Annotated in this window: 112 protein-coding genes, 4 tRNA genes and 1 pseudogene (1 of these 117 cut by a window edge); 43 read left to right on the top strand and 74 right to left on the bottom strand. The window is 61.9% G+C overall.

Translation table 11 applies throughout. The annotated features are described in order from the left end of the window. From hisF to hisB, 4 genes are all read right to left on the bottom strand, one after another. Window positions 1-712 carry the 5' portion of an imidazole glycerol phosphate synthase subunit HisF gene (gene hisF, locus ACZ5ZH_RS05940; protein ID WP_196225870.1) on the bottom strand. Its footprint begins 53 nt before the window's first position, so the window shows 712 of its 765 coding nt (coding positions 1-712); the start codon lies at window positions 710-712; the stop codon falls past the left edge of the window. 103 nt (window positions 713-815) lie between these two features. Then, window positions 816-1,553 (bottom strand): 1-(5-phosphoribosyl)-5-[(5-phosphoribosylamino)methylideneamino]imidazole-4-carboxamide isomerase, encoded by a 738-nt coding sequence (gene hisA / locus ACZ5ZH_RS05935; RefSeq protein ID WP_464772477.1) that lies wholly within the window; start codon window positions 1,551-1,553, stop codon window positions 816-818. A gap of 30 nt (window positions 1,554-1,583) precedes the next feature. Next, entirely contained in the window at window positions 1,584-2,201 is a 618-nt protein-coding gene (gene hisH / locus ACZ5ZH_RS05930; RefSeq protein WP_449473176.1) for an imidazole glycerol phosphate synthase subunit HisH, read from the bottom strand. Next, window positions 2,198-2,785, bottom strand: coding sequence for an imidazoleglycerol-phosphate dehydratase HisB (gene hisB, locus ACZ5ZH_RS05925; RefSeq protein ID WP_196225873.1), 588 nt, complete (start codon window positions 2,783-2,785; stop codon window positions 2,198-2,200). The genes hisH and hisB overlap by 4 nt, the downstream gene beginning before the upstream one ends. 98 nt (window positions 2,786-2,883) lie before the next feature. Here hisB and ACZ5ZH_RS05920 point away from each other — a divergent pair, with 98 nt between their 5' ends. From ACZ5ZH_RS05920 to ACZ5ZH_RS05910, 3 genes are all read left to right on the top strand, one after another. Continuing rightward, window positions 2,884-3,360 (top strand): SspB family protein, encoded by a 477-nt coding sequence (locus ACZ5ZH_RS05920; RefSeq protein ID WP_449473174.1) that lies wholly within the window; start codon window positions 2,884-2,886, stop codon window positions 3,358-3,360. Window positions 3,361-3,426: 66 nt separating this feature from the next. After that, window positions 3,427-4,809 carry a class II fumarate hydratase gene (gene fumC, locus ACZ5ZH_RS05915; protein WP_464772476.1) on the top strand — a complete coding sequence of 461 codons (1,383 nt, stop codon included), beginning with the start codon at window positions 3,427-3,429 and terminating at the stop codon, window positions 4,807-4,809. A gap of 40 nt (window positions 4,810-4,849) precedes the next feature. Then, entirely contained in the window at window positions 4,850-5,188 is a 339-nt protein-coding gene (locus tag ACZ5ZH_RS05910) for a hypothetical protein (RefSeq protein WP_196225876.1), read from the top strand. Here ACZ5ZH_RS05910 and ACZ5ZH_RS05905 read toward each other — a convergent pair. Further along, window positions 5,185-5,784, bottom strand: a complete 600-nt coding sequence (locus tag ACZ5ZH_RS05905) for a DUF2585 domain-containing protein (protein WP_464772475.1) — start codon at window positions 5,782-5,784, stop codon at window positions 5,185-5,187. The genes ACZ5ZH_RS05910 and ACZ5ZH_RS05905 overlap by 4 nt on opposite strands. A gap of 27 nt (window positions 5,785-5,811) precedes the next feature. Between ACZ5ZH_RS05905 and gmk the strand changes: the two genes are divergently transcribed. Continuing rightward, window positions 5,812-6,477 carry a guanylate kinase gene (gmk, locus tag ACZ5ZH_RS05900; RefSeq protein WP_196225878.1) on the top strand — a complete coding sequence of 222 codons (666 nt, stop codon included), beginning with the start codon at window positions 5,812-5,814 and terminating at the stop codon, window positions 6,475-6,477. A 53-nt stretch (window positions 6,478-6,530) separates the two neighbouring features. Here gmk and ACZ5ZH_RS05895 read toward each other — a convergent pair whose 3' ends face one another. Continuing rightward, complete coding sequence (locus tag ACZ5ZH_RS05895; protein WP_464772474.1) at window positions 6,531-7,601, bottom strand: class I SAM-dependent methyltransferase; 1,071 nt, start codon at window positions 7,599-7,601, stop codon at window positions 6,531-6,533. After that, window positions 7,591-8,493 carry a prolipoprotein diacylglyceryl transferase gene (gene lgt / locus ACZ5ZH_RS05890; RefSeq protein ID WP_464772473.1) on the bottom strand — a complete coding sequence of 301 codons (903 nt, stop codon included), beginning with the start codon at window positions 8,491-8,493 and terminating at the stop codon, window positions 7,591-7,593. Before lgt ends, ACZ5ZH_RS05895 begins: the two co-directional genes overlap by 11 nt. 158 nt (window positions 8,494-8,651) lie before the next feature. Between lgt and ACZ5ZH_RS05885 the strand changes: the two genes are divergently transcribed. Further along, the gene (locus ACZ5ZH_RS05885) at window positions 8,652-9,362 is read left to right on the top strand and encodes a helix-turn-helix domain-containing protein (RefSeq protein WP_464772472.1); all 711 of its coding nucleotides are present in this window, start codon (window positions 8,652-8,654) and stop codon (window positions 9,360-9,362) included. A 240-nt stretch (window positions 9,363-9,602) separates the two neighbouring features. Here ACZ5ZH_RS05885 and rplI read toward each other — a convergent pair whose 3' ends face one another. The 9 genes from rplI to ACZ5ZH_RS05840 form a co-directional block, all read right to left on the bottom strand. Further along, on the bottom strand, window positions 9,603-10,199 hold the full coding sequence (gene rplI / locus ACZ5ZH_RS05880) for a 50S ribosomal protein L9 (RefSeq protein WP_449473163.1): 597 nt from the start codon (window positions 10,197-10,199) through the stop codon (window positions 9,603-9,605). Window positions 10,200-10,212: 13 nt separating this feature from the next. After that, window positions 10,213-10,437, bottom strand: a complete 225-nt coding sequence (gene rpsR, locus ACZ5ZH_RS05875; RefSeq protein ID WP_004212076.1) for a 30S ribosomal protein S18 — start codon at window positions 10,435-10,437, stop codon at window positions 10,213-10,215. A gap of 13 nt (window positions 10,438-10,450) precedes the next feature. Then, window positions 10,451-10,882, bottom strand: coding sequence for a 30S ribosomal protein S6 (gene rpsF / locus ACZ5ZH_RS05870; RefSeq protein ID WP_449473159.1), 432 nt, complete (start codon window positions 10,880-10,882; stop codon window positions 10,451-10,453). A 160-nt stretch (window positions 10,883-11,042) separates the two neighbouring features. Continuing rightward, window positions 11,043-11,444, bottom strand: coding sequence for a BLUF domain-containing protein (locus ACZ5ZH_RS05865; RefSeq protein WP_464772471.1), 402 nt, complete (start codon window positions 11,442-11,444; stop codon window positions 11,043-11,045). A 144-nt stretch (window positions 11,445-11,588) separates the two neighbouring features. Continuing rightward, window positions 11,589-11,966 (bottom strand): RcnB family protein, encoded by a 378-nt coding sequence (locus tag ACZ5ZH_RS05860; RefSeq protein WP_449473156.1) that lies wholly within the window; start codon window positions 11,964-11,966, stop codon window positions 11,589-11,591. 124 nt (window positions 11,967-12,090) lie between these two features. Continuing rightward, window positions 12,091-13,296, bottom strand: coding sequence for an ABC transporter permease (locus ACZ5ZH_RS05855; protein WP_464772470.1), 1,206 nt, complete (start codon window positions 13,294-13,296; stop codon window positions 12,091-12,093). A gap of 181 nt (window positions 13,297-13,477) precedes the next feature. Then, on the bottom strand, window positions 13,478-14,176 hold the full coding sequence (locus tag ACZ5ZH_RS05850) for an ABC transporter ATP-binding protein (RefSeq protein ID WP_464772608.1): 699 nt from the start codon (window positions 14,174-14,176) through the stop codon (window positions 13,478-13,480). Between the two features lie 4 nt (window positions 14,177-14,180). After that, a complete protein-coding gene (locus ACZ5ZH_RS05845; RefSeq protein ID WP_464772469.1) occupies window positions 14,181-15,608 on the bottom strand; it encodes an efflux RND transporter periplasmic adaptor subunit in 1,428 nt (475 codons plus the stop codon). After that, window positions 15,601-17,049, bottom strand: a complete 1,449-nt coding sequence (locus ACZ5ZH_RS05840; RefSeq protein ID WP_464772468.1) for an efflux transporter outer membrane subunit — start codon at window positions 17,047-17,049, stop codon at window positions 15,601-15,603. Before ACZ5ZH_RS05840 ends, ACZ5ZH_RS05845 begins: the two co-directional genes overlap by 8 nt. A gap of 171 nt (window positions 17,050-17,220) precedes the next feature. Between ACZ5ZH_RS05840 and fabD the strand changes: the two genes are divergently transcribed. From fabD to mltG, 5 genes are all read left to right on the top strand, one after another. After that, complete coding sequence (gene fabD / locus ACZ5ZH_RS05835; protein WP_464772607.1) at window positions 17,221-18,156, top strand: ACP S-malonyltransferase; 936 nt, start codon at window positions 17,221-17,223, stop codon at window positions 18,154-18,156. Window positions 18,157-18,173: 17 nt separating this feature from the next. Then, window positions 18,174-18,914 carry a 3-oxoacyl-[acyl-carrier-protein] reductase gene (fabG, locus tag ACZ5ZH_RS05830; RefSeq protein ID WP_464772467.1) on the top strand — a complete coding sequence of 247 codons (741 nt, stop codon included), beginning with the start codon at window positions 18,174-18,176 and terminating at the stop codon, window positions 18,912-18,914. Window positions 18,915-19,105: 191 nt separating this feature from the next. Further along, complete coding sequence (locus ACZ5ZH_RS05825) at window positions 19,106-19,339, top strand: acyl carrier protein (RefSeq protein WP_006950224.1); 234 nt, start codon at window positions 19,106-19,108, stop codon at window positions 19,337-19,339. Window positions 19,340-19,513: 174 nt separating this feature from the next. Continuing rightward, window positions 19,514-20,773, top strand: coding sequence for a beta-ketoacyl-ACP synthase II (fabF, locus tag ACZ5ZH_RS05820; RefSeq protein WP_449473145.1), 1,260 nt, complete (start codon window positions 19,514-19,516; stop codon window positions 20,771-20,773). 10 nt (window positions 20,774-20,783) lie between these two features. Further along, window positions 20,784-21,755, top strand: a complete 972-nt coding sequence (mltG, locus tag ACZ5ZH_RS05815) for an endolytic transglycosylase MltG (RefSeq protein WP_460986005.1) — start codon at window positions 20,784-20,786, stop codon at window positions 21,753-21,755. Window positions 21,756-21,925: 170 nt separating this feature from the next. Here the strand turns inward: mltG and ACZ5ZH_RS05810 are convergent, their stop codons facing one another. Beyond that, entirely contained in the window at window positions 21,926-22,345 is a 420-nt protein-coding gene (locus tag ACZ5ZH_RS05810) for a sugar transporter (protein WP_464772466.1), read from the bottom strand. A 95-nt stretch (window positions 22,346-22,440) separates the two neighbouring features. On the opposite strand from ACZ5ZH_RS05810, the gene ACZ5ZH_RS05805 reads away from it, so the two are divergent. From ACZ5ZH_RS05805 to ACZ5ZH_RS05790, 4 genes are read left to right on the top strand one after another with little or no spacing between them, the layout of a single operon-like run. After that, on the top strand, window positions 22,441-22,980 hold the full coding sequence (locus tag ACZ5ZH_RS05805) for a peroxiredoxin (protein WP_460986003.1): 540 nt from the start codon (window positions 22,441-22,443) through the stop codon (window positions 22,978-22,980). A 37-nt stretch (window positions 22,981-23,017) separates the two neighbouring features. Then, the gene (locus ACZ5ZH_RS05800) at window positions 23,018-23,509 is read left to right on the top strand and encodes a 2'-5' RNA ligase family protein (protein WP_464772465.1); all 492 of its coding nucleotides are present in this window, start codon (window positions 23,018-23,020) and stop codon (window positions 23,507-23,509) included. A gap of 58 nt (window positions 23,510-23,567) precedes the next feature. Next, window positions 23,568-24,563 carry a porphobilinogen synthase gene (hemB, locus tag ACZ5ZH_RS05795; protein WP_449473137.1) on the top strand — a complete coding sequence of 332 codons (996 nt, stop codon included), beginning with the start codon at window positions 23,568-23,570 and terminating at the stop codon, window positions 24,561-24,563. Between the two features lie 4 nt (window positions 24,564-24,567). After that, window positions 24,568-25,155, top strand: a complete 588-nt coding sequence (locus ACZ5ZH_RS05790) for a gamma carbonic anhydrase family protein (protein WP_464772464.1) — start codon at window positions 24,568-24,570, stop codon at window positions 25,153-25,155. 132 nt (window positions 25,156-25,287) lie between these two features. Here the strand turns inward: ACZ5ZH_RS05790 and ACZ5ZH_RS05785 are convergent, their stop codons facing one another. The 5 genes from ACZ5ZH_RS05785 to zwf form a co-directional block, all read right to left on the bottom strand. Next, the gene (locus tag ACZ5ZH_RS05785) at window positions 25,288-25,800 is read right to left on the bottom strand and encodes a hypothetical protein (RefSeq protein WP_464772463.1); all 513 of its coding nucleotides are present in this window, start codon (window positions 25,798-25,800) and stop codon (window positions 25,288-25,290) included. A gap of 53 nt (window positions 25,801-25,853) precedes the next feature. Further along, on the bottom strand, window positions 25,854-26,471 hold the full coding sequence (gene eda, locus ACZ5ZH_RS05780) for a bifunctional 4-hydroxy-2-oxoglutarate aldolase/2-dehydro-3-deoxy-phosphogluconate aldolase (RefSeq protein ID WP_449473134.1): 618 nt from the start codon (window positions 26,469-26,471) through the stop codon (window positions 25,854-25,856). Beyond that, window positions 26,471-27,436, bottom strand: a complete 966-nt coding sequence (gene glk, locus ACZ5ZH_RS05775; protein ID WP_449473133.1) for a glucokinase — start codon at window positions 27,434-27,436, stop codon at window positions 26,471-26,473. The genes eda and glk overlap by 1 nt, the downstream gene beginning before the upstream one ends. Window positions 27,437-27,546: 110 nt before the next feature. Then, window positions 27,547-29,373, bottom strand: coding sequence for a phosphogluconate dehydratase (gene edd / locus ACZ5ZH_RS05770; protein ID WP_464772462.1), 1,827 nt, complete (start codon window positions 29,371-29,373; stop codon window positions 27,547-27,549). After that, window positions 29,366-30,841, bottom strand: coding sequence for a glucose-6-phosphate dehydrogenase (zwf, locus tag ACZ5ZH_RS05765; RefSeq protein ID WP_464772461.1), 1,476 nt, complete (start codon window positions 30,839-30,841; stop codon window positions 29,366-29,368). The genes edd and zwf overlap by 8 nt, the downstream gene beginning before the upstream one ends. A 198-nt stretch (window positions 30,842-31,039) precedes the next feature. Here zwf and ACZ5ZH_RS05760 point away from each other — a divergent pair. Beyond that, window positions 31,040-31,124: transfer RNA gene (locus ACZ5ZH_RS05760), tRNA-Leu, on the top strand. Between the two features lie 348 nt (window positions 31,125-31,472). Here ACZ5ZH_RS05760 and ACZ5ZH_RS05755 read toward each other — a convergent pair. From ACZ5ZH_RS05755 to ACZ5ZH_RS05735, 5 genes are all read right to left on the bottom strand, one after another. Beyond that, complete coding sequence (locus ACZ5ZH_RS05755) at window positions 31,473-32,612, bottom strand: aminotransferase class I/II-fold pyridoxal phosphate-dependent enzyme (RefSeq protein ID WP_464772460.1); 1,140 nt, start codon at window positions 32,610-32,612, stop codon at window positions 31,473-31,475. A gap of 7 nt (window positions 32,613-32,619) precedes the next feature. Beyond that, window positions 32,620-33,309: a 6-phosphogluconolactonase gene (gene pgl, locus ACZ5ZH_RS05750; protein WP_464772459.1), complete on the bottom strand. Its 690-nt coding sequence runs from the start codon at window positions 33,307-33,309 to the stop codon at window positions 32,620-32,622. Beyond that, window positions 33,299-34,315, bottom strand: a complete 1,017-nt coding sequence (gene galE, locus ACZ5ZH_RS05745; protein ID WP_464772458.1) for a UDP-glucose 4-epimerase GalE — start codon at window positions 34,313-34,315, stop codon at window positions 33,299-33,301. The genes pgl and galE overlap by 11 nt, the downstream gene beginning before the upstream one ends. A gap of 242 nt (window positions 34,316-34,557) precedes the next feature. Next, on the bottom strand, window positions 34,558-36,732 hold the full coding sequence (locus tag ACZ5ZH_RS05740) for a 3-hydroxyacyl-CoA dehydrogenase NAD-binding domain-containing protein (protein WP_460985993.1): 2,175 nt from the start codon (window positions 36,730-36,732) through the stop codon (window positions 34,558-34,560). A 104-nt stretch (window positions 36,733-36,836) separates the two neighbouring features. Continuing rightward, window positions 36,837-38,045 (bottom strand): acetyl-CoA C-acetyltransferase, encoded by a 1,209-nt coding sequence (locus ACZ5ZH_RS05735; protein WP_460985992.1) that lies wholly within the window; start codon window positions 38,043-38,045, stop codon window positions 36,837-36,839. 149 nt (window positions 38,046-38,194) lie between these two features. On the opposite strand from ACZ5ZH_RS05735, the gene ACZ5ZH_RS05730 reads away from it, so the two are divergent. Further along, window positions 38,195-39,856, top strand: a complete 1,662-nt coding sequence (locus ACZ5ZH_RS05730; RefSeq protein ID WP_460985991.1) for an MFS transporter — start codon at window positions 38,195-38,197, stop codon at window positions 39,854-39,856. A 4-nt stretch (window positions 39,857-39,860) separates the two neighbouring features. Here the strand turns inward: ACZ5ZH_RS05730 and ACZ5ZH_RS05725 are convergent, their stop codons facing one another. Beyond that, window positions 39,861-40,442: a nucleotidyltransferase family protein gene (locus ACZ5ZH_RS05725; protein WP_460985990.1), complete on the bottom strand. Its 582-nt coding sequence runs from the start codon at window positions 40,440-40,442 to the stop codon at window positions 39,861-39,863. A 193-nt stretch (window positions 40,443-40,635) separates the two neighbouring features. Between ACZ5ZH_RS05725 and folE the strand changes: the two genes are divergently transcribed. From folE to ACZ5ZH_RS05705, 4 genes are all read left to right on the top strand, one after another. Further along, window positions 40,636-41,244, top strand: coding sequence for a GTP cyclohydrolase I FolE (folE, locus tag ACZ5ZH_RS05720; RefSeq protein WP_449473122.1), 609 nt, complete (start codon window positions 40,636-40,638; stop codon window positions 41,242-41,244). Further along, window positions 41,241-42,077 carry an SDR family oxidoreductase gene (locus ACZ5ZH_RS05715; RefSeq protein ID WP_449473120.1) on the top strand — a complete coding sequence of 279 codons (837 nt, stop codon included), beginning with the start codon at window positions 41,241-41,243 and terminating at the stop codon, window positions 42,075-42,077. The genes folE and ACZ5ZH_RS05715 overlap by 4 nt, the downstream gene beginning before the upstream one ends. Window positions 42,078-42,130: 53 nt before the next feature. After that, the gene (locus tag ACZ5ZH_RS05710) at window positions 42,131-42,907 is read left to right on the top strand and encodes an enoyl-CoA hydratase-related protein (RefSeq protein WP_464772457.1); all 777 of its coding nucleotides are present in this window, start codon (window positions 42,131-42,133) and stop codon (window positions 42,905-42,907) included. 568 nt (window positions 42,908-43,475) lie between these two features. After that, window positions 43,476-43,769 carry a hypothetical protein gene (locus ACZ5ZH_RS05705; protein ID WP_464772456.1) on the top strand — a complete coding sequence of 98 codons (294 nt, stop codon included), beginning with the start codon at window positions 43,476-43,478 and terminating at the stop codon, window positions 43,767-43,769. A 22-nt stretch (window positions 43,770-43,791) separates the two neighbouring features. Here the strand turns inward: ACZ5ZH_RS05705 and ACZ5ZH_RS05700 are convergent. The 4 genes from ACZ5ZH_RS05700 to ACZ5ZH_RS05685 all read right to left on the bottom strand — a co-directional run bounded on the left by ACZ5ZH_RS05700 (window position 43,792) and on the right by ACZ5ZH_RS05685 (window position 47,283). Next, a tRNA-Thr gene (locus ACZ5ZH_RS05700) sits at window positions 43,792-43,867 on the bottom strand. 30 nt (window positions 43,868-43,897) lie between these two features. Next, complete coding sequence (locus ACZ5ZH_RS05695; protein ID WP_464772455.1) at window positions 43,898-44,758, bottom strand: hypothetical protein; 861 nt, start codon at window positions 44,756-44,758, stop codon at window positions 43,898-43,900. Further along, window positions 44,755-46,077: a replication-associated recombination protein A gene (locus ACZ5ZH_RS05690; protein ID WP_464772454.1), complete on the bottom strand. Its 1,323-nt coding sequence runs from the start codon at window positions 46,075-46,077 to the stop codon at window positions 44,755-44,757. The genes ACZ5ZH_RS05695 and ACZ5ZH_RS05690 overlap by 4 nt, the downstream gene beginning before the upstream one ends. Window positions 46,078-46,104: 27 nt before the next feature. Continuing rightward, the gene (locus ACZ5ZH_RS05685; protein ID WP_464772453.1) at window positions 46,105-47,283 is read right to left on the bottom strand and encodes a glycosyltransferase family 4 protein; all 1,179 of its coding nucleotides are present in this window, start codon (window positions 47,281-47,283) and stop codon (window positions 46,105-46,107) included. A 120-nt stretch (window positions 47,284-47,403) separates the two neighbouring features. Between ACZ5ZH_RS05685 and ACZ5ZH_RS05680 the strand changes: the two genes are divergently transcribed. From ACZ5ZH_RS05680 to rnr, 3 genes are all read left to right on the top strand, one after another. Further along, window positions 47,404-47,622, top strand: coding sequence for a hypervirulence associated TUDOR domain-containing protein (locus tag ACZ5ZH_RS05680; protein ID WP_196225914.1), 219 nt, complete (start codon window positions 47,404-47,406; stop codon window positions 47,620-47,622). A 40-nt stretch (window positions 47,623-47,662) separates the two neighbouring features. Beyond that, window positions 47,663-48,313 (top strand): MOSC domain-containing protein, encoded by a 651-nt coding sequence (locus tag ACZ5ZH_RS05675; protein WP_464772452.1) that lies wholly within the window; start codon window positions 47,663-47,665, stop codon window positions 48,311-48,313. A gap of 67 nt (window positions 48,314-48,380) precedes the next feature. Continuing rightward, window positions 48,381-50,732: a ribonuclease R gene (gene rnr / locus ACZ5ZH_RS05670; protein ID WP_464772451.1), complete on the top strand. Its 2,352-nt coding sequence runs from the start codon at window positions 48,381-48,383 to the stop codon at window positions 50,730-50,732. Between the two features lie 171 nt (window positions 50,733-50,903). Here rnr and ACZ5ZH_RS05665 read toward each other — a convergent pair whose 3' ends face one another. Then, a complete protein-coding gene (locus tag ACZ5ZH_RS05665; protein ID WP_460985984.1) occupies window positions 50,904-51,359 on the bottom strand; it encodes a universal stress protein in 456 nt (151 codons plus the stop codon). A 208-nt stretch (window positions 51,360-51,567) separates the two neighbouring features. Between ACZ5ZH_RS05665 and ACZ5ZH_RS05660 the strand changes: the two genes are divergently transcribed. Genes ACZ5ZH_RS05660 through ACZ5ZH_RS05645 form a run of 4 tightly spaced genes read left to right on the top strand, consistent with a single transcriptional unit; the run spans window position 51,568 to window position 55,406 of the window. Continuing rightward, entirely contained in the window at window positions 51,568-52,836 is a 1,269-nt protein-coding gene (locus ACZ5ZH_RS05660) for a pyruvate dehydrogenase complex dihydrolipoamide acetyltransferase (protein WP_464772450.1), read from the top strand. Next, a complete protein-coding gene (locus ACZ5ZH_RS05655) occupies window positions 52,836-53,252 on the top strand; it encodes an acyl-CoA thioesterase (RefSeq protein ID WP_449473104.1) in 417 nt (138 codons plus the stop codon). Before ACZ5ZH_RS05660 ends, ACZ5ZH_RS05655 begins: the two co-directional genes overlap by 1 nt. 5 nt (window positions 53,253-53,257) lie before the next feature. After that, the gene (gene lpdA / locus ACZ5ZH_RS05650) at window positions 53,258-54,655 is read left to right on the top strand and encodes a dihydrolipoyl dehydrogenase (RefSeq protein ID WP_464772449.1); all 1,398 of its coding nucleotides are present in this window, start codon (window positions 53,258-53,260) and stop codon (window positions 54,653-54,655) included. After that, complete coding sequence (locus ACZ5ZH_RS05645) at window positions 54,633-55,406, top strand: phosphatase PAP2 family protein (RefSeq protein WP_464772448.1); 774 nt, start codon at window positions 54,633-54,635, stop codon at window positions 55,404-55,406. The genes lpdA and ACZ5ZH_RS05645 overlap by 23 nt, the downstream gene beginning before the upstream one ends. Here the strand turns inward: ACZ5ZH_RS05645 and ACZ5ZH_RS05640 are convergent. From ACZ5ZH_RS05640 to ACZ5ZH_RS05590, 11 genes are all read right to left on the bottom strand, one after another. After that, window positions 55,368-56,816 (bottom strand): DUF2142 domain-containing protein, encoded by a 1,449-nt coding sequence (locus ACZ5ZH_RS05640; protein ID WP_464772447.1) that lies wholly within the window; start codon window positions 56,814-56,816, stop codon window positions 55,368-55,370. The genes ACZ5ZH_RS05645 and ACZ5ZH_RS05640 overlap by 39 nt on opposite strands. 232 nt (window positions 56,817-57,048) lie before the next feature. Continuing rightward, a complete protein-coding gene (locus ACZ5ZH_RS05635) occupies window positions 57,049-57,993 on the bottom strand; it encodes a hemolysin family protein (RefSeq protein ID WP_464772446.1) in 945 nt (314 codons plus the stop codon). Window positions 57,994-58,001: 8 nt separating this feature from the next. After that, on the bottom strand, window positions 58,002-58,514 hold the full coding sequence (gene ybeY / locus ACZ5ZH_RS05630; RefSeq protein ID WP_464772445.1) for an rRNA maturation RNase YbeY: 513 nt from the start codon (window positions 58,512-58,514) through the stop codon (window positions 58,002-58,004). Between the two features lie 50 nt (window positions 58,515-58,564). Then, the gene (locus tag ACZ5ZH_RS05625; RefSeq protein ID WP_464772444.1) at window positions 58,565-59,569 is read right to left on the bottom strand and encodes a PhoH family protein; all 1,005 of its coding nucleotides are present in this window, start codon (window positions 59,567-59,569) and stop codon (window positions 58,565-58,567) included. 122 nt (window positions 59,570-59,691) lie between these two features. Further along, window positions 59,692-61,041 carry a tRNA (N6-isopentenyl adenosine(37)-C2)-methylthiotransferase MiaB gene (miaB, locus tag ACZ5ZH_RS05620; RefSeq protein WP_464772443.1) on the bottom strand — a complete coding sequence of 450 codons (1,350 nt, stop codon included), beginning with the start codon at window positions 61,039-61,041 and terminating at the stop codon, window positions 59,692-59,694. A gap of 9 nt (window positions 61,042-61,050) precedes the next feature. Further along, on the bottom strand, window positions 61,051-61,683 hold the full coding sequence (locus tag ACZ5ZH_RS05615; protein ID WP_464772442.1) for a lysophospholipid acyltransferase family protein: 633 nt from the start codon (window positions 61,681-61,683) through the stop codon (window positions 61,051-61,053). 131 nt (window positions 61,684-61,814) lie between these two features. Further along, a complete protein-coding gene (locus ACZ5ZH_RS05610) occupies window positions 61,815-62,237 on the bottom strand; it encodes a Fur family transcriptional regulator (protein WP_196225926.1) in 423 nt (140 codons plus the stop codon). Window positions 62,238-62,357: 120 nt separating this feature from the next. Then, on the bottom strand, window positions 62,358-62,780 hold the full coding sequence (locus ACZ5ZH_RS05605; RefSeq protein WP_464772441.1) for a Ros/MucR family transcriptional regulator: 423 nt from the start codon (window positions 62,778-62,780) through the stop codon (window positions 62,358-62,360). Window positions 62,781-62,892: 112 nt separating this feature from the next. After that, a complete protein-coding gene (rimI, locus tag ACZ5ZH_RS05600; RefSeq protein WP_464772440.1) occupies window positions 62,893-63,372 on the bottom strand; it encodes a ribosomal protein S18-alanine N-acetyltransferase in 480 nt (159 codons plus the stop codon). Next, window positions 63,369-64,019, bottom strand: a complete 651-nt coding sequence (gene tsaB, locus ACZ5ZH_RS05595) for a tRNA (adenosine(37)-N6)-threonylcarbamoyltransferase complex dimerization subunit type 1 TsaB (RefSeq protein WP_464772439.1) — start codon at window positions 64,017-64,019, stop codon at window positions 63,369-63,371. The genes rimI and tsaB overlap by 4 nt, the downstream gene beginning before the upstream one ends. Before the next feature lie 94 nt (window positions 64,020-64,113). Beyond that, a complete protein-coding gene (locus ACZ5ZH_RS05590) occupies window positions 64,114-64,689 on the bottom strand; it encodes a NifU family protein (RefSeq protein WP_464772438.1) in 576 nt (191 codons plus the stop codon). A gap of 113 nt (window positions 64,690-64,802) precedes the next feature. On the opposite strand from ACZ5ZH_RS05590, the gene ACZ5ZH_RS05585 reads away from it, so the two are divergent. The 4 genes and pseudogenes from ACZ5ZH_RS05585 to ACZ5ZH_RS05570 all read left to right on the top strand — a co-directional run. Further along, the gene (locus ACZ5ZH_RS05585; RefSeq protein ID WP_464772437.1) at window positions 64,803-65,273 is read left to right on the top strand and encodes a pyridoxamine 5'-phosphate oxidase family protein; all 471 of its coding nucleotides are present in this window, start codon (window positions 64,803-64,805) and stop codon (window positions 65,271-65,273) included. Between the two features lie 274 nt (window positions 65,274-65,547). Then, on the top strand, window positions 65,548-66,924 hold the full coding sequence (locus tag ACZ5ZH_RS05580; protein ID WP_464772436.1) for a DEAD/DEAH box helicase: 1,377 nt from the start codon (window positions 65,548-65,550) through the stop codon (window positions 66,922-66,924). A 106-nt stretch (window positions 66,925-67,030) separates the two neighbouring features. Continuing rightward, window positions 67,031-69,922 carry a M16 family metallopeptidase gene (locus ACZ5ZH_RS05575; RefSeq protein WP_464772435.1) on the top strand — a complete coding sequence of 964 codons (2,892 nt, stop codon included), beginning with the start codon at window positions 67,031-67,033 and terminating at the stop codon, window positions 69,920-69,922. A 90-nt stretch (window positions 69,923-70,012) separates the two neighbouring features. Beyond that, a pseudogene (locus ACZ5ZH_RS05570) lies at window positions 70,013-70,486 on the top strand (methylated-DNA--[protein]-cysteine S-methyltransferase); the annotation flags it as partial. A 24-nt stretch (window positions 70,487-70,510) separates the two neighbouring features. Here the strand turns inward: ACZ5ZH_RS05570 and ACZ5ZH_RS05565 are convergent. The 4 genes from ACZ5ZH_RS05565 to dapB form a co-directional block, all read right to left on the bottom strand. Next, window positions 70,511-70,587, bottom strand: a tRNA-Arg gene (locus tag ACZ5ZH_RS05565). A 73-nt stretch (window positions 70,588-70,660) separates the two neighbouring features. Further along, complete coding sequence (locus ACZ5ZH_RS05560) at window positions 70,661-71,047, bottom strand: hypothetical protein (protein WP_464772434.1); 387 nt, start codon at window positions 71,045-71,047, stop codon at window positions 70,661-70,663. A gap of 103 nt (window positions 71,048-71,150) precedes the next feature. After that, entirely contained in the window at window positions 71,151-71,810 is a 660-nt protein-coding gene (nth, locus tag ACZ5ZH_RS05555; protein ID WP_464772433.1) for an endonuclease III, read from the bottom strand. Between the two features lie 7 nt (window positions 71,811-71,817). Then, entirely contained in the window at window positions 71,818-72,582 is a 765-nt protein-coding gene (gene dapB, locus ACZ5ZH_RS05550) for a 4-hydroxy-tetrahydrodipicolinate reductase (protein WP_464772432.1), read from the bottom strand. A 104-nt stretch (window positions 72,583-72,686) separates the two neighbouring features. Here dapB and ACZ5ZH_RS05545 point away from each other — a divergent pair, with 104 nt between their 5' ends. Continuing rightward, window positions 72,687-73,385 (top strand): NAD-dependent deacylase, encoded by a 699-nt coding sequence (locus ACZ5ZH_RS05545; RefSeq protein WP_464772431.1) that lies wholly within the window; start codon window positions 72,687-72,689, stop codon window positions 73,383-73,385. A gap of 23 nt (window positions 73,386-73,408) precedes the next feature. Here the strand turns inward: ACZ5ZH_RS05545 and ACZ5ZH_RS05540 are convergent, their stop codons facing one another. The 3 genes from ACZ5ZH_RS05540 to ACZ5ZH_RS05530 form a co-directional block, all read right to left on the bottom strand. Next, on the bottom strand, window positions 73,409-73,741 hold the full coding sequence (locus ACZ5ZH_RS05540; RefSeq protein ID WP_464772430.1) for a DUF4880 domain-containing protein: 333 nt from the start codon (window positions 73,739-73,741) through the stop codon (window positions 73,409-73,411). Continuing rightward, window positions 73,728-74,327 (bottom strand): sigma-70 family RNA polymerase sigma factor, encoded by a 600-nt coding sequence (locus ACZ5ZH_RS05535; RefSeq protein WP_464772429.1) that lies wholly within the window; start codon window positions 74,325-74,327, stop codon window positions 73,728-73,730. The genes ACZ5ZH_RS05540 and ACZ5ZH_RS05535 overlap by 14 nt, the downstream gene beginning before the upstream one ends. A gap of 139 nt (window positions 74,328-74,466) precedes the next feature. Next, on the bottom strand, window positions 74,467-74,658 hold the full coding sequence (locus tag ACZ5ZH_RS05530; protein WP_196225946.1) for a hypothetical protein: 192 nt from the start codon (window positions 74,656-74,658) through the stop codon (window positions 74,467-74,469). Window positions 74,659-74,775: 117 nt separating this feature from the next. Here ACZ5ZH_RS05530 and ACZ5ZH_RS05525 point away from each other — a divergent pair. The 6 genes from ACZ5ZH_RS05525 to ACZ5ZH_RS05500 all read left to right on the top strand — a co-directional run bounded on the left by ACZ5ZH_RS05525 (window position 74,776) and on the right by ACZ5ZH_RS05500 (window position 80,770). Then, window positions 74,776-74,860 (top strand) — tRNA-Leu (locus tag ACZ5ZH_RS05525). Between the two features lie 67 nt (window positions 74,861-74,927). Further along, a complete protein-coding gene (gene tig, locus ACZ5ZH_RS05520) occupies window positions 74,928-76,529 on the top strand; it encodes a trigger factor (RefSeq protein WP_464772428.1) in 1,602 nt (533 codons plus the stop codon). 172 nt (window positions 76,530-76,701) lie between these two features. Then, window positions 76,702-77,679 (top strand): glycosyltransferase family 2 protein, encoded by a 978-nt coding sequence (locus ACZ5ZH_RS05515; RefSeq protein ID WP_464772427.1) that lies wholly within the window; start codon window positions 76,702-76,704, stop codon window positions 77,677-77,679. 89 nt (window positions 77,680-77,768) lie between these two features. Continuing rightward, window positions 77,769-78,404 (top strand): ATP-dependent Clp endopeptidase proteolytic subunit ClpP, encoded by a 636-nt coding sequence (gene clpP / locus ACZ5ZH_RS05510; RefSeq protein ID WP_449473060.1) that lies wholly within the window; start codon window positions 77,769-77,771, stop codon window positions 78,402-78,404. Between the two features lie 132 nt (window positions 78,405-78,536). Next, window positions 78,537-79,805 (top strand): ATP-dependent Clp protease ATP-binding subunit ClpX, encoded by a 1,269-nt coding sequence (gene clpX, locus ACZ5ZH_RS05505; RefSeq protein WP_066523548.1) that lies wholly within the window; start codon window positions 78,537-78,539, stop codon window positions 79,803-79,805. Window positions 79,806-80,065: 260 nt separating this feature from the next. Further along, window positions 80,066-80,770, top strand: coding sequence for a hypothetical protein (locus tag ACZ5ZH_RS05500; RefSeq protein WP_464772426.1), 705 nt, complete (start codon window positions 80,066-80,068; stop codon window positions 80,768-80,770). 68 nt (window positions 80,771-80,838) lie between these two features. Here the strand turns inward: ACZ5ZH_RS05500 and mtgA are convergent, their stop codons facing one another. The 3 genes from mtgA to ACZ5ZH_RS05485 form a co-directional block, all read right to left on the bottom strand. Beyond that, entirely contained in the window at window positions 80,839-81,537 is a 699-nt protein-coding gene (mtgA, locus tag ACZ5ZH_RS05495; RefSeq protein ID WP_464772425.1) for a monofunctional biosynthetic peptidoglycan transglycosylase, read from the bottom strand. A gap of 139 nt (window positions 81,538-81,676) precedes the next feature. Continuing rightward, complete coding sequence (gene rpoH / locus ACZ5ZH_RS05490) at window positions 81,677-82,588, bottom strand: RNA polymerase sigma factor RpoH (protein WP_196225951.1); 912 nt, start codon at window positions 82,586-82,588, stop codon at window positions 81,677-81,679. Window positions 82,589-82,665: 77 nt separating this feature from the next. Beyond that, complete coding sequence (locus ACZ5ZH_RS05485; protein WP_464772424.1) at window positions 82,666-83,616, bottom strand: RluA family pseudouridine synthase; 951 nt, start codon at window positions 83,614-83,616, stop codon at window positions 82,666-82,668. 17 nt (window positions 83,617-83,633) lie between these two features. On the opposite strand from ACZ5ZH_RS05485, the gene ACZ5ZH_RS05480 reads away from it, so the two are divergent. Both ACZ5ZH_RS05480 and ACZ5ZH_RS05475 read left to right on the top strand, forming a co-directional pair. Beyond that, complete coding sequence (locus ACZ5ZH_RS05480; protein WP_449473053.1) at window positions 83,634-84,035, top strand: M67 family metallopeptidase; 402 nt, start codon at window positions 83,634-83,636, stop codon at window positions 84,033-84,035. 91 nt (window positions 84,036-84,126) lie between these two features. Continuing rightward, on the top strand, window positions 84,127-84,771 hold the full coding sequence (locus ACZ5ZH_RS05475; RefSeq protein WP_196225954.1) for a histidine phosphotransferase family protein: 645 nt from the start codon (window positions 84,127-84,129) through the stop codon (window positions 84,769-84,771). A 26-nt stretch (window positions 84,772-84,797) separates the two neighbouring features. Here the strand turns inward: ACZ5ZH_RS05475 and ACZ5ZH_RS05470 are convergent, their stop codons facing one another. From ACZ5ZH_RS05470 to map, 4 genes are all read right to left on the bottom strand, one after another. Next, a complete protein-coding gene (locus tag ACZ5ZH_RS05470) occupies window positions 84,798-85,646 on the bottom strand; it encodes an FkbM family methyltransferase (RefSeq protein WP_464772606.1) in 849 nt (282 codons plus the stop codon). A 191-nt stretch (window positions 85,647-85,837) separates the two neighbouring features. Beyond that, window positions 85,838-87,250: a type I glutamate--ammonia ligase gene (gene glnA, locus ACZ5ZH_RS05465; RefSeq protein ID WP_460985957.1), complete on the bottom strand. Its 1,413-nt coding sequence runs from the start codon at window positions 87,248-87,250 to the stop codon at window positions 85,838-85,840. A gap of 103 nt (window positions 87,251-87,353) precedes the next feature. Then, on the bottom strand, window positions 87,354-87,692 hold the full coding sequence (locus tag ACZ5ZH_RS05460; protein ID WP_196225956.1) for a P-II family nitrogen regulator: 339 nt from the start codon (window positions 87,690-87,692) through the stop codon (window positions 87,354-87,356). Window positions 87,693-87,930: 238 nt separating this feature from the next. Next, the gene (gene map / locus ACZ5ZH_RS05455) at window positions 87,931-88,755 is read right to left on the bottom strand and encodes a type I methionyl aminopeptidase (protein WP_460985956.1); all 825 of its coding nucleotides are present in this window, start codon (window positions 88,753-88,755) and stop codon (window positions 87,931-87,933) included. Window positions 88,756-88,845: 90 nt separating this feature from the next. Here map and ACZ5ZH_RS05450 point away from each other — a divergent pair, with 90 nt between their 5' ends. From ACZ5ZH_RS05450 to ACZ5ZH_RS05440, 3 genes are all read left to right on the top strand, one after another. After that, a complete protein-coding gene (locus ACZ5ZH_RS05450; protein ID WP_460988080.1) occupies window positions 88,846-89,607 on the top strand; it encodes a competence/damage-inducible protein A in 762 nt (253 codons plus the stop codon). Window positions 89,608-89,877: 270 nt separating this feature from the next. Continuing rightward, window positions 89,878-91,221, top strand: coding sequence for a UDP-glucose dehydrogenase family protein (locus ACZ5ZH_RS05445; protein ID WP_449473046.1), 1,344 nt, complete (start codon window positions 89,878-89,880; stop codon window positions 91,219-91,221). A gap of 120 nt (window positions 91,222-91,341) precedes the next feature. Continuing rightward, window positions 91,342-92,733 (top strand): glycoside hydrolase family 16 protein, encoded by a 1,392-nt coding sequence (locus tag ACZ5ZH_RS05440; RefSeq protein WP_464775211.1) that lies wholly within the window; start codon window positions 91,342-91,344, stop codon window positions 92,731-92,733. On the opposite strand, the gene ACZ5ZH_RS05435 is transcribed toward ACZ5ZH_RS05440, so the two are convergent. From ACZ5ZH_RS05435 to ACZ5ZH_RS05360, 16 genes are all read right to left on the bottom strand, one after another. Continuing rightward, window positions 92,718-93,644 carry a glycosyltransferase family 2 protein gene (locus tag ACZ5ZH_RS05435; RefSeq protein ID WP_464772423.1) on the bottom strand — a complete coding sequence of 309 codons (927 nt, stop codon included), beginning with the start codon at window positions 93,642-93,644 and terminating at the stop codon, window positions 92,718-92,720. The genes ACZ5ZH_RS05440 and ACZ5ZH_RS05435 overlap by 16 nt on opposite strands. Continuing rightward, window positions 93,641-94,726, bottom strand: a complete 1,086-nt coding sequence (locus tag ACZ5ZH_RS05430) for an acyltransferase family protein (RefSeq protein WP_464772422.1) — start codon at window positions 94,724-94,726, stop codon at window positions 93,641-93,643. Before ACZ5ZH_RS05430 ends, ACZ5ZH_RS05435 begins: the two co-directional genes overlap by 4 nt. Beyond that, window positions 94,723-95,850: an endo-1,4-beta-xylanase gene (locus ACZ5ZH_RS05425; protein ID WP_464772421.1), complete on the bottom strand. Its 1,128-nt coding sequence runs from the start codon at window positions 95,848-95,850 to the stop codon at window positions 94,723-94,725. The genes ACZ5ZH_RS05430 and ACZ5ZH_RS05425 overlap by 4 nt, the downstream gene beginning before the upstream one ends. Continuing rightward, window positions 95,847-96,815 carry a glycosyltransferase family 2 protein gene (locus ACZ5ZH_RS05420; protein ID WP_464772420.1) on the bottom strand — a complete coding sequence of 323 codons (969 nt, stop codon included), beginning with the start codon at window positions 96,813-96,815 and terminating at the stop codon, window positions 95,847-95,849. Before ACZ5ZH_RS05420 ends, ACZ5ZH_RS05425 begins: the two co-directional genes overlap by 4 nt. Next, the gene (locus ACZ5ZH_RS05415) at window positions 96,815-97,759 is read right to left on the bottom strand and encodes a glycosyltransferase family 2 protein (protein WP_464772419.1); all 945 of its coding nucleotides are present in this window, start codon (window positions 97,757-97,759) and stop codon (window positions 96,815-96,817) included. Before ACZ5ZH_RS05415 ends, ACZ5ZH_RS05420 begins: the two co-directional genes overlap by 1 nt. Beyond that, a complete protein-coding gene (locus tag ACZ5ZH_RS05410; protein ID WP_464772418.1) occupies window positions 97,756-98,685 on the bottom strand; it encodes a glycosyltransferase family 2 protein in 930 nt (309 codons plus the stop codon). The genes ACZ5ZH_RS05415 and ACZ5ZH_RS05410 overlap by 4 nt, the downstream gene beginning before the upstream one ends. Continuing rightward, on the bottom strand, window positions 98,678-100,042 hold the full coding sequence (locus ACZ5ZH_RS05405; RefSeq protein ID WP_464772417.1) for an O-antigen ligase family protein: 1,365 nt from the start codon (window positions 100,040-100,042) through the stop codon (window positions 98,678-98,680). The genes ACZ5ZH_RS05410 and ACZ5ZH_RS05405 overlap by 8 nt, the downstream gene beginning before the upstream one ends. A gap of 5 nt (window positions 100,043-100,047) precedes the next feature. Further along, complete coding sequence (locus tag ACZ5ZH_RS05400) at window positions 100,048-101,295, bottom strand: polysaccharide biosynthesis protein (RefSeq protein ID WP_464772416.1); 1,248 nt, start codon at window positions 101,293-101,295, stop codon at window positions 100,048-100,050. Between the two features lie 124 nt (window positions 101,296-101,419). After that, on the bottom strand, window positions 101,420-102,220 hold the full coding sequence (locus ACZ5ZH_RS05395) for a WecB/TagA/CpsF family glycosyltransferase (protein ID WP_464772415.1): 801 nt from the start codon (window positions 102,218-102,220) through the stop codon (window positions 101,420-101,422). Then, a complete protein-coding gene (locus tag ACZ5ZH_RS05390) occupies window positions 102,217-103,125 on the bottom strand; it encodes a P-loop NTPase family protein (RefSeq protein ID WP_464772414.1) in 909 nt (302 codons plus the stop codon). The genes ACZ5ZH_RS05395 and ACZ5ZH_RS05390 overlap by 4 nt, the downstream gene beginning before the upstream one ends. Continuing rightward, on the bottom strand, window positions 103,122-104,480 hold the full coding sequence (locus tag ACZ5ZH_RS05385) for a GNVR domain-containing protein (RefSeq protein ID WP_464772413.1): 1,359 nt from the start codon (window positions 104,478-104,480) through the stop codon (window positions 103,122-103,124). The genes ACZ5ZH_RS05390 and ACZ5ZH_RS05385 overlap by 4 nt, the downstream gene beginning before the upstream one ends. After that, window positions 104,477-105,898 carry an ATP-binding protein gene (locus ACZ5ZH_RS05380; RefSeq protein WP_464772412.1) on the bottom strand — a complete coding sequence of 474 codons (1,422 nt, stop codon included), beginning with the start codon at window positions 105,896-105,898 and terminating at the stop codon, window positions 104,477-104,479. The genes ACZ5ZH_RS05385 and ACZ5ZH_RS05380 overlap by 4 nt, the downstream gene beginning before the upstream one ends. Then, window positions 105,895-106,695, bottom strand: a complete 801-nt coding sequence (locus ACZ5ZH_RS05375; protein WP_449474637.1) for a polysaccharide biosynthesis/export family protein — start codon at window positions 106,693-106,695, stop codon at window positions 105,895-105,897. The genes ACZ5ZH_RS05380 and ACZ5ZH_RS05375 overlap by 4 nt, the downstream gene beginning before the upstream one ends. A gap of 43 nt (window positions 106,696-106,738) precedes the next feature. After that, entirely contained in the window at window positions 106,739-107,605 is an 867-nt protein-coding gene (locus ACZ5ZH_RS05370; RefSeq protein WP_464772411.1) for a hypothetical protein, read from the bottom strand. Window positions 107,606-108,212: 607 nt separating this feature from the next. Further along, entirely contained in the window at window positions 108,213-108,404 is a 192-nt protein-coding gene (locus ACZ5ZH_RS05365; protein WP_464772410.1) for a hypothetical protein, read from the bottom strand. 148 nt (window positions 108,405-108,552) lie between these two features. Beyond that, window positions 108,553-109,944 carry a sugar transferase gene (locus ACZ5ZH_RS05360; protein WP_464772409.1) on the bottom strand — a complete coding sequence of 464 codons (1,392 nt, stop codon included), beginning with the start codon at window positions 109,942-109,944 and terminating at the stop codon, window positions 108,553-108,555. Window positions 109,945-110,799 lie beyond the last annotated feature (855 nt).

Raw genomic sequence — 110,799 nt, 5'->3', positions numbered from 1 at the left:
CTACCGTGTGCTGGCCAAAGTGGAAGATGGAGGCGGCGAGCACTGCGCTGGCATGACCTTCGATCACGCCTTCGACCAGATGCTGGAGCGTGCCGACACCGCCGCTGGCGATAACGGGAACGGAAACCGCGTCGGCGATGGTGCGGGTGAGGGCGAGGTCATAGCCTTGTTTCGTGCCGTCCCCGTCCATGGAAGTGACGAGCAGTTCGCCCGCACCGAGTTGCGCCAGCCTTACCGCATGTTCGACCGCGTCGATGCCGGTCGGCTTGCGACCGCCATGGGTGAAGATTTCCCAGCGGTTGTTGCCGACGCGCCGGGCGTCGACCGATCCGACGATGCACTGGCTGCCGAAGCGGTCGGCGATGTCGGCCACGACTTCGGGGCGCGCCACTGCGGCGCTGTTGACGGCCACCTTGTCGGCGCCCGCGAGCAGCAGGGCTCGCGCATCTTCCGGGCTGCGCACGCCGCCGCCGACGGTGACGGGCATGAAGCAGACTTCAGCGGTGCGGCGCACCACGTCCAATATGGTGCCGCGCGCCTCATGGGTGGCGGTGATGTCGAGGAAGCACAGCTCGTCCGCGCCAGCCGCGTCATAGACCCGCGCCTGCTCGACTGGATCGCCAGCGTCGCGCAGGTCGACAAAGTTCACGCCCTTGACCACGCGGCCATTGGCGACGTCCAGACAAGGGATGACGCGAGTGCAGACGGTCATGCTTCGATTTCCCAACATCCGTTCGGTTCGAGCGTAGTCGAGAACTGCTGAGTTAGGGCTTCTCGACTGCGCTCGAAGCGAACGGCGGGGAGGAGCCGGTTCATCACGCCGCCGCCTTCGCGATCGCCAGCGCCGCCTTCAGGTCCAGCCGCCCATCATAAAGCGCGCGCCCGGTGATGACGCCTTCGATGCCTTCGTCGGCATGCAGGCTGAGCACGCGAATGTCCGCGATCCCCGCCACGCCGCCGCTGGCGATGACCGGAATATCCGTGCCGCGCGCCAACTCGACGGTCGCGTCGATATTGCACCCCTTGAGCAAGCCGTCCCGGCCTACGTCCGTGAAGAGGAGGCTGGCGACGCCCGCATCCTCGAACCGGCGGGCGAGGTCCGCGACGGGCATGTCGGACTTTTCGGCCCAGCCATCGGTCGCAACGAACCCATCCCGTGCATCGACGGCTACGACAATCCCGCCGGGAAAGTCGCGCGCCGCCGCCTTGACGAAGGCCGGGTCCTTGAGCGCAGCGGTGCCGATCACGATGCGCGACACGCCAAGGTCGAACCAGCGCTCCACAGCCTCGCGATTGCGGATGCCGCCGCCTAGCTGGACATGGCCGGGGAAAGCTTCGACGATGCGCTCCACTGCTTCGGCATTGACCGCATGGCCCGCAAAGCTGCCATCGAGGTCCACGACATGCAGATGCTCGGCCCCTGCCTCCGCGAAGATCAGCGCCTGCGCGGCGGGATCGTCGCCATAGACGGTGGCGCGGTTCATGTCGCCCTCGGCCAGACGGACGACCTGTCCGCCTTTGAGGTCGATTGCGGGAAAGATGATCAGGCTCATATCAATATCCGAACGGGCGGCGAAGTGGGGTCACGGACGCCACTTCAGGAAACGGGAGAGGAAGGAAAGGCCATAGGTCTGGCTCTTTTCCGGATGGAATTGGCAACCGATGATCGTGTCACGCGCGACTGCGGCCACCAGCGGCCCGCCATGATCGGTGATGGCGGCGACATGGGCGGGATCGGCAGCTTCGAAATGATAGCTGTGGAGGAAATAGGCCTCGCCCGGCTCCAGCAGAGGCGGAGCGCCGTTCAGCACGACCTTGTTCCAGCCCATGTGCGGCACCTTGATCGCGGGGTCGGTCGGCTCGATCCGCCGAACCGTGCCGGGAATCCAGCCCAATCCTTCATGCCGTCCGAACTCTTCGCCTGCATCAGCGAGCAGTTGCATGCCGACGCACACGCCAAGGAAGGGCGTGCCGCGTTGGCCCACTGCCTCGTTCATCGCGCCGATCATGCCGGGAATGGCGGACAGCGCATCCATGCACGCGCGGAAGGCACCTACGCCCGGCAGGACGATGCGGTCAGCCTTCGCCACTACCTCAGGGTCGGCGGTGATGACGGCATCCTCCGCCCCCGCCTTGCGCAGGGCATTATGGACCGAATGGAGGTTGCCTGCGCCGTAGTCGATGAGGGCTAGCGCAGTCACAACATCCCCTTGGTGGACGGGATGGCGTCCGCCTTGCGCGGGTCAATCTCAACCGCCTGCCGCAGCGCGCGGGCGAGCCCCTTGAAGCAGCTTTCGACGATGTGGTGATTGTTGCTGCCATAGAGATTTTCGACGTGCAGCGTGATCCCGGCAGCCTGCGCGAAGCTGTGGAACCAGTGTTCGATCATCTCGGTGTCCCATTCGCCCAGGCGCTGCACGGTGAAGGGCGCGTTGAACACCAGCCAGGGACGGCCAGAAATGTCGAGCGACACGCGCGAAAGCGTCTCGTCCATCGGCGAATAGACGCTGCCGTAGCGGGTGATGCCGCGCTTGTCGCCCAGGGCCTTGGCAACAGCCTCGCCGATGGCGATTGCCGTATCCTCGGTCGTGTGATGCTGGTCGACATGCAGGTCGCCGACCGTGCTGACCGTCATGTCGATCAGCGAATGCCGCGACAGCTGCTCGATCATGTGATCGAGAAAGCCGATGCCGGTGGAGACGGTATAGATGCCCGTTCCGTCGAGATTGACGGTCACGTCGATCTGCGTTTCCGCAGTGTTGCGGTGAATTTCGGCCGTGCGCATGGCTGCGCCCTATACCGAAGTGGGGGTGGCATGCAATGTGGCGTTGCATGTGCGGGGCGCACTTGACCAGCCGCGCCGCGCCGTTAGGACAATGGGGGATGAGCGACGACTTGCCTGACAGCCTGATTCCCTACGACGAAATCGTGCAGGAGGCGCTGCGTGCCGTGGTCGGCCGCGTGCTTGGCGAAGTCGAGCATTCTGGCGGTCTGCCGGGTTCGCATCATTTCTACATCACCTTCAAGACGCAGGCTCCCGGAGTCGCGATCCCCAAGCAATTGGTGGAACGGTTCCCGGACGAGATGACGATCGTCCTTCAGAATAAATTCTGGGATCTGAAAGTCAGCAGCGACGGGTTCGAGGTCAGCCTGACATTCAATCAGGTTGCGTCGCATCTTGTAATACCCTTTGCCGCCATCACAGCCTTCGTGGACCCCGCAGTGAATTTCGCGCTCCAATTCCAGGTGCAGTCGGACGGACTGCCCGAGCCGCATGAGGAAGCGGAGAATGACGCGCCGCTGGTCACGACCGAAGACGGCTCCAACGTCGTGACTGTGGATTTCGGCAAGAAGAAATAAGGGCTGGCGGATAGCCGCCTTACCTCCCAGATTGGCTACCTGACTTTACGTTCCGGGAGCCTTTGCATGGAAAGCCGCACCGAAACCGACAGCATCGGCGCCATAGAAGTGCCCGCAAGCGCCTATTGGGGCGCGCAGACCCAACGTAGCATCGAAAATTTCCCCTTCGGAGCGATGGAGCGCATGCCCATCGGGATCGTCCACGCGCTCGCCATCGTCAAACAGGCTGCGGCGCGGGTCAATCGCGCGGAAGGATTGGCGCCGGAACTGGCCGAGGCGATAGAGGCGGCCTCCGCCCGAGTGATCGCGGGCGATCATGACGACCAATTCCCCCTCGTCATCTGGCAGACCGGCAGCGGTACCCAATCCAACATGAATGTGAATGAGGTGATCGCGGGCATCGCCAACGAAGCGCTGACTGGCAAGCGGGGTGGCAAATCCCCGGTTCACCCCAATGATCATGTGAATATGGGGCAGTCGTCCAACGACAGCTTTCCGACCGCGCTTCACATCGCCGCCGCCCGCGCCGCGACGGAGCAGCTCTTTCCCGCGCTCGACCGGCTCCATAAGGCTCTGGACGATAAAGCGGAGGCATGGGGTGGCATCGTGAAGATTGGCCGCACCCATCTTCAGGACGCAACGCCGCTGACGCTGGGGCAGGAATTTTCGGGTTACGCGCATCAGCTGTACCGCTGTCGCAATCGGATCGAGCCTGCCGTCATGCACGGGATGATGGCGCTCGCCCAGGGTGGAACCGCCGTGGGCACGGGGTTGAACGCGCCCAAGGGCTTTGACGTCGCCATGGCAAGGGAGATTGCGGCGATCACCGGCCTGCCGTTCCGCACGGCCGACAACAAGTTCGAGGCGCTGGCCTCCAACGATCCGCTGGTGCATCTCTCCTCAACCCTCGCCACGCTGGCCGTCGCACTTACCAAGATCGCCAACGACATCCGCCTGCTTGGCAGCGGGCCGCGCTCAGGACTTGGCGAACTGGACCTTCCCGCCAATGAACCGGGCAGTTCGATCATGCCAGGCAAGGTCAATCCGACCCAGTGTGAGATGCTGACCATGGTGGCCGCGCAGGTTATCGGCAACCATCAGGCCGTGACGGTCGGCGGCCTTCAGGGACATCTGGAATTGAATGTCTTCAAACCGATGATCGGCGCTGCCGTTCTGCGTTCCATCCATCTGCTGAGCGTCGGCATGGACAGCTTTGCCGAACGCTGCGTCGACGGGCTGGAGGCGAACGAGAAGCGCATTGCGGAACTGGTCGACAGGTCGCTGATGCTGGTCACCGCCCTCGCGCCCGAGATCGGCTATGACAACGCGGCAAAGATCGCGAAACATGCGGATGCAGAAGGGCTCACGCTCAAAGAGGCGGGCCTTGCGCTTGGCCTGATCGATGAGGAAAGTTTTGATCGGCTGGTCCGGCCTGAAAATATGGTGTGAACTGGCGGAACCGCCCGTCCTGCGATACATTGATCGCCATATGAAGAAGATCACGTCCAAACAGCCGCTTGTCACCGTCCGCCCGCCGCGCAAGGCGGGGCTGCTGCGAAAGACGGCACGCCTGGGCGCGGCCGTCGTCGCGGCCCGCGTTGCTGCGGCTACCGGAAAGAAGGGCGTGGTCGGACTTATCGCGGGCATGGGCGCAAAGCGGTTGATCATGCGCTATCCGATGGGCGCGCTGTTCGTCACCGGCGCTTATCTGGCGGGCAAAGCCTATGAGACAAAGCGCGAAGTCGATCGCAAACGTGCGGTGAAAGCGCTGCCTGATCTTAGCAACGAACCGGTGCCTATCACCGAAGCCCGCACGAAAAAGGCCTAAAGGGCTGACTGCCAGCTTTTTACGGCTTCAATCGGCCAGGCAAGCATCAGCACGTTAAGCGTCAGATTGTCGCGGATCGCCACTAGCGCGATGATTTCCAGTGCGATGCCAGCGCATATCGTCACCGCGACCGGCGCACGGGCCGCGAAGAGGAAGCCGAACGCCATCATGCCGATATCGCTCATCGAATTCAGGATGCTGTCGCCACTATAGCCCAAAGCGATCGTCGCCGCGCGGTAGCGGTCAATGATGATCGGCGAGTTCTCCAATATCTCCCAGACGGATTCGACCAGCACCGCCAGCGCAAAGCGTGGGCCAACCGGTTGCCGCCGCGTCAACGCCCACGCCCCTGCGTAAAAGAAGAAGCCGTGGATCACATGGCTGAGGCTGTACCAATCCGCGATATGCTGGCTGTTGCCGCTGTCCAGCGCCCCATGCCAAAGCTCGACATGGCCGCATGTGCAGATGGGCGGCCGTGCCATCAGGAATAGCAGCGCGCAGGTCAGCAGTACGATGATCCCGGCGGCAACGAAGCCCCGGCGGTTGCGTAGTGCCTTGCGTCTCAACGATCGTCCCCCTTCACGGCCTCTTGCCAAACGCGTTCCACGGCGTCACTAGCGGCCATGGCCGACAGCATCCCTATTGAGGCGCCCGATTTCAAGCGGCGTGGCGTGCTCTTCGTTCTTTCCTCGCCTTCCGGCGCGGGCAAATCCACCATCGCGCGCAAGCTCCTGGCTGCTGAGTCGGACCTTGCCATGTCCGTATCCGCCACCACGCGGCCGATGCGTCCGGGCGAAGTGGACGGCAAGGACTATCATTTCGTCGATCTGGAGGAATTTCGCCGGATGACGGCGGAGCATGAATTTCTCGAATGGGCGCACGTCTTTGGCCAGCGCTACGGCACGCCGCGCGCGCCTGTCGAGGCCATGTTGAAGAGCGGCCGCGACGTACTTTTCGACATCGACTGGCAGGGCGCTCAGCAGCTGCATCAGATCGCCGGGGGCGATGTCGTGCGCGTGTTCATCCTGCCTCCCTCGATGGAAGAGCTGGAACGCCGCCTGCGTGGCCGTGCGACTGACAGCGAGGAAGTGATTGAAGGCCGCATGTCCCGCGCCGCCAATGAAATCGCGCATTGGGACGGCTATGATTATGTTCTCTGCAATGTCGATGCGGAGGATTGCTTCAGGCGGGTTCAGACAATCCTTCATGCAGAGCGCATGAAGCGCAGCCGCCAGACCGGCCTTATCGGCTTCATTCGCCGGTTGAGCCGTTATCATCAGGAAGATTGAGGAAGCGTAGTTTTCCCGCCTCCGTTGGTTTCGAGCGACGGCGAGAGACTGGTCTACCTCTCAAATCCCGCCGGTTCCGCCCAATCCGGATGCACCCAGGCCATCGCCTTGAACAGCGTCCCCATGGCGTCCTCGGCAGTCAGTCGCAGTCGCGCAGCCTCCACCTCCGTCGCCCGCGCGGGAGATGTGCGGGCCAGCTGATCAGCCCGCGCATCAATGCCTAGCTTTCGCAGCAACTCGCCCTGGTTCACCGGCCCCAGCACTCGCAGACCCGCCTGCCGCGCCATATTGCCTATCATGGTGAAATCGACATGGGTCGTAAGATCGCTTTCGCCCGGTTCCCGGAAAGGGTCCGCAAACTGGTGTTCGCGCACGGCCTGCAAAGTGTCGCCGATCGCTGGACCTTCATAGCCATAGTCGATGATGATCGCGGCGCCGCCTTGCCGAGCGATCCGCTGCGCCAGTTCCAGCGCGATGGCGGTCCCAGCCAGCGGTATTTCGATGATCGCTCCGTCCGGAGCGTCTGCGGCGATGGTGGGAATGCCCGATTCGACCCGCCGATAGCCCGGCCCGGCCTCGAAACGGTTCGAGTCGGCCTCATCAGGGCAGATGACCACCCGCTCGCGCCATTCGTCACCCGAACGGATGATCTGGCGGACGGGCAGGGCGTCGAAAAACTCGTTCGCGACGACCAGCAGCGGCGCATTGTCCGGCAAGGCGGCGACGCTGTCATGATGAAAGACGTTCGGGACGAGCGCGCGTTGCCGCTCGCGCAGGGTCGGGCTGGTTTCCACGAAATGGGGTTGGGGCGTTAATCCCGCATTGCCCATGGCGCGCAGCGCATCGGACGCGAGGGTGCCGCGCCCCGGACCAAGCTCAACATAAAGCGCGTTCGGACGGCTACCCGATCGCATCCACAGGTCTGCCAGGCACAGGCCGACCAGTTCGCCGAACATCTGGCTGATCTCCGGCGCGGTGGTGAAATCGCCTGCCGCTCCCAGAGGATCGCGCGTGCCATAATAATGCTGGTTCGCCTCGGCCATATAGTGTGCGACCGAGATTGGCCCCCCGGCGTCAATCTGCCGAGCCAGACGCTGGGCGAGGGTCAGCGGTTCAGCTGACACTCGCGCTCCCCGCGATTGGCTCCACGCGAACGCGGCGGCCCTTTGCGGTTGCTATCAGGTATAGGCCGCCGAGGATCATCGGAACGCACAACCACTGGCCCATGTGAAGGCCGGTTCGCGCGGCAAATTCCATCAACTGCGCGTCAGCTTCGCGGAAATATTCCACGCCGAAACGGAATATGCCGTAGCCCAGCAGGAAAATCCCCACCAGCATTCCCGGCTTGTAGCGGGCGCGCGTCTTCCAGAAGGCGAAGGCGAGGATGAGGAACAGCACGATACCTTCGAAAAAGGCTTCGTAAAGCTGGCTCGGATGGCGAGGGAAGGGGCCGCCGGTCGGGAAGATGATGGCCCACGGCACGTCCGTTTCCTTGCCCCACAGTTCGCCATTCACGAAGTTAGCGAGGCGGCCGAAAAGCAGTCCGAAGGGCACGCAGCAAGCGACGAAATCATGGATACGTAGCCAGGACAGCTTTTCCTTCCGCGCCATGTAGAGGATGCCCAGCGACACGCCAGCCGCCCCGCCATGGAAGGACATGCCGCCGTTCCACAGTTTGAAGATGTCCAGCGGATTGCGCAGGATTTCGGGCTGGTAGAAGAAGACATAGGCGAGCCGCCCGCCGATGATGATGCCGAGCGTTGCATAGAAGATCATGTCATCGGCATGCCGCCGCGCCATGGGAGAACCCGGCTGGGCGATGAGTTTCAGCAGATACCAGTAGCCGATCAATATGCCCGCCAGATAGGCGAGGCTGTACCATTTGAGCGTGAAGAAGCCGAGGTCGAGCGCGACCGGGCTTAGCCCCAGCTGATCGAAACGAATGGCGCCCGAAGCCGCGGCGGCAAGGTCTAGGATCAAGTTGTCGGTCCCCTTCGGAAATATGGCCTTCGCCATAGAGCAGGATAGGGTAAGGAGGAAAGGGGGCTGTTATTTTCATCCGGGTACGGAATGACGGCTGAACAGAATTGGGGGCGGGGAAGAGTGGCTCGGATCGGTCCAACCCGCTTCAGGCATTAACTTACTGTAAACCCGTTAAATGCGAGTATCATAGCATGGCTATCGATCCGATCATGGAGCAATCCCCCGAGCCCGGCGACAAGCGCGCCGATATTCGTTGGCCCATTCGCCTTGAGGTGGCCGAAGCACTGGGCGAGGGATCGGCCGACGTCGTGGTTCACGATATCTCCACGGCGGGGATGCTGATTGAAACGAGCTCAAAACTGCAGCTTGGCCAAGACGTGCTTTTGTCCCTGCCCGAAGCGGGTTCCGTCTCCGCCCGCGTCGTGTGGCAGGATGAACCGTTATTTGGATGCCGTTTCGATGAGGCGCTCCCCCAAGCCGCTGTCAGCGCGACCCGGCTTCGCAGCACGGTGCGCAGCAATGGCAGGCCGATCGACCATGCCGCCGATGCGCAAAGCCCTGAAATGTTTCCTGCGCGTCTGCGCCGGTTGCGCCGCGAACGCGGCCTCAGCCGGGAAGCGCTTTCCAGGTTGACGGGTTTCAGCAAGCCCTCGCTCTGGGCGTGGGAAGTGGGCAAGACCATGCCCCGGCGCAGGAGCCTGATCGCCCTCGCCCAGGCATTCGGCCTGACCGAGCAGCAGTTGCTTGTGGGTGAGGCGGTCGCGCCGTCCCAGGGTCCCGCAGGGGCGAGCAATGCCCGTCTGGGTCAGCAGCTTCATGATGTCATCGACTCAGCGAAGCGGGAAGTCGCGAAACACGCAGGCGTCGATGTCTCGCAGGTGCAGATCCGCATCGATTATTGAAGCGCTATCGGGCGGGCGCCTGGGCCGAATTTTACTCCGACCCGTCCGTTCGCTTAGGCTTGGCGAAGGGCTCTGTCTTTTGGACAGGAAACCGCTTCGACAATCTGGCTTCCTAGCGGCTTTCCTATGTAAATAATGACCCAGTTCCAGCAGGATCGCAACATTCAGCAATCCGCTAACCAACCAACAAAAAAGCCGCCCGGTTAGGGGCGGCTTTCTTTTTTGGTCCGTTGTGGAAACTCAGGCTTCTTCAGCCGGAGCTTCTTCCGCTTCCACGGCGATTTCGCCGGGTTCCGCGTTCGGATCATAATCTTCGGTGAAGCCAGCCTCGTCCTTTTCGAACAGGTCGGCCATCACGTCGACGCCCTGCGCCTGCAGATCAGCTTCTTCCGGCGAGCGAGCGACGTTCACCTGAATGGTGACGGCGACTTCGGGGTGCAGCGCAACCTTGACGTCGAACACGCCGAGCGTCTTGATCGGGCGTTCCAGCACGACCATCGCCTTGGTGACGTTGGTGACACCGTCAGCCTGCAGCGCTTCCACGACGTCGCGAACTGCGACCGAGCCGTAGAGGTGGCCGGCGTTCGACGACTGGCGGATCAGGACGATCTGCTTGCCGTTGACGCCCTCGGCAGCCTTTTCAGCGTCGCCACGGCGGGCGGCGTTGTCGGCTTCGATCTTCGCGCGGTTGGCTTCGAAGACCTTCTTGTTGGCGTTGTTGGAGCGCAGCGCCTTCTTGTTGGGCAGCAGGAAGTTACGAGCGTAACCGTCCTTCACGGTGACGACGTCACCGATGGCGCCCAGCTTCTCGATCCGTTCGAGGAGAATGATTTCCATGAGTCTTACTCCCTCACTTCACGATGTAGGGCAGCAGGCCCAGGTGACGGGCGCGCTTGATGGCCTGGGCCAGCTCACGCTGCTTCTTGGCGGACACCGCAGTGATGCGGCTGGGGACGATCTTGCCGCGCTCGGACACGAAGCCCTGCAGCAGACGGACGTCCTTGTAATCGATCTTCGGCGCATCCTTGGCGGCGAAGGGGCAGCTCTTGCGGCGGCGGAAAAACGGGCGTGCCATTGTTCAGATCTCCTTATTCGCCAGCCGGGGCTTCTTCGCGGTCGCGGCGCGGGCCACGATCTTCGCGGGGGCCACGATCGCCACGATCGCCGCGCGGGCCGCGATCACCACGTTCGGAACGCTCCTGCTTGCGCATCATGACCGACGGGCCAGCTTCCAGCTCATCGACCTTGACGGTCATGTAGCGGATGATGTCTTCGTTGATCTGCGTCTGGCGCTCCAGTTCCGCGACGACACCAGCGGGGGCGTCGATGTTCAGCATCACATAGTGAGCCTTGCGGTTCTTGGCGATCTTGTAGGCGAGGCTGCGCAGGCCCCAGGTTTCCACCTTGGTCACCTTGCCAGCATTATCCTCGACGATCTTGGTGGCGGTTTCCGCCAGTGCGTCCACCTGCGCCTGTGCCAGATCCTGGCGCGCAAGGAACACATGCTCGTAAAGAGCCATGGGTATTGCCTCATCTGTTGGCCGATCGCTGACGCCCACCCCATGTGGAACGCCCCTCCGGCTGTCGTCTCAAGCATTTTTCGCACAGGATCCGAGTCACCCCGGCCCACGCGAAGCGGCGCCTATGGCGGAAATGCGCCGGGTTGGCAAGGAAGACTTCTCAGTTGCGGTGCATCTCGGCCGTGCCGATGAAATGCGCCCGCGTGGAGGCTCCCGCCCGGTCGAGCAACGCGGCGACCTTGTGCTTCAAAGGCTCGGAAGGACGGAAGGGGTCGTCATAGGCCATGCCCCATTCACCGAACTCACGGGCATCGATCTCCTGCTTGCGCAGCATCACGAGCCCCCGGTGGCGGTCATCGAGGCCGATCCGGTTATAGATCCGCTCGACATTGTCCTTTGGCCCTTCGAGCACCTGGAGAAAGCGCTTGCCATTGTAGAGCAGCAATCCGGTCACGTCTTCGCCACTGTTCCTGCGCGAAGCAGCCAGCGCGATCGTCGCGCACTGGCTGGGTGAGACGGCGCCTGTCGCGCTGCTGATATACATGATCTGATACAAGGACATGTTGCTTCCCGGAAAATATCGAGCCCCTTGCCAAGCGTTTTTAATCCTCAACGGTTTAAACATTATGTTTGATATAGATCATGAAGCGCCCCGGAGGGAGAGAGGTCCCCGGGGCGCTTACTGGCCGCTCGGTCGAGCGAAGCCTTAACGGATTGCGCTGCCTATAACCGCGCCGATGATCCCGCTGGTGATCGCGACCAGTACCGCATCATTGCCGGAACGGACCCAGTGATAACCGCGCGGCGGGGCGTTCAGGCGATAGTCGCGATAATCGTTGATAACGCGATAATCGCGGGCATAGCGGCGGTCGAAGCGCTGACCCTTGCCCCAGCGGCGATAGTCGTTCTTGCGCACGACCGTCTTGTGCTTGACCACCCTATGCTTGACTACGGTGCGGCCATGCGGGCCTTGATGGACGACGCGGGTCATTTCGCGATGCGGCGCGGCCTGCGCCTGCGCGGCGACCATGGGGCTTGCCACCATCGTCGTTGCGGCCAGCGTCATCAGCAGTTTCTTGATCATCTCACTTGCTCCTTTGCTCTTAATCTGTCGCGCCTTTGCTTCGGCGTTGAAGACAGATTTAGGCCGCACTTGTCGCAAGCTTGTGCCGATGAGACGGTTCAACTGTCTGAAATTGTAACAGAGCCTATTCGTGCCGCAGGGCATCGATGGGATTGAGTGCCGCTGCCCGTCGCGCCGGAAAATAGCCGAACACCACCCCGATTGCCGCCGAAAAGAGGAAGGCGATCATGTTCACCTTCACATCGAAAATGAAAGGCACCTGCATCAGCGGGGCGATGGCAATCGACGCGATTAGCGCGAGGATCAGGCCGATCAGCCCGCCCAGGCAGGATAGAACGATCGCTTCCACCAGGAACTGCATCAACACTTCCCGCGCGACAGCGCCGATGGCCAGGCGGATGCCGATCTCGCGGGTGCGCTCGGTCACCGAAACCAGCATGATGTTCATGATGCCGATCCCGCCCACTAGCAGGGAAATGGCTGCGACCGCCGCTACGATCTGGGTGAGGATGGTGGTGGTCCCGGTCAGCGTGTCGCTGATCTGCTTGGTGTCGAAGACGTTGAAATTATCCTCCGCCCCCGGCTTCACCTTGCGCCGTTCGCGCATCAGTCCTTCCAGGCTGGCCTGCACCGTGGAGGTGTCATAAGCGTCGTCCACCGCGATCATGATCTGGCTGATGTCGCGGTCGCCGGTGAAGCGGCGCTGCACGAACTTGATCGGCATGACGACGACATCGTCCTGATCGCCAAAGCCCCCTTGGCCGCGTGTCGCTAAAGCGCCGATGACCTGACAGGATACGCCCTTGATGCGCAGACGCTTGCCTGTGGGATCGCTTCCCTGAAACAGGTTGGTGCGTACCGTATTGCCGATGATGCAGACGGCTTTGCCAGCCTCTTCCTCCTCCGGCATGAAGAGGCGGCCCGCGTCAACCTTCCAGCTCTGCACCTCGAAATAGGAAGCGGTCGTGCCATAGACGGTGGTCGACCAGTTGCTGCCCTCATAGATGGCGGTGCCGCTCGACTGCACCAGCGGCGCGACGGCGCGAACGCCCGTCAGCTGATTCTCGATCGCGGTCAGATCGGCTGGCTTGAAGTCTGGCGGTCTAGGTCCACCGCCGCCCCGGCCAAAGCCTTGGCCGGGGCGCAGCTGCAACACATTGGCGCCGAGCGAACTGATCTGCTCCCGCACCGCCGCCGTCGCGCCATTGCCCAGCGTCACCATGGTGACCACCGCCGCCACGCCGATGATGATCCCCAGCGTCGTCAGGAAGCTGCGCAGCTTGTGCCGGTTGATCGCCCGGAACGCCAGGGTGACGGTCGTGCCTAGCATCCCATTCTCCTCTCCCCTTCAGGGGAGAGGATAGGGAGCCTTGCTGCTTCAGCAGCTAGGCGGACTTGGAGAGGGGGAGGGGACGCGCGATCCCCCCTCATCCAACTGCGCCTAGGCGCCTTCGTCGCCAAGGCTCCGTATCCTTCTCCCCGGAGGGGCGAAGGTTTGAAGGAGAACATGCTCACGCCGTCACCCCCGTATCGATCCGCTCCACCAGCCCGTCCTTGAAATGCACGATCGTGCGGGCATAGGCGGCCATGTCGGGTTCATGCGTGACCATTATCACGGTAATGCCGCTATTCCGGTTGAGGTCGGCCAGCAGTTCCATAATCTCTATCGATCGTTCTGAATCCAAATTGCCCGTAGGCTCGTCGGCCAGCAGCACGGCAGGCTGCGTCACGATTGCCCGCGCAATGGCGACGCGCTGCTGTTGGCCGCCAGACAGTTCAGCGGGCGTGTGGTCCCACCATTCTTTTAATCCCACCTTGTCGAGCGCCCCCATCCCCGCGTCATAGCGGCTCTTCTTGTCCTCGCCTCGATACAGGAGCGGCAGTTCGACATTCTCAAGCGCGCTCGTCCGGGACAAGAGGTTGAAGCCCTGAAACACGAAGCCCAGATAGCGGCGGCGAAGCAACGCCCGCTGGTCGCGGTCCAGCGTTTCGACATGGCGTCCCTTAAACAGGAACTCGCCGCTGCTGGGTACATCGAGGCAGCCGATAATGTTCATCGCTGTGGACTTGCCCGAACCCGAAGGCCCCATGACCGCCACGAAATCCCCTTCCTCAACGTCCAGGTCGATACCCTTTAGCGCCTGAAAGGCGGTGGCGCCCGAACCATATATCTTGGTCACGCCGCGCAGGGAAATGATCGGATCAGCCACCGTGTCAGGTTCCGCTCTGCCGTCCGGTGCCGCGCTGTTCGCCGCCGCCAGAACGATCACGCCGCTGGCCGCCACCGTTCGTGTCCTCCGAAGGCGGTTCCTGCCCTGCCGCCAACTGGCCCGTGATGACCCGCATCCCCAGCTTTAACGCGCCGCCGGTGATCGCCGTACGCGCGCCGTCGCTGGCGCCGACGGTCACTTGCACGGCCTTGGGATTCCCGTCCTCTCCCACGACATAAACGGTCTGGCTACTGCCGATGCCGAAGCTGACCTGCCGGTTGGCGCCGCCACGGCGGAAGCGGCGAGAGCTAGGCACGATTTGGCTGGTGATGCCGCCACCCTGACCGGCGCCCGTGCTCGGCTTGAACCGTAATGCGGCGTTGGGAACCAGCAGGACGTTGCTCAGCTGCTGCGTCACCACGTCGGCTGTCGCCGTCATGCCGGGGCGCAGCGTCTCATCCTTGTTATCGACGCCTAGCACCGCCGTGTATGCCACCACCGTTCCAGCCGTGCTGGCCGTTGTGCTGCTTCCCGATGAGGAGGATGACGAACTGCTCGAAGCGTTGGAGCCGACATTGACCCGCGTCACCCGAGCGGGAAAGCTCTTTCCGGGAAAGGCATCGACGGCGAAAGTCGCCGCCTGCCCTTCCTTCACCTGACCGACATCGGCTTCGTCGACCGCGACTTCGACCTCCATCTTGGTCAGGTCCTCGGCGATGGTGAACAGCACAGGGGCATTGAAGGACGCGGCCACCGTCTGACCGGGTTCAATGGCGCGGGACAGGACGACGCCGGTCACCGGCGACACGATCTGCGCGATGGAAAGATTGGTCTGCGCCGTCGCAAGCTGGGCCCGTGACACACTGACCTGGGCCTGCTGCGCGCGCAAATTGCCTAAGGCGGACTGATAATCAGCACGAGCCGCATCCAACTCCGTCTTGGCAGGCACACGCCCACCCGACAGGCGGAAGACGTTCAATTGCCGGTCGAGCGTCGCCTTGGCGAGCGCAACCTGCGCCTGCGCCTGACTTACGCTGGCTTGCGACGCCGCCACCTGCGCCCGGTTCTGGGTGACCGAATCCACTAGACGCCGCGTATCGAGTTCAGCCAGCCGCTGCCCCTTCGTCACGCGATCATTCACATCGACATAGACGCGCGTGATCTTGCCCGATTGTTCAGAGCCCACATCCACCTGATTGATTGGCTTCAAATTGCCGGTGGCCGACACCGTCACCGTCAAGTCGCCGCGCCGCACCTCCCGCGTGGCGAAGTTCGGCTTGTCCTCGCCTGAAAAACAGCGGGCAAGCAGCAGGATAAGGATCAGCAGCGCCAGCGCCACCACGCCCCGAACCACCCATTTGCGCCAGGGTTTTTCGGGACGCGCGCCGAGAAATTCGTCGAGATCCTTGTCCGTGCTCACATCTTTACTCATTGGGGCGGTTGTCCATATTCTGCCAGCCGCCACCCAGCGCATTATAAAGCTGGGCGATGGCAAGGACCTCATCGGCTTGCGCAGCCGCAAGGCTGTTGCGCGCGTTCAACAGCGTCGTTTCGGTGTTGGAAAGCGTCTGAAAATCGATCAGCCCAGATTGATACTGGCTGCGCGCTAGAAGGGCGGCATTGTTCGACGCATCGAAGGCGGTGGCGAGCTCGGCCTTGCGTTGGCGGGCGCTGTTCAGGGACGCCATGGCATTTTCGACATCCTCAAGCGCGGTCAGCACGCTCTGCTTATAGGCGGCGAAAGCAGCGTCCGTAGCGGCCCCTTGCGATCGGACCTGGGACGCTAGCCGTCCCCCATCAAAGATGACCTGCGCGACATTGGCAAAGACGCCGCCGGTGATGATGTCGAACAGGCTTTTGATGCTGGTTGCGTTGGAGCCGATATTGCCGCTGATCCCCAATGACGGGTAAAGCTGCGCCTGCGCCACGCCGATCCGCGCTGTCGCCGCCGCCAAATTCCTCTCAGCCGCGCGGACGTCGGGCCGCTGGCGCAGCGTATCGGCGGGAATGCCGGTAGCGATCATGGTAGAAGCAACCGGGATCGGGGCAGGGGCTTCCAGCACGCGCGTCGCTTCACCAGGCGCTTGCCCGGTCAGCACGGCAATGCGATTCAGGCTGCCGCGCAGGCTCGCCTCCAGCTGCGGGATCGCCGTGTTCGTCTGGGCAAGCTGGGCGCGGGCCTGCTGCTCATCGAGTGATGAAACCAGCCCAGCCTGAAGCCGCCAGTTGGCGATGTTGTAGTTATCCTGCTGAATGGCTTGGGTTTCGCGGGCGATGCGCAACTGCTCCTGCGCCTGCCGTGCCTGAATATAGTTGGTCACCAGTTCGGCTATGATGGTCAGTCGCACATTGGCAAGGTCATAGCCGGACGCGGCCAGATCCGCGCGCGCAGCCTCAGCCGACCGGGCCAACTCCCCGAACAGGTCGATCTGCCAGCTCGCATTCGCACCCAGCGAATAGCTGCTGCTCCATTTATCCGATCCGGTGGATACGACATTGCCGTCGATGACGCGCGTGCTGCCGCTACGATTGGAATAATTCCGTCCGCCAGAACCCGACGCGTTGACCTGCGGCAGGAAAGCCGCCCGCGCCTGCGCCAGCGACTCCCGTGCCTGCCGCAACCGCGCCTGCGCCTGCACGATGTCCAGGTTGCTGGCCACCGCCTGATTTATCAGCCCTGTCAGCACCGGATCGTTCAGCCGGGTCCACCAGCTTGCCAGATCCGCCTCGCTCAGAGCGCCGCTCACAGGATCGGTGTAGTAGCTGCCCGGCACACCCAATGCAGCCGGTTGCGGCGCCCGATAGTCAGGCCCTGCCGCGCAAGCCGAGAGCGTCAAAGCCGTCCCGCTGATCCAGCCAATGCGATATCGCACCTTTTCCTTGCACTCCGTCGTCGTTAAAGGGACGCCACCTTGGGGGTTGAGGCGGTCCAGTCAGGGAAACTGCCGAAAGGGACCTGATGTCTCAACGGCATTTGTGTCTCAAAGTGTAACGATGTTGAAAAACGGCGCTTTTGCAGGCGTCCTTGCGTCAGAAGGTGAATGATGAGGGCATTTCTGTTTCCGGGGCAGGGTAGCCAGTCGGTTGGTATGGGTAAGGCTTTGGCCGAAGCGAGCCCGGCCGCGAAGGAACTGTTTCAGGAGGTCGATGACGCCCTGTCGCAACATTTGTTCCGCATCATGGTGGAAGGCCCCGAAAGTGACCTCACCCTCACCGAAAATGCGCAGCCCGCGATCATGGCCAATGCGTTGGCGACGTTGCGGGTGATGCAGCGCGAGGGCGGCTTCTCGCTGGCGGAAAAGGGCGATTTCGTCGCCGGACACAGCCTTGGCGAATATAGCGCTCTGTGCGCCGTGGAAGCCTTCGACATCGGCACGACCTCGCGCCTTCTAAAGCTGCGCGGCCAAGCGATGCAGGCGGCCGTCCCGGTGGGGGAGGGCGCGATGGCGGCCCTGCTTGGCGCCGACATCGAAAAGGCGCAGGCACTGGCGGACGCGGCGGCGGAAGGCGAAGTCTGCACCGTCGCAAACGACAATGATCCGAGCCAGGTGGTGATTTCCGGCCATCGCGGCGCAATCGAGCGCGCCGTTGCTCTGGTGAAGGACCATGGCATCAAGCGCGGCGTGCTGCTCCCCGTTTCGGCGCCCTTCCATTGCCCGTTGATGCAGCCCGCTGCGGAAGCGATGGACGAGGCACTGGCTAAGGCCCCCATCAACACCCCGCTGCTCCCCGTCTATGCCAACGTCCTCGCCGCACCGATCGCAGACCCCGACGAGATCAAGCGCCGCCTGGTCGAACAGGTAACCGGCCGCGTCCGCTGGCGCGAATCCGTCGCCGCCATGTGGGACGCGGGCGTGACCGAGTTCGTCGAACTGGGCGGCAAGGTGCTCGGCCCCATGGTCAAGCGCATCGCCCCCGATGCCACTGTCCGCAGCGTCGTCACCATGGACGACATCGAAGCCACCCTCGCCGCTCTCTAAGATAAGGATAAAAAGCTATGTTCGATCTGACAGGCATGACCGCGCTGGTGACTGGCGCTTCGGGTGGCATCGGTTCAGCGATCGCCCGGTCGCTCGCGGCGCAGGGTGCGACGCTCGCGCTTTCGGGCAGCAATGAGGAAAAGCTCAAGGCTTTCGCTGCTGAGTTGGGCGGCGATCACAAGACGCTGGTCTGCAACCTGTCCGATCCCGCAGCAGTCGACGGCCTCGTGGCTCAGGCCGTGGAAGCGCTCGGCGGCAAGATCGACATTCTCGTCAACAATGCCGGCATTACCCGCGACAACCTCATCATGCGGATGAAGGATGATGAGTGGTCGGACGTCATCTCGGTCAATCTGGAAGCCGCCTTCCGCCTTGCCCGTGCCGCTGCCAAGCCGATGATGAAGGCGCGCTTCGGCCGCATCATCTCGATCACCTCGATCGTCGGCGTCACCGGCAATCCCGGTCAGGCCAATTATGCCGCGTCAAAGGCGGGCATCATCGGCATGTCCAAGTCGCTGGGCCAGGAACTGGCGAGCCGGGGCATCACCGTCAACTGCGTCGCGCCCGGCTTCATCCGCTCGGCAATGACCGACGCGCTCAATGATGCGCAGAAGGGCGCCATCCTTCAGAAGATTCCCGCAGGCGACCTCGGCACAGGCGAGGATATCGGTGCTGCGGTTGTCTATCTCGCCAGCCGTGAGGCAGGCTACGTCACTGGCCAGACCCTGCATGTTAATGGCGGCATGGCGATGATCTGAACCTTGAAAGAGGCAGAAAGCGGCCACTCATCCATCGCAATTGGACGGCCTTGTGCCATTCAGGCGCATGGAAGGGCGGGAATCATGCGTTTCGATCTTTTCTTGCCTCTTGCCTCCGTCGGGGCTTGCCTCTAGGGCATGCCTTAACAAATATTCACAACCTCAACGATACCCAGTAAAAAGGACCACTCATGAGTGAGACCGCGGATCGCGTTAAGAAAATCGTCGTCGAACATCTGGGCGTCGAAGCCGAAAAGGTGACCGAGGATGCAAGCTTCATCGATGATCTGGGCGCAGACAGCCTCGACATCGTTGAGCTGGTGATGGCGTTCGAAGAAGAATTCGGCGTGGAAATCCCCGACGACGCAGCTGAGAAGATCGGCACCGTCAAGGACGCGATCGATTATATCGACAGCAAGCAGTAAGAATGTTGTGCGGCTGACCGGGGGTCGGCTGCCTGCGTCTTTTGAAGGAAATGGCTCCTCCTGTCCGGCGAATCCGGTCTTGGGGAGCCTTTTCGTATCTGGTGCACCGTTCACAAGCGCTCTCGAAGCAGCTAAGGAGCGGCCCAAACCTATGAAGATTTTCGGAGCAGATATATGCGTCGCGTTGTCGTAACCGGCCTCGGCATGGTGAGCCCGCTTGGCGGGAATGTCGAAACTACCTGGAAGAACATCCTTGCTTCGAAGTCCGGCGCCGCGACGATCGCGCGCTTTGACGCCAGCGAATATAAGTGCCGCATCGCCTGCGAAGTGAAGCCCGCGGACCATGAATATGGCTATGATCCGAGCCTGGATGTCGATCACAAGATCCAGCGGCAGGTCGATCCTTTCATCGTCTATGGCATTTCCGCCGCCAGCCAGGCGCTGCGCGATGCGGGCCTCGACAATATGAGCGAGGAAGAGCGTCTGCGCGCCGGTTGCTCGATCGGGTCGGGGATCGGTGGCCTGCCGGGCATCGAAAGCGAATCGCTGGTGCTGGCCAACAAGGGGCCGAGCCGGGTTTCCCCCCACTTCGTCCACGGCCGCCTCATCAACCTGATTTCCGGTCAGGTCTCGATCAAATATGGCCTCATGGGTCCCAACCATGCGGTGGTCACTGCCTGCTCGACCGGCGCGCATTCGATTGGCGACGCCGCGCGCATGATCGCGATGGACGACGCCGACGTCATGCTGGCGGGCGGCGCGGAAAGCGCGATCTGCCCGATCGGCATTGCCGGTTTCGCCCAGGCGCGCGCTCTTTCGACCGCGTTCAACGATACGCCGGAAAAGGCGAGCCGCCCTTATGACGTCAACCGCGACGGCTTCGTCATGGGCGAAGGCGCGGGCGTGGTTGTGCTCGAAGAATATGAGCATGCCAAGAAGCGCGGCGCTCACATCTATGCCGAGGTCATCGGTTATGGCCTGTCCGGCGACGCCTATCACGTCACGGCGCCGCATCCAGAGGGTAGCGGTGGCTACCGTTCGATGGAAATGGCGCTCAGGAAGTCGGGCCTCAGCCTCGCGGACATCGACTATGTGAACGCGCACGGCACTTCGACCCCGCTGGGCGACGAGCTGGAGCTGGGCGCGGTCAAGCGGCTGTTCGGTGACAATATCTCGACCATGTCGATGAGCAGCACCAAGTCGGCGATCGGTCACCTTCTGGGTGGTGCGGGCGCGGTGGAAAGCATCTTCTGTATCCTCGCCATGCGCGACCAGATCGTACCGCCCACGCTCAACCTTGATGAGCCGAGCGAAAGCTGCGCGGGCGTCGATCTTGTCCCGCACGTGGCCAAGGAGCGGAAGGTGCGCGCCGTCCTCAACAACAGCTTCGGCTTCGGCGGCACCAATGCGTCGCTCATCATGAAGGCGATCTGAGGATAGAGCCATGCGGCGGTTCGGGCTGGTTATCCTTGCGATCGGCCTGGCCGTCGCCGCCTTCGTGGCATTCCGCTTCGTTTATGGCTGGACTGAAGCGGGGCCTGCGCCGCGCGACGTCACTGTCATCGTGCCTGATGGGGCGACCGTAGCGGACGCCGCAGTCCTTCTGAAACAGGCGGGCGCGGTGCGCTCCGCCGACGCATTCCTCACCCGGACCAAGGTGTTCGGGCGTGGAAAGTCGATCAAGGCGGGCGAATTCCTGATCCCCAAGGGCGCCAGCAACGCCGACATTTTCTCGATCCTTCAAGGCGGCAAGACGTTGACCCGCCTCGTCACCATTCCGGAGGGCATGCCTTCCATCATGGTGCATGAACGGCTGATGGCGAATGACGAGTTGACCGGGGATGTCTCGGTCCCCGCCGAGGGCAGCGTGCTTCCCGACAGCTATGCGTTCGACAAGGGCGAAAGCCGCGTCGCCGTGCTCAAACGCATGCAGGACGCGATGACGCGCACTCTCGCCAAGCTATGGGCCGAACGCGCGCCCAACAGCGTGGCGAAATCGCCCAAGGAGGCGCTCATCCTTGCCAGCATCGTTGAAAAGGAGACGGCTATTCCGTCGGAACGACCTACCGTCGCGGGCGTCTATGGCAACCGCCTGAAAGCCGGGATGATGCTTCAGGCCGACCCGACCATCATCTACCCGATCACCAAGGGCAAGCCGCTCGGCCGCCGGATCAAGAAGTCGGAGATCGCTGCGGTTAACGACTATAACACCTACGCGATGACAGGCCTGCCCAAGGGGCCGATCGCCAATCCCGGCAAGCTGTCGATCCTGGCCGTGCTGCATCCCGCCGAAACAAAGGCGCTCTATTTCGTCGCTGACGGAAAGGGCGGCCATATCTTTGCCGACACGCTCCAGCAGCATAATGAGAATGTCCGCAAATGGTTCGAAATCCGTCGGGCGCGCGGAGAGCTTTGAGCAACGCTAACGATTTCTTTCGTCATCCCAGCGAACGCTCTGATCTCCCCGGCTAGGGCGAGAGCAATCGAGAGAGATGCCAGCCTCCGCTGGCATGACGGAAGGATGAAGCGACTGAACGACCGCCGCGGAACGATGGTGGGGCCGAAATAGCGCCTACTCTGCCCAGTTCACCGCAGCACACCCGTCGCCCTCAACCGCATCGCATAAAGCCACTGCCCAACCGCAATGGCGAATATCGCCGCCGGAAACACCGCCGCCGGTGCGCCCTTCACCGCCCACAAATCGGTGCCCAAAAAGCTGTAGCCAAACTGCACCACGACAGCGACCATCGACAGCGCGAACAACGCCACTGCCGCCGCCTTCCGCAGCAACAATAGCATGGCTCCAGCCGTCCCTGCGCCCACCGCAACAGCATAGGCCGCCCAAGCCCAATCCGGCATCTCTGTAAAGATGCGAGCGGTGTAGGGATCGCTTTTCGCCAGCGCCACCAGATCAGCGCCATATTGCATGGCAAAGGCCGCCACGCCGATCAAATTCCAGATCAGCAGGCCGATTGCGATGAATTTGAAGGATCGTGACGTGCTCATATGAGTTTCCCCTCCCTGAAGCCTTTGCCCACGTAGCCGACCATCATATAGATGCGTTTCACTGCGTGAAAGCATGCTGACCGGGAGATGATGAAATGCTCGGACGTTCCATACCTGATGTAACGCTGAAGACCCGCGTGCGCGACGAAAGCGTTGGCGGCCCCAATCCTTTCCGCTGGCAGGATGTCCAGACGGGCGACCTGTTCAAGGGTAAGCGGGTGGTCGTATTTTCGCTGCCGGGTGCCTTCACCCCGACCTGTTCGACCGAACAATGCCCTGCTTTTGAACGCTTCTACGACGATTTCAGGGCGCTGGGAGTGGATGACGTCTACTGCATTTCGGTCAATGACTCCTTTGTCATGTACCAGTGGGGCAAGCATCTCGGCATCAAGAATGTGAAGCTGCTGCCCGACGGATCGGGCGACTTCACGCGCCGTATGGGCATGCTGGTGAAGAAGGATCATCTGGGCTTTGGTGACCGGAGCTGGCGCTACGCCATGGTGGTCGATGACGGCCAGGTGGTCGCATGGTTCGAGGAGCCTGGCATCAACGATATCGGAGAGGATGACGATCCCTATGGCCAGACGAGCCCGGAACCGGTGCTGCAATGGCTAAAGGAACATCCGGCTGACTGAAGGCACGGGCACCGCGCCGATCCTATTGACGGCGCTTATGGGAGCGGAGGATTTCGCCTGGGCGGATGGCCTCCGCCGCGCCCATTTCCCGCCGGAACGCAACAAGGTGCCCGCGCATATTTCGCTGTTCCATCATCTGCCGCCGACGCTGCTGCCTGAACTGAGCGACCGGATGAAGCGGTTGTGCGCCGCGCCGTCGCCGCTCGCGATGATAACCGGCGTCATGTTACTCGGCCGGGGCGTCGCGTTCGGCCTTAATAGTGACGGCCTGCTCGCCATTCGGGACGAACTGGCCGAAGCTTTTCGCGGCTTGCTCACCCCGCAGGATCAAGCGCGTCCCCGCCTGCACATCACCGTCCAAAACAAGGTGGAGCCATCGCTCGCTCGCGCACTTGCTGATCAGTTGAAGGCAGAGTTTCGTCCCCGCCCGCTCCGCATCGCGGGTCTAGCGGCCTGGTATTATCGCAGCGATGGATCGTGGGATCTCGCCAAGAAGGTGAGCTTTCGTTCCGCGCGCATCCTTACATAGCTCCGACATGGCACAGCGGAACCTTGATCGGGCGGTCCGGGCGGCCTAAACCCCGCCGATGACCCACGCTTCTTATCCGGCGCTCCGCCTGCGCCGCACCCGCGCCGCCGCCTGGACCCGCGCGCTGCACGCCGAAAATCGCCTGCACCCGAGCGACCTCATCTGGCCGCTCTTCGTCACGGAAGGGCAGGGGGTGGAGGAACCGATCGCGTCCCTTCCGGGCGTCTCGCGCTGGTCGGTCGATGGCATGGTGGCCCGCGCGCGGGAAGCCCGCGACGCTGGCATTCCCTGTCTCGCGCTGTTCCCCAACACGCAGGCCGATCGCCGCAGCGATGATGGGGAAGAAGCGCTTAACCCCGACAACCTGATGTGCCGCGCCATCCGCGCGATCAAGGACGCAGTGCCGGACATCGGAATCCTCACTGACGTCGCGCTCGATCCCTATACCGCCCATGGCCAGGACGGCCTGCTTGACGAGCAAGGCTATGTCATCAACGACGCCACGATTGACGTGCTGATCGGCCAATCCCTGAACCAGGCGGCGGCGGGCGCGGACATCATCGCGCCCAGCGACATGATGGACGGCCGCGTCGGTGCGATCCGCGAGGCGCTGGAGGAAGAAGGCCACGCCAATGTCCAGATCATGGCCTATGCCGCCAAATATGCGAGCGCCTTTTACGGCCCGTTCCGCGACGCGGTCGGCTCCAGCGGCCTTCTGAAGGGCGACAAGAAGAGCTACCAGATGGACCCGGCCAACAGCGAGGAAGCGCTGCGCGAAGTGGCACTCGACCTCGCGGAGGGCGCGGACAGCGTCATGGTGAAGCCGGGCCTGCCCTATCTCGACATCATCGCGCGGGTGAAGGACCGGTTCGAGGTGCCCGTATTCGCCTATCAGGTGTCGGGCGAATATGCGATGATCGAAGCCGCCGTCGCTGCGGGAGTGGGCAATCGCGACGCGCTGGTGCTGGAAACGCTGCTAGCGTTCAAGCGCGCCGGTTGCTCGGGCGTTCTGACCTATCACGCGCTCCACGCCGCGCGGCTGCTGGGAGCCTGACGCCATGCCCGATCATCCGCACGCCGCCCATGCCGATCATCCCGGCGCCACCATCCTGAGCTTTGGCGGCAAGACCCCGGTCATCCACCCCAGCGCTTTCATAGCGCCGGGCGCGCGCATCATCGGCGATGTGGAGATCGGGCCGGATAGCAGCATCTGGTATAATTGCGTGGTGCGCGGCGACGTCAACGCTATCCGCATCGGCGCGCGCACGAATATTCAGGACGGCAGCGTCATCCACTGCGACGGCCCCGATCCCGCCAAGCCGGATGGCTGGCCCACGATCATCGGCGATGATGTCCTGATCGGCCATATGGCGATGATCCACGGCTGCGAACTCAAGGACCGCGCCTTTGTTGGTCTTGGCGCAGTGGTGATGAACGGCTGTGTCATCGAAAGCGACGCGATGCTGGCCGCCGGAGCGCTGTTAGCGCCAGGCCGCAGAGTCCCGCACCGGCAGCTTTGGACCGGCCGCCCCGCCAAATATGTGCGCGATTTGAGCGACGAAGCGCTGATCAACATGCGCGAAGGCGTTGACCGCTATGTCCACAATGCAAAGGCGCACAAGGGCGCGTTGAAGGCGGAGGGATGAAGGAAAGGGTGCCTCCCGACCATCTCCGTTCGCCCTGAGCCTGTCGAAGGGCTTCACTTTCTTGAACAACAGAAAAGGGTTTCGACAAGCTCAGCCCGAACGGAAATCTAACGTTCGCGTAGCCCCAAAAATTCAAGGCTGAGCCAGCCGCCCCTTAACCGCATCGATCCGGTCATTCTGCGCATCCACGATCGCCAGCGCCACCTTGCGCGCTGCATCGATCTGCTCCACCCCACCCTTGGCTTTGTCCTCCGCCAGCGCATTGCTGCGCTCGACATAAAGCGTGTCGAGACTGGCGAGCGCCGAAACGCTATCGTTCCTCGCCGCCTCCAGCGCGCTGATCGCAAGCTGCGCCGCGACCCAGGATTCGCTGGACACCGCCGCGCCCGCAGCAGCCCGCGTTGCCCGATCCGCGCCGGGCCATGCCTTGTCGAACGCCGCACTGCCCGCCTGTGCCTGCGCCGCAAATCGGTCAACCTGCGCCCGCAAAGCCGGCTCGGCCTCAACCGGCACCGGAGCAGCCGGAGCTTCTCCCACCGGCGCATTCTCCACCGCCCGCTTGGCGAGTGAAGGATAGCCCGTCAGCGTCCCGGCACAGCCAGAAAGGAAAAGGGCGATGGAAGGGAGCAGCCTACGCAGGATCATGGCGCTGATCTAGGGCGGGAAATCCCTCTGCGCAATGGCGGCAGCGCGAAACGTCAGCGCGGCAGCGCCGCAGCCTCACGCGCCAAAGCCTCGATCTTCGCGGCATCGACCGGCCCCTTGGGCACGACCCAGCTACCGCCGACGCACTTCACAAAGGGTTCGGCCAGCCATTTCGGCGCGCTTTCCGCCGTAATCCCGCCCGTCGGGCAAAAGCGCGCGACATGAAGGGGCGCGGCCAGCGCCTTCAAAGCGGGCAGCCCGCCCGAAGTCTCCGCCGGGAAAAATTTGAAATGGGTAAGGCCCAGGTCCAGCCCGCGCATGATGTCGCCCGCCGTGGCCGTTCCGGGAAGGAACGGCACCCGCGCCGCGATCGCCGCCTTGCCCAGCGGTTCAGTGAGGCCAGGGCTGACGATGAACCGCGCGCCTGCCTCCATTGCCGCGTCCAGTTGCGACGGGTTCAGCACGGTGCCAGCGCCGACCACCGCGCCCTCGACCTTCGCCATCTCGCGGATCACGTCCAGCGCAGCGGGCGTGCGCAGCGTGACTTCCAGCGCAGGCAGGCCGCCCTTAACCAGAGCCTGCGCGATGGGCAGCGCGTCTTCCACCCGATCCACCACCAGCACCGGGATGACCGGCGCCAGCTCCATCACCTGTTCAACGCTGAGCGACATTATTTCTTCTCCCGAAAGGCGGCGGCCGCCCCGTAAAGTCCAATCTCTTCATGCACGGCAAGGCGGATGGGCACCGTCGCCATCAGGCTTTCAAACCGCCCCTTGGCGACGAAGCGCCGATGAAAGCCGCTCTGTGGCAGCAAGCCGCGCATCCGCTGCGTCAGTCCGCCCGCCAGCACGACCGCGTTCGGCCCCTGCGCCAGCGCCAGGTCGCCCACGACCGATCCATAGCAAAGGCACAAGCGATCGAACGCCGCCCGGGCGAACTCGTCCGTGCCGTCAATGGCTGCCTGCCACAATTCGGCATCCTCCATCAGGATGACGCGGTCATGACCGATGGTCGCCATTGCCTTGTAGATATTGTTGAGGCCCGGCCCCGACACGACCCGCTCGGTAGACACGCGCAGGAATTTGTCGCGCAGATAGGCGAGGATCTTTTCCTCCAGCGTATCAAGCGGCGCGAAGTCGATATGTCCGCCTTCGGTCGCGATCACATGCGGCTCGCCGTCGTCGAACGCGATCATCGCGACGCCAAGGCCCGTGCCCGGACCCACCACCGTAACGCCGCCGTCGCGGGGGAAAGGCCGGTCCTGCCCGAACAGCAGCGGCAGATTGTCGTCCGGCAGGCGCGCGACGGCATGCGCTACCGCTTCGAAATCATTGACCAGCCGCATCTGCTTCAGGCCCAGTTCCTCGTCCAGCGTGTCGGGCCTGATCATCCAGCTGCTGTTGGTCAGCTTGATAACATCGCGCCCGATCGCGGTGGCAAAGGCGATCGATGCCGCCTTGGGCAGATTGCCGCCCTCATCATGCGCGAAAGCGGCCCAGCAGGCTTGCAGGTTGGGAAAGTCCGCAACCTTGTATTTCCGCACCTTGCCCAATGTGGGCACGTTCCGCGCGCTCAGTTTGGCGCGAGCAAAGCGGGCATTTGTACCGCCAATGTCGGCAGCGATGATGTCGGTCATAGGACCACTCCAATCATGGCGTCATCCCAGCGCAAGCTGGGTTCTCGTAAGGCCGGGCCGTGCCCTCTCGCCTGAGATGCCAGCAATGCGCTGGCATGACGGGTGGGGGATTATAATTCAGCTTCCATCGCAGCCAGAATCGGCGACGCGCCGCTTTCCGCCAGATCACTATGATGGCGGAAAAGCGCAAATAGTTCGCGGCCCGTGTCATAGGGCGGCGGCGGCGGCACGGGCATCTCGCGCGCGTCCCACTCAACCGTATCGACCAGCGCCTCGATCAATCCCTTGTCAGCACAGACCCGCACTATGTCGCCATCCCGCAGCCTGCCGATCGGCCCGCCACCCAACGCTTCAGGCGACAGATGAATGGCAGCAGGCACCTTGCCCGAAGCCCCCGACATGCGCCCGTCCGTCACCAGCGCCACGCGGAACCCGCGATCCTGCAATACGCCCAGCGCCGGGGTCAGCTTGTGCAATTCCGGCATCCCGTTCGCGCGCGGCCCCTGAAAGCGCACGACGACAACAACGTCGCGCTCCAGTTCGCCCGCCTTAAAGGCGCGCAGGACATCGTCCTGATCGTGGAACACAGCCGCCGGAGCCTCGATGGTCCAGCGTTCCTTCTCGACCGCGCTCACCTTCATGACGCAGCGGCCCAGATTGCCCGCTAGCAGGCGCATGCCGCCATCAGGGCTGAAGGCGCTCGTCACCGGCCGCAGGATGGCGTCATCGCGCGATACCGGCACGTCGCGCCATTGCAGCGCTTCATCCTCCAGCACCGGCTCCTTGCCATAATCGGTCAGGTCGGCCCGAGCGACCGTCATGATGTCCCGGTGCAGCAGTCCGTTGTCCAGCAGCTCGCGGATGACGAAGGACATGCCGCCAGCAGCATTGAAATTATTCACATCGCCCGCGCCGTTGGGATAGACCCGCGCCAGCAGCGGCACGACATCGGAAATTTCCGCAAAGTCGGTCCAATCGACGCTGATCCCTGCCGCCCGCGCTATCGCTGGCACATGGATCGCATGGTTGGTCGATCCGCCGGTAGCCATCAGGCCGATGATGGCGTTGACGATCGCCTTCTCATCGATGCAATGGCCGAGCGGCCGGTAATCATCGCCGTCCCAACCGATGCTGGCCAGCCGATGCACCGCCGCCCGCGTCAGTTCGCTGCGCAACTTTGTACCCGGATTGACGAAGGACGCGCAGGGCATGTGCAGGCCCATCACTTCCATCATCATCTGGTTGCTGTTCGCCGTGCCGTAGAAAGTGCAGGTGCCCGCGCCATGATAGCTGGCGCTTTCGGACTCCAGCAGCTCATCCTTGCCGACCTTCCCCTCGGCATAAAGCTGGCGGATGCGGACCTTTTCCTTGTTGGCGAGGCCCGACGGCATCGGCCCGGCGGGGATCAGGATCGTCGGCAGATGCCCGAACCGCAGCGCGCCGATCAGCAGCCCCGGCACGATCTTGTCGCATATGCCCAGCAGCGCCGCACCCTCGAACATCGCATGGCTGAGCGACACCGCCGTCGCCAGCGCGATCGTGTCGCGAGAAAAGAGCGACAGGTCCATGCCCGCCTGACCCTGCGTTACGCCGTCGCACATCGCCGGGACACCACCCGCGACCTGCGCCGTGGCGCCCACCTCACGCGCGGCGATCTTGATCGCTTCGGGGTAGCGGCCATAGGGCTGATGCGCCGACAGCATATCATTATAGGCGGTGACGATGCCGATATTCATCGCGCCGCCCGTGCGGATCACCGGCTTGTCCTCGCCGCTCGCCGCAAAGCCATGGGCGAGGTTGCCGCAGGACAGTTGCGCGCGGTTGGTCCCGGCGTCGCGGCCCCGCTCGATCAGGTCCAGATATTGGCGGCGGCGCGGCGCGCTCCGCTTTACGATGCGTTCGGTGACCTTCGCGATCACCGGATGAAGATCAGTCATGCCAGCTGGCTCCGTCTCGTTCAATCAGGGCAATGGCCGAAGACGGCCCCCAGTTCCCCGAAGCATAGGGCGAAGGCTTCACCCCTGCTTCCTTCCAGCCGTCGATGATGGAATCGATCCATGTCCACTGCGCTTCGACCTCGTCCCGGCGCACGAACAGCGTCTGGTCGCCCGCCAGCAGATCCAGGATCAACCGTTCATAGGCGATCCGCCGCCGCTGCCCGGCAAAGGCAGCGGTCAGCGACACGTCCAGCGTCACCTCTTCCAGATGAACGTCTCGCTCCAGCCCCGGCCTTTTGCTCATGATCAGCAGGCGGATATATTCGTCGGGCTGAAGCCGGATGATCAGCGTGTTGGGTTCTAGCCCCGAACCGCCGCCCGAATGTTGCCCGTCGCGGCCGAATATCGAATGGCGCACAGGCTTGAATTGAATCTGGATTTCCGACTGGCGCGTCGGCATCCGCTTGCCCGTCCGCAGATAGAAAGGCACGCCCTGCCAGCGCCAATTGTCGATATGGGCTTTCAACGCGACGAAGGTTTCGGTGTCGGAAGCCTTGCCCAATTCGTCACTATAGCCGGTGACGATCTCACCGCCGACCGCGCCCGGCGTATATTGGCCGCGTACGCTGTTGGTCTTCACCGTCTCCGCCGTCATCGGGCGCAGTGACCGCAGCACCTTCACCTTCTCGTCACGGACGGCGGTCGGGTCCATACGGGCGGGGGGCTCCATCGCGATGATCGACAGAATTTGCAGCACATGGTTCTGCACCATGTCGCGCAGCGCGCCGACGCCGTCATAATAGGAAACCCGGCCTTCGAGGCCGACCGTTTCGCCCACCGTGATCTGCACATGGTCGATCGCCGTGGCGTTCCACAACGGCTCGAACATCACATTGCCAAAGCGCAGGGCGAGCAGGTTCTGCACCGTCTCCTTGCCCAGATAATGGTCGACCCGGAAAATCTGGCTTTCGTCGAACAACGCGCCGATGCCGTTATTGACCTCCTTCGAAGAAGCGAGGTCCTTGCCGATCGGCTTTTCCATCGCGATCCGCGTCGTCGGTGTGATGAGGCCCGCGTCCGCCAGCCCCTGCGCCGTGGGCGCGAAGAGGGAAGGGGGCGTCGAAAGATAGACCGACAGCCCGCGCTCCGCCCGTCCATCGAGCCGCTTCGCCAGCTTCTTGAATTGCTCCGGGTTCCCCGCTTCGACCGGCTCATACCCGATCATCGCCTTCAGCCGCGCCGCGACTTCCGCATCATAGCGATCAGCGCCGACGAACTTTTGCAGCGCCTTGTCGATGTCGGCGCGAAACGCCTCGTCATCCATCTCCGTACGCCCCGACGCCACGATCATGAAGTCATCGGGCAGCAGACCGTCGCTAAGCAGATTGTAGAGCGACGGAAAGATCATGCGGTGCGCCAGATCGCCGGTGGCACCGAAAAGCAGGAATGTGGCAGACGGATCGGTCAAAGGATGCCCTTTTCCGTTGGGAGGAATTTTTCAGGTCTGCACGAAACGGTCCTATAGCGGTACGGTTTCGTTACGCAAGCAGGCTATCGGCGCACAGCCGCCCCTGCAACCGCCCGACAGCCTTATCATGCACGCGATCTGATTTTTGTCTGGACGCTGGCAGCTGATTTTGCCATTTGGCGCGGGCAGGCCATGCACGCGGGCGTGGTGAAACTGGTAGACGCGCCGGACTCAAAATCCGGTTCCGAAAGGAGTGTCGGTTCGATTCCGACCGCCCGCACCATCCTCCCCACCGACAAAAGAATGACCCGGCAGCACGAAGCCGCCGGGCCAAGGGGACTTTTACCAGGTAAAAGCCTCGGGTCGCGGGGCTTCCCTAGCGCAAAAAGATGACAATTCCAGTTAATCGGCAGCGGTCCATCCATAATGGATCAAACAGCGAGTCAACATTCACCCAGCCGTATTCGTGAGCAGAGACCCCCACAGCTTCACGTCATAAACAACTTTACGTCATGCCAGCGAAAGCTGGCATCTCGGGCGATACGGCACGGCTTAGCCTCACGAGATCCCCACCTTCGTTGGGATGACATAGACCTTTCCGAACTTCCTCCGCGCCTCCGAGTGGAAAAAACTAAACCCGCTGCCGCTGCGCCCCAAACCATGGCACCAGCCGCCTGATCGCTTCCTCCACCCTGTCCGTCGACACGGCAAAGCTGATGCGGATATGCCGGTGCCCATCCACCGGATCAAAATCGATACCCGGCGCCGTCGCCACCCCGGTCTCCTCCAGCAACCGCTGGCAAAAGCCGAGGCTGTCATCCGTCAAATGCCCCACATCTGCATAGATGTAGAAGGCCCCATCCGGCGGCGCGATCTCCTTCAACCCCAGCGAAGGCAGCGCCGCCAGCAGCAACTCCCGGTTCCGCCGATAATTCGCGACATGCCCCTCCAGCTCATCGAGGCAGTCAAAAGCCTTCAACCCCGCATGCTGGGCGAGGGAAGGGGGCGTCAGGAACAAATTCCCCATCCGCGCCCGCGCCGCCTCGACCAGCGCCTGCGGAAACACCACCCAACCAAGCCGCCACCCGGCCATGGAAAAATATTTCGAAAAGCTGTTCACGACCACCGTGTCGGGCGCGAACTCCAGCATCGAATGCGCCGCCTCGCCATAGGAGAGGCCGTGATAAATCTCGTCCGACACGATTCTGATCCCGCGCCGCGCACAAACCTCTGCGATTCGCGCCATTTCGTCAGCAGGAATGATCGTGCCCGTCGGATTGGCCGGGCTCGCGATGATCACGCCATCGGGCGCAGGCTCCATCGCCTCCAGCGCCGCCGCGCTGATCTGGTATCGCTCGGCAGGCCCGCAATCCACTTCGACCGGTTCGAGATAGAGCGCCTTCAGCGTATTGCGATAAGCGACATAGCCCGGCCGCGCTGTCGCAACGCGCGCGCCCGGCGCGAACAGGCAACTGAGCGCCAGCACCAAGCCGGGCGAAGCGCCGCAGGTCAGCAATATCTGCTCCGCGGCCACCGCAACGCCATAGCGTTCCCGATACAGCAGCGCGATCCGCTCCTTCAGCGCCGGGCTCTCCCAATAGCCCATCGGATCGCTGTCCAGCACCCGATGCGCCTCGGCAATCGCAGCGGCAGGCGCGCCGGTCGAAGGCTGGCCGAACTCCATATGCAGGATCGACCGCCCCTCGGCCTCCAGCCGATGCGCCTCCACCCCAATGGCGATGGCATGAAAAGGATCAATCTGCGCAATCATGCGCGCCTTACTCCGAAAGCCAGACCTCGACCGACACGCCATGCTGGCACAGCGCCACCCGGATCGGCAGCTCCTCAACTGGCCCGCCAGCCAGCGCGCGGTCATAAACCGCCTTCTTCGCCGCGCCACCGATTTGCAGGAAGATATGCCGACTCTTCAGGATGGCCTTGGCGCTAAGCGACATGCGCTGATGCGGCGCGGCAGGCGGCGTCACGGCCAGCGTCAGCGCGCTCGTAGCCAGCCCCTCGGCCAGCTCCTTCGCCTCCGGGAACAGCGAAGCCGTATGCCCATCCTCGCCCATGCCGAGCAGCACGATGTCGAGCGGCCAAGGCAGCTCCGCCAGTGCCGCTTCACACGCAGCCTGCCCCGCATAGGCATCCGCAGCGTCATTCTTCATGGCCACAAACCGCGCCTTCGCCGCTGCGCCTTGCAACAGCGTCTCGCGAACCAGCCGCTCGTTGCTGTCCGCATGATCGGGCGCCACCCATCGCTCATCGACCAGGGTCACGATGACCTTGCCCCACTCCAGCGCCGCGCCCGAAAGCGCTTCCAGCACCGGCCGAGGCGATCGCCCGCCTGACAGCGCGATCGTCGCCACCCCCCGCGCTGCGATCGCATCGCCCAGTACGAACTCGATCCGCCGCGCCATGTCGGCCGCCGCCAGACCGCCATCAACAAAAAGATGCTCAGTGGGCATCGCGGTCGCCCCCTATGTCAGTCAGCTTGCGCTCCCACGCCAATGCATGAGTGACGATCTGGTCCAGATCGGCATGGCGCGGCTGCCACGGAAATTCCGCCATGATCGCCCGATTGTCGGAGATCAGCGAGTCCGGATCGCCCGCGCGCCGCCCTCCCATCCGCCGGTCGATCTTGATGTTCGTCACCCGATCGACCGCATCCAACACTTCCAGCACGGAAAAACCGCGCCCATAACCGCAATTTAGCAGATAATTCTGTTCGGGCCTGGCCATCAGGGCATCCAGCGCCAGCACATGCGCCGCCGCCAGATCGGTGACATGGATATAGTCGCGCACGCCCGTCCCGTCGGGCGTATCGAAATCGGTGCCGAACACCGACACAAACTCCCGCTTGCCCAGCGCCGCCTCGACCGCCACCTTGATCAAGTGCGTCGCGCCCGCCGTCGACTGACCCGTCCGCCCCTGCGGATCGGCGCCCGCGACGTTGAAATATCGCAGCGCGCAGAAGTTCATCGCATGCGCCGCGCTGACATCGCGCAGCATATATTCGGTCATCAGCTTGGACATGCCATAGGGATTGATCGGCCGCTGCGGTGTCGTCTCCTTGACGGGGCTTTCCTCCGGAATGCCATAGGTCGCGGCGGTCGAGGAAAAGATGAAATGCGGCACGCCCACTGTCACCGCGCTCTCGATCAGATCGCGGGTCTTGGCGCTATTGTTGTGATAATATTTGAGCGGGTTCTCGACCGATTCCGGCACCACGACGGACCCGGCAAAGTGCATGATCGCCTTCACGTCGTAATCGCGCAGAGCTTGTTGCACGAGTGGCTGGTCGGCAATATCGCCCTCAACGAAGGCCACATCGTCCGGCACCGCCCAACGAAAACCCGTCACCAGATTGTCGATCACAACGACGCCATAACCGGCATCGCGCAGCGCCAGCACCGCATGGCTTCCAATATAACCGGCACCGCCCGTGACCAGAACCGTGGGCTTTTCGCTCATAAAAAGGACGTCTCCCGAAAATGTCGGGCGAGACCTAACGCACTGTCCAAACGATTGACAGCCTTCCGTGTTGCGCTGCGAGATCAATCGGACGAACACCGCGACCGGGGTGGCATGGCATCACTCTCACCCAACCTCCGTTCGTCCTGAGCTTGTCGAAGGACTTTTCTTCTTAGAAAGAGAAGGCTTCGACAGGCTCAGCCCGAACGGGGGTGAGGGACCTAAATCGCGAGCTTCAGCCTTCAAGCCGCAGCCTTCACCCCATCGTCATAAAAAGCCACCCCGCTCGCCGCCATATCCTGCAACTGCAAGGTCGGCGCAAAGCGATCCCCATGCCGCGCCGCCAGCCGCTCCAGCACGGCCACCACATGGCCGATCCCGACCGTATCCATGTGGGAAAACGGCCCACCCGTCCAAGGCGCAAAGCCCCAACCAAAGATCGCGCCCAAATCGCCATCTTCCACCGTCTCCAGCACGCCCTCCTCATAACAGCGGGCGCATTCTACCAGCTGCCGATAAAGCAGCCGTTCCTTCACCTCTTCCACATCAGGCTGCACCGCCGCGCGCGGAAACATGTCTTCCAGTCCTGGCCATAGATGCTTCTTGTCGCCCTCGGGATAATCATACCATCCCTTCGCGCTCTTGCGCCCAAGCCGCCCCAGCTCGACCATGCGCGCCATCACCGCGTCGGATGGCTGCGCTACATAGGCATCACCCAATTCCTTCTGCGCGGCGACCACGATCTTGTGGCCCAGCTCGATGGACACTTCGTCACCAACAGCCAAAGGCCCGACCGGCATCCCCAATTGCCGCCCGGCATTTTCGATAAGCGCCGGGTTGATCCCCTCGGCCACCATCTCGACGCCTTCCTGCACATAGGTGCCGAAACAGCGCGAGGTATAGAAACCGCGCGAGTCATTGACGACGATCGGCGTTTTCTTGATCTGACTGACGAAATCCAGGGCCTTGGCGATCGCGGCGGGGCCGGTCTCCTTGCCCAGGATGATCTCGACCAGCGGCATCTTCTCCACCGGGGAAAAGAAGTGGATGCCGATGAAATTGGCGGGCTTGCTCCATGCGTTGGCGAGCTTGGTGATCGGCAGCGTCGACGTGTTGGACCCGAAGATCACATCAGACCCTAAAACTTCCTCGAGCTTCTTGGTCACCTCCGCCTTGATCGCGACATCCTCGAACACGGCTTCGATCACAAAATCAGCCCCGGCGAGCGCCGCGTAGTCGGTCGTCGGCGTCACGCGGGCCAGCGTTTCCGCCATTTTTTCTGGCGTCATGCCACGGCCCAGCCGCTTCTTCAGCACATCCTCGACATGCGCCTTGCCTTTCTCGGCATAGGCGAGGTCGCGGTCGAACAGCATGACCTCCATGCCCGCCTGCGCCGCCACCGTCGCAATCCCCGCTCCCATCATGCCCGCGCCCAGCATGGCGAGCTTCTTCGTCGGCGCCTTGGGTTGATCCTTCGGCCGCCGCGCGCCGCGTTCGGCGGCATTTTTGTTCACGAACAGGCTGCGGATCATGTTCGCCGCCTGCGGTTCCGCAGCGACCTTGGCGAAATATTTGCTCTCCACCCGTATCGCCCGATCAAACGGCAGCAGAGCGCCTTCATAGACCGCCGACAGCAGAGCCACCGGCGCATTCATGTTCCGCTGCGTCTGCTTCAAAGTCATCGGTACCGCGCCGACCATCATCTGCACGAAGGCAGGGTTGAACGCGCCCGCACCGCCCGGAAACTTGAAGCCCTTTACATCCCACGGCTGCGCGCTGGCGGACGGATTGGCCTTCACCCACTCTTTCGCCTTAGCGACCGCCGTGCCTTGCGGCACGACTTCATCGACGGCCTTCAGCATCGCCGCTTCGGCCGGGCGGAACAGCTTGCCCTGCAACATATACATCAGCGCCGCCTGCACGCCGATCAGGCGCGGCAGGCGCTGCGACCCGCCGCCGCCAGGGAAAAGGCCGATCAGGATTTCCGGTAGGCCCAGCTGCGTCCTGGGGCTGTCTCCCACTACCCGCCGGTGACAGGCCAGCGCCAGTTCGAACCCACCGCCGACGCAGGTCCCCTCGATCGCACAAGCCACCGGCTTGCCGCATGTCTCCAGTCGCCGAAAGAGCTGATTGAGTACGAAAACCTTGTCGAAAATGTCGGCCGGGGCAGAGCGCTTGCCCGTCGCGCTCGCCAGCATCGACCCGAAATATTTCAGGTCCATGCCCGCCATGAACCCGCTATCCTTGCCCGAAGCAATCACCGCGCCCTTGATCGCTTCTTCCGAACCGATGCGCACGATTGCCTCGTCTAGATCGGCGAGGAAATCGGGACCGATGACATTCATCGACTGACCCGGCACGTCGATAGTCAGCGTGGCGATGCCGTCCGCATCGATGTCAAAATTGATGGTCTGCATAAAGCTACTGCCTCTCAACTCCGTTCGCCCTGAGCTTGTCGAAGGGCTTTTCTTTTCTTCAAGAAAGAGAAGGGCTTCGACAGGCTCAGCCCGAACGGAAAATTCTACATGCGCTCGATAATAATCCCTGTCCCCATGCCCGCACCCACGCAAAGGTTCACCAACGCCGTGCCCTTGCCCGACCGTTCCAGCTCATCCAGCGCCGTGCCCAGTACCATCGCACCAGTCGCGCCCAGCGGATGGCCCATGGCAATCGCGCCGCCATTCACATTGATCTTGTCATGGTCGAGGTCCATCGCCTGCATGTAGCGCAGCACCACGCTCGCAAAGGCCTCGTTCAGCTCCCACAGGTCGATGTCATGGCTGCTCATCCCCGCCCGGTTGAGCAGCTTGCCCGCGACGAACTCCGGCCCCGTCAGCATGATCAGCGGCTCGGACCCGATCGATGCCATTGCCCTGATCCGGGCGCGGGGCTTCAAGCCATATTTATCGCCCATGTCCTTGTTGCCGACCACTACAGCCGCCGCGCCATCGACGATGCCCGAACTGTTGCCCGCATGATGGACATGGTTCACCCGCTCCAGTTCAGGATATTTGAGCAGCGCGATCGCGTCGAAGCCCGGCATTTCCTCACCCAGCGCGGTAAAGCTCGGTTTCAGCGCAGCGAGCGACTGCATCGTCGCGTCGGGCCGCATATGCTCGTCATGGTCCAGCACCACGGAACCGATCACATCACGCACAGGAATGATCGATTTGGCAAAGCGTCCTTCGTCCCACGCTGCCTTCGCTCGCCGCTGGCTCTCCACCGCATAGGCGTCCGCATCGTCGCGGCTAATGCCGAACTTCGTCGCGATCACATCGGCGCCGATGCCCTGGGGCGCGAAATAGGTCTTGTAGGCGACCGCCGGGTCCATCGCGATCGCGCCGCCGTCAGATGACATCGGCACCCGGCTCATCGATTCGACGCCGCCGCCGATCGCTAGGCCCGCTTCGCCCGAATAGACCTTCGCCGCCGCCATGTTCACCGCTTCCAGTCCCGACGCGCAAAACCGGTTGATCTGCACGCCCGGCACCGTCTGCTCATAATCGGCGTTCAACACGGCCGCGCGCGCGATGTCGCCGCCTTGTTCGCCGACCGGTGTGACGCAACCAAGTATCACATCGTCCACGTCAGCCGTGTCGATGGCGTTGCGGTCCCGCACTGCCTGCAACACCTGTGTCGCCAGCTGGATAGGGGTGATTTCATGCAACGACCCGTCCGGCTTCCCTCGACCTCGGGGCGTCCTCACGGCATCGTAGATAAAGGCTTCCATCGCTCGGTCATTCCTCTCCGCTTGGCGTCCAGCGTGCCGCAAATGTATTTACGTTTACGTAAAGTGCAAGCCTATTCGCTTTAACATTGAACTGCTTTCCTTCCTTCCGCGTTTGACGCTCCAATCGTTTTCGGGTTCATGCATTTTCAGTGTCAGAGGCAGATTCTCCTCCAGCGCCATCGCCCTTCGCCATCCCCATCTTCCGCGCGGTATGGTTCGCCAGCCTCGCGTCCAACTTCGGTGGGTTGATCCAGTCGGTCGGCGCGGCATGGATGATGACCTCGCTGTCGGGCTCGCCCATGCTCGTCGCGCTGGTGCCCGCATCGACAACCTTGCCGATCATGCTGCTCTCGCTATGGGCAGGCGCGGTCGCGGACAATCTTGATCGTCGCCTCGTCATGCTCGCCTGCCAGCTGTCGATGCTCCTGGTATCGGCGTCGCTCGCGCTATTCGCTTGGGCAGGGCTGCTCACGCCCTGGTCGCTCCTTGCCTTCACCTTCCTCGTCGGCTGCGCCACCGCTATCAACGGCCCCGCCTGGCAAGCATCGGTCGGCGACATGGTCCCACGTTCCCAACTGCCCAGCGCCGTCGCGCTCAACAGCATGGGCTTCAACCTTGCGCGCAGCGTCGGCCCCGCACTCGGCGGCATCATCGTCGCAGCCGCAGGCGCCGCCGCCGCGTTCCTCACCAATGCGCTGAGCTATATCGCCCTGACCATCGTGCTCCTCCGCTGGCAGCCGGAACGCGGGCCGAAGCTCCTGCCGCGCGAACGCCTCGGCCTCGCGATGAGGGCAGGCGCGCGCTATGTCGCCATGTCGCCCAAGATCCAGCTCGTCCTCCTGCGCGCGGCAGCTTTCGGCATCGGCGCGAGCGCGGTGTCCGCCCTCATGCCTCTAGTGGCGCGCGACCTGTTGAAGGGCGACGCCCTTACCTTCGGCATCCTGAGCGGCGCCTTCGGCATCGGCGCAGTCCTGGGCGCGCTCTCGTCAGGCAGGCTCCGCCGCCGCTTTGCTATCGAAACCATCGTGCGCTCGGCCGCCCTTGCGCTGGCAATAGGCACCGCTATCACGGCTTCCACCGGCTGGCTGCTTGTAACGATAGCGGGGCTCCTGCTCTGCGGCGCAGGCTGGGTCATCGCGCTGTCGACCTTCAACGTCTCGGTCCAGATGTCCGCTCCCCGATGGGTGCTGGCGCGGGCTGTGGCCCTTTACCAGATGACGGCGTTTGGCGGCATGGCACTGGGCGCCTGGCTGTTCGGCTGGCTGGCGGAGCATATGGGCGTGGTGACGTCGCTCCACGTCGCCGCCGGGGTGCAGTTCGTGGCGGCGATGGTCGGCCTTTTCCTACCGCTATCCCAGACCGGCGACGAAAATCTCGACCTCCTGAACCGCTGGCAGGAACCGCAGACCTCGGTGCCCATAGAACCACGCAGCGGCCCAGTCGTCATCACCATCGAATATCGCATCCCGGCGGGTTCCGTCGTGCCGTTCCTCACCGCGATGAGCGAGCGCCGCCGCATCCGCCGCCGCGACGGCGCGCATGGCTGGTCGCTGCTAAGAGACCTCGCCGACCCCGAATTATGGGTCGAGCGTTATCACGTCTCCACGTGGCTGGACTATGTCCGCCACAACAGCCGCCGGACCATGGCTGACACCACCAATTCCGACGCCCTCGCAGCATTGCACAGCGGACCTCATCCGCCAGTCGTTCATCGCATGCTGGAAAGGCAGACCGGTTCGCTACCGATCGGCCGGATGCCCGACGTGCGGGAGATGGACGACCCGATGACCGACCCGACCCGGTCGAGCTGATCGCCTATCCGTGCGGCAGGTCGTCCGGCGTGTCGATATCGACGAGCGAACTGCTCATCGCTTCGATCTGAAGCCCTCGGCTTAACAGCGCCCTAGCGCCCTGATCACCGCGCAGGGTCAGCAACTCGGGAAAATGCTTTCGTCCGATGAAGGCGGGCGGCGAGGAGGAAAAGCCGTCCGTACTCGCCACCACCGACCGCACATCCTCCGCTGCCAGGCATATCCGGTTATAATGCGACTGCTGCACATAGGGCATGTCGGCCAGGCAGATGAGAATGCCCCGGCAGCGCCTGATCGGCATGACATGATTTACGGCCAGCACGATACTGCTCGCCAGCCCCTCTTCAGGCTTGTCATTGACCAATATGCTGTAGCCGCGCCTCTCCAGTTTCCGGTGAATGTCAGGAGCATCCCCGATCGGCCGCGTCACCGCCACCAGTTCCGCGAAGGCGAGGGAGGCGACGGCTTCCAACGTATGGGCCACGACCGGCTTGCCATTGAGGTCGGCCATCAACTTGTCCGCCTCGCCAAAGCGCGACGACGTCCCCGCGGCTAGCAACACGGCTGCGATCCGTTCAGTTCGCACGCTTCAGCCTTGCTGCCGTGGATGGGGGACGGGCGACGGGACGGCCATGCTTATCGGATCGGCTTCTTGTGATGCGCGTTGATGTGCCACCCGGCATGACCCCTGTCCATAGCATAGGTAAAGGGGGCTGGCGTTCCGCAAACATAGCCGCCATATGCGCCCTGAACAAAGATAATGAGGAGTAGTGTCGGCCATGGACTATGATCCCGATGCCGAGGCTGTAGGCGAAGCGACAAAGGAAGCGGTGCCCGTCGATGTGGCAGATGCTATCCGCACGTTGATCCGCTGGTCGGGCGACAATCCGACGCGAGAAGGCCTGCTCGAAACGCCAGAACGCGTCGCGCGGGCGTGGCGCGAATATTGCCGTGGCTATGGCGACGATCCGGCCTATCATCTGTCGCGCATCTTCCACGAAGTGGGCGGCTATGACGATATCGTTCTGCTGAAGGACATACCGTTCCAGTCGCATTGCGAACATCATATGGCGCCGATCATCGGCCGCGCGCACATCGCTTATCTGCCCGGCAAATATGTGGTCGGCATTTCAAAGCTGGCGCGCGTTCTGCACGCCTTCGCCAACCGCCTTCAGGTCCAGGAACGCCTGACCGCCGAAGTCGCCAACTGCATCTGGGAACATCTGAAGCCTCAGGGCGTGGCCGTAGTGATCGAAGCGACGCATGGTTGCATGACCGGGCGGGGCGTTCGCACACCCAATGTGCTCATGAAAACCAGTCGCATGCTCGGCGTATTCCGCGAGGACGAAAAAAGTCGCGAGGAAGTGCTGAAGCTCATCGAATCGTGAGCGGCGAGGAAACACCCGCTTACCGGCCCCTTGGCGGCGCGCGCGGGCAGGCCGAAGGACCGCTGCCGCTGGCGAACAAGCGCTTGGCGCTGATCACCGGCGGCCACAGGCGGCTGGGCGGCGTCATTGCCGCCGGGTTCGCGCGTGTCGGCTATTCGCTCGCCATTCACGGCAGCCATGATACCCGGCTGGACTCGGCGCTTGCCCTGACGCTCGATGAAAATGGCACGGAATGGGACGGCTTCACCGCCGACTTCTCTGATCCTGAAAGCGCCGAGGAACTCGTCGCCAAGGTCGCCGAACGCTTCGGTCGTCCGCCCGACATATTGGTGAACAGCGCCGCGATTTTCGGTCAGGACCGGCTGGACAATGTCTCCGCCGACGATCTGATGCGGCATTATGCCGTCAACTGCGCCGCGCCCGCGTTACTCACAAAATCGTTCGCAACCATACCGGCCGGGGTGGCGGATCGGTGCATCATCAATATCCTTGATCAGCGGATCGATCATCCGCACGCCGATCAGCTGGCCTATACCTTGTCGAAGTCGGCGCTGGCGGGGCTAACCCGCCTTTCCGCCGCCAGCCTCGCTCCGCATATCCGGGTCAACGCAGTCGCGCCCGGCCTCACCATCGCAACGCCCGATTATGATGAGGCGCAGATGGAACGGCTGCAATCGGCCATGCCGCTCGGCCGCTTGCCGCTGGCGGAGCAGATTGCGGAGGCGGTCCTCTATCTGGCGCAGGCGAGCGCCGTTACCGGGCAAACGCTTTATGTCGACGGTGGCGCACATATGCGCAGCTACGACCGCGACTTCATGCATATGGGACGGTGATCGGCGGCGGCTGTTGCTGCCCCGCTGCACCGCAGATTTGAAGGAAGATGACGATGAGCTTCGAAACGATTTTGGTCGAACAGCGCGAAGCGGTGACGCTGGTCACGCTTAACCGTCCGCAGGCGCTGAACGCACTCAACACGCAAGTTCTGGCGGACCTCAGCGCCGCTTTCGCGGCCTATGACGCCGATCCCTCGCAACTGTGTCTCGTGCTGACGGGTAGCGAAAAAGCCTTCGCCGCAGGCGCGGACATCAAGGAGATGGTCAGCAAGGAAGCCGCCGACTTCTTCCTGGAGGACTTCTTCTCCGGCTGGCAAAAACATGTGGTGGCGACGCGCAAGCCGTGGATCGCCGCTGTCGCGGGCTTCGCGCTGGGCGGTGGGTGCGAACTGGCCATGATGGCCGACTTCATCATCGCGGCAGACACGGCCAAATTCGGTCAGCCGGAAATCAAGCTAGGCGTCGCGCCGGGCATGGGCGGGTCGCAGCGCCTGACCAAGGCGGTCGGCAAGGCGAAGGCGATGGAAATGTGCCTGACCGGCCGCATGATGGGCGCGGAGGAAGCCGAGCGTTCGGGCCTCGTGTCGCGCATCGTACCGGCGGCGGAGCTGCTGGATGACGCGCTCAAGACCGCTGCGGCGATCGCTGCCATGCCGCCCATGGCGACCATGGTGAACAAGGAAATGGTGAACCTCGCCTTCGAAACCATGCTGGAGCAGGGGCTACTGACCGAAAGGCGTCTGTTCCAGCTGCTCACCGCCACGGAAGATCGGGTAGAGGGCATGACCGCCTTCGTTGAGAAGCGCCCGGGCGTGTGGAAGGGCCGCTAACCGGCGCGAAAAAATATCCACACTTATCCACAGCTTTAGACAGGGGCTGTCGCTGAACCGTCAGATTCCGCTTTGAACGACTCACATTTGGTGAGACCTTCGGGTTATCGAAACGAAAGAAGAAACGGAGAAATCCGGATCATCAAATCGGCGATCATATCAAAGATTTGACTAACGTTTCGGTCATCAGGCTGAAATTGGAACTGCAAGGTTCGAATGGAAACTGATGGTCTTCTAAGGCCCATGTCATGCACGCGCGAAAGCGAACGTCGGACATGGAATTTTGAAGACAGCTGCGGAATATGGCGAATAGCCGGACAGCCGGAGCAGACACGATGCCAAACCTTCTCGGTAGAAGCATCGCGCGCCGAGTCCGATGATCGCATCCTGAAAGGGAAGCGGATCCGGGACACGACGGAAGTGGGGACCGACAGCGATGTCGGCCCCCATTTTGCTTTTGGGCCGCCCTGCGCCGGTCCACATTATCCAAAAGTCTATGTCTCTTTATTGCCAATCCATCGGCGCGGCTCTTATGTACTCTATGAGGAGGATAGAGAAGGATCGCATCATGGATGACCAGCTGAATTCGTCGGTAACGGAGGACAGACGCAATTTTCTGAAGACCTGCGGCAGGTTTGCGGCAACGGTCCCGCCCGCCATGACCATCCTTTTATCCACTTCACTAAGCTCCGAAGCCATCGCCGCATCCAGTGGCGGTGGGGGCGGAGGCGACCGAGGCCCCAGGGACAGCGGCCCCAAGCCCGGCCCCGATTCCACGCCCAAATATGGCTCACTCGACACTGGGATAAAGACAGTGGAAGTGCGGCGGGATAAACCGGAAAATAAAAAGGGCGGTTTCTAAAACCGCTGCCTCGCAAGAGCGATGGTGCCGGCTAGAGGGTTCGAACCCCTGACCCCCTGATTACAAATCAGGTGCTCTACCAACTGAGCTAAGCCGGCACGTCGTTTGGACGGAAAAGCGCCTTACTATCAGATGACACCGAACGTCCAGCCCTCCGTTGCGGCAATATGCGGATTGAGCCCGGGCGGGGTCCAGATGCCCGGACTTGGCGCGACGTTGCGCATCCAGGCGGCAGTGACGATCGCGTCCGCGCCATGATCATCCGGCGGCAATCCCTCATAGGGCTGAGAGCCGAGCGCGGATAGCGCATCGTCCAAAGCGCCAATGTCCCGCATCTTCGTCCGCCCCTTGGGGCGGCCCGCCGCCCTCGCCGCGATGCTGGTATAAATCTCCACCACCAGCGACCCGTCGCGCGGCATCGGGTCGAATGGCCAGACGGGAACATGATTTCGCACCTGATGGAGCAGGCGCATCCCGGCAAAGCTCGCCTTCGCCACCTGAGCCGCGCCGATCGCGTCATAGACGGTGGACGGCTTGCCCCCACCGCCCGCATTATAATGCGCTTCGCACACCCGGTTATGCATGAAGTCCGCCTTCACCCCGTCCGCCTTGCCGAAGTAGAAGTGGCGGCGATGCGTGACGTGCAGCAGGCTGCCCGCACCCAGATCGGGATCATCGCAAACGCTATCCACATAGGCCCAGAAGTCAGGCCCCGTCACCGGCACCTCATCGCCCGGCAGATACGCATCCCGCGCCACGAAGGGCGGCGCAAAGCTGAAATCGAACCCAAACAGCGTCGGCACCTCCGCAGCTGCTCCAATCAGCCATTCCGCCACCGCCGCGCGGGACCAGAAGCCGCCGTCTTTCGGATGGATAAGCCGGGGAACTGCATCACCACGCTCGCACAGCGCCACCGCTATCCCCTTGTGCCGCATACCCTTCGCGCCTGACCAATCGATCGCGGCATAACGGGTAAAGCGAGGCGTCATTCGCCTCCGCCGCGCTCGGCCCGCAGCTTGTCCCAATAGGCCATGCGCTCGGCTATGCGCGCCTCGAATCCGCGATCAGTGGGCGCAAAGAAGGTCTGAGGCTCCATCTCTTCGGGCCAATAATTGTCGCCCGAAAAGCCCTCAGCGCTGTTATGATCATATTGATAGCCCTTGCCATAGCCGATGGTCTTCATCAGCCGGGTAGGGGCGTTCAGGATATTCTTCGGCGGCATCAGCGACCCTGTATCCCGCGCTGACTTCCAAGCCGCCTTCATGGCGGCATAAGCCGCGTTCGACTTGGGAGCCGTCGCGCAATAGAGGCACGCCTGCACGATCGCCAACTCCCCCTCGGGGCTTCCCAGAAAGTCATAGCTATCCTTGGCCGCAAGGCACTGCACCAACGCCTGCGGGTCGGCGAGCCCAATATCCTCACTCGCAAAGCGCACCAGCCGACGTAGTACGTAAAGCGGCTGCTCCCCCGCCGTCAGCATCCGCGCCAGATAATAGAGCGCCGCCTGTGGGTCCGATCCGCGCAACGCCTTATGCAGCGCCGAGATCAGGTTGTAATGCCCCTCCCGGTCCTTGTCATAGACCGCCATGCGCCGATGCAGCAGCGCCGACAGCCCAGCCGGGTCAAGCGGCTCGCCAATATCGATGGAATACAGCGTCTCGACCTGATTAAGCAGGAACCGCCCATCGCCATCCGCACTCGCCAGCAAGGCATCCCGCGCCGCCGCAGTAAGTGGCAAAGGCCGCTGCGTGATCGCCTCCGCCCGGTCCAGCAACAGCTCGAGCGCGGCGGCATCCAGCCGATGCAGGATCAACACCTGCGCCCGCGACATCAACGCCGCGTTCAATTCGAAACTGGGATTCTCCGTGGTCGCCCCTACCAGAGTCACGGTCCCATCCTCGACGAAGGGCAGGAAGCTGTCCTGTTGCGCCCGATTAAACCGATGGATCTCATCCACGAACAGCAGCGTCTTGTCCCCGCGCCGGGCATGCTCCTTGGCCGCCGCAAAGACCTTCTTGAGGTCCGCCACGCCCGAAAACACGGCGGAGATCGGCTCGAACCGCATATCCACCGCGTCGGCCAGCAGCCGCGCGATCGTCGTCTTGCCCGTACCCGGAGGCCCCCACAGGATGATGGACGAAAGCCGCCCAGCCGCCACCATCCGCCCGATCGCGCCTTCCGGCCCGGTCAGATGCTCCTGCCCCACGACATCGGCCAAAGTACGCGGCCGCAGGCGGTCGGCCAGCGGGGCATTCTCCCCGGCATCACCGGGCTCGTTCACGGCATCGGAAGCAAAAAGATCGACCATCGCCCCGATATAGGCAAAGTGCGCGGTTTAAGGAACCGGGCTGGAGCGCAACCGCGCGCCGTGCGTCCGCTGGCGAATCACGCGGACATAGGTATCGACCAGCGCTTGATTCACCTGATCCCATCCATATCGCTCCGCCTCCGCCATGGCGGCAGCCCCGGCATCGGCCCGCGCATGAGGATCGGTGCAATAGCTCGCCAACGCATCGGCAAAGGCCCCGATCGCCCCCGGACGGATCAGGCGGCCCGTCACGCCCTCGGTGACAAGGCTCTCACTACCCGTCGCCCGCGCCGCCACCGTGGGAAGCGCACAAGCCATCGCCTCCAGCGTCACATTGCCGAACGTCTCGGTGATCGAGGGATTGAAGAGCATATCCATGCTGGCGACCGCGCGGCCCAACTCATCACCCTTCTGGAACCCGGTGAAAACAGCGTCCGGCAGCCGGTTCTGGAACCACTCCCGCGCGGGGCCTTCGCCGATGATCAGCACCTTGTGCCGCACATCGCGCATCTTCAGCTGGTCGATCGCATCGGAAAAGACGTCCAGCCCCTTTTCCATCACCAGACGTCCGATGAAGCCGATCACCGGCTGATCATCCTCTATCCCGAGCGACCGCCGCCACGCCATGTCGCGACGTCCCGGATTGAAGATGTCCCGATCGATCCCCCGCGTCCAGATGCCGACATCATAGCTCATCCGCTGTTCGCGCAGCAGCTGCGCCATGGACTCCGAAGGCGCGACTATAGCATCGCAGCGCCGGTAAAATCGCCGCAGCATTGATTCGATGACAGGCTCCAGAAAGGCCAGCCCATAATAGCGCGGATAGGTTTCAAACCGCGTATGGACCGAAGCCACCGCCGGAAGCCCGCTGTTCCTCGCCCATGTCACCGCCCGGTGCCCCAATGGATCGGGGCTCGACACATGAACCAGATTGGGCCGAAACCGCTTCAGGTCGCGCCGGACATGCCCCGACATGCGATAGGGCACGCGATATTCCTTCCGCCCCGGTATCGCCAGGGATGGCGCGCTCACCAGATCGCCTGTCGGCTCGAATGCAGGCGTCGCGACCGTCGGCGAATAGACGCGCACAGCCGCGCCCTGACGCAGCAAATAGCCCACAAAGCGGTTGAGCGCCTGGTTCGCGCCATCGCGCACATAATTGTAATTGCCGCTGAAGAGCGCGACGCGAAGGCCAGTAACGTCCATCTGCCGCGCCTTAACCCAGCAAAACGAAAAACCCAAGGGAACCGCATCCGCAACAGGGATTTTTGTCGTCATGACCGTATCGAAACGCCGCCATGATGTGGCGGCAGGAGAAGGATGAAGATGTCCGAAGCTTTCCGCAGGGGGATGCGCGTTAAGTGGAATTGGGGGCAGGGCGTAGGCCGCGGACGCGTGGCCGAACGGTTCGACCGCCATGTCGAAAAGACGATCGAAGGCGCACTGATCCGCCGCAATGGAACGGCGAAGAACCCCGCCTATCTCGTCCAAACCGACAGCGGCAGCGAAGTATTGAAACTGGCGTCGGAACTAAGCCGCGCCTGACCCCCTCGCCAACATTCCGCGCCGCTGTCATAGGGGCGGAATGGCTGAGCATCTTACCATCGAGGCGTTGCTGACCGGCACGCCCATGCCCTTTCGCGACGGTGACTATAGCGCCATCGCGAAACGGCCAATGGATGGCGTCGTCCGCATCGGATGGCAGGGGCTTGAAGGGGATTCCGTCGCCGACCCTGTCCATCATGGCGGGTGGGACAAGGCGATCCACCTCTACCCCCAGGACCATTATGATTGGTGGCGCGAACGAAAGCCTGATCACCCGTTGCTTCAGGCTCCCGGCGCTTTCGGCGAAAACATTGCTTCCCTCGGCATGACGGAGGAGGAAATTTGCCTCGGCGATCGCTTCTCCCTGGGCAGCGCGCTGGTGGAAGTCAGCCATGGACGCCAACCCTGCTGGAAGCTCGATCACCGCTTCGGTTCGCGCGACATATTGGCCACCATCGTGAAGACCGGCCGCGCAGGTCTCTATTTCCGCGTGCTGCGCGAAGGGGAGGCGGAAGCGAAAGGGCGCATGGAACTGCTCGACCGTCCGTTGCCTGAATGGCCCATCGCACGGGTCTTTCGCCTGCTGATCGGCGGGCGGCACAAGGTTGAACCCGACGCTGTCCGGGCACTGGCGGGCATGCCCGTCCTGGCGGAAGTTTGGCGCGACCGCGCGCGTAAGTTGGTGGAATAGCAGGCAGCACCGCAAATCTCGATCAAGCCATCTGGTACGCTGCTCGGGCCTTCCCTATAGCTGATCCATGGCATCGACCCAAAAGCAGAAGAAACCCGAAAAAGTCCGGCCCGCCGGCTTCCCCACTCGTGATCAGGTGATGGAATTCGTCACCTCCTCCGATCAACCAGCGGGCAAGCGGGAAATCGCCAAAGCCTTCGGCCTCAAGGGGCAGGAAAAGATCGCGCTGAAAGCGTTGCTGAAGGATATGGCCGACGAAGGGCTGCTGGACATCGGCCCCGCGCGCGCCTTCCACAAAATGGGCGGCGTGCCAAAGGTCACCGTCCTGCGCATCGTCGATGTCGACGGCACCACCCTCATCGCCACGCCCGAGCGCTGGGAAGCCGAAGGCCAGCCCGCGCCGCGCCTCCGTGTAATGGAACGCGGCAAAAGGGGCGCGCTGACCATCGGCGACCGCATCCTCGCCCGCACGGAAGAGGCCGGACGCGGCTGGGTCGCCCACCCGATGAAGAAGCTCGCCAAGGCGACCGAGGAACTGCTTGGCGTGGTGGAAGCGGGGGAGGGCGGCAAGCTGTGGCTGCGCCCCGTCGACAAGCGCATCCGCAAGGACACGCCGATCAGCGACGCGGGCAATGCCAGCCCCGGCGATCTCGTTCTGGCCGAACCCGTAGGTCGCCCGCCGCGCATCAGTGCCCGCGTAACCGATATATTGGGCGATCCCTTCGCGCCCCGCAGCTTCAGCCTCATCGCGATCCACAAATATGGCATTCCGCACGTCTTCCCTGAAAAGGTAGAGGATGAGGCTGTCGCCGCTTCGAACATCGCCCTGAATGAGGACAAGCGCGAGGATTTGCGCCACCTGCCCATCGTCGCGATAGACCCCGTCGATGCACGCGACCATGACGACGCCGTCTGGGCCGCACCGGACGAAGACCCCGCCAATCCCGGCGGCTATCGCGCCATCGTCGCCATCGCCGACGTCAGCTACTATGTCCGCCCCGGTAGCGCGCTCGACAAGGAAGCCCGCAAGCGCGGCAACAGCGTCTATTTCCCCGACCTCGTCGTCCCCATGCTGCCGCACCAGCTGTCATCCGACATGTGCTCGCTCCGCGCCGGACAGGACCGCGCAGCCATGGCCTGCCACCTCACCATCGACGCATCCGGCAAGGTCACCGCCTGGCACTTCACCCGCGCCTTCATCCGCGTCGCCGCCGTCCTGGCCTATGAAGACGCTCAAGCCGCAATCGACGGCACATCTCCCCTCCCGCAAGCGGGAGGGGCCGGGGGTGGGCAAGGCGAAACCTCACCAAATCAACCCGACCTCCTCGAAACCGCCCTAAAACCCCTCTGGTCCTGCTGGAAACTCCTACGCAAAGCCCGCGACAAGCGCGACCCGCTAGCCCTCGACCTCCCCGAACGCCGCGTCGTCCTCGATGAAAATGGCAAGATCGTCAGCGTCGCCGTCCGCGAACGGCTCGACGCGCATATGCTGATCGAAGATTATATGATCGCCGCCAACGTCGCCGCCGCCAAGGCGCTGGAAGGCAAGAAGGCCCCCGTCATGTACCGCGTCCACGAACCGCCCAGCCGTGACAAGCTGGTCGCGCTCAAGGACTATCTCGCGACCTTCGACATCGACTTCGCGCTGGGGCAGGTCATCAAGCCCTCAACCTTCAATCGCCTGATCGACCGCATCGGCGAGGCGGAGGAAAAGCCCCAGATCATGGAGCAGATCCTGCGCAGCCAGACCCAGGCCTATTACAGCCCCGCGAATATGGGCCATTTCGGCCTCGCGCTCGGCTCCTATGCGCATTTCACCTCGCCCATCCGCCGCTACGCCGACTTGCTGGTCCACCGCGCGCTCGTCGGCGGCTACAAGCTCGAACTCCCCGCGCCCAAGGGTGGCGCGCTGCCGGACCGCACCTCGCTCAGCGCCGACGATCATGAAAATATGGGCCGCGTCGGCGAGATGATCAGCCAGCATGAACGCCGCGCGATGGAGGCGGAGCGGGAGACGATCGACCGCTATGTCGCCGCCTTTCTCGCTGCTCATGTCGGCGAAATGGTCAACGCACGCATCACGGGCGTGCAAAATTTCGGCTTCTTCGCGACGGTGGAGGGGCTTGGCGGCGATGGCCTCGTCCCGGTGTCCACTATGGGCGACGAACGCTTCTTCTTCGACGAAGCAGGCCGCGCGCTGGAAGGCGTGGAGAGCGGCGACCGCTACACCGTCGGCCAGCATCTCCAGCTACGCCTTGCCGAAGCCGACCCGATCAACGGCTCGCTGCGCTTCGAACTCCCCGACGCCCCACCGCAACGGCCGAGCTTCAAGAAGGACAGAACACGTCCCGGCGCGAAACGCGGCCGCCCCGCAAACATCCGGCACATGGGCGCAAAACGCGGCAAGCACCGCCGCTGAGACTTATTCCAATCCCTCTTCTGCGCACCACCTATTTCCGTTCGCCCTGAGCCTGTCGAAGGGCTTTCCTTTCTGGAGAGAAGTAGAACCGTTGGCTATCGCCGCCCTTCGGGTCGACAGGCTCAGGGCGAACGGAAATAGGAGGCGGTGCCAATCTCTAAAGCATAAACCTTAGCTCAGCCGGTCAATCGCCTCCGCACTCAACCCACCGGGAATGACCATGATAGGGCAGGGCAACTTCCCCGCGTCCGCCCCCGCAAAGTGCGACACCAGCGCGCCCGGATGCCCGCTCGCCGCCGCGCCCAGCACCAATGCCGCGACATCGGGCATCTCGTCCAGCGTCTCGCGCACCAGTGCCACCGCGTCACCCTGTCGCACGGTAATGCTCGGGCGAATACCGGACTCCTCGGTCAACGTACCTGCCGCGCTGGTGACGAGCGCCTCGGCCCGCTGCCGCGCTTCATCCTCCATCGTCGCCTGTACGCCGCCCCACTGCACGAACTCGGCGGGCGGCACGAGCGCGAGGATGCGGATAGACCCTGCCGTCTTCGCCGCGCGCCGGGCCGCGAAACGCAGCGCCGTCTCCGCCTCCGGCGATTCGTCCACTACAACCAGATAAGTCCGCATAGCTCCCGCACCCCACGCCAAAATGGGCAGCTTGGTCTCCCACTGCCTTCCTGTCTGAACCCATCTGGTAAATTATGAACCAGTCTGGTGAAATGTGGCGGATTATCGCCCAAGGCGCAAGCCACGCCCTTGACCCTCCCGCGCAAAGGGTCAAAACGGCATTCAACGCTTACCCGCCCGGCCGGGAAAAGAAGAGAGGCCTTCACGCATGAGCAAGAAAATCCAGATGCCCGCCTTGTCTCCCACGATGGAAGAGGGGACGCTGGCTAAATGGCTGGTGAAGGAAGGCGATACCGTGTCGTCGGGCGATCTGCTCGCCGAGATCGAGACGGACAAGGCCACGATGGAATTTGAAGCCGTGGACGAAGGCAAGATCGCCAAAATCCTCGTCTCCGAAGGCTCCGAAGGCGTGAAGGTCGGCACGGTCATCGCCATTATCGCCGAAGAAGGCGAAGACCTCGCGCAAGCAGCTGAAGGCGGCTCGGCTCCCGCCCCCAAACCAGCCGCCGCCGCGCCAAAGGCCGACCCCGTGCCCGCCAAGGCAGAAGCTCCCGCCCCCAAGGCGGAGACTGCACCCCAGTCCGGCGACCGCGTAAAGGCCAGCCCCCTGGCGCGCCGCATCGCCGAGGAAAAGGGCCTCGACCTCTCCAGCCTCACCGGCACCGGCCCCAACGGCCGCATCGTGAAGGCCGATCTGGAAGGCGCTTCGGCCAAGGCTCCGACCGCCGCCCCGGCTCCGGCCGCAGCAGCCCCGGCCCCTGCACCGGCCGCCGCGCAGGACTTCGGCATCCCGCACGAAGTCATCAAGCTCAGCGGCATGCGCAAGACCATCGCCCGCCGCCTCACCGAATCCAAGCAGCAGGTCCCGCACATCTACCTCACCGTCGATATTCAGCTCGACAAGCTGCTGAAGCTGCGCGGCGAACTCAACGCCGGTCTCGCCAGCCGCAATGTCAAGCTGTCCGTCAACGACCTCCTCATCAAGGCGCTTGGCGTCGCGCTCATCCAGGTGCCCGAATGCAACGTCCAGTTCGCAGGCGACCAGATGCTACAATTCAGCCGCGCCGACATCAGCGTTGCGGTATCGATCCCCGGTGGCCTCATCACCCCGATCGTGACCGGCGCGGACAGCAAGGGCGTCGCCGCCATCTCGAACGAGATGAAGGATCTCGCCACCCGCGCCAAGGACGGCAAGCTCAAGCCGGAAGAATATCAGGGCGGCACCGCCTCGCTGTCCAACATGGGCATGTTCGGCATCAAGCAGTTCGAAGCCGTCATCAACCCGCCCCAGGCCATGATCATGGCGATCGGCGCAGGCGAAAAGCGGCCCTTCGTCGTCGATGACTCGCTCCAGATCGCGACCGTCATGTCCGCCACTGGCAGCTTCGACCACCGCGCCATCGACGGCTCGGACGGTGCGCGCTTGATGAAGGTGTTCCGCGAACTGATCGAAAACCCCCTCGGCATGCTCGCCTGATGCGCGCCGCCGACGAGCCGCCGCCGGAGGAAAGCCCGGCGGTACGCGTCATCGCCATGCCCGCCGACACCAATCCCTATGGGGATATTTTCGGCGGCTGGCTGATGAGCCTCATGGACTCGGCAGCAGGCTCCGTCGCCGCGCGCCACAGCAAGGGCCGCGCCGTGACCATCGCCGTCGAAGGCATGACCTTCCTCCGCCCGGTAGTCGTCGGCGACGAAGTTTCGGTCTTCGCCAAGCTCGCTTCGGTCGGCCGCACGTCGATGAAGATCGATGTCGAGGCATGGCGCCGCACCCGCCACGACGACCGATCCTACCGCGTGACCCGCGCCACTTTCACCTTCGTGGCGATCGGAGAGGATCGCCAGCCCCGCACCGTCCCGCCCATGACGGCGGCTTCAGACAAGAGAGACTGAAATCCATGGCTGAAAATTACGACGTCATCGTTCTGGGTTCCGGCCCCGGCGGCTATGTGGCCGCGATCCGCGCGGCGCAGTTGGGCCTCAAGACCGCCATTGTCGAGCGCGAAAATCTCGGCGGCATTTGCCTCAACTGGGGCTGCATCCCGACCAAGGCGCTGCTGCGCTCGGCGGAAATCTTCCACTATATGCAGCATGCGGGCGATTATGGCCTTGCCGCTGAAAAGATCAGCGCGGACATCGCCGCCGTCGTCAAACGCTCGCGCGGCGTTGCCAAGCAACTCAATCAGGGCATCACGCACCTGATGAAGAAGAACAAGATCACCGTCCACATGGGCGACGGCAAGCTCACCGGCAAAGGAAAGCTCTCCGTCACCAAGGACGGCAAGACCGAGGAACTGACGGCGAAGAACATCATCCTCGCCACCGGCGCCCGCGCCCGCGACCTGCCCGGCACGCCCGCAGACGGCAAGCGCGTCTGGACCTACCGCCACGCCATGACGCCGTCGGAAATGCCGACCAAACTACTCGTCATCGGCTCGGGCGCCATCGGCATCGAATTTGCGAGCTTCTACAACGACATGGGCGCTGACGTGACCGTGGTCGAAATGATGGACCGCGTCGTGCCGGTCGAGGATGCGGACGTCTCCGCCTTCCTCGAAAAGGCGCTCAAAAAGCAGGGCATGACCATCCTGACCAGCGCAGGCGTCAGCGATATTCAGGTCGGCGCAAATGGCATCAAGGCGAAGCTGAAGGACAAGGCGGGCAAGGAAAGCGCCGCTGAATTCAGCCATATGATCGTCGCCATCGGCATCGTCCCCAACACCGAAAATATCGGCCTAAAGGAACTCGGCGTCGCCATCGACGATCGCGGCTTCCTCAAAACCGACGAGATGTGCCGCACCAACATCGAAGGCCTCTGGGCAATCGGCGACATCACCGCCCCGCCATGGCTCGCGCACAAAGCCAGCCATGAAGGCGTCATCACGGCCGAAGCCATTGCGGGCAAGCACCCCCACGCCATGGACCCGCGCAACATCCCGGGCTGCACCTACTGCCACCCGCAGATCGCCAGCGTCGGCCTCACCGAAGCCAAGGCGAAGGAAGCAGGCTATGAGGTGAAGGTCGGCATGTTCCCCTTCATCGGCAATGGCAAGGCGATCGCGCTCGGCGAAGCGGAAGGCTTCACCAAGACCGTGTTCGACGCTAAGACCGGCGAACTGCTCGGCGCGCACATGGTCGGCGCGGAAGTCACTGAAATGATCCAAGGCTATACCATCGGCAAGACGCTGGAAACGACCGAAGCGGAACTGATGCACACCGTCTTCCCGCATCCGACCATCTCGGAATCGATGCACGAAAGCGTGCTCGCCGCTTATGGACGCGCGCTCCATATCTGACCGCCGCTCGTGGCAAAGGGGCGCGGGGATATTTCTCCTCGCGCTCCTCGCCGTTCTGGCAATCGCGCTGCTCCAGCGATCCGGCTGGTTCGATCCACTGAACGTTGCTGCGATGAAGGCGGCGGGGGCGGGCAGGGCGGCCGCTCCGTGGGTCACGCCAGTCATGGTCGCGGCCTCGGTCATCGGCGACACGGTTGGGCGACTGCTCATCATGGCCGTCGTGGCGATCGCATTGCTCTACCGCCGACAACGCCATGCCGCCCAATGGCTAGCCCTCGTCACGGTCGGCGGCACCTTCCTCAACACCGGCCTCAAGCAGATTTTCGCCGCACCGCGACCTGATCTGCTGCCCCACATCGACATCGTTCACAGCTACAGCTTCCCCAGCGGCCATTCCGCCGGGACCATGATCCTGTTCGGCGCGCTGGCGATGCTGAGGCGTTTGGAACCCGGCGCCCCACCACCACCGTTCGCCCTGAGCTTGTCGAAGGGCTTTCCTTCCTTTTTTAGTAAGAAGAGGGCTTCGACAAGCTCAGCCCGAACGGGATCGTGGGTTTCACATGGAAGACACGACGCGTTACCCTACCTCACCGCCGCCCTCATCATCGCCCTAATCGGCACCAGCCGCGTCTGGCTAGGCGTCCACTGGCCGACCGACGTCCTCGCCGGCTGGATCGAGGGCTTGGGCTGGCTATGCCTCTGCCGCTACTGGCTACCAGCGGGGCGAGGGCAGGAGCAGCGCGTCGCTTAATCGCTCATGCGGCGGCATCCCATCGGCAGTGACGAAGCCATGCACCCAGAAGCTGTCATAGGCACTGCCCAGCGCAATCAGCAGCAACAGCGGCGCCGACCCTGCGAAGACCGGCCGCGCGGCTCGCAACCCCGCTTCCGGCATCATCGCCAGCAACACCAAAGGCAGCAGCGGCAGGAAATAACGCCCCTGCGTCCCCTGCACATAATCGGCGCCGAGCGGCGTGCCCGTCAGATACATGGCCGTTTCGATCAGCAAAGCTGTGCCGCCAGCCACAGCCAGCCACCACAGCCTTTGCGCCGCGCCGACCCGGACCCCCGATCCACTCAAAACAGCCGCTCCCAACATAACAGCCGCCAGCAGATAGGTGCCGAGCGGCAACAATATCGCATTCCACCCGAAGCGGCCGACAAGCTGCAACGCATAAACCGGCGACCGCTCGGCAATGCTGGACCCTAGCGTGCGAACATAGGCTGCCGGATCAGCCATGATAACCGCCAGCTGCGCACCAAGCGGCGCGGTCATGACATTCTCCCCCGTCTTGCGCGACACGATATGATAAAGCGCCTGACTGCCGCCGGACATCTTCATCCACAGAATGAAGACCACCGCTCCCAGCGCCATCGCGCCCAGCAGCAACCACGGCCTTACGTCCCGCCGATGCTGCGGCCATTGCAGCCCCGCCGCCATCAGGGGCAGATACACCCCCTTCGCCAGCGCGAGCAGAGGCGCGGCAATCAGCAGTCCGGCCGACCGGCCCGGACTGCTACCCATTGCGGCAAGGCGCAAGGACAGCGCCAATCCCACAAAGCCCATCCCGTTGATGACGGCGTCGGGAGAGAGCGACCCTGTCTGATAACTGAATGTCGGCAACAATGCCGTCGCCAACAAGGCCCCGCGTCCAAAGGGCATCAGCCCGAACGCCACCGCCAGCAATATTAGCCCGGCCGTGGCATTGACCAACCGTCCCACATAGAAACTGCCCATGCGCGGCAGGTCCAGCGCTTCTCCAGCCCGCAGTCCAGCGGCCGAAGGCGCATAAAGCGTCGGTGCATAATTGGCGACGTTGGGAAAATCGGCAAAGGCAGTGCCCGGCCGCCCTGCGTCAGCCCTCCACGCCCGCTCCATCATCCCGCGATCAAAGCGCCGCGCCTCGCCCGTAACTTCGGTGGGAAAGTCGATCCCGTGCAGATCCAGCGCGGATCGCGGCAGCTCAGCCCCGATCTCCTCGCTCCGCTGCTCGGTCATGACCCGCCCATCCGCCAGCAGCAGCGCTTTCATATAATGCTGATTTTCGTCGGGTGCCTGAAAGGGGGGCGTAATCACCGCAAACGACAATGTAACGGCGCAGACCAGCGCCAGCAGCCAGCGCTCCAATCTCGTCACCGGCACGGCAATAGGCGAAAGCATCGCCCGCTCCGAAGAAATCGATAGTCTTTCGTGCCGCACAAGCCGCTCCACCACAAAACCCTCTCCCTCGGGGGAGAGGGCAGGGAGAGGGGGTGGCGCAACCCTCGTTGGACTCACACCCTCACCGAATTACTTCCACCGGAAAGCAACAAGGCGGGCGCAACCCTAACGGTCAGCTCTTAACATTTCCCAGCATTGCCCGCGCTTTTACCAAGTTGCGCAGGCATCCCGCTCATTCGGCTTCATTTTCTTTTTCAACCGGAGGATGGAGCCGCAGCCGTGTCACCCGGCGTCCATCGCTGCTCACGATTTCCAGCTTCCAGCCGCTCTGTTCATGATTCAATATTTCGCCAGCTTCGGGCACTCGCCCCGCGATGACGAACGCCAGACCGCCTAGGGTGTCGACATCTTCCTCGACATCGGCCAGCCGCTCGTCAATCTCCTCGGCGACATCATCCAGCTCGGCGCGGGCGTCCGCTTCCCACAATCCGCCCTCCAGCGGAACGAGCAGGGCCTCAGGCGCATCGTCATGCTCATCCTCGACGTCACCGACGATTTCCTCGACCAGATCTTCGAAAGTCAGCAGGCCCTCAGTTCCGGAATATTCATCCAGAACGATGGCAAGATGGGTGCGTTTCGCCCGCATCTCCGCCAGCAGGTCCAGCGCGCCCATGCTCTCGGGCACATAAAGCGGCTGACGGATCAGAGGCTCCAGACTGTCTGGAACGGGCGATTTGCCCGCCAATATCGCAAAGGCGTCGCGGATGTGGACCATGCCGACGATGGTATCCAGCGTCTCGCGATAGACCGGAATGCGGCTGTGCCCCGCTTCGGCGAACAGCGCCGCCAGTTCGGCAAAGCTCGCCCGTTCCTCGATCGCGATGATGTCGGCGCGCGGCACGGCGACGTCATCGACCGTATGCTCGGAAAAATGCAGCAGGTTGCGAACCATCTGCCGCTCTATCGCCGACAGGTCGCCCTTGGCCGCGGCAGGCGCGCGTTCGTCCTGCGCATCCTCATCATAATCGTCGAGCGCCTCTTCCAGCTCGCGCCGCAGGCTGGGGCTCTCCTCCTCGCCAAACAGCAGCGACTTCAGGCCGCTCCATAAACCGCCCTCGTGACTACTACTGTCCGATTCCTTTGAACCGTTGCCGTCCTTCGGACTGCCTTCAGCCATCGTTCTTCCTATTGTCCTGTCAGGCGATCCCCATAGGGATCGGAAATGCCAAGGCTCAGCAACGACTGCGTCTCCAACGCCTCCATCGCCTCTGCCTCGGCATCCTCCATATGATCATATCCCAGCAAATGGAAAGTCCCATGGATGATCAGATGGGTGGCATGTTCGGACACCGATATGCCCTTTTCCGCCGCCTCGCTGGCGCACACCCCCTCCGCCAGCACAATATCGCCCAGCAGAACCTCGCCATCATCGGTATTGCCTGTGCCTTCCAGCAGGTCGGACTGCACCATCGGGAATGACAGGACGTTGGTCGGCTTGTCCTTGTCCCTATAGGCGCGATTCAGCCCATGCACCTCCTCATCGCTGGTCAGCTTCACGGCGACCTCATACAGCGCCTGGTCCGTGGCAAAGGCGGCATAGGGGCTGTGCGTGATAGCCGCCACAACCGCCCGCTGCGCCAGCAACTCCCAATCTTCGCCCGGCCAGCCTTCGTCATGAAGGACCGCAACTTCAATCATCCAAATAAGCTCCGTTCGTTTCGAGCGAAGTCGAGAAACAGGTTCGGCCCTTAAGCATCCGGCCCCTCATAAGCCTGCACGATCCGCCCCACGACCGGATGGCGCACGACATCGCCGATCCCGAACGGCACTACGGAAATGCCATCCACACCCTCTAGCCGCGCCACCGCGTCCGCCAGCCCCGAAATCCCCGGCTGAGGCAAGTCCACCTGACGCGGATCGCCGCAGATGACCATCCGGCTCCCCTCGCCAAAGCGGGTGAGGAACATCTTCATCTGCGCGATGGTCGTGTTCTGCGCTTCGTCCAGCACGATGAAGGCGTTGGCCAGCGTCCGCCCGCGCATGAAGGCCAGCGGCGCGATCTCTATCTCCCCGCTCGCGATCCGCCGCTCCACCTGTTCGGCGGGCAGCGTGTCGTAGAGCGCGTCATAGATCGGCCGCAGATAAGGATCGACCTTCTCCTTCATGTCCCCGGGCAGGAAGCCCAGCCGCTCGCCCGCCTCAACCGCAGGCCGTGACAGGATCAGCCGGTCGACGCTGCCCGTGATCAACTGGCTCACCGCCTGCGCGACGGCGAGGTAGGTCTTGCCCGTGCCTGCCGGACCCAGCGCGAAGATGATGTCGTTCCGGGTCAGCGCCTCCATATAGGTGACCTGCGTCGCGGAGCGCGGCACGATCGTCTTTTTGCGCGTGCGGATCATCACCTTCGGCGGTTCGGCGACATCGTGCCGGATGATGCCGTCCAGCATCGGTTCGGCCGACATGGCGATGACGGCCTCCACCGCGCCGCTGTCGATCTCCTGCCCAGCCACGATCCGGTTGTAGAGGCCCGTCATCACGTCCCGCGCCCGCGCCGCCGCTTCAGCATCACCCTCGATCTGAAGCTTATTCCCCCGCGCCGCGATATAAACGCCCAGCCGGTTTTCGATCGCCACCAGATTCTGGTCATATTGCCCGAACAGCGCGCCCAACAGGTGCGGCTTCTCGAAAGTCACTTCCAACCGCGCGCGTTCAGCAACGTCCACGCGATGATTTTGGTTCGGTTTCTTGGACATTCAGCAGCCTCCCTTTCCATCCGTCACAACCGCGCTGGCGGTTATCCATCTCCTGGTCTTCGATCCCGGTGGACAGGCTCGGAGATGGGTTCCTGCAGAAGCGGGAACGACGGGTTTTGGGTTCAAGCGGCTTTCCTCCTGCTGAGTTCGCCAGCCAGACTGTTCGGACCGGCACTGATGATATCCACTTCGACCATGTCACCGATGACAAGTTCGGGCGCTGTGACATGGACAGACTGCAACCAAGGCGTTTTCCCGATCAGCTGCCCCGGATGACGTCCCTTGCGCTCCAGCAATATTTCGGTCGTGCGCCCCACCGTCGCGGCGTTGAAGTCCACCTGATGCCGGTTGATCACCGCCTGCAATCGCGCCAGCCGCTCGTCCATCACCGCCGCGGCAATCTGCCCGTCCATGTCCGCCGCAGGCGTGCCGGGGCGAGGGCTATATTTGAACGAATAGCATTGCGCATAGCGCACCTGCTCGACGATCTTCAACGTATCCTCAAACTCCGCATCCGTCTCGCCGGGGAAGCCCACGATGAAGTCGCCCGACAGCGCGATGTCGGGCCGCACCTGCCGCACCCGCTCGATGATCCGCAAATAGCTTTCCACATCATGGCTGCGGTTCATCGCCTTCAATATGCGATCATTGCCGGACTGCACCGGCAGATGCAGGAAAGGCATCAGCTTCGCCTCTTCGCCATGCGCAGCGATCAGCCCATCACTCATGTCATTGGGATGGCTCGTCGTATAGCGGATGCGCGCCAGCCCGCCGATCTTCGCAAGCTCACGCACAAGGCCGTCCATGCCCTGCATGTGGCCCTTGTCATCCTCGCCGGTCCAGGCATTCACATTCTGCCCCAGCAGCGTGATTTCCCGCACGCCGCCATCCACCAGCGCCTTCGCCTCGTCCAGGATCGCGCCCCAAGTCCGGCTGATCTCCGCCCCGCGCGTATAAGGAACCACGCAATAGGTGCAGAACTTGTCGCACCCCTCCATGATCGTCAGGAATGCGGTCGGCCGAGCCTGCTTCGTCCGCCCCGGCAGGGCAGAGAATTTCGACGCCAGCGGCATGTCGGTATCGACCGCCTCCTCGCCACGCCCCGCCTTCTCGATCAGGTCAGGCAGCCGGTGATAAGCCTGCGGCCCCACCACAATATCGACACTCTTCGCCCGGCGGCTGATCTCGCCCCCCTCCGCCTGCGCGACACAGCCAGCGACCGCGATCATCGGCCGCGTCCCATCCTCGCGGTTCAACCGGCCAATGTCGGAATAGACCTTGTCCACCGCCTTTTCGCGAATATGGCAGGTGTTCAGGATCACCAGATCCGCCTCGGCTCCATCGGCCGCGGCGGTCATGCCCCGTTCGCCCAGCATCTCGGCCATGCGCTCGCCATCATAGACGTTCATCTGGCAGCCGAAGGATTTGACGTGGAATGTCGCTGGAGTCTTTGGGGCGTCGTTACGATTCATGCCGTCCATCTATACAGGTGCCACGACCGGAGTGAAAGGCGGCAGGTGCATCGCAATGCTCGCGGCGATCCTTTCGCGCGCCACTGCCGCTAACTGCTTGCGATCGGGGTAAAGCGCGGGGTCGAACGGCTCCAGAAAACGCAGCGTGACGTTCAGCCTGCCGCGCCGTTCCAGCAGCCGCCGCACATTCTGTCCCGCCGGTTCGTCGCTATGCCACGCAATTTCCGCCGTGGCCGCGCCATAGTCGATGTGAACCGGCTGGATCATCACCGCGCGCGGCGGCGGTAGTAGAACCGCCAGCAGCGACGGCTTGAACGGCAGCAGGCCCTGCCCATCACTGGTCGTGCCCTCTGGGAACAGCGCAACCGGCTGGTGCCCCGCCAGCGCCGCGCGCAACGCTTCGATCTGTCCGCCCAGCGCGCCTCGCCGGTTCCGCGCCACGAACAGGGTATTATTCTGTGCCGCCAGCCACCCGACGATCGGCCAGCCCGCAATCCCGTCATGCGCGACGAAGGCGGCGCCGGTTGCACCGCCCAGCGCCAATATATCGACCCAGCTGACATGATTGGCGATGATGAAGCTGTCGCCGTGAAAGGGATGCCCCTCTACCCGCACCCGCGCACCGACGGCCCTTGCCGCCATTCCCAGAAAGCGGGGAGGCCAGGGAGATCGCGCTCCTACGGCCCGCCATAACAGATGCGGGATCAGGCAAAGCAGCAGGCATGCCGCCAGAGCGCTCAGCCGATAAAGAAAGCGCAGCCGCCGCAAGGCTGTCAGTTCTTGCGATCCAACGATACGCCGTACAATTCCATGCGATGATCGACCAGGCGGAAGCCTAGTTTCTCGGCAATCTGCTTCTGCAACTGTTCCAGTTCCGGATCGACGAACTCAATGACATTGCCGGTTTCGACATCGATCAGATGGTCGTGATGCGCTTCGGGCGCCGCCTCATAACGGGCGCGTCCATCGCCAAAGTCGTGCCGCTCCAAAATGCCCGCTTCTTCGAACAGGCGAACCGTGCGGTACACGGTCGCGATCGAAATGCCCGGATCGATGGCGGACGACCGCTTGTGCAGTTCCTCCACATCGGGATGGTCCACCGCGTCACTCAGCACCTGAGCGATCACACGGCGCTGTTCGGTGATGCGCAGGCCCTTCTCATGACAAAGGGCTTCTACATCGATCTTGCGGTTCATGCGGGCTCGCTCATTCAGGTGTGTCGGATAATCAGCGGAAATCTAGCGGCATAACTGCCATTATAAAAGGGGCGCATGGCAAATGCGCCCCTCTCATCGCGGATCGCCCGCAGTTGCTGCTTATTTTGCGCGAGTGCGGCGGCGCTTCGTGCCAAGGCCGATCTTCTTCGCCAGCGAACGACGCTGCTCGGCATAGTTGGGTGCGACCATCGGATAGTCGGCGGGAAGGCCCCACTTTGCGCGATAATCGTCCGGCGTCATCTGATAGTGAGTCATCAGGTGGCGCTTCAGCATCTTCAACTTCTTGCCGTCTTCCAGGCAGATAATATAGTCGGGCTTGATCGAAGAACGCACCGATACGGCTGGTTCCGGCTTCACTTCCGGGACGGCAGCGGGCTTGGTCAGACCAGACAGGGCGGCGTGAACGTTCTGGATAAGCGTCGAAACGTCAGACACGGCGACACTGTTGTTTGAAACATGTGCTGCAACAATGTCCGAAGTCAAAGTAATGAGCAGCTCGCTCTGGGCTGATTCGATTTCCATTTCTTTTATCCCGCGAATGCTGAATTGAGTGCGACCCGCCCAGGTGAATTCGTTTCAGGAGCGGTATGTCGGCGTTATACCCGGATACGCCGATTAGCAAGGGCGATCCAGTCTATCCCAGCATTTCTATACGAAAACTCAGGGCATCGTGAAGTTGTCCGTCGGCACCCCGGTAGTAACCGGGACGCCTATGCACATATTCGAACCCTGCTTTTTCATATAGTTTGATCGCTGTATTTGACGAACGGACTTCGAGATTCATCGACTTGATGCCTCGCCGTCGCGCCGTCTTCAAACTATCGACCAACAGTTCCCGGCCAATGCCCCGTCCGCGCCACGCCGGATGGACGGCCAGCAGCAGCAGTTCGCATTCGTCCAGCACCGACCGGACCAGCGCGAAACCCATCGCCGCCGCATCAACCCGCGCGATCGTCAGCCAGGTGCCCGGCATCATCATGACGCCGGACAGCTGTGGCAGCGTCCATGCCTCGCCATAAGCGGGGTCGAATGCCTCCGCCATGACATCCATCGCGTCGGCCAGCGCGTTGCGCTCGCCATCCTCATATATGTCCAGCGCCAGGCCGGGGATCATGAACGGCCCTGCTGCGGGGCAGGCTGCCTCATGGGCTGCGCGTCGGCATCGCGGCAGTAAATGGGGGAGGGCGGAAGCGATGGCAGCGCCGCGATCAACGGATAATCGGCGGAATTGGGATAAAGTCTGACGGCCGTTCCATGGCCACGCGCGGTCACCAATGCTTCGGCGCCCGTGCCATATATCACCGGCTGCTCCAGCATCGTGGCAAGCGTCGCGATCGGGGTGGACGCGGGCTGGGTGATGGCGGTCAGGCCATCGGCTTCAAAACATTGCCAGAACAGTTCGCCATGCCCTCCGGTGATGGTGACCGCGATCGGCCCGCCATCCTGATGCTGATCCTGACCTTGGGCCGCCTTGGCCGCGATCAGCGACAGCGCGCAATAACCATGTAGGGGCAGCGACCATGCGAGGGCAAGCGCTCTAGCCGCCGCTATGCCGATGCGTACGCCAGTGAAGCTTCCGGGGCCAAGGTCCACCGCAATTGCGTTCGCCCGGCCGCCGTCGGGCAGGGCGGCTATCGCGGGCACCAGCGCTTCGGCATGGCCCCGGCCGACTATCTCATGGAAATGGCCTATTGCCTTGCCGTCCTCCATCAGCGCCACGGACAGCGCCTGCGTAGCGGTGTCGATGACGAGAGTGCGCAAGAAAATCCCCTGTGAAAACCGGCGTGGGAGCGGGCGGCCTATGGCAAGCGGTTAGTCGATCGCGATCGTTTTGCCAAACGCCGCCGCCGCTATTTCAGACGGCGCGCACTTCCGTCACTTCCGGGACATAATGTTTGAGCAGTTGCTCGATCCCGTTCTTCAACGTGGCGCTTGAGGAAGGGCAACCGGAACAGGCGCCCTGCATCCGCAAATAGACCGTCCCGCGCTCAAAGCCGCGATAAACGATGTCGCCGCCGTCATTGGCGACGGCGGGCCGAACGCGCGTGTCGATAAGGTCGCGGATCTGCGCGACGATCTCCGCGTCGGCGGGATCATCGGTGAACTGCTCTTCCTCTTCGGGGATGAAGATTTCGCCCGCCGATCCGGGGGCGAACAGCGGCATGTTCGCCGAAAAATGCTCCAGCAGGATCGAAAGGATGTCGGGCTTCACATCGCTCCACTGCGCGCCCGGCGCTATGGTGACGGAAATGAAGTCGCCACCGAAAAACACGCCGGTGACGTCGCCAAGGCCAAAAAGGGCATTCGCGAGCGGAGAGGCTTCCGCTTCCTCCGGCGTCGCGAAGTCGCGCGTACCCATGCCCATGACGACCCGGCCGGGGATGAACTTGACGGTTGCCGGATTTGGCGTTGGTTCGGTCTCGATCAGCATGGCCGCTATGTGGAGAGAAGCTTGCTCAAGATCAAGCGTCCAGACGGGCTTTTGCGGAACTTCGCCAGATGCTGGCGATTAAACTCCTATCAGCATGAGCAGGAGACAAAAGGATGAGCACCGAATCCGATATCCGCCACCGTTTCTGGACCGAATTGTCGCAGAGCCCTTTTCTGATGATCGGTTTGCAGGGATCGCACGACCATAATCTGCCGATGACGGCGCAACTCGACCCCGGTGCCAATCATTGCTTCTGGTTCTACACCACCCGGGACAATCGTCTGGCGAAGGGCGGTCCCGCCATGGCGCAGTTTGCGGGGAAGGGCCATTATCTGTTCGCCTGCATCGACGGCACCCTTGTGGAGGAAACCGACCCGGCGGTGATCGACCGCTATTGGACGCACGAAGTCGCGGCCTGGTATCCCGGCGGGCGGCAGGACCCCAATCTGCTCATGCTCCGCTTTGATCTTGGCCATGCGGAAATCTGGCGCGCGGACATGTCGCTGGGCGGCGTCTTCAAACAATTATTCGGCGGCGACGTGCGCGACGAAATGCGCGGCAAACATGTGGAAGTGTCGCTCTGAATTCTTCCCAAGGGCTTCGTTTCGGCGAAGCCCTTGCTTTTTTGCATGAATGAAAGCATATGCGGCGCAACGCAGCGGGCGGCCTTCATGGCCCATCAGCGATTGGCAGCGTGATCGTCCCGACCCTTGAGGGGTGACGGGGCCGGCCAATGAAAGTCTGCGCCAAGCTTTTGAGGCTTCCCTATTCACGCGGGTCGTTTCGCAACCCGCTTTGCGTCCAGTTGCGATTCGCAACCTATGGGCGACTGAGCCTTTTTAATTCGAGAGTTCATTCATGCAATTCACCGACCTTGGTCTCGCCGAGCCCATCCTGAAGGCGCTCGCCGCCAAGAATTACGCCAACCCCACCCCCATCCAGACGCAGGCCATTCCCGTCCTGCTTCAGGGCAAGGACCTGTGTGGCATCGCCCAGACCGGCACCGGCAAGACCGCTGCCTTCGCGCTGCCCAGCCTCGACCATTTCGCCCGCAATCCCAAGCCGACGCCGCTTCAGGGTTGCCGGATGCTGGTCCTGTCCCCCACCCGCGAACTCGCAGCCCAGATCGCCCAGAGCTTCCGCGACTATGGCCGCTTCCTTAAGCTGTCGGTCGAAGTCGTCTTCGGCGGCGTCCCCATCAATCGCCAGATCCGCGCGCTCGGCCGGGGTGTCGACATCGTCGTCGCCACGCCGGGCCGTCTCCTCGACCTGATCGACCAGCGCGCCTTCACCATCAAGGACACGGAAATCTTCGTCCTCGACGAAGCCGACCAGATGATGGACATGGGCTTCATCCACCCCTTGAAGCGCATCGCCAAGCTGCTTCCCAAGGAACGGCAGAACCTCTTCTTCTCCGCCACCATGCCCGGCGAGATCGAGGCGCTCGCCGCGCAGTTCCTGAACAACCCGGTGAAGGTCAGCGTCGCGCCGCAGTCCACCACGGCCGAGCGCGTCCGGCAGCAGGCGACCTTCGTCAATCAGGCGGAAAAGCAGGCGCTCCTCACTCTCACGGTTCGCAACGAGCCGATCGACCGCGCGCTGATCTTCACCCGCACCAAGCACGGCGCCGACCGCGTCGTCCGCTTCCTGGAAGGCGCGGGCATCCAGGCCGTCGCGATCCATGGCAATAAGAGCCAGGGCCAGCGCACGACAGCCCTTCAGGCATTCCGTCATGGCCATGTTAAGCTGCTCGTCGCCACCGACATCGCTGCGCGCGGCATTGACGTGTCGGGCGTGAGCCACGTCATCAATTTCGAGCTTCCCAATGTCCCCGAACAATATGTCCATCGCATCGGCCGCACCGCGCGGGCAGGCGCGGAAGGTATTGCGATCAGCTTCGTGGCTGATGATGAACGGCCCTATCTCAAGGCGATCGAGCGCACCGCGAAGGTGAAGCTCGAGATCGTGCCCTTGCCTGACAATTTCGTAGAAGCCGTCCGCAACCTCCCGAAGGCGGCGCCTCAGCGTAAAGGCCGCGAGCAAACGCCGGAACAGAAGACGCGCCGGGCCGATGGCCAGCGCCGTTATCAGGACCAGCAGAAGCAGCAGCGCGGCACGGCCGAACGGGCTCACCGCCCCGATGGAGAGGCAAAGCCCGCGAAGAAGAACTTCCGCCGCAACCGGAGCGGAGTAGGCGCGCACAAGGGTGCTGTGCAGAAGACCGGCGGCCGTTAAGTTTCAGGCAGGATGGTGCCAGGTGGCGCCATCCTGCCCTCCTTCGTGAAACATGGCTGCTCTTTGTCAGTAGCCATTCAGAATTTTGGCTCTAGGCTGTGGCGCCATGAGCTTTTTCCTCCGGCGTCCTGCCGTTTCGCTGTCCGTCATTGCGTTACTGCTTTCGGGCATTCCTGCTTCCCTGTCAGCCAGAACTGGCCCGGCCAAGTCGGCGTCGGCTACCAATGATACGCAGGCGCAGGTCAGGCCGTGGCTCTATGAAAATAGCGACGTGCCTATCGATCCGGCATGGCACTTCGGCACCTTGCCCAATGGCCTTCGCTATGCCGTTCGCCGCAATGGCGTTCCGCCGGGACAGGTTTCCGTCCGCTTGCGCATGGATGTCGGCGCCCTGATGGAGCAGCCCGATGAACAGGGCTATGCGCACTTCATGGAGCATCTGACCTTTCGCGGATCGCGCCATGTGCCCGATGGCGAGTCCAAACGAATATGGCAGCGGCTGGGCGTAACCTTCGGCAGCGACAGCAACGCCCAGACGACGCCCACCGGCACCACCTATGCGCTCGACCTTCCTCAGGCGACACCGGCCAGCCTTGGCGAGAGCATGAAAATTCTCGCGGGCATGATGGTCGACCCCAACATCGTGGACAGTGCCGTTGAAGCGGAGCGGGCGGTAGTTCTGGCCGAACGGCGGGAAGGGGACGGGCCGCAGATGCGAATCTCCGACGCAAGCCGCCGCCACTTCTTCGCTGGTCAGCTTCTGGCGGAGCGCAGTCCCATTGGCACGGTCGCCAGCCTCAATGCTGCCACTGCCGCGCGGATGGGGGCGTTTCATCAGCGCTGGTATCGCCCGGAAAATGCAGTGATCTCGATAGCGGGCGACATCGATCCCGCTGTAGCCGAGCAGATCATCAAGGATAATTTCGCGTCATGGTCGGCGCCGGGACAGGGGGCTGCGCTCCCGGATTTCGGTGAGCCGGATGCCAAAGCGCCTGCCGCCAGCGTCGCGGTCGAGCCGGGCGCGCCAACGGGCCTGACCATGGCCTGGCTTCGTCCATGGAAGCCGCATGCCGATACCATTGTCTATAATCAGGACAAGCTGACCGACATGCTGGCGCTGCAGATCATCAGCCGCCGCCTCGAACAAGCGGCCCGCGGCGGAGGCAGCTTCATTCAGGCAAGCGTCGATCAGCAGGATGTCAGCCGATCGGCCGATGGGACCTTCGTCACCTTGGTCCCCACCGGCGAGAATTGGGAAAAGGCCTTGGGCGATGTCCGCGCGATTATCGAAGACGCGAAGGCGACCGCGCCGAGCCAGCTCGAAATTGACCGGGAATATGCCCAGATCGACACGGCGCTCGCCATTCAGGTTGAAAATGCCGACACGGAAGCGGGCGCCAAGCAGGCGAGCGATCTGGTGAGCGCAGTCGATATCCGCGAAACCACCGTCAGCCCTCAGGCTGCGCTGGAGATATTCCGATCCGGCAAACCGGCCATGACGCCGCAGAAGATACTGGATTCCACGCGCCGCCTGTTTTCGGCCGGTGTGTTCCGAGCCCTCCTGATTACGGGCAAGCCGGTGCCGGGGATCGACGCCCGCCTGTCCGCTGCCCTGGCTGCGCCGGTGAAGGCTGCCACCAACGCCCGGTTGGCGGACAAGGCGATCACGATGGCGGACCTTCCCAAGCTCGGCCCTCCCGGCAAAGTGGTGTCGCGCACACAGGTCGGATTGCCCGGCATGGAGAGCGTAACCTTTGCCAACGGGGTGAAACTCACCCTGTTCGCCAATAATGCTGAAACGGAAAAGGTGCGGATCAACGTCCGCTTCGGTCACGGACAGCTGGCATTTTCGCCTACGAAGGCAGCACCGGGCTGGGCCGCCAATTATGCGTTGGTGGCCAGTGGCATCGGCAAGCTGGGTCAGCGTGAGCTGGATGACCTGACGAACGGTCGCCGCATGGGAATGGATTTCTCAATCGACGATGATGCCTTCGAAATGCAGGCCGTCACTCGCCCGGCTGATTACCGGGATCAGTTGCAACTCTTTGCGACCAAATTGGCCGCGCCTGGTTGGGACCCCGCGCCGATCGCCCGAGTGAAGACAGGCACCGCCGTTGCTTATGACGCGATGGCACGGGCGCCGGATTCTGTGCTGGCACGCGATCTCAACTGGTTGTTGCATGACAAGGACGTTCGGTTTCGCACCCCTTCACGAAATGAGATAGAGGCGCTGACCCCGCAGGCGTTTCGCTCCACTTGGGAGCCGCTGCTGGCTTCTGGACCGATTGAAGTGCAGATTTTTGGACAAGTGAAGCCCGACGAAGCGATCGAAGCGGTCGCAGCCACCTTTGGCGCGATGCCCGCAAGGCAGTATGTCCCGGTTCCGCCTGTGAACAAGCAGATGCGCTTCCCCGCTCATGTCGCGACGCCGATTATCCTGCGGCACAAGGGCGACAAGGAGCAAGCCGCGGCGGTCATGGCGTGGCCTACGGCAGGCGGTTTCGCGCTTACGAAAGAAGCGCGCCAGCTCGAAATCCTGACGCAAATCTTCAATGACCGCCTATTCGATCGGCTCAGGTCGACGGAAGGGGCCGCCTATTCGCCGAGTGTCCAGAATAATTGGCCATTTTCCTACGAAAGCGGCGGCTACATTCTGGTGACCAGTCAGGTGCGTCCCGATCGCATCAATTATTTCTACGGCGTCGTTAAGGATACGGCGGCAGACCTCGCCAAAAACCCGGTCAGCGAGGATGAGCTTCAGCGCGCTGTCGCGCCAATGCGCCAGCTGCTGATGCGGGCGAGCACAGGCAATGCCTTTTGGATGAACCAGATGGAGGGCGCGACCCAGAACCCACAATATGTGCAGGCCATGCAGACCATGGCGAAGGACATGCTGTCGGTGACGCCAGCCCAGCTTCAGGCGCTTGCCGCCAAATATCTGGTTCCGGGGAGGAGCTGGTCAGCTGTGGTGCTGCCGGAGGGGGTGGAGGCTCGCTGACGGTACGTCGTTTTTGAAGGCAAGCGGCAGGAAGCCAATGCCAAGAAAGCGAATTATTCTTCAGTCTTTCCGAAGTTGGAAGGATAGGTCGTGACATTTGCCTTTGATATGTTCCGGTCGCCGGTAGGTGATCTCACTATGGTCGCCAGCGGTGGGGGCTTGGCTGCCCTGTTATGGGAAGATGACGATCCCCTACGCGTACGGGTCAGACGCGGGGTGAAGACCCCGGATCACCCACTGCTCCAGAAAACGTCGAAGCAATTGCGCGCCTATTTTTCAGGCAAACTCACCCGTTTCGACCTTCCGCTCGATTTTCAGGGAACGGATTTTCAGAAGCAGGTCTGGGCAGCCCTGCTTCGCATTCCGTTCGGGCAAGTGCGCAGCTATGGTCAGGTGGCAGCGGATATCGGCCGTCCCTCAGCCTCCCGCGCGGTCGGTGCCGCTAACGGCCGCAACCCGCTCTCCATCATTGCGCCCTGCCACAGGGTGATCGGATCGGCGGGGGCGCTGACCGGCTTCGCTGGCGGGTTGGAAGCCAAGCGATACCTGCTGGATCATGAGCAGGCTGTGCTGCGAACCGGAAGAGAATGGTGCACCCAAGTGGATTCGAACCACTGGCCTTTGCCTTCGGAGGGCAACGCTCTATCCAGCTGAGCTATGGGTGCGTGTCGCTTGGTGCGAAGCGCCGCTTAGCAAAGGGCAACTGCCGACGCCAGCACCAAAATCGCGACGCGCCGACTATTTGACCTTCTTCATGGGCTGGAATTTACCAAGTCCGCAACTGGCACCGCGCATCAGATCGGGCGAACTGTAAAGAACCGTGATGATATCCACGGAGCAGAGCTGCGACAGGCTCGTCTTATACATGAAACGCTTTTCGGAACCCAGGCTTGGGCAACTGTTCGGCAGCGTGTTCCGGTACACCTTATTGCCGTTGAGAATGAAATCGATCGTTCGATCATCACGAACATCGGTCTGGCGGATCGAATTTATCTGGACGCAATCAACGGGCTTGCCAGCTGCAACCAGATTGTCGGGCCGCGTCTTGGCCGTTGCCGGGGCAACCAGGGACATGAGCGCCACGGCGACACCCAGGCGAAGCGCCGGGGAAACAGGGACGAACATGATTGTCTCTCCTTATTGTCGTCACGGGTAACACGTCATCGAATGACGCGTTCCGTCTTTGCCCTAGCACAGCTTGACTGAACCGCATGATAATGGCGGGCGCTCAGGTGATCGGCATGGCTCCTTTGGGAGCAGGGGTCTTCGGCTTGTAGCGGCAGAGGTCGGCGACGATGCAACGCCAGCATTCCGGCCGCCGCGCCTTACACACATAGCGGCCATGAAGGATAAGCCAGTGGTGCGCATCCCGGCGAAACGGGCCGGGCACCCGCTTCTCCAGTTTCTGTTCAACCGCAAGCGGCGTCTTGCCGGGCGCGAGGCCAGTACGGTTGCCCACGCGGAAGATATGGGTATCGACAGCGAACGTCTCATGCCCGAAGGCGGTATTCATCACCACGTTCGCCGTTTTTCTGCCCACCCCCGGCAGCGTCGTGAGTATGTCACGATCCTGCGGGACTTCGCCGCCAAAATCGCGCACCAATATTTCGGACAGGGCGATGACATTCTTCGCTTTGGCATTGAACAGGCCGATCGTCTTGATGTGCTGCTTCAAGCCCTCTTCGCCAAGCTCCACCATCTCGGCGGGCGTTTTTACCTGCATGAAAAGCGCGCGCGTGGCCTTGTTGACGCCGACGTCGGTTGCCTGAGCGGAAAGAACCACCGCGACCAGCAGCTGATAGTCGTTGCCATATTCCAGCTCCGTTCGCGGCGCCGGATTGGCTTCCGCGAGACGGCTGAAGAAGTCGAAGATCTGCGCCTTGTTCATCGGAGGATCAAAGGCCGAGCACTGCCTTCATGTCATAGCGCCCGGCAGGTTGGCCGATCAGCCAGGCCGCGCCCTTTACGGCGCCGCGTGCGAATATGACGCGGCTCTCCGCGCGATGGCTGAGTTCAATGCGCTCGCCATCGGTGGCGAAGATCACCTGATGATCGCCCGCAACCGACCCGCCCCGCAGTGCCGCGAACCCGATCGCACCCTGAGCCCGCGCCCCGGTAATGCCGTCGCGGCCCCGTTCGCTGTTGCTGGAAAGCTCGATGCCGCGGCCACGTGCCGCCGCCTCACCCAACAGAAGCGCGGTGCCCGACGGCGCATCGACCTTGTGCCGATGATGCATCTCGACGATTTCGATGTCCCAATCATCCCCGAGCCGGGCGGCAGCCTGTTCGACCAACGCCGATAACAGGTTTACGCCGAGGGAGGTGTTGCCCGTCTGGAGCACGGGGATCATCCGGGCCGCCCCATCGATCAGATTGTGATGAACCTGCTCGAGGCCGGTGGTGCCGATGAGGACCGGCTTCTTCGCCGCGACGCACGCATCCAGATGGGAGGAAAGAGCAGCCGGAACCGAAAAGTCGATCAGCACATCACTCCGTTCGGCCAGCGCCAGCGGATCGGATGTGATCGCAAGTCCCGGCAGAAGCTCTCCACTGCCTTCGCGATCGGTACCGCCACTGACGTTCAGCCCTGCTTCGATCGCGACCTGGGCGATCGTGCGTCCCATGCGGCCCGCTGCTCCAAAAAGTCCGATCTTCGTCATGATGGTGCTTGTCCCCGGAAATCCGCCCGTCCGATGCCAGAATGACCCCGACTTGTCATCTGGAAGCTGTAGCTTTTGGATTGAGCAGCAGACATGATGACAAGATGGACGACATCCTCAACATCGTCATTTTGACCGGCGCGGGAATCTCTGCCGAAAGCGGCCTCGCGACATTTCGAGGGCCTGATGGCTTGTGGGAAGGTCATCATGTGGAGGATGTCTGCACGCCAGAGGCGCTCGAGCGCAACGCGGCACTGGTGCATCGCTTCTATGACGAACGGCGCGCAAAGCTGCATGAAGTTCAACCGAATCCGGCGCATCAGGCTTTGGCAGCCTTGGACGCGCAATGGCGAGGCGAGCTGCTCATCGTCACGCAGAATGTCGATGATCTTCACGAAAGGGCGGGTGCCCGCCGCCTGATACACATGCACGGCGAACTTCGATCTGCCCTCTGTGCCGCTTGTGGCAAGGGGGTGCCCTGGTCTGATCCCTTGCCTCCGGGCGCGCCGTGCGGAGCGTGCCGCAGTGCCAGCCTGCGTCCGGACATCGTGTTCTTCGGTGAAATGCCGTACCAGATGGAGGTGATCGACGCAGCGCTGCGCCGGGCTGACCTATTCGTGTCGATCGGCACCTCCGGCGCGGTCTATCCGGCCGCAGGTTTTGTCCAGACGGCGCGGCATGCAGGCGCCCGGACGTTAGAGTTGAATCTGGAGCCTTCGGCGGGCAGCTTCTATTTCGAGGAAACTCGCATCGGTCTGGCCAGCGATCTCGTGCCTGATCTGGTACGGGAATTACTGGCCTAGATTCCACAAGTGATGCCTCGGCGTCAGGCGGAGCGAAAGCGGAGCTCTCCGATTCGCGTTTCCTGATGATCGGCGTCATCGACTGTACAGACCGAGAAGATGGCGGCGATGATAAACAGGATTACGGCAACTCCAGCCGCGATCATGATATTGCGCGACAAGCGGCGCTGCGGCTCGCTAGCGATGAGCGCGATAGTCGGCAAATCGTTGTCAGGCGTCGCGCTCTTCAGCACTTCAGCGGATTCCCAGCCCGCCTCCGCCCGTGCGTAAGCTATTGCGTGCTGCGGGTCCGCTTCGATCCACGCGGAAAGTTCGGCCTCATCCTGAGCAGCCGGGTCGGTGTTAAGCCTTACCAACAGACGCGCGGCTTCCGCCTCGATTTCGTTCCTGCTGCTTGAGCCTCGCTCCGACGCTTGCACGTTCGAAATCCGTTTCCTGACGTTCCGACCATGCCCGCATAACTATCGCGATGGCTTTGGCCAGATGTTTTTCAACCGTAGAAACGGACAAGGACATTTCTGCCGCTATTTCGATCATCGATCTTTCATGGATACGACGCAGGACAAATACCCTCCGACATTGCGGTGGAAGCGTTTCGACGATCGCTTCGATCTGCCGCAGGGCCTCGCGGGCATGAAGTTGAGCCTCGACACTGTTTTCGGCTTGCAGCAGTTCCAGGTCAGCGATCGTTTCGAAGCTGACCACCTTGTCGCGGCGGGCATTGTCGATGATCAGATTGCGGGCGATCGTGAACAGATAGGCGCGGCCTGTCGTCACATTGTTCCAATTGTCCGTGGCATAGGCACGGGCCATGACCTCGGCGACCATGTCGTCAAGCTCCAGGAAGGAAGGCAAAATCCTCCGGAGCCGACCCCGAAGTGCGGCCTCCTGTGGTAATATAACTGCCTTGAACCAATCTAATTTGGCGCGAACCCGATGCACGATGACCCCCTTGATGTCAGCCGCGCCTCTCCCGCTTTTCTTCTATCCGTCGTGGTTCAATCATGCTTGCAAGGGCCTGTCCAGCATAGGAGAGGGAGAAAATTTCTCGCTACTGCAAGAATAGACGCTGCTGATACACTCAATCCGGCGGCAATTCCGGGATGGACCGATCCGGCTGGTCAAAATCGGGCCGCGTCGGCACGAACTCGGGCGGTTCGCCCGCAGGAGTTTCATCAGGGGTGGAGGGGGGAGGCGACTCCGGGGGTGACTGCGGCTGGATCGTGTCGGGTGGGGGTACGCCGATCGGTTCCGGATCAGGCTGAGTGGCCATGTTTCTCTCCTTGTTGAAACGTTACGCCTGAGGCCCTGCGTGAGTTCCGGGCAAGTTATCCACAATTGCTTGCCTCCCCGGATGCTTTTCTCTATGCCGCGCCGACCGGCGGCCGATGCGGGCGTGGCGAAACTGGTAGACGCGCCAGATTTAGGTTCTGGTATCGCAAGATGTGGGGGTTCGAGTCCCTTCGCCCGCACCAGTGCGCCCGGCTTGTATCATGTCAGGCGCCACCTGAATTCAGCTGAAGAAAGCGTTTGAGAGAAGAGATGCAGACTGTCGAGACGTTGAACGAGGGCCTGAAGCGCGCCTACACCGTGACCATCACGTCGAAGGACATCGACGCCCGCGTGGAAAAGGAAGTGGCGGCGATCGCACCGCAGGTTCGTATGCCCGGCTTCCGCCCCGGCAAGGTGCCTGCCAACCTCGTCAAGAAAATGCATGGTGAATCGCTTCAGCGCGACGCCCTTAACAATTCGATCCAGGAAGGCATTCAAAAGCTGATCGCGGACAACAAGCTGCGTCCGGCGATGCAGCCTTCCGTGGAACTGGACGAAGGCTTTGAATTCGGCAAGGACGCCGAGGTGAAGGTCGCGCTGGAAGTGCTTCCTGAAATCGCCGCGCCCAGCATCGAAGGTCTGAAGCTGGAGCGTCTGACCGTCGAAGTCGCTGATTCGCAAGTTGATGAAGCCGCTGGCCGCATCGCGACCCAGCAGGGCGCGCTGGAAGAGCATGCCGCTTCGCACAAGGCGAAAGATGGCGACACGCTGACCATCGACTTCGTGGGCAAGATCGACGGCGAAGCCTTTGAAGGCGGTTCGGCCGAAGATGTGAAGCTCAAGATCGGCTCGGGCCAGTTCATCCCCGGCTTCGAAGAGCAGCTGACCGGCGTCAAGAAGGGCGACGAGAAGACCATCACCGTCCCCTTCCCGGAGGATTATGGCGCGGCCCATCTCGCTGGCAAGGAAGCCACCTTCGACATCACGGTCAAGGCGATCCTGAACGCCGACAAGCCCAAGCTGGACGATGATTTCGCCAAGTCGCTGGGTCTGGAGGGTCTCGACAAGCTCAAGGAGCTGCTGAAGGGCCAGATCGAGCAGGAACATAACGGCCTCACCCGCACGCACATGAAGCGTAAGCTGCTCGACCAGCTTGCCGCTGCCCATGATTTCGACGTGCCGCCAAGCATGGTGGAAGCCGAGTTCGAACAAATCTGGGCGCAGCTTCAGCACGAAGCCAGCCATGAGGCGGACCCGGAAGCTGCTCTGAAGGAAATGGAAGCCGAGAAGGAAGATTATCGCGCGATCGCTGTTCGCCGCGTGCGCCTTGGTCTCCTTCTGTCCGAAATCGGTCAGGCAAATGGCGTGGCGGTTTCCGATCAGGAAATGAACCGCCTGATCATGCAGGCGGCTCAGCAGTACGGCCCACAGGATCGTGAGCGGTTCGTTCAATATGTCCGCCAGGACCCGATGGCCGCCGCTCAACTCCGCGCGCCGCTTTATGAAGACAAGGTCGTAGACTTCCTGTTCGGCAAGGCCGAAGTCACCGATCGCGCCGTCAGCCGCGAAGAGTTGGAAGCCGCGATCGAAGCAGAAGATGGCGATCTGAAGCCCCACGTGCACGGCCCGGGTTGCGGCCATGATCATCATGATCATGACGAAAAGCCCAAGGCGAAGAAGGCTGCTCCCAAGAAGAAGGCTGCGGACGCTGACGAAGCCGCGCCTGCGGCCGATGAAGCTCCGGCGAAAAAGGCTCCGGCCAAGAAGGCTGCCGCCAAGAAGGACGAGGCCGTGGCTGAAGAAGCTGCCGCTGAGGAAAAGCCAAAGGCCAAGAAGGCTCCGGCCAAGAAGGCTGCCGCCAAGGCTGAATAAGGATTGGGGTTGCCCGGCTGAGCGCTGATGTGCGCCGGGCCACTGCCAAAACATGAAAAGCGTCCGTCTCCAGATGGAAGACGGGCGCTTTTCATTTAGCACTCGGCATGGCAGACGAAATGTTAATCCCGGCACGTCATGCCGCGATAAGTTCGGGTGAGGTTTGGGGCAGATGAAGGAATTTCCGGCAGTGGCAAGCGGGCAGGGGGCGGCAGGTCCGCGCATTGCCGTAATCCTGCCCTGCTATAATGAAGCGGGCGCGATCGTGAAGACGGTGCAGGATTTTCGCCGGTCACTGCCCACCGCCGACATCTACGTCTTTGATAATAACAGCAGCGACGGCAGCGCTGAACTCGCCGCTGGCGCTGGCGCGATCGTTCGCCGCGTGACACAGCAGGGCAAGGGCCATGTCGTGCGCCGCATGTTCGCCGATGTGGATGCTGACATTTACGTCATGGCCGACGGTGATGCGACCTATGATGCCGCCGCCGCGCCCAGTCTCGTGGCCGCCATGTTGGAAGATAATCTCGACATGGTCGTTGGCGCGCGCAAGAGCGAGGTGGAAGAAGCCTATCGCCGTGGCCATCGCTTCGGAAACTGGGCGCTCACCAGCCTGCTCAAGCAGCTCTTTGGCCGCAGCTTCACCGATATATTGTCGGGCTATCGCGTCTTTTCGCGCCGTTTCGTCAAAAGCTTTCCTGTCCTGTCCGCGGGCTTCGAAATCGAAACGGAAATCAGCGTTCATGCGCTGGAACTGGCGATGCCGGTTTCCGAAATCATGACTGCCTATGGCGCCCGGCTGGAGGGTTCGGTCAGCAAGCTGTCGACCTATCGCGACGGCTGGCGCATCCTGCGAACGATCTTCACGCTCTACCGGATCGAAAAGCCGATCCTCTTCTTCGGCATCATCGCCGCGTTGCTGGCGGCCGCCGCCGTCATTCTGGCGACGCCGTTGATCCTTACCTATCTCGATACCGGGCTTGTGCCACGCTTTCCGACCGCGATCCTCGTCACGGGGCTCATGATACTCGCCACGCTATCGGGCATGTGTGGGCTGATCCTCGACACCGTAGTGCGCGGACGCCGGGAAGTGCGGCGCCTTGCTTATCTGGCATTCCGTGCGCCTTCCGATTTCGAACCGCGCCGCTGAACTCGCGACCGGCGATCACAGGACCCCTTGAACCTGCCCGCTTTTGTGCCGATGTAGAGAGCGGGCAAAAATCACCCTGAAAGAGCAAAATGACCAATATCATGTCTGATCCCATGGCCGCGCTTGTTCCTATCGTCATCGAACAATCCAATCGCGGCGAACGCAGTTTTGACATTTTCTCCCGCCTGCTGCGTGAACGGATCATCTTCGTGACCGGTCAGGTTGAGGATCATATGGCCTCGCTCATCGTCGCTCAGCTCCTGTTCCTCGAGTCGGAAAATCCGAAGAAGGACATCTGGATGTACATCAATTCCCCCGGCGGCGTGGTGACGGCGGGCATGGCCATCCATGACACGATGAAATATATCCGCCCCCAGGTCGGCACCGTCTGCATCGGTCAGGCAGCATCCATGGGCAGCTTCTTGCTGGCAGCAGGTGAGCCGGGCAAGCGCATCGCGCTGTCAAACGCACGGATCATGGTGCATCAGCCGTCCGGCGGCGCCCAGGGCATGGCTTCGGACATCGAAATCCAGGCGAAGGAAATCCTCCGGATTCGCCGCCGTCTCAATGACCTGTATGTGCAATACACCGGCAAGTCGCTGGACGAGGTTGAGCGCGCGATGGACCGCGATACCTTCCTTGAGGCCGATGAGGCGAAGGCGTTCGGGCTGGTGGACGAGGTATTTGATCGCCGTCCAGCCGCACCCGAAACGACTGACAGCTAACATGGATCTTAATCGCGCGCGCCGTTTTCTCCCCTTGTGAAATCGGCGTGACGCGGTCTAGGATGATCCTAGGACCAGAATATCCCTCGCCGTCGCGGCTTTTCGCTTGGGGCAGGGAGGAAAGATTGGCGAATGACTAAGCTTACAGGCTCCGATTCCAAAAGCACGCTTTACTGCTCCTTCTGCGGCAAGTCGCAGCATGAGGTGCGTAAGCTGATCGCGGGGCCGACCGTCTTCATCTGCGACGAGTGCGTGGAACTGTGCAACGACATCATCCGCGAGGAGACCAAGGGCGGTCTCGTCGGCAAGAAGGATGGCGGCGTGCCGACCCCGCAGGAAATCTGCGATGTGCTGGACGATTATGTGATCGGCCAGAACCGGGCGAAGCGTGTCCTGTCGGTCGCCGTCCACAACCATTACAAGCGCTTGAACCACGGCACGAAGCCGGGTGAGGTCGAACTCGCCAAATCGAACATTCTGCTCGTCGGCCCCACCGGCTGCGGCAAGACGCTGCTAGCACAAACGCTGGCCAAGACGTTCGACGTGCCCTTCACCATGGCCGACGCCACGACCCTGACCGAGGCGGGCTATGTTGGTGAGGATGTGGAAAACATCATCCTCAAGCTGTTGCAGGCGTCGGACTATAATGTCGAAAAAGCCCAGCGCGGCATCGTCTATATCGACGAAATCGACAAGATTAGCCGCAAGGCTGAAAACCCCTCGATCACCCGCGACGTATCGGGCGAGGGCGTGCAGCAGGCGCTGCTGAAGCTGATGGAAGGCACTACGGCTTCGGTTCCCCCGCAGGGCGGACGCAAGCATCCGCAGCAGGAATTCCTTCAGGTCGATACGACCAACATCCTGTTCATTTGCGGCGGCGCCTTTGCTGGGCTGGAGCGGATCATTGGCGACCGTCTGGAAGCCAAGTCGATCGGCTTCGGCGCCCATGTAGCGGCGCCCGAAGAGCGCAAGACCGGCGAACTGCTGCGTCAGTCTGAGCCGGAAGATCTGCTGAAATTCGGCCTAATTCCCGAGTTCGTCGGCCGTCTGCCGGTGATCGCGACGCTGGAGGATCTGGACGTGACCGCATTGGTCAAAATCCTGGTCGAACCGAAGAATGCGTTGGTGAAGCAATATGGCAAGCTGTTCGACATGGAAAATGTCGAACTGAGCTTCACCGACGATGCCCTTACGGCGATCGCCAAGAAGGCGATCGAACGGAAGACTGGCGCGCGCGGTTTGCGATCGATCCTGGAATCGATCCTGCTGGACACGATGTTCGATCTCCCATCGATGGAAGGCGTGGGCGAGGTCGTCGTCGACAAGGATGTCGTGGCTGGAACCAAGGAACCGATTCGCGTCTTCAGCGAAAAGGACAAACGCGCCGAAGACGCCGCCTGATCGCGGCGTTTTCTTAGGCGTTCAAAAGCCCCCCTGGATTGTTCCAGCGGGGCTTTTTGGCGGGCTAGGAAACAGGACGGGCTTTGGCCATTTCTGGTCATTCACTGCATGGATTGTCGGCGAGCGACCAGTTGCGGACGCCAAAGATCGAAATTTTGAGGCCGATAGCAGGCCCACGACAGTCGTTTATAATTTTAGAATGTCTGGATTAGCGCGCTCCGTACTGCCACCTATGATCCCGCCGGGACGAGGGGAGCAATATGCCAACAGAATTAGGAACGTGGGCCGACTGGGTGTCTGGCATCGGATCATGGCTTGCAGTTGTAGTGGCTCTCGGAAGCTATTGGTGGACTGAAAGGCAGCGCAGCCTCGAACGATTTGAAGGAAAAATAGCTTCGGCGAACCAGATTGGCGTTAAGCTGCACGACCTGCTCGGTCGGTCCCAAACGATCTACAACCACCTGTTTGCGCCGTATGATGGCCCCAAGCTGCATAATCCTACAGGCGAAGAAAGCATTTGGGGTCACACCCGTGCCTTGGTTGGCCTTTCGGAGCAGATTACGCCGGACCTAACTCCGGAAGAACACAAGCTGTTGATTGAAATCAATGAAACAGACTTTATGACTCGGTTCTCGCTGGCATGGCAGCGGCATCAGTCGATCGTCCTCTCAATGAAGGAGTTCCATATAAAGCGGGACGCAGTTTACGCGCTGATGCCTGCGCCAACAAAGATGGAAGGGTATGTGGGGCAGCATGAAATGACGCGCGAAGAGGTCATGCGCTTCATGCCATATTCGGTTGCGTTGGAACTAATGATCCGAACGACGCGCGACATGGCAAAGGATAATTACACCGATTTGCAGGCATTAGCGAAGCGCTTCCACCCTACAATGAAGCAACATTTTCCTGACCGGCAGTTTCTCATGATCGCCGAACCAAATGGGTCACAAGAGAGGGCGTCTTGAATCGCGGCTAACCATATCCATTTGCCAAAAGCCGACATTCCGCAAACCACCCCACCACAACACCCTATTCACCGCACGCAGCTATCCAAACCGTCCCGCTGCACCACCCCGATCCGGCTCGTGATGCTGTTGCCATATCGCCGGGTAAAGCTTTGCGGCGCAATCGCGCCCCTTTTCTTGGGCAATGGCAGCACGGCAGCAAGACGGGCCGCTTCCCCGCGCGTCAGCTTGCCCGCCCCATGGTGGAAATAGCGCATGGCACCAGCCTGCACGCCATAAGTCCCAATCCCCGTCTCCGCGACGTTCAGATACACCTCCATGATCCGCCGCTTGCCCCAGATCGCCTCGATCAAGATAGTAAACCAGGCTTCAAACCCCTTTCGGATGAAGCCGCCACCCTGAAACAGGAACACGTTCTTCGCGGTCTGTTGGCTGATAGTCGATCCGCCGCGAATCCGTCCGCCACTGACATTGTGACGGAGGGCTTGCGCGATCGCGACCGCGTCGAAACCATGATGACTGCAAAAGCGGCTGTCTTCGCCCGCAATGGCCGCGCGCGCCATGTTCGGATCGATATCGTCCAGACCCACCCAATCCTTGGTGATGCCATTCGGATCGGCCAGCATCGTCAACGTCACGGGGGGCGGCACGAAGCGATAGAGCAGCACCAACAGCAATGAGAGCGCGACAAAGCCGCCCAATATCCGGATGACGAAGCCGGCCCCACGGAAGCGGCGGCGAGACGAAGCGGCGATGGTGGCACTCATTTGCTCGTTCGTAGCGCGATCCGTCGAGCATTCAAGTTGGCACGCACCGCCGAGCCAATCCGCCATAAATCGGTCGCTGCTAATGCCACAAAAAAAGCCCCGGATCACTCCGGGGCTTCCTACCTCATGGTAATCAGCGTCAGGCCAGTGCCAGCCGCATCTTGCCCAGCCTGTCGCCGGCAATCCGCATCATGGCCTTTTGCAGCTTCTCAAACGCGCGCACCTCGATCTGGCGAACACGCTCGCGCGACACGCCATAAACCTGGCTCAGTTCTTCCAGCGTCTTGGGCTCTTCGGCCAGACGCCGCTCGGCAAGGATATGCTTTTCACGATCGTTCAGATCGTCCATCGCCTCGACCAGCATATCGTGACGCAGCGTCTTTTCCTGCTCATCCGCGACCAGCTCGTCCTGCAACGGGTCGGTGTCAGCGAGCCAATCCTGCCATTGCCCTTCGCCGTCCTCGCGCATCGGCACGTTGAGCGACGTGTCGCCGCCCATCGCCATGCGACGGTTCATGGAGACCACGTCTTCCTCGGTCACGCCCAGGTCGGTAGCGATCTTTTTGACGTCGTCGGGGTGAAGGTCGCCATCCTCGAACGCTTCGATGTTGTTCTTCATCCGGCGAAGGTTGAAGAACAGCTTCTTTTGCGCCGCAGTGGTGCCCATCTTGACCAGCGACCAGCTGCGAAGAATGAATTCCTGGATCGACGCGCGAATCCACCACATGGCGTAAGTGGCCAGGCGGAAACCGCGTTCCGGCTCAAACTTCTTAACGCCCTGCATCAGGCCGATATTGCCTTCGCTGATTAGTTCGCTGACCGGCAGGCCATAGCCGCGATAACCCATGGCGATCTTCGCCACCAAGCGCAGGTGGGACGTCACCAGTTGCGCCGCTGCCTCCGGATCCTGATGTTCCGCGTAACGCTTGGCGAGCATATATTCCTGCTCGGGCGTCAGAAGCGGAAACTTGCGGATTTCCGACAGATAGCGGTTGAGGCTGGCTTCACCGCCCAGCGCTGGAACCGCGGGGACATTGCTTTTTGCAGCCATGTCGCTTCACCTTTCCCTTTCGTGCGCGGCGGGACCCAGAAGAGGCGTCCGATGCGCCGTCGCAAACTTGTCAAAACCTATACGTGGAGCTCGCTTAACAGTTCCTGCATGTCGGCAGGCAGTGCGCTGTCAAAGCTGAGTTTTTGCCCCGTCACCGGATGTATGAACCCCAGCTGTTTCGCGTGCAATGCCTGCCTTCTGAAACGCATCGTTTCCAGTATCGTTTTGAAACCTTTTCTCTCTCTACTGTAAATCGGGTCGCCGATCAAGGGATGACCCAGATGTGCCATATGAACGCGCACCTGATGGGTCCGTCCGGTTTCCAGCTTGCATTCCACCAATGCCGCGCCGCTCAGGCGCTCGATCGTACGATAATGGGTGACAGCATGCTTGCCACGTCCTTCGCGATGGACCGCCATTTTCTTGCGGTCCGTATCCGACCTTCCGATCCAAGTGTCGATCGTTCCGGCCGCAGGTTGGGGATGCCCGTAGACGATCGCCGCATACAGTCGGTCGATACTGTGCGCCTTGAACTGCTGTGCCAGCCCTTCATGCGCCCGGTCGGACTTCGCCACGACCAGAAGGCCGGACGTGTCCTTGTCGATCCGATGGACGATGCCGGGCCGAGCCACACCGCCAATGCCGGATAATTGCCCGCGACAATGATGCAGCAGTGCGTTGACCAGCGTCCCGTCCAGATTGCCAGCCGCCGGGTGGACCACCAGACCCGCTGGCTTGTCGACGACGATCAGGTGGGCATCCTCATGCACGATGGTCAGCGGAATATCCTGGGCGATCGCTTCGGCATCGGCGGGCGTTGGAATGCTGATCTTAAAAGTCTGACCATCGGCTACCTTCGCCGACGGGCTCAGCGTTCTTCCCGCGAGTGTCACTTGACCATCGACGATCAGGCTCTTCAATCGTTCGCGTGAAAGTTCCGGAACCAGTTCGGCAAGCGCCTTGTCCAGGCGAAGGCCATGCTGCGCTTCGCCTATCGTCGTCTCGATGATAGAATCCCCCGAACCCATTGGTTAAGCATGTAAGAATGATGGTCCGCATTTCAAGATTGCTGCTGGAACAGATCATGTCTCACGCGGCCAGCAGCGCTGACGAAGTCTGCGGGTTGCTGCTGGGGCATTTCGGCTGCATCACGCAAGCGCGCCCGGCAGAAAATGTCGCGCCTGATCCGGCACGGCATTTCGAACTTGATCCAGCGGCGCTCCTTGCCGCTCACAAGGCCGCGAGGGCGGGTGGACCAGCCGTGATGGGCCATTATCACTCGCACCCTGGAGGTTGCCCTGAACCGTCGGCCACGGACGCGGCCTATGCGGCCCCCGACGGCAGCCTGTGGCTTATCGTCGGCCGGGGAGAAGTGCGGCTTTGGATCGCAAGCATGGGGAGTTCGGAAAAGGTGACATTTTCCGAGGCGTTGCTCGATATCATGTGAGGCAAAGGCGGCAGGCCGGGGTTGCATCATCTGGCCCGGCAGCGCATTAGCCTGTCATTCCTTTCAGTTATTTCCGGCGGCAGAACCCCTCATGACCAACCCGACCGACAGCATCGAATTTGCCAGCTTGCTTTGTTCGCGCTTGTGCCATGATCTGCTGAGCCCGGTCGGCGCCCTAAACAACGGTCTGGAGTTGATGGCGGATGAAACCGACCCGGAAATGCGCCAGCGTTGCCTCGATCTTCTGGCCGACAGCGCGAAAACTTCGGCCAATAAGCTGAAATTCTTCCGGCTTGCCTTCGGGTCGGCGGGCGGATTCGGCGACGCGGTGCCCACGCACGAAGCCCGCGTGGCGATTGAAGGCATGTTCGCGGCGGGCCGGGTCAAGGTCGGCTGGCTTGTAGACGACGACATGCTCGACAAGCTACCGGTCAAGGTGTTGCTGAACCTCGCCCTCATCGCGGGCGACGCACTGGTGCGCGGTGGCCAACTGGACATCGGCGCTGAAAAGCGGCCTGGCGTCACGGAAATCGTGGTCCGTGCCGAAGGTCCCAAGCTGGTGCTGGACCCCGACCTTCGCGCCGCTCTGGCAGGAACGCTCCCGGAAGACAGCCTCGCGTCACGCACAGCAGCCGCGTGGATGATCCGCAGCCTGGTGACGAGCGCGGGAGGGGAGGTCGCGCTATCCCCTGCCGGAGAGCCCGTGCTGCTCTTCGGGGCCTCTATCCCTGGATGAAGCTGTCCTGATCCGGCGCCGCCTGTTTAGGTGCGGATACTTCCCGACTGTTCTTCGGGTATGAAGAAGCGGTTCGGTCCTTGGTCTGCATCCGGGCCGAAGGACTTCAGGCGGTTATCGAACGCCTTGTAACCCGCTGCCGCCATCAGCTGCATCACGGCGTCTTCCTGATTGGTCACTTCCACCATCAACTTGGGCCGATCGCGGGCCAGGCATTCGGTCATGCCGCTCAACGCCATCAGTTCCGCGCCCTCGATATCGATTTTCAGGAAGTCGGGCCTGATCAACCTCGATGCCACGAAGCTGTCGATGGTGGTCACATTCACTTGCATCTGGTTGTAATGCTGGTTTGAAAAGGCGTTATGGTTATTCTTTTCCAGATTTTCATAATCCTGGATCAGGGACGAGTTCTGGCCCGACAGATTTTCGACGTAGAATGACGCCTGCCCTACGGTATCCCCGACAGCTTCCGGGATGATATCCACCTGCGGGAATGACGCCACGTTGGCGGTCAGATAGCGGAGATTGTCGCGGCTGGGCTCAAAGACGAAGACCTTGCCCTCATGACCGGTCAACTTCGCCAGATAGATGCTGATATATCCGATGTGGGCGCCAGCTTCGATCACGGTGTCACCGGGCTGGATGAGCCGCGCAAGGCTGGACATCACACCACTTTCGCGCCCCCGGCCATGATACCAGTAGCCGCGGTGACGAAACAGATTGAGGCGCAGTTTCGCGCCGTCGACCCAGTGATGAGAGATGGTTATATCTCGGGACGCGAGCCGCGGCAGGATCGCGAAAGCCGCACGCCGTAAGAAGCGATGGCGATGCAGGCCCATGGATCTAAGCGTGGGGATACCCGCCGACGGTTGCATGTTGGTCACGGCCTGCCTCCATTTTTGGGTACGTTGATATCCCACATGGACGGCGCGGCAATCATCAATGAAGGCTTACTCATCATGGCTATCAGGTTGCGCAAATGTTTCTGATTTCGTTGGACCTACCAAAGGAAAAAGCCCGGCCACTTGCGTGACCGAGCTTCTTTCTTGACGGCAACCCGAAAAAATCAGGAGCTGTAGTACATGTCGAATTCGACCGGCGAGGGAGCCATTTCCCAGCGGTACACTTCGGGCCACTTCAGCTCGATATAGGCTTCGATCTGGTCCTTGGTGAACACGTCACCCTTCAGCAGGAACTCATAGTCGGCTTCCAGGCTGTTCAGCGCTTCACGCAGCGAACCGCAGACGGTCGGCACCTGGCTCAGTTCTTCCGGCGGCAGGTCATAGAGGTTCTTGTCCATCGCGGAACCCGGATGGATCTTGTTCTCGATGCCGTCCAGACCAGCCATCAGCAGCGCTGCGTAGCAGAGATAGGGGTTCGCCATCGCGTCGGGGAAGCGGAACTCAACGCGCTTTGCCTTCGAACCCGCGCCGTACGGAATACGGCAGGAGGCTGAGCGGTTGCGCGCCGAATAGGCCAGCAGAACCGGCGCTTCGAAGCCCGGCACCAGACGCTTGTAGCTATTGGTGGTCGGGTTGGTGAAGGCGTTCAGCGCCTTCGCGTGCTTGATGACGCCGCCGATGAAGTAGAGGCACATGTCGCTCAGGCCAGCATAGCCTTCGCCCGCGAACAGCGGCTTGCCGCTGTCCCAGATCGACATGTGAGTGTGCATGCCCGAACCATTATCCTGCGCGATGGGCTTGGGCATGAAGGTCGCGGTCTTGCCATAGGCCTGGGCCACCATCTGCACGACATACTTATAGATCTGCATGCGGTCGGCGGTCTGGACCAGCGTACCGAAGGTCAGGCCGAGTTCGTGCTGGGCAGCGGCCACTTCATGGTGGTGCTTGTCGCAGGGCAGGCCCATTTCGAGCATGGTGGTGACCATCTCGGCGCGAATGTCGGTGGCCGGATCGACCGGAGCGACAGGGAAGTAGCCGCCCTTGGCGCGCGGACGGTGGGCAAGGTTGCCGCCCTCATATTCGCGGCCGGTATTGGTCGGCAGTTCGATGTCGTCGATCTTGTAGAAGGACTCGTTATAGTCGTTGTTGAAGCGGACATCGTCGAACATGAAGAATTCGGCTTCCGGGCCGACATAGACGGTGTCGCCGAAACCAGCCGACTTGACGAAGGCTTCCGCGCGCTTTGCGGTCGAACGCGGGTCACGGGCGTAGAGTTCGCCGGTGTCGGGCTCGACGATGTCGCAGAACAGGATCAGCATCGGGGTGGCGCTGAAGGGATCGACATAGACGGCGTCGAGGTCCGGCTTCAGGATCATGTCCGACTCGTTGATCGCCTTCCAGCCTTCGATCGACGAACCGTCGAACATCAGGCCTTCGTTCAGCTCATCTTCGCCCAGGACCGAAGACACCATGGTCAGGTGCTGCCACTTGCCCTTGGGATCGGTGAAGCGCAGATCGACCCACTCGATCTCCTTCTCTTCGATCATCTTCAGGATGTCTTTTGGCGTGTTGGCCATGTGCGCTTGCCCTTCTTTCATATTTGCCCCCCCGAAGGGGTAGTGGATGTTGCAGTTCGTCAGCTCCTTTACGAAGCTGACGCGAAATCAAAATTGGTGGAGATCAGATAGCGTCGCTGTCCCGCTCGCCGGTGCGGATGCGAACCGCGCCTTCGATCGCCGAGATGAAGATCTTGCCGTCGCCGATCCGCCCGGTTTGCGCGGCGGCGGAGATTGCCTCCACCACGCGGTCTGCCAAGGCGTCGTCCACGACCACCTCCAGCTTCACCTTGGGCAGGAAATCGACGACATATTCAGCGCCACGATACAGTTCGGTATGGCCCTTCTGACGGCCAAAGCCCTTGGCCTCCGTAACCGTGATGCCGGACACGCCCACTTCGTGCAGCGCTTCCTTCACCTCGTCGAGCTTGAACGGCTTGATGATCGCCTCGATCTTTTTCATCACTCTAATCCCAACTCAAACGCGCGCGCGATGGCGAAATAATCTTCGCCCTCATCATTTAAAAGCGACGATCTTCATGTCCCCGAGACATGCGCCGTGCCCTTCAACAATCAATTACCGTGCCAAACGGCGAATCGCTACGCCACGCTTTCGGCGATGCCGCAATCTTTGTCCATATTGCCTGATTTCAGGGCAATATTGTCCCACTGTGCCCGATTTTTAGGCAGTGTTTTTCAGCTCAATAGGGCGGTGCGTCGAGCCCGGCCGGGCTCTTCGTGAAAATCTCGCAGCCAGTTTCGGTAATCCCGATGCTATGTTCGAACTGCGCGGACAGCGTGCGATCACGCGTGACGGCGGTCCATCCGTCTTCCAGCATCTTCACGCCGGGCTTTCCGATGTTGATCATAGGTTCGATGGTGAAGAACATGCCGGGGCGCAGTTCCGGCCCCGCGCCCGGTCGGCCGATATGGACGACTTCGGGACTGTCGTGAAAAACGCGGCCCAAACCATGGCCGCAAAAATCGCGGACCACGCCATAGCGATGTTTTTCGGCGTGCTTTTGAATAGCATGGCCGATGTCGCCCAGATGGTTGCCGGGCTTTGCCTGCTCGATGCCCAGCATCAGGCATTCATAGGTCACTTCGACCAGCCGCCGTGCCTTGATGCTGGTTTCGCCGACTATGAACATCCGGCTCGTATCGCCATGCCACCCATCGACCAGCGGCGTCACGTCGATATTCAGGATATCGCCATCCTTCAGCTTCATGTCGCCGGGGATGCCATGACAAATGACATTGTTCAGCGAGATGCAGCAGCTGTGCGTATAGCCGCGATAGCCAAGGGTGGCTGGCACGCCGCCGCCGTCGAGTGTCATGCGCCGGACGATGTCGTCCAGTTCGCCCGTGGTCACGCCCGGCACCACATGTGGCACCAGCGCATCAAGGATTTCGGCAGCGAGCCGTCCCGCCTTGCGCATGCCTTCGAAACCTGCGGCGTCATACAATTTGATCGCGGTCGATCGCGAAATCGGCGCATCGGCCGTCATCGTCATATATTCGGTCATGTGCCGGTTATAGGCGGGGCAGCAGGATATTGCGAGGCCCCGATCGCGTCGGGCTAGGCAGCCGACGTGTCAAACGCTATGGCCAGCCTCATGCCCGTAACCGAACGTATCTGGACCGCCGCGCTGATCGTGATCGGAGACGAGATTCTGTCCGGCCGAACCCAGGACAAGAATATCGCGCAGATCGCGTCCTGGCTGAATGTACAGGGGATCAGGCTGCGGGAAGTACGCGTGATCGCGGACGACAGCGACTCCATCGTCGAAGCGGTAAATGCGCTTCGGGTGCGCCACGACTATCTGTTCACCACCGGAGGCATCGGGCCGACGCACGACGATATCACTGTCGATGCGATCGCCCGCGCCCTTAAGGTCGATGTCGAAATTCATCCGCAGGCCCGCGCCATGCTCCAGGGCTATTATGAAACACGGGGCGGGCTGACCGATGCGCGGTTGCGCATGGCCAGGGTGCCCGCCGGTTCAGACCTTATCGAAAACCGCATGTCAGGCGCGCCTGGCATTCGCCATGGCAATATCTTCATCATGGCGGGCGTGCCGCACATCACGGCTGGCATGCTCGACATGCTGACCGGCACGTTGGAGGGCGGGCAGCCCTTGCTGTCGGCGCAGATTGGCTGCTGGGTCGCTGAAAGCGAAATAGCCGACCTTCTCGCCGCGACGGAGCGCACGCATGAAGGCTGCCAGATCGGCAGCTATCCCTTCTTCCGGGATGGCCGGACGGGGGCAAACTTCGTCATCCGCTCAACCCGGGCCGCAGTGCTGGAGCAGTGCATTGCCGATTTGAGCGCTCGACTGGAGCAAGGCGGCTGGCCGGTCTTCGCTGGCGGCATCTGACGCGGTTTCCTACCAGCAACTGGCTGGTTCCACGCCCATATGTGTCTGCTTAGCGGCAGGTTGCGTTGCATCAACTCGGTGCGAGACGCTATGCTGCGCTGCATCAATAGCTGGCTGGTTCCAGCTTTTGGATGTCGGGCTTCACGCTTGGGCATCCGATCCATGGCGAAAGGCTAAGCCCATCAGTCCCGCGCTCGCGGGATCGGCTTTTTGCGCCTTTTTCTCCGGATCGCTGCGCAAGGGGGAGCCGCTTGTTAAGGAGAATAGGTGATGCGGATCGTGATGACCGGATCGGGCTATGTTGGGCTGGTTTCGGGCGCATGCCTTGCCGACTTTGGGCATGATGTCGTCTGCGTAGACAAGGACGTAGCCAAGATCGAAGTGCTACGCGACGGCGGCGTGCCGATATACGAACCGGGGCTCGCCGACCTGATCGCGCGCAATGTGAAGGGAGGGCGCCTTACCTTCACCACGGACCTGGCGGCTTCGGTGGCGGAGGCGGACGTCGTCTTCATCGCCGTTGGCACGCCTGCGCGCCGGGGCGATGGTCACGCCGACCTTAGCTACGTCTATGATGCCGCTCGCGAAATCGCGTCCGCATTGCGTGGCTTTACGGTCGTCGTCACCAAATCGACTGTTCCCGTCGGAACAGGCGATGAAGTGGATCGCATCATCCGCGAAGCCAACCCGGCTGCGGAGTTTGCCGTCGCCTCCAACCCTGAATTCCTACGCGAAGGCGCGGCGATCCAGGATTTCAAGCGGCCTGACCGCATCGTCATCGGCATCGAGGATGACCGCGCCCGCCCGGTGATGGAGGAGGTCTATCGCCCCCTTTATCTGAACCAGGCACCGATTCAGTTCACGGGCCGACGCACCAGCGAGCTTATCAAATATGCCGCGAACGCCTTCCTCGCGATGAAGATCACCTACATCAACGAGATCGCGGAACTGTGCGAACATGTCGGCGCGGACGTTCAGCAGGTTGCGCGCGGCATCGGCCTCGACAACCGCATCGGCAGCAAGTTCCTCCATGCTGGTCCCGGCTATGGCGGCTCCTGCTTCCCGAAGGATACGCTGGCGCTGGTGAAAACGGCTGAAGACGCGGGCGCGCCGATCCGCCTCATCGAAACAACGGTTGCGATCAACGAAAGCCGCAAGCGTGCCATGGCCCGCAAAGTGGTCGCTGTGTGCAACGGTTCCGTTCGCGGCAAGACGATCGGCGTGCTGGGCCTAACCTTCAAGCCGAACACGGACGACATGCGGGACGCGCCCTCGCTCTCCATCATACAGGCGTTGCAGGATGCTGGTGCCCAGGTCCGCGCCTATGATCCGGAAGGAATGGAGGCCGCTCGATCGATGCTGCGCGGCGTCGATTTCTGCGCCAATCCCTATGAGGCCGCCCAGGGCGCTGCGGCGGTGGTGATCGTGACCGAATGGGACGCACTCCGTGCGCTCGACCTGCCGCGCCTGCGATCCGTGATGAGCGGTGAGGGGCTTGTCGATCTTCGCAACATCTACCGGGCCGCCGACGCGGAAGCGGCGGGCTTCTCCTATGTCAGCGTAGGCAGGGGCGCAGAACCGGAGCCCGAAACGCTCATCCAGGCAGCGGAATAAAGCCTACATGTATCGGCTCATCGCAAATGCTCCAGCTTTGCGATGAGCCGTGCTTGACCGGAAGTTTTTGTTAATCTTCGTATAGGACCCTCAAGGGGCTAATAAGCGGGGGTTGCAAAAATGAATATCAAACTGACCGGCTCCATGTGTGGAGCCGGATTATCGCTTCTATGCGTCATGGCGGCGGGGGCCGCGACGATGTTATCGAGTGGATCGACATCGACTAACTTGCAGACGGCGTCAACCACGACTCTGCTCAGTAGTGGATCGACATCGACAACCACTTCGACAACTTCGCTATCGACTGACACCACTTCGACCGTTTCATCCAGCTTTTCCACATATGATTTCGCCAATGGTACAAAGCTGCCGGACAAGTCGACCTTGTCGCTAGGCAACGCTACCGTACGTCCGGGCAGCGGCACCGCCTATGTGCCGGTAAGGCTTGATCGTCCGACGCCAAACACCGTCATCGCGCGGGTCATTACCGTGAACGGGTCAGGCACGCTGCGCGCGCTGTCCGGCTACAACTACCAGACGGTAGATACAGTCGTGATCTTCCGCCCCGGCGATCCGCTCGTCCAGACGGTCGGTGTACCGATCACCAGCCTCGCCGAGGGACAGCAGTTCCAGTTAAAGCTGCGGGAAGCGCCCTGGGGCGGCCTCCAGGGGCAGTCGCTGGCGACCATCACCGCGAGCAGCACCGTCGCGCCAACACCCAAGGCAACCGGCACTTTCCGCCAGCCCCGAACCTTCGCGGCAACGGGCACGCTCCAGTTCGAGCTGAAGAAGGAAACGCACAAGCGCTCGCCCGACGGCGGCTGGGATCGCTGGGCCACCTCGCTGTCGCATGGCCGTACCCAGATCGCCAATGGAGAGACCGGCCTCTATCTCGATTCGTCGCTATTCCCCGGCATTGAAGGTCCAGTCTACTGGGGCACAAAGGGTCTTGTCCTGCATAGCCAGAAGCTGAAGTCGCCTATCTGGTATGAAGGCCAGAACTGGTATTATGGCGCGTCGGTGCTGGATGGCCGCAATTTCATCGCCTCGCAGATCGCCTATGGCCAATATGAATGGGTGGCCCGGATGCCCAACCGCCGTGGGTCATGGCCCGCATTCTGGCTGATCTCCACCAGCGGATGGCCGCCCGAAATCGATATCTATGAAGGCTTCGGCTATCAAAGCTACTGGGACTTCGATCGTCATATCGCCCAGACCATTCATGGCGGCAAGGACGGCGTCCGCAGCTTCCAGCGGGGCGTCACGATCCAGGCTGAGCAGGCTTACGGCCTCAATGGCTTCGCCCAAGACTTCCACCGCTTCGCCGTCGATATTCAACGCGATTATATCACCTGGTTCGTGGACGGGGTCGAAACATATCAGTCGGTCAATCCCTTCCAGGGGCACCGCTGGTATCCGATCATGGACGTCGCGGTGAAGACCAGCGGCGCCTATGATGATGGCTCAGGAGACATGATCATCAAGAGCCTGCGCATCTACAGCGCGCCATAATGGCTATGGGCGCCGCCTGACAGGGCATAGAGGCGCCCCCAGCATTTGACCCACTGCCCGGCAACGTCTACGCGGCGAACGCCGGGCAGGATCAGTCCTGCAAGGCCGACGGTACGCAACCCCAGAATGCCGAGTGTCCGCGCTACCAGCACAACCTGCGCAACGCCCCCCGGCCGCCGCTTCCGCCGCGCCAGCGTCTCTGTAAATCCGATCCGCCACATCCGTTTCAACACCCAGCTGAGCTTCGCCCGTTCCGGCGGCACCCATTCGCTCACCCGCGCATCAGGTGCCCAGGCGAACCGCGCACCGGCTTCCCGCAACCGTGCAAGGAAATCCAGATCTTCACCCCCGCTGCGGTTGAAGCGCATATCGAACCACGGCCGTGGCGCCATCTCCAGCGCCCTGCGGTTCACCAGCAGGTTATTGCTCGCCCACAACATGCCCGTCGCGCCCCATGCGCGCTGCTCCGGCCGGAACACCAAAGTCTGTTGCGCCCATCGTGGCGGCCCATCCTTGAAGTGAAAATCAACAGGCCCCGCGACCACATCGGCACCCACCTGCGCCTGACAGGCAAGCAGCGCGTCGAGCCAGCCCGGCTGCGGCCACTCATCATCATCGATCATCGCAATGAACCGCATAGCCGGATCGGCCATCGCAACATCACATATCGCATTGCGAACCGAACAAAGCCCCGGCTCCGCCACCGGCAATAGCGTCAGGGGCAAGGGATAGCCGCTATTCCGCAAAGCCTCCACGACAGCCGCGCCCTCTGCCGCGTTCCCGTCATTGTCGGCGACCAGCACCATCACATCCTGCCGCTGCACCATCTTTGCCAGCGTCTCCAGCAAGTGCCGCAATTCGGCAGGTCGCCGGAACGTCGGAACCGCAATCCAGATCGGTTTGCCCATCATGGCGCCGCCGGTTCCAACGCGGTGGGGCGCTGCGGACGCCCCTTTTGCAGCCATTTGATGAACTGGTGCCCTCGCACCTCGATCAGCAAATAGCTGACCCAGCAGATCAGCCAGGTGACGACCAGCATCCCAAGCACGAACAGCCAGTCCATCCCGACGATTCCATGCCGCTGCGCGACGCCCATTGCCCGCGCGGCGATGTCGCGCACCAGCGGATGCCAAAGATAGATGGAATAGCTGATGAGGCCGAGGTGAAAGCTCAATCGATTAGCCATTACCGCGCGCGCGGCTGGCCCGTCATAATAGCAGCTCAGCACCAAGGCGGGCATCAGGCACACAACCAGCACATCGGCTCCCGGCAACAGCAGCGCCAGCGCGATCAGACCGCAAACCGCCGCAAAGCCGCCTTTGCGGCCAATCACGGCCTTGCACAAAGGATGGTCCGCAACGCGATACGTCAGCACGCCCAGCGAAAATCCAGCAAGGCAGCGCAGCAGCGTCAACACGCTGTCGCTGTTATTGACGTCGAGCGGCCCGCTGGCCCCCAGTCCCGACGAAGCCACGAGCAGCAGCAGTCCGATGCAGATCGCCACCTGCGCCCATGCCCAGCGCGAAAAGGCAAGGATCGCGATCAGTGGATAGATGAGGTAGGCCGCAACTTCCGTGCTGACCGACCAGCTATTGCCAGCGATCGGTTCCGTGCCCCAACCCCAGCTCTGCACCATGAACAGGTTGCTGAGGATATTGGCCGGGTTCAACTCTATCGACTGATTGCCCGACACGTTGAGCAGGATGCGCAGCCCAAAGACCAATGTCACGATCAGGTGCAGCGGCCAGACCCGCGCCATGCGGTTGATCAGGAAATCGACATAGCTCGCTCGGCCCAGATGCTTCACCACCCGGTCATGATAGCCATAGGAAATGACGAAGCCGCTCAGGATGAAGAACAGGTCGACCGCCAGATAGGCCCGCGAGAAAAGCGGGATCGCAAACTGCGAAAAGGCTGGTTGATGCGGGATGTGATAAAGAAGGACGGAAACGGCCGCGACCCCGCGCAGGCCGGTGAGTGAGGCGACCCTCATGCCCGGTTCCTCCTTGCAGGAGGCGCCGCATCGAAGGCACCAGCAATTGCGTCCCAAAATGGCTTCCGGGCCATTTTACCGTCAAAGGGCAGGCCACGAGACAGCTGCCCGTCAGGCCATTTATATTCGGGATATTTGGACAGCCATGAATCTCTGTCCGACACACCCCAGCACAGGACTGATCCCATCGCCGGATTATCCAGCGCTACGTCGAGGAAAGCCTTGGCAAAGGCCGCAACCTCACGGTCGCGCTTGTCCGGATTGGGTGGCCCGCCACGGTCGGCGATATCCAGTTCGGTGATCGCCAGCTTCAAACCATATCCGCTCAGCGTTTCCAGAAAATCGCCAAACTGCCGCTGATTGAACGGCTCCTTATAGGGTTTCAGATGCCCCTGAATGCCGATGGCATCCAAAGGCACACCCCGGCTCATCAAACGATCGAGCAGCTTCAGCATGGCGGTTCGCCGCCGCTCGCAGCGCGGGGAGTCATGCTCCAACCCATAGTCGCCCAGGAACAGCGTGGCCTCGCTATCCGCCTCTCGTGCGCGATGGAACGCAAGGTCGATATAATGTTCGCCCATGGCTTTCATCCATAGATTCTCCGCGCGCATCCCGTCGGCTCGGCCCTGATTGGGCTCAAGTGTTTCATTGACCACGTCCCATTCGGAAATCCGGCCCGCGTAGCGCCGCATGGCAACGTCGATATAGCCGGTCATCAACTGTCGTTGCTGCGTATCGCTTGCCTGTTGCACCGCCGGTTCCAGCCAGGGCGGATTGGCCGTGTACCAGACCAATGTGTGTCCGCGCGCCCGCATCCCATGCGCTTGTGCGAAGTCGATGATCTGGTCAGCTCCGCTGAAGTCGTATTTGCCGGGCTTTGGTTCGGTGGTTCCGCGCTTCAGTTCATATTCCTGCACCAGAATGTCGCATTCCCGCGCCACTGTTGCGCGATAGGCGCTGTCTTCGCGCAGCAATCGCGATTTCACGGCCGCGCCGAAATAGCGCCCGGAAGCCTTGGCATGATCGGCCAATCCTTCGCGCGACACGACGCGCGCGGCGCCGGGAGGCAGGGGAGAGCAGGCCGCCAGCGTCGCTGCCCCCGCCAGAAAATCCCGGCGCCTCACAGGCTTTGCCTCCGCCCGCTCAACAGTCGCGTGACATCGATCCAGCGGTCACAGATTTTGCGATAAACGCCGTCCGGCAGAACGATCTGCATCAGCACCGCGCCCGCCAGGCGCGGTCCATAGGCGCCATGGAACAATGCCGTCAGATAGTAGCGGATGGCCCGAAGCCGTTTGGTCGGCCAGATGCTCTTTGCCGCGTGCCAACCCATATATCCCGAAAAAGCCCGCGCCGAGATATGGGGGCGCAGGTCGGCGAGCCAGGTCAGGCTGCCCACACTCCCCCGGATTTGCGACAGCCTGTCCTCTGCTTGACGGTCTGCCCAGATCGTACCGGGGCGGCTGGCCATAACGAAACGCGCGCCCGCCAGCGACAACCGCAACGCGAAATCGGTGTCATCGCCAAACTTCACATCTTCGCGATAACGGACCTTCTCGGCGAGCGAACGCCTGAGCGCCACGCTGCTGGTCTGGATGAAGCCTCGATCGCACATCAGGTAACGATCGACCGGCTCATTCCTTTGTATCGCACGCGGAGGTTTAAGGAAATTCCGCCCGCCGCCCCGGTCGGCCAGCACCTGTCCATAGGCCACGATATCGTCACTTTCCTCCAGCAGGGGCAGCAGATCGGCAAGGTGATGCGGCAGGAAACGGTCATCGCAATCCAGAAAGGCGATGTATCGGCCCCGTGCGCGATCGACACCGGCGTTGCGCGCCGCCGACGCACCCCGGTTCTGCTGGACGACGACGGTCAGGCGCGGGTCCTTGATCGCGCCCAGCGCCAGTTCGGTGCCGTCGGTCGATCCATCGACGACTACGATCACTTCGATCACCGCGATGCTCTGCTCCAGTGCGGAAAGCACCGCCGCCACGACCGCGTCGCGGCGTTGATAAGTGGGGATGACAACCGAAAATAGCGGTTGCGCGACGGCAGCCTGAAGCTGCGATGGAGGTTGCCAGGCGCTCATCACGACCGCGCTCCGCCATGGGCGGGTTCGCCCTTGCCGAACCGAAGTACGAACAGGTTGACCAGCGAACGGTAGAGCGGCTTTGGAAGGTAGGATCGCAATATCTGCCGCGCGACCACCCGTGGCGGCACCCCTCCTGCGAACATGCCGATCACCAGATCGCGTAGCGCAGCGACGGGGCGCACGGGCGCCATGTGATAGGCCAGAACCGTCGCGCGATAGCCGCGCCGTGCTCGATCAGTGAGCATGTGACCGCAGCGATCGAGCCAGTCCAGCGAGGTTTCATAACCCCGGACATAGGATGTGCGGCCATCTTCCGTCGCGTCCAGCCACACCGTCAGCGGCTCGTCGATCATCTTGAACCGCGCGCCCGCGCCCTGCAACCTGACGCAGAAGTCGAGATCCTGTCCCTTCTTCAACGCTGGATCGAACAGCACCTGGCGGGCCATCTCGCTCGGCACGACCATGGTCGATGTCTGCATGAACTGATTGGCGCAGAACAGATATTCGCCAACATCCTCGCCGTCCCGTATGCCGCGATCGGGCCTGATCCAGTAGCGATCGACGCCCCGGTCCACCTTCATCCTGGAATAGAGGACCGTGCGGCCGTCATCATCCTTCAGCGCCTGCGCCATGATCGACAGCTTGCCCGGCAGGAACAGGTCGTCGGAATCGAGGAAGGCGATATATCGGCCCCGCGCGGCCTTGATCCCATGATTGCGCGCGGCTCCACCCCCGGCATTATCCTGCCTGATATAGCGCACGCGCGGATCGCCAATGGCTTCGATCACCGGAGCCGGATCGTCGCGCGATCCGTCATCGATCACGACGATCTCAAAATCCTGCCAGTCCTGCGCTTGCACCGACCGGATCGTGTCGCCCACGATATCGGCACGGTTATAGAGCGGGATGACCACGGAAAAGAAGGGAGCAGCATCGCTCATGCGCCATGCACCTTTCGATATTCTTCATAACGGAAGCCCGCGATTCCGGCGATCTTGCCGACAGCGCGGTAGAGCTTGCCCAGCCGCACAACGCGCTTGCCCCGGTCCAGAGTGGCCGCAGCGCCCAGCGTCCCGACCAGAAACCCGGCGGCAATGCGCGGCGCTTCGCCCAGCAAGGTGCGTAGCCACCCCCTGTGGAACCGTTCGACCATCATGTCGGTCATCCCCAGCCGATAGCCGCGCATCAGCAGCCATTTGGCAGTGACCCGGCTCGCCGGGATCAGCTCCGTCACCAGAGCCTCCTCCGACCAGGCAAAGGGAAAGCCCTTGCGCGCCATCCGGCTGAACAGCTGCTTGTCCGACCCGCCGGTCAGCGCCATGCGCTCATCGAACGGCCGCTCGCCCATCTGATGCAGTGCCTGCGCAGAGATCAGCACATTGGCCGTGCTATCGACGAGCGCGACAGGCCCTGACGTCCCGCGCCGCTTGGCTTGCAACAAAGGATGCCGCGCGGCCCAGGGCGCAACCCGCGCGTCCATCTCCCGCGCCACCGCGCCGCCCACGACATCCGCATTCCAACGCATGGCCGTGTCCACCAGCGCATCGATCCAACCGTGGGAGGCGGCTTCATCATCATCCAGCATCGCGACATGCGTCACGCCGGGTCGCCCAAGCGCCTCCGCCACCAAAGCATTGCGCACCACGGGTATCCCCCGCTCAACCACCAGCAGCGCCTTGATCGGCCAGCGATAGCCCTGGGACGCCAGCCTCTCGACCACGCCCATGCCCTCGGCCCGCGCGGCGTCATTGTCCGCGACCAGCACCTCCAGCTTATGACTCGTTTCCAGCGCCGCGATCGATTCCAGCGTCCGCTGCAATCCTTGCGGCCGATTGCACGTAGCGATGGAGATAATAACCCTAGCCATCAACAGCCTCCGGGGAAGAAATGTGGCGCCGCTGCCATTGCGGGCGCGGCTTGGCCTTGAAAGTCGCGTGCGCGGTGGCAACCGCCGCGAGGAAGATCACCCAGACCTGCCGGTCCTTATCGAAGAAGGAGGTTTCCAGCAGATTCTGGTACATGACGAACACCCAGATGGCGAAAGCCGGAACCATCAGATGCTGGTTCTCCTTGGTCGATCCGGTCAGGAACCAGTAAGCGGGCAGGGCAAGAAAGCTCACCAGCAGCATGGCCAGCCCTAAAGGCCCCGTCGTCACCCAAATCTCCAGATATCCATCATGCGAATGCGCGGTCAGCATCTGGAATTGCTGGTTCAGGTAATCATGCGCCGGGGAGTTTGCCCCCACCTGCCAGAAGCCCCCGAAACCCGCCCCCAGGAACGGATGATCGGCCAGATAGTCCAACGCCACGCGCCAGATCGACACGCGCCCGGTAAAGCTCGTCGGATCGGCAAACAGCCGTTCGATCGTCGGTTGATAGGCGATGTAGAGCGCCAGAAACCCCACCATTCCGAACCCGAGCATGATCAGCAGGATCGCCCGCTTCTGCGTATTGTCGCTCAGCGCCCGATAGATGTTGCTGATCGCCAGCATGCCGATGCACAGCGCCAGCGACGTCTTGCTCTTCGTCCCGATCACGAAGACGAACGCCATGAGCGCAAAAAGCGCATAATACCATTTACGCCGGTCGATCCACGCATTGCCGCACACGATGAAGCACAGCGCCATCACAGCGCCCGCGATATTCTTGTGAAAGAAGAACCCTCGCCACGCCCCAATCAAAGCCTTGTCGCTCTCGGTCGGCGGATGCACCGCTGCGGAGGTCAGCGGCATCGAAATCCAACATATGAGCAGCGAGGTAATCAACGCCCATCGCAGCGCGGTGAACAACCGTTCCGGCCCGATCAGCGCCAATGCACAGAAGGTGATGTAGATCACGATGAACTGCTGCATCACCCGCTTGAAGGACACGAACGGATCGACGCCCCAGCTACAGGTGATCAGGAACCAGACCAGCATGATCGCCAGCGGCCAGAAGGTGAAACGGTATTTCAGCGGATGCTGACGAAATATCTGCACCCCCGTCAGCAGCAGCGCAAAGCCGATGAACAGCGCCTGCTTGAACAGGTCCGACCCGTCATTGTCCGCCGCCATCGCCACCAGCTCATCCTGCGTCCGCGACGCGAAAGGCTGCTGGCCGATGAAGACCATCATCAGGAACACATAGTAGAAGATCTGCGCGACCACGACCATCCGGCTTTCCTGCGAAGTGGCAGGAGCGGGGAGGGAGGGGGCAAGGCCAGTGCGGTGCCATGTTGACGCCATGGGCTTTAGCCTTCCACCCTCTGGCTCGCCCGCCACTTGCGGTCGAGCTGCCAGATGCCCAGCATCATCACCAGTTGCGACAGCACGACGCCAGCGATCGAGAAGATCGGCGCGACCGCCAGTGTCAGCAAAGTCACCGCGACAATGCCTACGCCACAACTACGCAGGCTCTGATGAGCAAGCGGCCGGAACGCCTTGCGCGCCTGCGTCATGACGCTCATCGGCGTCTGCACGCACTGAACCAGCGAAAGCAGGGCGCACAGCCCCACCGCGATTGCGACCAACTGCCAATCAAGCGTCGGCTTCAGGATCAGTTGGGGAAAGATAAACAACACGACCGCCGCCAGCACGCACGTGCCAGCCCAGAGAAACAGCAGCGCGCCCATGAAAATGCGCTCGGACGTGATCGCCGCGTCATGATCGCCGCGCGCGACGGCCCGGGTCATGCGCGGCCGCTCCAACTGGGTAAGGGCGGTTATGCACACATTGACCGGCCGGAAGAACAGCATCCCCACCGCGACAGGCGCAAAGGCCGCCGGACCAGCGAGCAGCGTCACGATATAGCTATGCGCGTTGGATGTCGCTTCGGTCGACAGCACCCCCACCAACGTCCAGCCCGATTGCTCCCGCCAAACGGGACGATAGGCGCTCAGAGCCCTCGTCGGCCGCATCCTAAAATGCCGCCGCAAATAGGAAAGACCGAACGGCAGCAGCCCGGCGATGCTCGCCACCACCAACATCGCGCCGATGCTGGCCAGGTCCGCGCCGGTTCGGGAAGCCACCAGAAGTCCCGCGACGATCGTCCCGGCATAGGCAAGATCGGATCGCGCTGCTCGCGCGGGCCTATGATGCGCATAGGCATTGGATCGCCCGAACCACCGCACCAGGGACAGGGTGCCCGCCAGTCCGAACATCGCCGCCGCAGCAGCGGATGCCGTCGCCCAGGCAATGGCCGCGCAGATCAAACCCTGACTGACCGCCAGCAGCAGGCTCACCGGAAAGAAGAAGTCGAACGACTTATGGTCGGCTTCGTCGTCCTGATTGACCGCGATCGTATAGGGCGTGGAAACGAGCGCGTTCGACAGGCTGTACCCGAACTGGATGATAACCAGCAGAAACGCCAATGTGCCGATTGCCGCCGTGCCCAGATGATGAATGGAAAACAGTTGCACGGCCAGATGACTGACCGACACGATCGCCGACGACAGGCTGGCAAGGCCAAAGCGGCCAAAGATGTTGCCAAGTTTCCGCACGCGCGTCTCCGGCGAGCAGGAGGACTCTTCTCCCTCCCGCAGGCGGGAGGGGGGGCGCTCCTTGTTTTCCCCCTCCCGCAGGCGGGAGGGGGTTAGGGGGTGGGCCTGCGCAACCGCTGTCCCATCAGCCATGGCGATGCTTCCAGATCAGCCATAGCGCATGGGGATTGGTGGTGATGTAGCGCCAGGCCAACTGCCGGGGCCGTGTGACCATCCGGTGCAGCCACTCAAGCCCCGCATTCTGCATCCACATCGGCGCACGCGGATAGTCACCCGTCACATAGTTGAACAGGCCGCCGCAAGTGACGATCCACCCCGCCTTGATCCGGTGCCGGTTGCGGACGCAAAAGGACTGCTCGCGAGGCTTTCCCGTCCCGACCCACAGCACGTCCGGCGCCGCCGCGTTGATCTCCTCGATCAGCGCATCTTCCTCTTCCGCGCTCCAGAAGCCATTGCGCCGCCCGGCCAGCTTCAGGCCCGGCGTCGCATCGGTGATCCGCCGCGCGCATTCGGCATTCACCTTCTCCTCGCCGCCCAGCAGATAATAGCGGACATTGCCCGCTGCTGCCTGCGGCAGGCTGTCTATGAACATGTCGGTCGTGCTCGACCGGTCAGCTATCGGCGTGTTGCTGAACCAGCGTGACGCCATGACGATGATTTGCCCATCGGCGTGGATCAGGTCCGCCTGAGCGAGATCCGCGCGAAAGGTCGCATCAAGAGCATTCATCGACAGCCCCTGTCCATTGCAGTCGAACACCAGCAACGGCGCTTCCTTCTGCATTCGGCGCAGCGGTGCCTCACGCACCATCTTCGTAATCAGGGCATCGAGCGAGAGGGTGGAAACCGGCACGCCGCCGACCAGCACGCTCTTGTCTTGCGGCTCGACGGACTGAAAAGGCTGGGGGAGGGCTCGCTCTACGCTCATGCAATGACCGTCCCGGCGATCGGCACGCCCTGCCGATCCAGATCGTCGATGATGCGGCGCAAATCGGCGATGGCGGTATCGCCACGCCGCGCCACGATGACCACGGCGTCAAAGCCCGCCAAAATGCTGCCAACCGGCGTCTGCTCGCCCTTGCGCTCGGCAAGGTAGAACAGCATCGATGTTTCCTTAAGGCCCCATCCATTGGCCGTGTCGGCCAGCGGGCCGCGTGTGATCAGGCTCGACGCACTGCCGGAAGCGCGCCCGGCGGTCATCAGCCACAATCCCTCGATCGCGGTCTTGGCGGCGGGTAGCAATGCCGCGCTGCCCATCAACTGTTCGGCGAGACCCGCCTTGTTCGCTACCCGGAACAGCCGGTCGAGCGACGGGTTGCCCATGTCGACGTCAATCAACATGGTCTGCCCGTCCATCTGCGCGAGTACGACTGCAAGGTTCGCTGCCATGACCGCCGCCTCGTCCCCCGCATCCACGGACAGCACCGCCAGCCTTAGTGCGGATGGATCGCCCGCCTTCGCGGCTGCCCGCATCTTCGCCCGGATCGTCCTGACCTTGGCCGCGTAGGGACTTGCGGGGTCGAAGGCCGCGACCACAGCCGGGTCGATCCGCTCGTCACCCGCTGGCAATAGCGAAAAGCCGCCTGCCAGCGCCGCCAGCAGATTTGCCGCCTCTGTATCCAGCGCGCCCATCTCAACAGCCGCCTCGTGGAAGGCAAGGCCATGCTCACGCGCATACATGTCAACGCGGGTGACGTCGGATTCCGCCAGGAACCCGTGATCCACCGCCAGCTTGGCAAAGCTCTGCTTGTCCCGCCCTCTGGGGCGTAGCGCAGCGGTTCCGCCGCCGGGCATTAACTGGGGTGGGGCGCCTGCCGTGGAACGCAGTCTCATGCGGCCTCCTGCCGATTGAGGAACCAGCCGCTCCGGGTCGGGACCGGCAGCAGTTCGGTGATGACTTCAACTTCGGTCGCCTTTGCGACACCAGCGGCGGATCGAACGCGAGGCTTCAGGATTTCGGCGATGACGACTGCCGCGACCCCGCCAATCAGGCCCAGAGCGACCCCTGCGATCAGCCACAGCATCAGATTGGGCTTGGCTGGCATCAGCGGTACGGATGCTTCATCCAGCAGGCTGGCATTGGGTTGCGAAATCTGGCTCTTCAGCGTGGCCTCGTTGAAGCGCTGCCGAACCGTATCGTAGGTCTGTCGTGCGGCATCCACATCCCGTTGCATGACCATCAACTGGTCCTGCACGTCCGACATGCGGATCATGCGATCTTCCTGGCCCGCCATGTTGGATTTGAGGTCGCCCTCACGGCGGTTTGCAGCGACGCTGTTCGCATTCACCGCGCCCGCCTGGCTCGACCGCGCAGACGCCAGCTTGGATTGCAGTTCCGACAATTGCGCGTTCGCCGCGACCATGCTCGGGTGGTTTGGACCCAGCGTCTTCGACAGCTCCGAAACACGGCCTGATTGGGTCGCGACCTGCTCCTGCAAATTCTGGACGATCAGCGATCCTTCAATGTCCGAAACGGAACCTGCGCCCGCCTTGGATCGCGCCGCCGCCGCCTCGGCCTGCGCCTGCGTCAGCTGATAGGACATGTTCTTCAGCTTCTCGGCTTCAAGATCCATGCGGTTGATGCCGATAATGTCATGCGCCCGCTGGAAATCGGACAGCCGTTTCTGCGCCAGTTCGTAACGGCGGCGCACTTCCTGGGTCTGCTCGTCGAACCATTTGGCGGAACCGCGCGCGGGGGATGCGCGCAGTTCGACCTGCTCGCGCATGTATATCTGCGCGGCAAGGTTCGCGACCTTGCCCGCTACCGCCGGATCGGCATCGAGATATTGCAGTTGCAGTACATTGCTCTGACGACCCGTCGTTACGGTCAGATTGGCCCGCACCCGGTCGGCGGCTTGCTGCACGCGCGCGTCGAGCGGAATGTCCTTGGGCAGGGCATCGACGAAACCGGCTTCCTTGGCGACGGCATTGATCACCTTGGCGGATCGGATGACATCGGTCTGCGTGCCCAGGATGCTATCCACCTCGACGCGAACGCCGGGCTGGTTGTTGGCGTCCGTGGGGTCCGTCTGCGACAGGTCCAGCAGCAGCGAGGTTGTCGCCGCATATTGGCGCGGCTGGACGAAGGCCAAAATGGCGATGATGAGGAACAGCGCGCCACCCAGCAGCGCCGCCGTCCGCCATCGCGCCTGCACGGCCGACAGCAGATCGATCGGGTTCATGGTCATAGCCCGTCAACTCCTCGCAGCATGGCCCGCATCTCTTCGGCGGGGGTGGGGGCAGGGGGCGTCGCGGGCACCGGCTGCTTCGCCATCAACAACAGGAACTGCGGGGCCAGCGTGTCCTCGAACATGAACAGCTCGCCGCCGGGCATTGGCGTAAGGGCAGGCTCCAGCCGCCGCATCGCATCGGCCGCCTGACCTTCGTTGCTCGATCCGCCGCCCAGCACCTCATGGCCAAGCCGCACCAGCCGATCATAGGAAATGACCGACATTTGCGAAGCAGCCACGCCTGCGAGCGCGATCATCCGTCGGCTCGCATTGGCTTCCCACAACACGCGACGGAACAGCGCGTGGGTCGCCCCGCTCATCTCCGCCCAATCTTCGAGTGCAGACGCGAGGCCCTGCTCCACGTCGGCCAGCGTCATGCGCTCGCGTCCAGCGGACTCGGTGACGAGCGCCGCCTGCATGCCGAACAGCCGCGCATGGTAGGGCGACCCCATCGCCGCGCCCGCCAGCGCATCGAGCGCGTCGGGGTCAAGGCTCAGCCGCGCATTGTCCGCGCAGCTCATCAGCAGCCGTTCCAGCTCCAGCTTGGGGATCGGCGCGACCCGTTGCGGCGCGATATGCCGCCGCAATGATGGATGCGCCGCGATCAGCCCATCCACATCTCCCGCGATGCCCACCAGCACCACCTGAACCGGTGAATGAATGTCGGTCAGCAGCTTCAGCAGCGTCGCCACATCCGACTTTGCCTCGTCCGACCGCACCCGGTCATACTCGTCCAGGATCAAAATAGTACGCTGACGTACGTCCTCCACCAACAGGTTCGCCAACCGCGTTCCATCAATGGTTTCATTCATTAATTTCCGCGCTTTTTCCTGCCCCGCCCCACTCATCGGTAGCTCGCTGAGGAACGGCCGGAACAAGGAATCGAAATCAGCGTCGCCACTCGCCGATCCATAAAGCGCAACGCATCCGGCCTCATCCGCCAGATCGCCAAAAACCCGCGCCAGCGAAGTCTTGCCCGATCCGCGCGTACCAAAAATCACCGCATGCTTCCGCTGAACGACGATCGCCTCGACCAGCTTCTCCAGCTCGCTATTCCGCCCCGCCAGCCCATGACGATCCGTCACCGGCATCGCCGTGCTGAAAGCGCTGTAGATGGAATCCCGCCGCAAGCTGATCGGCTTCAGGGGCGACGCCATCGCCCCCATCGAAAGGGCGCGCGGTGCATCCGCCACCTCATCTTGCTGTTGCCGGAACCCCGGCGCCACGGGCGTGTCGAGCAGCAGCGGCTCAGCCATTGCCGCGCGAGGCTCAGCATTGGCAGTCTCGGTACGTGCCGTGCTGCGGCGAAAAGACAGGAGCCAGTCCCGCATGCCGCTGGACCGATCCTGCGCGAAGCCATGATCGATTGTCGTCAAAACAGCTTCTCCCGGATGATGAGGACGTCCTCAGGCTGAACCGGATCATCCAGGTTCGCCTGTATTTCCTTGCCTCCCCGGCGTACTTTTATGCGCTTGGTAGAACCTGCGAGCGTTGGCCCTCCCGCCAGTGCGAGCGCTTGGCGGAAGCTCTGACCCGGCGCGAACGAGAAGGCGCCAGGCTGCTGCACCTGGCCGTAGACATAAACCTTCTCGGCTGGCGGGACGAACAGGATGTCCCCAGGCTTCAACTGACGACTGCCCCCGACAGCCATGTCGGCTAGCGAGATGCGGACGGCGCCGCTGCCATCGGCTGGCGTCAGGATGACGGCGTTAGCCCCGTCCTTCGTCGAGCCGCCAGCCTTGGCAAGCATCGACGCGACCGTATAATTGCGATCAAGCGGATAATTGCCCGCTTGGGGCACATTGCCCAGAACGGTCACGAAGCGGCTGACATAATTGCTCACCTCGACGTTGACCGAAGGATTGGCGAGGAAGCCTCCGCTCGCGTAACTGGCCGCGATTGCCTGAGCCAGTTGCGACGTCGTCTTGCCCCGCGCTTGAATCGGGCCGATCAAGGCGAGTGTAACGGTGCCGTCTTCCTTGATGCGGGTCGTGGATGACAGGTCTGGTTGACCGAAGATCGCAATCCTCACTTCGTCGTCCGGCCCCAATTGATAGCCTGCGTCAGCTTGGGGCTTAGTCGACGGCGTCGCGGTAGTGACCGCCATTTCGGCCGTCTGCGCGCCAACGGGTGCTGCTGCGGCGACTGCAAGGAAGATCGAGAAGCTGGTCAGGAGAGCCTCTGCTTTCACAGTTCATGCTCCTTTATGTTCGAGGTCAAAATCGGATCGCCGTGCCCAGCGTCACCTGGGTTCCGCTATATTCGGCCACATCCGTATCGGTGCGCCGCTTATAGCGTTGCGCATCGAGCGAGATGTCGACGCGATCCGACAACTTGCGTTTCAGCACAGCTCCGAACCGCTGGTTGCGGTCGGCCGTTATTGAAAATGGTCGCAAAGCCGCGTCCTGGCGGAACCTGCGCCGCTCCAGTTCGCCGTAGAGGCCGGCAGAGGTGAGTTCCGAAATCGTGAACTCGCCCTCCAGTCGATATCTGGTCCGGATCGCAAAACCACTGGCTATCAGGCTGTCGTTAACAATGCTGCGTTCTGTCGTGGCTGTCAGTTTGAGCCGGGGAACGATGCTGGTCGAAATACTCACATCCCAGCCTGGGCCATCATAATTCCCAACGGCTGCCGAATCGCTGCTCACATCCAGCCAGCGCACCTCGGCATCAAGTTGTGTGATCGGCGACACCTGACGTTTGAACCGCAGGCCATAACTGTTGGTTCGATTTTCGATGCCAAGCTTGTTCCGATCGCTGTTCACGCGCTCGTAAAAGGCGGTCAGCGTACCCAGGCTCGGCATGTTATAGCCGATCCCCGCAACAAATGTGTCGCTGGTCTGATCCGCATAATCGAAGGCGTTATCGTTGCGGGTCATGTCGCGACGATAGGATGCCACCGGGAACAAGCCCGGGCGCTCGCAACTCAGGTCTGCGCCAAAAGTGGTGAACCGCTGCAGATTTTCCGTTTGCTGATTGATGTCGCCATAATCAGCACGCTGTTGCCTGTAAGATGCAACGGGCGTGATGGAACAAGTCGCGCCAAAACGAATGACTGCCTTCGCCTCGGCGTCGAGCCGCAATTTGCTCCGCTGCCCTTCCGAAATAAACCGATCATAGCCAACCCGGCTTCTCAGCAGCAGGTCATGTCGTCCTATCGGCTTCCCATAAGTCAGTTCAGCCCAAGGCGTTACGATGATGTCGTCGGTGGGATTCTCCAGCCGATCATCCACACGATAAACATTGTCGTCATATAGTAGATCGACGCCAGCCGTCGCATGGAGGCCCATCGTCTTGAGCCGTGAAGCGTCATCGACCGTCGTCGTCTGAGCGCTGACGGGACAGGGCAGAGCAGTGAGCGCAGCACAGCCTATGGCTGCGGCAACCACCCGCGTGACCGGAGAAAGATCATGGCTTGCAGGCGCGTTAAAGCGCCTCCAAAAATGAGGAGTGTAAGTGATAACCAAATGTGCAACCCTTTATTGCATTGCAGCAATCAGGGCATGCTAGGCGCCTTTGCGCGCAAAACGAACCTCTTGACAAGCAGCTTGTCGCGACTATGCCACGCTTCGTTTCATCGTGAAAACGAGCGATCATCGGCGCTTTGTCGCGGTTGAGGGCTGTTAATCTGCCAGCAAGGTATCAAACCGGACGCTGTTCATCTGGCAGCAAGATTAAGCTGAGTCTTGGTCAGACCAAATACCAGATGATCGAACAGGTTGCAGCTGCGAAGGTGACGATCCCTGCCCAACGGGACAGAATTTCGACGCCGCGATCGGCGCGATCCGCGAAGGATGAGTACACCAGTTTGGGCGCACAACCCTTGTTGCTATCAAAGGAAGAATGTTGCGCAACGGCAACCGGCGCAAGATCGTCTGCCACGTGATTTGTCCGCCCTGTTCGAGATAGCAGACATATCCTATTTTACGCTTAACAAATAGTTCACGTACGCGCCGATCGTCACTCATTCCGTCGCAAATTCAATGAGGTGGTGCAAAAATCCTACGTAGAGGGCGATACCGCCTGCCCTTCAGTAGGCGTTGCGATGAATCAGGACGTTGAATGTACCGATCAGGATAGCGATGTCGCGCATCAGGCTCCAGCCGTGGAGATATTCCAGGTCAGCCTCTACCCGATTTAGAATGTCTCGGCGCGTCTCGGTAGCGCCACGGAATCCGCGGATTTGAGCAAGACCCGTGATGCCCGGCTTTAGTGCGTGGCGATGCCAATATTGGCGGTCGACTTGCCAGAATAGCTGTTCTTCCGCTGTCGAGCCCAGAGCGTGAGGACGCGGTCCCACCAGGCTCATCTCGCCTAGCAGAACATTGATCAGTTGAGGCAGTTCATCAATGCTGGTTTTGCGGATGAACGCACCTACTCGAGTGATGCGATCATCATCCCGTCGTGTGGATGAGGCGCCAGCGGCATCACATTGTTCAACGCGCATGCTTCGGAACTTCAGAATGTGGAACAGTCGATTTCCGCGGCCGATACGTTCTTGTTTGAAGAAGATGGGGCCGGGTGAATCGAGCCGGATCGCGATCGCGATCGCAACCAGCAAAGGTGCCAGTGCGATCAGCAGCGGGACCGTGATGGCAATATCCAAAAGCCGCTTTTGCGCGCGGTTTGCGAGATTCAGAGGACCGCGCGCCACGACGAGAGTGGAAACGCCGCGATATGTTTGCACAGCCAAGGGCGCCATTGAATCCAGTTCCGGTACGATGATCTCGCCCAGGATATTGCCGCCCTTGAGCATTTGAGCCCAATCCGTCTTGCGATCGGCAGGACAGGATATGACCACACGGTCGAAATCGCGTAGCAAGGTGCCTAGCCTGTGCAGCATATAAGGATCGTCTAGGTCTGCCTTGATGCCTGCACCTTCCGCATCGACAATTACCATGCCGCTGACATCTTCAGGAATCATGCCGCCATCGATGATCATCAGTTGTGCGAATAAATTGTCGCTGAAATGTCGCCGCACCGTGCGAACGATGACCAGGCGCTGCATAACCAACAGAGTTGCACTGCAAAGAATGCCCGCCGAAATGCCCAGCCGCGAAAGATGACCGGTCGCCTTCAGCGAGAAAACCGTGAGCAGGAAGATCAGCAGCGTCCCAGCCAGCGCAAGCGATGCATTGCGCAAGCTGGGCGTTAATTGAGTCAGGCAGACGGGATTGAATGCCTGATTGTGGAAGGCGACGATGCCGTAGACGATCATGCCTCCGCCAAGTGGTTGCCATAGCCCCGAAAAGAGTAAGGGCACGCCAGCCGCGCGCAAGCCAAGACCAAAGCCAGTTGCGAGAGCGGCCATGTCCGCTGCCACGAGCAATAGGCACAGCCAAAGCCTTACGTTCCGCTGAACGGCGGATGTTGTAGGCTGGCGACCGGGAAACCCCTCGATCGCCAGATCGATTTTCGACATCTGCAACCCTTTTCGTGTCCTGACGTCAACTACGCTTCATCCTGAAGGACGAATGTGTGCATCAGGCATCCGCTGCCTTGTGATTATGTTGCGGAGCAGCAGGACATAATTGTATCGGGCTGGCAATCATTGCTGGGACGCTCGGATGCTCTTTTCCGATGATCCGTTAGGATGGGAAGGTACGGCGCCCCACATCTGCGACGACCCGAAATTCAATGGCCGAAATGTGCAAGCGAAAATTTACCGCACTTACGAAGCGCTTGTTCGAATCACGCCGTCATTTCGCGAATCAGGCAACGAACCACCACCCGAGAAGGACAAGAGTCCCGGCCAAGGCGATCGGTCCCGCCCAACGCGATAAAAATTGCACGCTCGCCTCGGCGCTTTCATGGGTGAACAGCCCCGCGCGATGATGAGGTTCTGCGGGGCGGCTCCGAACGGCCGTATCGTGACGCGGCCCCGACTGAAGTTCTGCCCCGTCGGAAGTCTCATCCTGAGGTTGAGGTGACAGGTCGATCATCTGCAATAGCCCTAATGCGATACGCCCCTCACAAATAGAACTTTTGATGTAAAAAAGAAGAGCTTTCTACTCGATTTGTAAATTTTGGTGAGCGAATTCCGCATCATTTTGGGGCGTGCGGCACATTAACTGAGCAGTTCGAGACTCGCTGTTAAATCATGGCGTGTCCGACATCCAATTTGTCGGATGCATCGTCCACTTCGGGGGCACGGCAGACCTTGTCGCGCCGTTTCAATTTCTCGCCCCAGCGCCCAAATCAGCTTTTCACAAAGCATGGCAAGTCTGCCAAAACGTTTTTCCGCTACGGCGAATTGAACCAAAATGGTGGTTTAGCC

Source organism: Sphingobium sp. TomMM7A, from assembly GCF_055397305.1.
The sequence above is the reverse complement of the archived record's forward strand: the minus strand, read 5'-3'. Positions and strand labels throughout refer to the sequence as shown.

Excerpts from the sequence above, each read along its gene's own strand:
- hisA (WP_464772477.1), bottom strand. The coding sequence starts at position 1,553 with ATGAGCCTGATCATCTTTCCCGCAATCGACCTCAAAGGCGGACAGGTC.
- hisB (WP_196225873.1), bottom strand. The coding sequence starts at position 2,785 with ATGCGCACGGCCGAAATTCACCGCAACACTGCGGAAACGCAGATCGAC.
- ACZ5ZH_RS05920 (WP_449473174.1), top strand. The coding sequence starts at position 2,884 with ATGAGCGACGACTTGCCTGACAGCCTGATTCCCTACGACGAAATCGTG.
- fumC (WP_464772476.1), top strand. The coding sequence starts at position 3,427 with ATGGAAAGCCGCACCGAAACCGACAGCATCGGCGCCATAGAAGTGCCC.
- ACZ5ZH_RS05910 (WP_196225876.1), top strand. The coding sequence starts at position 4,850 with ATGAAGAAGATCACGTCCAAACAGCCGCTTGTCACCGTCCGCCCGCCG.
- gmk (WP_196225878.1), top strand. The coding sequence starts at position 5,812 with ATGGCCGACAGCATCCCTATTGAGGCGCCCGATTTCAAGCGGCGTGGC.
- lgt (WP_464772473.1), bottom strand. The coding sequence starts at position 8,493 with ATGGCGAAGGCCATATTTCCGAAGGGGACCGACAACTTGATCCTAGAC.
- ACZ5ZH_RS05885 (WP_464772472.1), top strand. The coding sequence starts at position 8,652 with ATGGCTATCGATCCGATCATGGAGCAATCCCCCGAGCCCGGCGACAAG.
- rplI (WP_449473163.1), bottom strand. The coding sequence starts at position 10,199 with ATGGAAATCATTCTCCTCGAACGGATCGAGAAGCTGGGCGCCATCGGT.
- rpsR (WP_004212076.1), bottom strand. The coding sequence starts at position 10,437 with ATGGCACGCCCGTTTTTCCGCCGCCGCAAGAGCTGCCCCTTCGCCGCC.
- rpsF (WP_449473159.1), bottom strand. The coding sequence starts at position 10,882 with ATGGCTCTTTACGAGCATGTGTTCCTTGCGCGCCAGGATCTGGCACAG.
- ACZ5ZH_RS05865 (WP_464772471.1), bottom strand. The coding sequence starts at position 11,444 with ATGTCCTTGTATCAGATCATGTATATCAGCAGCGCGACAGGCGCCGTC.
- ACZ5ZH_RS05860 (WP_449473156.1), bottom strand. The coding sequence starts at position 11,966 with ATGATCAAGAAACTGCTGATGACGCTGGCCGCAACGACGATGGTGGCA.
- ACZ5ZH_RS05855 (WP_464772470.1), bottom strand. The coding sequence starts at position 13,296 with ATGCTAGGCACGACCGTCACCCTGGCGTTCCGGGCGATCAACCGGCAC.
- ACZ5ZH_RS05845 (WP_464772469.1), bottom strand. The coding sequence starts at position 15,608 with ATGAGTAAAGATGTGAGCACGGACAAGGATCTCGACGAATTTCTCGGC.
- fabD (WP_464772607.1), top strand. The coding sequence starts at position 17,221 with ATGAGGGCATTTCTGTTTCCGGGGCAGGGTAGCCAGTCGGTTGGTATG.
- fabG (WP_464772467.1), top strand. The coding sequence starts at position 18,174 with ATGTTCGATCTGACAGGCATGACCGCGCTGGTGACTGGCGCTTCGGGT.
- ACZ5ZH_RS05825 (WP_006950224.1), top strand. The coding sequence starts at position 19,106 with ATGAGTGAGACCGCGGATCGCGTTAAGAAAATCGTCGTCGAACATCTG.
- fabF (WP_449473145.1), top strand. The coding sequence starts at position 19,514 with ATGCGTCGCGTTGTCGTAACCGGCCTCGGCATGGTGAGCCCGCTTGGC.
- mltG (WP_460986005.1), top strand. The coding sequence starts at position 20,784 with ATGCGGCGGTTCGGGCTGGTTATCCTTGCGATCGGCCTGGCCGTCGCC.
- ACZ5ZH_RS05810 (WP_464772466.1), bottom strand. The coding sequence starts at position 22,345 with ATGAGCACGTCACGATCCTTCAAATTCATCGCAATCGGCCTGCTGATC.
- ACZ5ZH_RS05805 (WP_460986003.1), top strand. The coding sequence starts at position 22,441 with ATGCTCGGACGTTCCATACCTGATGTAACGCTGAAGACCCGCGTGCGC.
- ACZ5ZH_RS05800 (WP_464772465.1), top strand. The coding sequence starts at position 23,018 with ATGGGAGCGGAGGATTTCGCCTGGGCGGATGGCCTCCGCCGCGCCCAT.
- hemB (WP_449473137.1), top strand. The coding sequence starts at position 23,568 with ATGACCCACGCTTCTTATCCGGCGCTCCGCCTGCGCCGCACCCGCGCC.
- ACZ5ZH_RS05790 (WP_464772464.1), top strand. The coding sequence starts at position 24,568 with ATGCCCGATCATCCGCACGCCGCCCATGCCGATCATCCCGGCGCCACC.
- ACZ5ZH_RS05785 (WP_464772463.1), bottom strand. The coding sequence starts at position 25,800 with ATGATCCTGCGTAGGCTGCTCCCTTCCATCGCCCTTTTCCTTTCTGGC.
- eda (WP_449473134.1), bottom strand. The coding sequence starts at position 26,471 with ATGTCGCTCAGCGTTGAACAGGTGATGGAGCTGGCGCCGGTCATCCCG.
- glk (WP_449473133.1), bottom strand. The coding sequence starts at position 27,436 with ATGACCGACATCATCGCTGCCGACATTGGCGGTACAAATGCCCGCTTT.
- edd (WP_464772462.1), bottom strand. The coding sequence starts at position 29,373 with ATGACTGATCTTCATCCGGTGATCGCGAAGGTCACCGAACGCATCGTA.
- ACZ5ZH_RS05755 (WP_464772460.1), bottom strand. The coding sequence starts at position 32,612 with ATGATTGCGCAGATTGATCCTTTTCATGCCATCGCCATTGGGGTGGAG.
- pgl (WP_464772459.1), bottom strand. The coding sequence starts at position 33,309 with ATGCCCACTGAGCATCTTTTTGTTGATGGCGGTCTGGCGGCGGCCGAC.
- galE (WP_464772458.1), bottom strand. The coding sequence starts at position 34,315 with ATGAGCGAAAAGCCCACGGTTCTGGTCACGGGCGGTGCCGGTTATATT.
- ACZ5ZH_RS05740 (WP_460985993.1), bottom strand. The coding sequence starts at position 36,732 with ATGCAGACCATCAATTTTGACATCGATGCGGACGGCATCGCCACGCTG.
- ACZ5ZH_RS05735 (WP_460985992.1), bottom strand. The coding sequence starts at position 38,045 with ATGGAAGCCTTTATCTACGATGCCGTGAGGACGCCCCGAGGTCGAGGG.
- folE (WP_449473122.1), top strand. The coding sequence starts at position 40,636 with ATGGACTATGATCCCGATGCCGAGGCTGTAGGCGAAGCGACAAAGGAA.
- ACZ5ZH_RS05710 (WP_464772457.1), top strand. The coding sequence starts at position 42,131 with ATGAGCTTCGAAACGATTTTGGTCGAACAGCGCGAAGCGGTGACGCTG.
- ACZ5ZH_RS05705 (WP_464772456.1), top strand. The coding sequence starts at position 43,476 with ATGGATGACCAGCTGAATTCGTCGGTAACGGAGGACAGACGCAATTTT.
- ACZ5ZH_RS05695 (WP_464772455.1), bottom strand. The coding sequence starts at position 44,758 with ATGACGCCTCGCTTTACCCGTTATGCCGCGATCGATTGGTCAGGCGCG.
- ACZ5ZH_RS05690 (WP_464772454.1), bottom strand. The coding sequence starts at position 46,077 with ATGGTCGATCTTTTTGCTTCCGATGCCGTGAACGAGCCCGGTGATGCC.
- ACZ5ZH_RS05685 (WP_464772453.1), bottom strand. The coding sequence starts at position 47,283 with ATGGACGTTACTGGCCTTCGCGTCGCGCTCTTCAGCGGCAATTACAAT.
- ACZ5ZH_RS05680 (WP_196225914.1), top strand. The coding sequence starts at position 47,404 with ATGTCCGAAGCTTTCCGCAGGGGGATGCGCGTTAAGTGGAATTGGGGG.
- ACZ5ZH_RS05675 (WP_464772452.1), top strand. The coding sequence starts at position 47,663 with ATGGCTGAGCATCTTACCATCGAGGCGTTGCTGACCGGCACGCCCATG.
- rnr (WP_464772451.1), top strand. The coding sequence starts at position 48,381 with ATGGCATCGACCCAAAAGCAGAAGAAACCCGAAAAAGTCCGGCCCGCC.
- ACZ5ZH_RS05665 (WP_460985984.1), bottom strand. The coding sequence starts at position 51,359 with ATGCGGACTTATCTGGTTGTAGTGGACGAATCGCCGGAGGCGGAGACG.
- ACZ5ZH_RS05660 (WP_464772450.1), top strand. The coding sequence starts at position 51,568 with ATGAGCAAGAAAATCCAGATGCCCGCCTTGTCTCCCACGATGGAAGAG.
- ACZ5ZH_RS05655 (WP_449473104.1), top strand. The coding sequence starts at position 52,836 with ATGCGCGCCGCCGACGAGCCGCCGCCGGAGGAAAGCCCGGCGGTACGC.
- lpdA (WP_464772449.1), top strand. The coding sequence starts at position 53,258 with ATGGCTGAAAATTACGACGTCATCGTTCTGGGTTCCGGCCCCGGCGGC.
- ACZ5ZH_RS05645 (WP_464772448.1), top strand. The coding sequence starts at position 54,633 with ATGGACGCGCGCTCCATATCTGACCGCCGCTCGTGGCAAAGGGGCGCG.
- ACZ5ZH_RS05640 (WP_464772447.1), bottom strand. The coding sequence starts at position 56,816 with ATGCTTTCGCCTATTGCCGTGCCGGTGACGAGATTGGAGCGCTGGCTG.
- ACZ5ZH_RS05635 (WP_464772446.1), bottom strand. The coding sequence starts at position 57,993 with ATGGCTGAAGGCAGTCCGAAGGACGGCAACGGTTCAAAGGAATCGGAC.
- ybeY (WP_464772445.1), bottom strand. The coding sequence starts at position 58,514 with ATGATTGAAGTTGCGGTCCTTCATGACGAAGGCTGGCCGGGCGAAGAT.
- ACZ5ZH_RS05625 (WP_464772444.1), bottom strand. The coding sequence starts at position 59,569 with ATGTCCAAGAAACCGAACCAAAATCATCGCGTGGACGTTGCTGAACGC.
- miaB (WP_464772443.1), bottom strand. The coding sequence starts at position 61,041 with ATGAATCGTAACGACGCCCCAAAGACTCCAGCGACATTCCACGTCAAA.
- ACZ5ZH_RS05615 (WP_464772442.1), bottom strand. The coding sequence starts at position 61,683 with ATGGCGGCAAGGGCCGTCGGTGCGCGGGTGCGGGTAGAGGGGCATCCC.
- ACZ5ZH_RS05610 (WP_196225926.1), bottom strand. The coding sequence starts at position 62,237 with ATGAACCGCAAGATCGATGTAGAAGCCCTTTGTCATGAGAAGGGCCTG.
- ACZ5ZH_RS05605 (WP_464772441.1), bottom strand. The coding sequence starts at position 62,780 with ATGGAAATCGAATCAGCCCAGAGCGAGCTGCTCATTACTTTGACTTCG.
- rimI (WP_464772440.1), bottom strand. The coding sequence starts at position 63,372 with ATGATCCCCGGCCTGGCGCTGGACATATATGAGGATGGCGAGCGCAAC.
- ACZ5ZH_RS05590 (WP_464772438.1), bottom strand. The coding sequence starts at position 64,689 with ATGCTGATCGAGACCGAACCAACGCCAAATCCGGCAACCGTCAAGTTC.
- ACZ5ZH_RS05585 (WP_464772437.1), top strand. The coding sequence starts at position 64,803 with ATGAGCACCGAATCCGATATCCGCCACCGTTTCTGGACCGAATTGTCG.
- ACZ5ZH_RS05580 (WP_464772436.1), top strand. The coding sequence starts at position 65,548 with ATGCAATTCACCGACCTTGGTCTCGCCGAGCCCATCCTGAAGGCGCTC.
- ACZ5ZH_RS05575 (WP_464772435.1), top strand. The coding sequence starts at position 67,031 with ATGAGCTTTTTCCTCCGGCGTCCTGCCGTTTCGCTGTCCGTCATTGCG.
- ACZ5ZH_RS05560 (WP_464772434.1), bottom strand. The coding sequence starts at position 71,047 with ATGTTCGTCCCTGTTTCCCCGGCGCTTCGCCTGGGTGTCGCCGTGGCG.
- nth (WP_464772433.1), bottom strand. The coding sequence starts at position 71,810 with ATGAACAAGGCGCAGATCTTCGACTTCTTCAGCCGTCTCGCGGAAGCC.
- dapB (WP_464772432.1), bottom strand. The coding sequence starts at position 72,582 with ATGACGAAGATCGGACTTTTTGGAGCAGCGGGCCGCATGGGACGCACG.
- ACZ5ZH_RS05545 (WP_464772431.1), top strand. The coding sequence starts at position 72,687 with ATGGACGACATCCTCAACATCGTCATTTTGACCGGCGCGGGAATCTCT.
- ACZ5ZH_RS05530 (WP_196225946.1), bottom strand. The coding sequence starts at position 74,658 with ATGGCCACTCAGCCTGATCCGGAACCGATCGGCGTACCCCCACCCGAC.
- tig (WP_464772428.1), top strand. The coding sequence starts at position 74,928 with ATGCAGACTGTCGAGACGTTGAACGAGGGCCTGAAGCGCGCCTACACC.
- ACZ5ZH_RS05515 (WP_464772427.1), top strand. The coding sequence starts at position 76,702 with ATGAAGGAATTTCCGGCAGTGGCAAGCGGGCAGGGGGCGGCAGGTCCG.
- clpP (WP_449473060.1), top strand. The coding sequence starts at position 77,769 with ATGACCAATATCATGTCTGATCCCATGGCCGCGCTTGTTCCTATCGTC.
- clpX (WP_066523548.1), top strand. The coding sequence starts at position 78,537 with ATGACTAAGCTTACAGGCTCCGATTCCAAAAGCACGCTTTACTGCTCC.
- ACZ5ZH_RS05500 (WP_464772426.1), top strand. The coding sequence starts at position 80,066 with ATGCCAACAGAATTAGGAACGTGGGCCGACTGGGTGTCTGGCATCGGA.
- mtgA (WP_464772425.1), bottom strand. The coding sequence starts at position 81,537 with ATGAGTGCCACCATCGCCGCTTCGTCTCGCCGCCGCTTCCGTGGGGCC.
- rpoH (WP_196225951.1), bottom strand. The coding sequence starts at position 82,588 with ATGGCTGCAAAAAGCAATGTCCCCGCGGTTCCAGCGCTGGGCGGTGAA.
- ACZ5ZH_RS05485 (WP_464772424.1), bottom strand. The coding sequence starts at position 83,616 with ATGGGTTCGGGGGATTCTATCATCGAGACGACGATAGGCGAAGCGCAG.
- ACZ5ZH_RS05480 (WP_449473053.1), top strand. The coding sequence starts at position 83,634 with ATGATGGTCCGCATTTCAAGATTGCTGCTGGAACAGATCATGTCTCAC.
- ACZ5ZH_RS05475 (WP_196225954.1), top strand. The coding sequence starts at position 84,127 with ATGACCAACCCGACCGACAGCATCGAATTTGCCAGCTTGCTTTGTTCG.
- ACZ5ZH_RS05470 (WP_464772606.1), bottom strand. The coding sequence starts at position 85,646 with ATGCAACCGTCGGCGGGTATCCCCACGCTTAGATCCATGGGCCTGCAT.
- glnA (WP_460985957.1), bottom strand. The coding sequence starts at position 87,250 with ATGGCCAACACGCCAAAAGACATCCTGAAGATGATCGAAGAGAAGGAG.
- ACZ5ZH_RS05460 (WP_196225956.1), bottom strand. The coding sequence starts at position 87,692 with ATGAAAAAGATCGAGGCGATCATCAAGCCGTTCAAGCTCGACGAGGTG.
- map (WP_460985956.1), bottom strand. The coding sequence starts at position 88,755 with ATGACCGAATATATGACGATGACGGCCGATGCGCCGATTTCGCGATCG.
- ACZ5ZH_RS05450 (WP_460988080.1), top strand. The coding sequence starts at position 88,846 with ATGCCCGTAACCGAACGTATCTGGACCGCCGCGCTGATCGTGATCGGA.
- ACZ5ZH_RS05445 (WP_449473046.1), top strand. The coding sequence starts at position 89,878 with ATGCGGATCGTGATGACCGGATCGGGCTATGTTGGGCTGGTTTCGGGC.
- ACZ5ZH_RS05440 (WP_464775211.1), top strand. The coding sequence starts at position 91,342 with ATGAATATCAAACTGACCGGCTCCATGTGTGGAGCCGGATTATCGCTT.
- ACZ5ZH_RS05435 (WP_464772423.1), bottom strand. The coding sequence starts at position 93,644 with ATGATGGGCAAACCGATCTGGATTGCGGTTCCGACGTTCCGGCGACCT.
- ACZ5ZH_RS05430 (WP_464772422.1), bottom strand. The coding sequence starts at position 94,726 with ATGAGGGTCGCCTCACTCACCGGCCTGCGCGGGGTCGCGGCCGTTTCC.
- ACZ5ZH_RS05420 (WP_464772420.1), bottom strand. The coding sequence starts at position 96,815 with ATGAGCGCCTGGCAACCTCCATCGCAGCTTCAGGCTGCCGTCGCGCAA.
- ACZ5ZH_RS05415 (WP_464772419.1), bottom strand. The coding sequence starts at position 97,759 with ATGAGCGATGCTGCTCCCTTCTTTTCCGTGGTCATCCCGCTCTATAAC.
- ACZ5ZH_RS05410 (WP_464772418.1), bottom strand. The coding sequence starts at position 98,685 with ATGGCTAGGGTTATTATCTCCATCGCTACGTGCAATCGGCCGCAAGGA.
- ACZ5ZH_RS05405 (WP_464772417.1), bottom strand. The coding sequence starts at position 100,042 with ATGGCGTCAACATGGCACCGCACTGGCCTTGCCCCCTCCCTCCCCGCT.
- ACZ5ZH_RS05395 (WP_464772415.1), bottom strand. The coding sequence starts at position 102,220 with ATGAGCGTAGAGCGAGCCCTCCCCCAGCCTTTTCAGTCCGTCGAGCCG.
- ACZ5ZH_RS05390 (WP_464772414.1), bottom strand. The coding sequence starts at position 103,125 with ATGAGACTGCGTTCCACGGCAGGCGCCCCACCCCAGTTAATGCCCGGC.
- ACZ5ZH_RS05385 (WP_464772413.1), bottom strand. The coding sequence starts at position 104,480 with ATGACCATGAACCCGATCGATCTGCTGTCGGCCGTGCAGGCGCGATGG.
- ACZ5ZH_RS05360 (WP_464772409.1), bottom strand. The coding sequence starts at position 109,944 with ATGTCGAAAATCGATCTGGCGATCGAGGGGTTTCCCGGTCGCCAGCCT.